At 62.3% G+C, this 113,559-nt stretch carries 109 protein-coding genes (1 of these 109 only partly in view); 58 read left to right on the forward strand and 51 right to left on the reverse strand.

Annotated elements, in window-relative coordinates; genetic code table 11:
* Nucleotides 1-1,818 (forward strand): ATP-binding cassette domain-containing protein (locus B0G75_RS29870; protein WP_106313644.1); only part of this gene is annotated, 1,818 nt, incomplete at its 5' end.
* Nucleotides 1,819-1,864: 46 nt separating this feature from the next.
* Here B0G75_RS29870 and B0G75_RS29875 read toward each other — a convergent pair.
* Both B0G75_RS29875 and B0G75_RS29880 read right to left on the reverse strand, forming a co-directional pair.
* The gene (locus B0G75_RS29875; protein WP_106313645.1) at nt 1,865-2,809 is read right to left on the reverse strand and encodes a glycosyltransferase family 2 protein; all 945 of its coding nucleotides are present in this window, start codon (nt 2,807-2,809) and stop codon (nt 1,865-1,867) included.
* Nucleotides 2,810-2,868: 59 nt separating this feature from the next.
* Nucleotides 2,869-3,573: a PIG-L deacetylase family protein gene (locus B0G75_RS29880; RefSeq protein ID WP_106313646.1), complete on the reverse strand. Its 705-nt coding sequence runs from the start codon at nt 3,571-3,573 to the stop codon at nt 2,869-2,871.
* 501 nt (nt 3,574-4,074) lie between these two features.
* Between B0G75_RS29880 and B0G75_RS29890 the strand changes: the two genes are divergently transcribed.
* Nucleotides 4,075-5,280, forward strand: coding sequence for an amidohydrolase family protein (locus B0G75_RS29890; RefSeq protein ID WP_106313647.1), 1,206 nt, complete (start codon nt 4,075-4,077; stop codon nt 5,278-5,280).
* A 397-nt stretch (nt 5,281-5,677) separates the two neighbouring features.
* On the opposite strand, the gene B0G75_RS29895 is transcribed toward B0G75_RS29890, so the two are convergent.
* The 10 genes from B0G75_RS29895 to B0G75_RS40835 form a co-directional block, all read right to left on the reverse strand.
* The gene (locus B0G75_RS29895; protein WP_106313648.1) at nt 5,678-6,703 is read right to left on the reverse strand and encodes an NADP-dependent oxidoreductase; all 1,026 of its coding nucleotides are present in this window, start codon (nt 6,701-6,703) and stop codon (nt 5,678-5,680) included.
* A gap of 159 nt (nt 6,704-6,862) precedes the next feature.
* Entirely contained in the window at nt 6,863-7,819 is a 957-nt protein-coding gene (gene gcvA, locus B0G75_RS29900) for a transcriptional regulator GcvA (protein WP_106313649.1), read from the reverse strand.
* Between the two features lie 165 nt (nt 7,820-7,984).
* Nucleotides 7,985-9,022: an NADP-dependent oxidoreductase gene (locus B0G75_RS29905; protein WP_106313650.1), complete on the reverse strand. Its 1,038-nt coding sequence runs from the start codon at nt 9,020-9,022 to the stop codon at nt 7,985-7,987.
* 50 nt (nt 9,023-9,072) lie between these two features.
* Nucleotides 9,073-9,630 (reverse strand): DUF302 domain-containing protein, encoded by a 558-nt coding sequence (locus B0G75_RS29910; RefSeq protein ID WP_258194773.1) that lies wholly within the window; start codon nt 9,628-9,630, stop codon nt 9,073-9,075.
* 81 nt (nt 9,631-9,711) lie between these two features.
* The gene (locus B0G75_RS29915) at nt 9,712-11,298 is read right to left on the reverse strand and encodes a cation acetate symporter (RefSeq protein WP_106313652.1); all 1,587 of its coding nucleotides are present in this window, start codon (nt 11,296-11,298) and stop codon (nt 9,712-9,714) included.
* Nucleotides 11,291-11,665 carry a DUF485 domain-containing protein gene (locus B0G75_RS29920; protein WP_106313653.1) on the reverse strand — a complete coding sequence of 125 codons (375 nt, stop codon included), beginning with the start codon at nt 11,663-11,665 and terminating at the stop codon, nt 11,291-11,293. Before B0G75_RS29920 ends, B0G75_RS29915 begins: the two co-directional genes overlap by 8 nt.
* A 54-nt stretch (nt 11,666-11,719) precedes the next feature.
* On the reverse strand, nt 11,720-13,042 hold the full coding sequence (gene fahA / locus B0G75_RS29925; protein WP_106313654.1) for a fumarylacetoacetase: 1,323 nt from the start codon (nt 13,040-13,042) through the stop codon (nt 11,720-11,722).
* Nucleotides 13,043-13,098: 56 nt separating this feature from the next.
* Nucleotides 13,099-14,328 (reverse strand): CaiB/BaiF CoA-transferase family protein, encoded by a 1,230-nt coding sequence (locus B0G75_RS29930; protein ID WP_106313655.1) that lies wholly within the window; start codon nt 14,326-14,328, stop codon nt 13,099-13,101.
* 2 nt (nt 14,329-14,330) lie between these two features.
* On the reverse strand, nt 14,331-15,101 hold the full coding sequence (locus B0G75_RS29935) for an enoyl-CoA hydratase/isomerase family protein (protein ID WP_106313656.1): 771 nt from the start codon (nt 15,099-15,101) through the stop codon (nt 14,331-14,333).
* A 110-nt stretch (nt 15,102-15,211) separates the two neighbouring features.
* A complete protein-coding gene (locus B0G75_RS40835) occupies nt 15,212-15,355 on the reverse strand; it encodes a hypothetical protein (protein WP_181309382.1) in 144 nt (47 codons plus the stop codon).
* A gap of 143 nt (nt 15,356-15,498) precedes the next feature.
* Here B0G75_RS40835 and B0G75_RS29940 point away from each other — a divergent pair, with 143 nt between their 5' ends.
* Together B0G75_RS29940 and B0G75_RS29945 are read left to right on the forward strand one after the other, a co-directional pair.
* Nucleotides 15,499-16,578, forward strand: coding sequence for an AraC family transcriptional regulator (locus B0G75_RS29940; protein ID WP_258194775.1), 1,080 nt, complete (start codon nt 15,499-15,501; stop codon nt 16,576-16,578).
* 181 nt (nt 16,579-16,759) lie between these two features.
* A complete protein-coding gene (locus tag B0G75_RS29945) occupies nt 16,760-17,191 on the forward strand; it encodes a hypothetical protein (protein WP_106313658.1) in 432 nt (143 codons plus the stop codon).
* Between the two features lie 103 nt (nt 17,192-17,294).
* Here the strand turns inward: B0G75_RS29945 and B0G75_RS29950 are convergent, their stop codons facing one another.
* The 6 genes from B0G75_RS29950 to B0G75_RS29975 form a co-directional block, all read right to left on the reverse strand.
* Nucleotides 17,295-18,107 carry an ABC transporter permease gene (locus B0G75_RS29950; protein ID WP_106313659.1) on the reverse strand — a complete coding sequence of 271 codons (813 nt, stop codon included), beginning with the start codon at nt 18,105-18,107 and terminating at the stop codon, nt 17,295-17,297.
* A 26-nt stretch (nt 18,108-18,133) separates the two neighbouring features.
* Nucleotides 18,134-19,387, reverse strand: coding sequence for an ABC transporter permease (locus tag B0G75_RS29955; RefSeq protein WP_106313660.1), 1,254 nt, complete (start codon nt 19,385-19,387; stop codon nt 18,134-18,136).
* A gap of 37 nt (nt 19,388-19,424) precedes the next feature.
* Nucleotides 19,425-20,480 carry an ABC transporter substrate-binding protein gene (locus B0G75_RS29960; protein ID WP_106313661.1) on the reverse strand — a complete coding sequence of 352 codons (1,056 nt, stop codon included), beginning with the start codon at nt 20,478-20,480 and terminating at the stop codon, nt 19,425-19,427.
* A 1-nt stretch (nt 20,481) separates the two neighbouring features.
* Nucleotides 20,482-21,663: an ABC transporter ATP-binding protein gene (locus B0G75_RS29965; RefSeq protein ID WP_106313779.1), complete on the reverse strand. Its 1,182-nt coding sequence runs from the start codon at nt 21,661-21,663 to the stop codon at nt 20,482-20,484.
* A gap of 32 nt (nt 21,664-21,695) precedes the next feature.
* Nucleotides 21,696-22,859, reverse strand: coding sequence for an aromatic ring-hydroxylating dioxygenase subunit alpha (locus B0G75_RS29970; RefSeq protein WP_106313662.1), 1,164 nt, complete (start codon nt 22,857-22,859; stop codon nt 21,696-21,698).
* A gap of 184 nt (nt 22,860-23,043) precedes the next feature.
* On the reverse strand, nt 23,044-23,970 hold the full coding sequence (locus tag B0G75_RS29975) for a LysR family transcriptional regulator (protein WP_106313663.1): 927 nt from the start codon (nt 23,968-23,970) through the stop codon (nt 23,044-23,046).
* Between the two features lie 276 nt (nt 23,971-24,246).
* Here B0G75_RS29975 and B0G75_RS29980 point away from each other — a divergent pair, with 276 nt between their 5' ends.
* From B0G75_RS29980 to B0G75_RS30010, 7 genes are all read left to right on the forward strand, one after another.
* Nucleotides 24,247-25,596: an NAD(P)/FAD-dependent oxidoreductase gene (locus B0G75_RS29980; protein WP_106313664.1), complete on the forward strand. Its 1,350-nt coding sequence runs from the start codon at nt 24,247-24,249 to the stop codon at nt 25,594-25,596.
* A gap of 54 nt (nt 25,597-25,650) precedes the next feature.
* Entirely contained in the window at nt 25,651-26,088 is a 438-nt protein-coding gene (locus B0G75_RS29985; RefSeq protein WP_106313665.1) for a RidA family protein, read from the forward strand.
* Nucleotides 26,089-26,098: 10 nt separating this feature from the next.
* Entirely contained in the window at nt 26,099-26,776 is a 678-nt protein-coding gene (locus tag B0G75_RS29990) for a DUF1028 domain-containing protein (RefSeq protein ID WP_106313666.1), read from the forward strand.
* Nucleotides 26,769-27,932 carry an acetylornithine deacetylase gene (gene argE / locus B0G75_RS29995; RefSeq protein WP_106313667.1) on the forward strand — a complete coding sequence of 388 codons (1,164 nt, stop codon included), beginning with the start codon at nt 26,769-26,771 and terminating at the stop codon, nt 27,930-27,932. The genes B0G75_RS29990 and argE overlap by 8 nt, the downstream gene beginning before the upstream one ends.
* Before the next feature lie 187 nt (nt 27,933-28,119).
* On the forward strand, nt 28,120-29,547 hold the full coding sequence (locus tag B0G75_RS30000) for a cytosine permease (RefSeq protein ID WP_106313668.1): 1,428 nt from the start codon (nt 28,120-28,122) through the stop codon (nt 29,545-29,547).
* Nucleotides 29,548-29,770: 223 nt separating this feature from the next.
* The gene (locus tag B0G75_RS30005) at nt 29,771-30,253 is read left to right on the forward strand and encodes a cupin domain-containing protein (protein ID WP_106313669.1); all 483 of its coding nucleotides are present in this window, start codon (nt 29,771-29,773) and stop codon (nt 30,251-30,253) included.
* A gap of 574 nt (nt 30,254-30,827) precedes the next feature.
* The gene (locus B0G75_RS30010; RefSeq protein ID WP_106313670.1) at nt 30,828-32,309 is read left to right on the forward strand and encodes a sensor domain-containing diguanylate cyclase; all 1,482 of its coding nucleotides are present in this window, start codon (nt 30,828-30,830) and stop codon (nt 32,307-32,309) included.
* 226 nt (nt 32,310-32,535) lie between these two features.
* Here the strand turns inward: B0G75_RS30010 and B0G75_RS30015 are convergent, their stop codons facing one another.
* Nucleotides 32,536-33,255, reverse strand: a complete 720-nt coding sequence (locus tag B0G75_RS30015) for a hypothetical protein (RefSeq protein ID WP_106313671.1) — start codon at nt 33,253-33,255, stop codon at nt 32,536-32,538.
* 218 nt (nt 33,256-33,473) lie between these two features.
* Between B0G75_RS30015 and B0G75_RS30020 the strand changes: the two genes are divergently transcribed.
* Nucleotides 33,474-33,746, forward strand: a complete 273-nt coding sequence (locus B0G75_RS30020; protein ID WP_106313780.1) for a hypothetical protein — start codon at nt 33,474-33,476, stop codon at nt 33,744-33,746.
* A gap of 247 nt (nt 33,747-33,993) precedes the next feature.
* Here B0G75_RS30020 and B0G75_RS30025 read toward each other — a convergent pair whose 3' ends face one another.
* Nucleotides 33,994-34,281, reverse strand: a complete 288-nt coding sequence (locus B0G75_RS30025) for a hypothetical protein (RefSeq protein WP_106313672.1) — start codon at nt 34,279-34,281, stop codon at nt 33,994-33,996.
* A 1,138-nt stretch (nt 34,282-35,419) separates the two neighbouring features.
* Between B0G75_RS30025 and B0G75_RS30035 the strand changes: the two genes are divergently transcribed.
* Complete coding sequence (locus B0G75_RS30035) at nt 35,420-35,617, forward strand: hypothetical protein (protein ID WP_106313674.1); 198 nt, start codon at nt 35,420-35,422, stop codon at nt 35,615-35,617.
* A gap of 44 nt (nt 35,618-35,661) precedes the next feature.
* On the opposite strand, the gene B0G75_RS40315 is transcribed toward B0G75_RS30035, so the two are convergent.
* A complete protein-coding gene (locus tag B0G75_RS40315) occupies nt 35,662-35,853 on the reverse strand; it encodes a hypothetical protein (protein WP_146142551.1) in 192 nt (63 codons plus the stop codon).
* Between B0G75_RS40315 and phaP the strand changes: the two genes are divergently transcribed.
* From phaP to B0G75_RS30055, 5 genes are all read left to right on the forward strand, one after another.
* Entirely contained in the window at nt 35,852-36,418 is a 567-nt protein-coding gene (gene phaP / locus B0G75_RS30040) for a TIGR01841 family phasin (protein ID WP_106313675.1), read from the forward strand. The genes B0G75_RS40315 and phaP overlap by 2 nt on opposite strands.
* 157 nt (nt 36,419-36,575) lie before the next feature.
* On the forward strand, nt 36,576-37,319 hold the full coding sequence (gene phbB, locus B0G75_RS30045; protein WP_106313781.1) for an acetoacetyl-CoA reductase: 744 nt from the start codon (nt 36,576-36,578) through the stop codon (nt 37,317-37,319).
* A gap of 27 nt (nt 37,320-37,346) precedes the next feature.
* Nucleotides 37,347-37,505 (forward strand): hypothetical protein, encoded by a 159-nt coding sequence (locus B0G75_RS40840; protein WP_181309383.1) that lies wholly within the window; start codon nt 37,347-37,349, stop codon nt 37,503-37,505.
* 229 nt (nt 37,506-37,734) lie between these two features.
* On the forward strand, nt 37,735-37,920 hold the full coding sequence (locus B0G75_RS30050) for a hypothetical protein (protein ID WP_146142552.1): 186 nt from the start codon (nt 37,735-37,737) through the stop codon (nt 37,918-37,920).
* Nucleotides 37,921-38,121: 201 nt separating this feature from the next.
* A complete protein-coding gene (locus B0G75_RS30055) occupies nt 38,122-38,787 on the forward strand; it encodes a protein-L-isoaspartate(D-aspartate) O-methyltransferase (protein ID WP_106313782.1) in 666 nt (221 codons plus the stop codon).
* 76 nt (nt 38,788-38,863) lie between these two features.
* Here the strand turns inward: B0G75_RS30055 and B0G75_RS30060 are convergent, their stop codons facing one another.
* A complete protein-coding gene (locus tag B0G75_RS30060) occupies nt 38,864-39,208 on the reverse strand; it encodes a hypothetical protein (protein WP_106313677.1) in 345 nt (114 codons plus the stop codon).
* 716 nt (nt 39,209-39,924) lie between these two features.
* On the opposite strand from B0G75_RS30060, the gene B0G75_RS30065 reads away from it, so the two are divergent.
* Nucleotides 39,925-40,188 carry a DUF2934 domain-containing protein gene (locus tag B0G75_RS30065; RefSeq protein ID WP_106313678.1) on the forward strand — a complete coding sequence of 88 codons (264 nt, stop codon included), beginning with the start codon at nt 39,925-39,927 and terminating at the stop codon, nt 40,186-40,188.
* A 191-nt stretch (nt 40,189-40,379) separates the two neighbouring features.
* On the opposite strand, the gene B0G75_RS30070 is transcribed toward B0G75_RS30065, so the two are convergent.
* The 3 genes from B0G75_RS30070 to B0G75_RS30080 all read right to left on the reverse strand — a co-directional run bounded on the left by B0G75_RS30070 (nt 40,380) and on the right by B0G75_RS30080 (nt 42,914).
* Nucleotides 40,380-41,297: a YihY/virulence factor BrkB family protein gene (locus tag B0G75_RS30070; protein WP_106313679.1), complete on the reverse strand. Its 918-nt coding sequence runs from the start codon at nt 41,295-41,297 to the stop codon at nt 40,380-40,382.
* A gap of 92 nt (nt 41,298-41,389) precedes the next feature.
* Nucleotides 41,390-42,262: an endonuclease/exonuclease/phosphatase family protein gene (locus tag B0G75_RS30075; protein ID WP_106313680.1), complete on the reverse strand. Its 873-nt coding sequence runs from the start codon at nt 42,260-42,262 to the stop codon at nt 41,390-41,392.
* 52 nt (nt 42,263-42,314) lie between these two features.
* A complete protein-coding gene (locus B0G75_RS30080) occupies nt 42,315-42,914 on the reverse strand; it encodes a ParB-like protein (protein WP_106313681.1) in 600 nt (199 codons plus the stop codon).
* Nucleotides 42,915-43,088: 174 nt separating this feature from the next.
* Here B0G75_RS30080 and B0G75_RS30085 point away from each other — a divergent pair, with 174 nt between their 5' ends.
* Nucleotides 43,089-43,820 carry a UdgX family uracil-DNA binding protein gene (locus tag B0G75_RS30085; RefSeq protein ID WP_106313682.1) on the forward strand — a complete coding sequence of 244 codons (732 nt, stop codon included), beginning with the start codon at nt 43,089-43,091 and terminating at the stop codon, nt 43,818-43,820.
* A gap of 34 nt (nt 43,821-43,854) precedes the next feature.
* Here B0G75_RS30085 and B0G75_RS30090 read toward each other — a convergent pair whose 3' ends face one another.
* Nucleotides 43,855-44,760 (reverse strand): DUF72 domain-containing protein, encoded by a 906-nt coding sequence (locus B0G75_RS30090; protein WP_106313683.1) that lies wholly within the window; start codon nt 44,758-44,760, stop codon nt 43,855-43,857.
* A gap of 155 nt (nt 44,761-44,915) precedes the next feature.
* On the opposite strand from B0G75_RS30090, the gene B0G75_RS30095 reads away from it, so the two are divergent.
* The 8 genes from B0G75_RS30095 to B0G75_RS30130 all read left to right on the forward strand — a co-directional run bounded on the left by B0G75_RS30095 (nt 44,916) and on the right by B0G75_RS30130 (nt 50,872).
* The gene (locus tag B0G75_RS30095; RefSeq protein WP_106313684.1) at nt 44,916-45,440 is read left to right on the forward strand and encodes a hypothetical protein; all 525 of its coding nucleotides are present in this window, start codon (nt 44,916-44,918) and stop codon (nt 45,438-45,440) included.
* A gap of 284 nt (nt 45,441-45,724) precedes the next feature.
* Nucleotides 45,725-46,162, forward strand: a complete 438-nt coding sequence (locus B0G75_RS30100) for a hypothetical protein (RefSeq protein ID WP_106313685.1) — start codon at nt 45,725-45,727, stop codon at nt 46,160-46,162.
* An 11-nt stretch (nt 46,163-46,173) separates the two neighbouring features.
* Entirely contained in the window at nt 46,174-47,055 is an 882-nt protein-coding gene (locus B0G75_RS30105) for an RNA polymerase sigma-70 factor (protein WP_106313686.1), read from the forward strand.
* 183 nt (nt 47,056-47,238) lie between these two features.
* Nucleotides 47,239-47,718 carry a carboxymuconolactone decarboxylase family protein gene (locus tag B0G75_RS30110; protein ID WP_106313687.1) on the forward strand — a complete coding sequence of 160 codons (480 nt, stop codon included), beginning with the start codon at nt 47,239-47,241 and terminating at the stop codon, nt 47,716-47,718.
* Nucleotides 47,719-47,788: 70 nt separating this feature from the next.
* Nucleotides 47,789-48,196 carry a cupin domain-containing protein gene (locus tag B0G75_RS30115; protein WP_106313688.1) on the forward strand — a complete coding sequence of 136 codons (408 nt, stop codon included), beginning with the start codon at nt 47,789-47,791 and terminating at the stop codon, nt 48,194-48,196.
* A gap of 77 nt (nt 48,197-48,273) precedes the next feature.
* Nucleotides 48,274-49,308, forward strand: a complete 1,035-nt coding sequence (locus B0G75_RS30120; RefSeq protein WP_374956931.1) for a LysR family transcriptional regulator — start codon at nt 48,274-48,276, stop codon at nt 49,306-49,308.
* A gap of 269 nt (nt 49,309-49,577) precedes the next feature.
* Complete coding sequence (locus B0G75_RS30125; RefSeq protein WP_106313689.1) at nt 49,578-50,333, forward strand: SDR family oxidoreductase; 756 nt, start codon at nt 49,578-49,580, stop codon at nt 50,331-50,333.
* A gap of 23 nt (nt 50,334-50,356) precedes the next feature.
* On the forward strand, nt 50,357-50,872 hold the full coding sequence (locus tag B0G75_RS30130; protein WP_106313690.1) for an Ohr family peroxiredoxin: 516 nt from the start codon (nt 50,357-50,359) through the stop codon (nt 50,870-50,872).
* 206 nt (nt 50,873-51,078) lie between these two features.
* Here the strand turns inward: B0G75_RS30130 and B0G75_RS30135 are convergent, their stop codons facing one another.
* Nucleotides 51,079-52,554, reverse strand: a complete 1,476-nt coding sequence (locus tag B0G75_RS30135) for a UdgX family uracil-DNA binding protein (RefSeq protein ID WP_106313691.1) — start codon at nt 52,552-52,554, stop codon at nt 51,079-51,081.
* 9 nt (nt 52,555-52,563) lie between these two features.
* The gene (locus B0G75_RS30140) at nt 52,564-53,772 is read right to left on the reverse strand and encodes a putative DNA modification/repair radical SAM protein (RefSeq protein WP_106313692.1); all 1,209 of its coding nucleotides are present in this window, start codon (nt 53,770-53,772) and stop codon (nt 52,564-52,566) included.
* 329 nt (nt 53,773-54,101) lie between these two features.
* Between B0G75_RS30140 and B0G75_RS30145 the strand changes: the two genes are divergently transcribed.
* Complete coding sequence (locus tag B0G75_RS30145) at nt 54,102-54,707, forward strand: 2'-5' RNA ligase family protein (RefSeq protein ID WP_106313693.1); 606 nt, start codon at nt 54,102-54,104, stop codon at nt 54,705-54,707.
* Nucleotides 54,708-54,750: 43 nt separating this feature from the next.
* Here the strand turns inward: B0G75_RS30145 and B0G75_RS30150 are convergent, their stop codons facing one another.
* Complete coding sequence (locus B0G75_RS30150; protein WP_106313694.1) at nt 54,751-54,984, reverse strand: hypothetical protein; 234 nt, start codon at nt 54,982-54,984, stop codon at nt 54,751-54,753.
* Between the two features lie 272 nt (nt 54,985-55,256).
* Between B0G75_RS30150 and B0G75_RS30155 the strand changes: the two genes are divergently transcribed.
* The 10 genes from B0G75_RS30155 to B0G75_RS30200 all read left to right on the forward strand — a co-directional run bounded on the left by B0G75_RS30155 (nt 55,257) and on the right by B0G75_RS30200 (nt 64,412).
* Nucleotides 55,257-55,658 (forward strand): DnaJ family domain-containing protein, encoded by a 402-nt coding sequence (locus tag B0G75_RS30155; RefSeq protein WP_106313695.1) that lies wholly within the window; start codon nt 55,257-55,259, stop codon nt 55,656-55,658.
* Complete coding sequence (tadA, locus tag B0G75_RS30160) at nt 55,655-56,392, forward strand: tRNA adenosine(34) deaminase TadA (protein WP_106313696.1); 738 nt, start codon at nt 55,655-55,657, stop codon at nt 56,390-56,392. Before B0G75_RS30155 ends, tadA begins: the two co-directional genes overlap by 4 nt.
* A gap of 28 nt (nt 56,393-56,420) precedes the next feature.
* A complete protein-coding gene (ldcA, locus tag B0G75_RS30165; RefSeq protein WP_106313697.1) occupies nt 56,421-57,347 on the forward strand; it encodes a muramoyltetrapeptide carboxypeptidase in 927 nt (308 codons plus the stop codon).
* A 314-nt stretch (nt 57,348-57,661) separates the two neighbouring features.
* Nucleotides 57,662-58,402, forward strand: a complete 741-nt coding sequence (locus B0G75_RS30170) for a GntR family transcriptional regulator (protein ID WP_106285568.1) — start codon at nt 57,662-57,664, stop codon at nt 58,400-58,402.
* A gap of 333 nt (nt 58,403-58,735) precedes the next feature.
* Nucleotides 58,736-60,217 carry an NCS1 family nucleobase:cation symporter-1 gene (locus B0G75_RS30175; RefSeq protein ID WP_106313698.1) on the forward strand — a complete coding sequence of 494 codons (1,482 nt, stop codon included), beginning with the start codon at nt 58,736-58,738 and terminating at the stop codon, nt 60,215-60,217.
* A 26-nt stretch (nt 60,218-60,243) separates the two neighbouring features.
* Nucleotides 60,244-61,086, forward strand: a complete 843-nt coding sequence (locus B0G75_RS30180) for an aspartate/glutamate racemase family protein (RefSeq protein ID WP_106313699.1) — start codon at nt 60,244-60,246, stop codon at nt 61,084-61,086.
* A 262-nt stretch (nt 61,087-61,348) separates the two neighbouring features.
* Entirely contained in the window at nt 61,349-62,299 is a 951-nt protein-coding gene (puuE, locus tag B0G75_RS30185) for an allantoinase PuuE (RefSeq protein WP_012433325.1), read from the forward strand.
* Entirely contained in the window at nt 62,296-62,817 is a 522-nt protein-coding gene (gene uraD, locus B0G75_RS30190; RefSeq protein WP_106313700.1) for a 2-oxo-4-hydroxy-4-carboxy-5-ureidoimidazoline decarboxylase, read from the forward strand. Before puuE ends, uraD begins: the two co-directional genes overlap by 4 nt.
* Nucleotides 62,818-62,889: 72 nt before the next feature.
* Nucleotides 62,890-63,903, forward strand: a complete 1,014-nt coding sequence (gene alc, locus B0G75_RS30195; protein ID WP_106313701.1) for an allantoicase — start codon at nt 62,890-62,892, stop codon at nt 63,901-63,903.
* Nucleotides 63,900-64,412 (forward strand): ureidoglycolate lyase, encoded by a 513-nt coding sequence (locus tag B0G75_RS30200; protein WP_106313702.1) that lies wholly within the window; start codon nt 63,900-63,902, stop codon nt 64,410-64,412. The genes alc and B0G75_RS30200 overlap by 4 nt, the downstream gene beginning before the upstream one ends.
* Before the next feature lie 442 nt (nt 64,413-64,854).
* Here the strand turns inward: B0G75_RS30200 and B0G75_RS30205 are convergent, their stop codons facing one another.
* Nucleotides 64,855-66,048, reverse strand: a complete 1,194-nt coding sequence (locus B0G75_RS30205; RefSeq protein WP_106313703.1) for a urate hydroxylase PuuD — start codon at nt 66,046-66,048, stop codon at nt 64,855-64,857.
* Between the two features lie 340 nt (nt 66,049-66,388).
* On the reverse strand, nt 66,389-66,742 hold the full coding sequence (gene uraH, locus B0G75_RS30210) for a hydroxyisourate hydrolase (RefSeq protein WP_012433320.1): 354 nt from the start codon (nt 66,740-66,742) through the stop codon (nt 66,389-66,391).
* Nucleotides 66,743-67,268: 526 nt separating this feature from the next.
* Between uraH and B0G75_RS30220 the strand changes: the two genes are divergently transcribed.
* Nucleotides 67,269-68,666, forward strand: a complete 1,398-nt coding sequence (locus B0G75_RS30220; RefSeq protein WP_106313705.1) for an 8-oxoguanine deaminase — start codon at nt 67,269-67,271, stop codon at nt 68,664-68,666.
* Between the two features lie 54 nt (nt 68,667-68,720).
* Here the strand turns inward: B0G75_RS30220 and B0G75_RS30225 are convergent, their stop codons facing one another.
* Nucleotides 68,721-69,653: a LysR substrate-binding domain-containing protein gene (locus B0G75_RS30225; protein WP_074764203.1), complete on the reverse strand. Its 933-nt coding sequence runs from the start codon at nt 69,651-69,653 to the stop codon at nt 68,721-68,723.
* A gap of 250 nt (nt 69,654-69,903) precedes the next feature.
* Here B0G75_RS30225 and B0G75_RS30230 point away from each other — a divergent pair, with 250 nt between their 5' ends.
* The 4 genes from B0G75_RS30230 (at nt 69,904) to B0G75_RS30245 (ending at nt 74,821) form a co-directional block, all read left to right on the forward strand.
* Nucleotides 69,904-71,505 (forward strand): ABC transporter ATP-binding protein, encoded by a 1,602-nt coding sequence (locus tag B0G75_RS30230; RefSeq protein WP_106313706.1) that lies wholly within the window; start codon nt 69,904-69,906, stop codon nt 71,503-71,505.
* Nucleotides 71,506-71,580: 75 nt separating this feature from the next.
* Nucleotides 71,581-72,687 carry an ABC transporter permease gene (locus B0G75_RS30235; RefSeq protein WP_106313707.1) on the forward strand — a complete coding sequence of 369 codons (1,107 nt, stop codon included), beginning with the start codon at nt 71,581-71,583 and terminating at the stop codon, nt 72,685-72,687.
* A 44-nt stretch (nt 72,688-72,731) separates the two neighbouring features.
* Nucleotides 72,732-73,661 carry an ABC transporter permease gene (locus B0G75_RS30240; RefSeq protein WP_106313708.1) on the forward strand — a complete coding sequence of 310 codons (930 nt, stop codon included), beginning with the start codon at nt 72,732-72,734 and terminating at the stop codon, nt 73,659-73,661.
* Nucleotides 73,662-73,714: 53 nt separating this feature from the next.
* A complete protein-coding gene (locus B0G75_RS30245; protein ID WP_106313709.1) occupies nt 73,715-74,821 on the forward strand; it encodes a BMP family ABC transporter substrate-binding protein in 1,107 nt (368 codons plus the stop codon).
* 125 nt (nt 74,822-74,946) lie between these two features.
* Here B0G75_RS30245 and B0G75_RS30250 read toward each other — a convergent pair whose 3' ends face one another.
* Nucleotides 74,947-75,153 (reverse strand): dodecin, encoded by a 207-nt coding sequence (locus tag B0G75_RS30250; protein ID WP_012433313.1) that lies wholly within the window; start codon nt 75,151-75,153, stop codon nt 74,947-74,949.
* Nucleotides 75,154-75,324: 171 nt separating this feature from the next.
* Here B0G75_RS30250 and B0G75_RS30255 point away from each other — a divergent pair, with 171 nt between their 5' ends.
* From B0G75_RS30255 to B0G75_RS30275, 5 genes are all read left to right on the forward strand, one after another.
* Nucleotides 75,325-76,374 (forward strand): NAD(P)-dependent oxidoreductase, encoded by a 1,050-nt coding sequence (locus B0G75_RS30255; RefSeq protein WP_106313710.1) that lies wholly within the window; start codon nt 75,325-75,327, stop codon nt 76,372-76,374.
* A gap of 83 nt (nt 76,375-76,457) precedes the next feature.
* Nucleotides 76,458-78,050, forward strand: a complete 1,593-nt coding sequence (locus tag B0G75_RS30260; protein ID WP_106313711.1) for an ABC-F family ATPase — start codon at nt 76,458-76,460, stop codon at nt 78,048-78,050.
* A gap of 164 nt (nt 78,051-78,214) precedes the next feature.
* The gene (locus tag B0G75_RS30265) at nt 78,215-79,639 is read left to right on the forward strand and encodes an aldehyde dehydrogenase family protein (RefSeq protein WP_106313712.1); all 1,425 of its coding nucleotides are present in this window, start codon (nt 78,215-78,217) and stop codon (nt 79,637-79,639) included.
* Nucleotides 79,640-79,767: 128 nt separating this feature from the next.
* Nucleotides 79,768-80,958 carry a nitronate monooxygenase family protein gene (locus B0G75_RS30270; protein ID WP_106313713.1) on the forward strand — a complete coding sequence of 397 codons (1,191 nt, stop codon included), beginning with the start codon at nt 79,768-79,770 and terminating at the stop codon, nt 80,956-80,958.
* 71 nt (nt 80,959-81,029) lie between these two features.
* Nucleotides 81,030-81,686, forward strand: a complete 657-nt coding sequence (locus B0G75_RS30275; RefSeq protein ID WP_106313784.1) for an OmpW family protein — start codon at nt 81,030-81,032, stop codon at nt 81,684-81,686.
* A 144-nt stretch (nt 81,687-81,830) separates the two neighbouring features.
* On the opposite strand, the gene B0G75_RS30280 is transcribed toward B0G75_RS30275, so the two are convergent.
* The 4 genes from B0G75_RS30280 to B0G75_RS30295 form a co-directional block, all read right to left on the reverse strand.
* The gene (locus B0G75_RS30280; protein WP_012433308.1) at nt 81,831-82,034 is read right to left on the reverse strand and encodes a DUF1289 domain-containing protein; all 204 of its coding nucleotides are present in this window, start codon (nt 82,032-82,034) and stop codon (nt 81,831-81,833) included.
* A gap of 165 nt (nt 82,035-82,199) precedes the next feature.
* Entirely contained in the window at nt 82,200-83,528 is a 1,329-nt protein-coding gene (locus tag B0G75_RS30285; protein ID WP_106313714.1) for a phospholipase A, read from the reverse strand.
* 18 nt (nt 83,529-83,546) lie between these two features.
* The gene (locus B0G75_RS30290) at nt 83,547-83,741 is read right to left on the reverse strand and encodes a hypothetical protein (RefSeq protein ID WP_106313715.1); all 195 of its coding nucleotides are present in this window, start codon (nt 83,739-83,741) and stop codon (nt 83,547-83,549) included.
* A 63-nt stretch (nt 83,742-83,804) separates the two neighbouring features.
* The gene (locus B0G75_RS30295; RefSeq protein WP_106313716.1) at nt 83,805-85,106 is read right to left on the reverse strand and encodes an Nramp family divalent metal transporter; all 1,302 of its coding nucleotides are present in this window, start codon (nt 85,104-85,106) and stop codon (nt 83,805-83,807) included.
* 552 nt (nt 85,107-85,658) lie between these two features.
* Here B0G75_RS30295 and B0G75_RS30300 point away from each other — a divergent pair.
* From B0G75_RS30300 to B0G75_RS30315, 4 genes are all read left to right on the forward strand, one after another.
* Nucleotides 85,659-86,759, forward strand: a complete 1,101-nt coding sequence (locus B0G75_RS30300) for a polyamine ABC transporter substrate-binding protein (protein ID WP_106313717.1) — start codon at nt 85,659-85,661, stop codon at nt 86,757-86,759.
* A 92-nt stretch (nt 86,760-86,851) separates the two neighbouring features.
* On the forward strand, nt 86,852-88,018 hold the full coding sequence (locus B0G75_RS30305) for an ABC transporter ATP-binding protein (protein ID WP_181309384.1): 1,167 nt from the start codon (nt 86,852-86,854) through the stop codon (nt 88,016-88,018).
* A complete protein-coding gene (locus B0G75_RS30310; protein ID WP_106313718.1) occupies nt 88,015-88,944 on the forward strand; it encodes an ABC transporter permease subunit in 930 nt (309 codons plus the stop codon). Before B0G75_RS30305 ends, B0G75_RS30310 begins: the two co-directional genes overlap by 4 nt.
* Nucleotides 88,944-89,762 (forward strand): ABC transporter permease subunit, encoded by an 819-nt coding sequence (locus B0G75_RS30315; RefSeq protein WP_106313719.1) that lies wholly within the window; start codon nt 88,944-88,946, stop codon nt 89,760-89,762. The genes B0G75_RS30310 and B0G75_RS30315 overlap by 1 nt, the downstream gene beginning before the upstream one ends.
* A gap of 46 nt (nt 89,763-89,808) precedes the next feature.
* Here the strand turns inward: B0G75_RS30315 and B0G75_RS30320 are convergent, their stop codons facing one another.
* The 3 genes from B0G75_RS30320 to B0G75_RS30330 all read right to left on the reverse strand — a co-directional run bounded on the left by B0G75_RS30320 (nt 89,809) and on the right by B0G75_RS30330 (nt 94,286).
* Nucleotides 89,809-91,215 (reverse strand): methyl-accepting chemotaxis protein, encoded by a 1,407-nt coding sequence (locus tag B0G75_RS30320; RefSeq protein ID WP_106313720.1) that lies wholly within the window; start codon nt 91,213-91,215, stop codon nt 89,809-89,811.
* A 478-nt stretch (nt 91,216-91,693) separates the two neighbouring features.
* Nucleotides 91,694-92,683, reverse strand: a complete 990-nt coding sequence (locus tag B0G75_RS30325) for an alpha/beta fold hydrolase (protein ID WP_106313721.1) — start codon at nt 92,681-92,683, stop codon at nt 91,694-91,696.
* Between the two features lie 112 nt (nt 92,684-92,795).
* A complete protein-coding gene (locus B0G75_RS30330; protein WP_106313786.1) occupies nt 92,796-94,286 on the reverse strand; it encodes an NAD(P)/FAD-dependent oxidoreductase in 1,491 nt (496 codons plus the stop codon).
* A 145-nt stretch (nt 94,287-94,431) separates the two neighbouring features.
* Here B0G75_RS30330 and B0G75_RS30335 point away from each other — a divergent pair, with 145 nt between their 5' ends.
* On the forward strand, nt 94,432-95,121 hold the full coding sequence (locus tag B0G75_RS30335; RefSeq protein WP_181309385.1) for a TetR family transcriptional regulator: 690 nt from the start codon (nt 94,432-94,434) through the stop codon (nt 95,119-95,121).
* Between the two features lie 104 nt (nt 95,122-95,225).
* Here the strand turns inward: B0G75_RS30335 and B0G75_RS30340 are convergent, their stop codons facing one another.
* The 3 genes from B0G75_RS30340 to B0G75_RS30350 form a co-directional block, all read right to left on the reverse strand.
* Nucleotides 95,226-96,434 carry a tetratricopeptide repeat protein gene (locus tag B0G75_RS30340; protein ID WP_106313722.1) on the reverse strand — a complete coding sequence of 403 codons (1,209 nt, stop codon included), beginning with the start codon at nt 96,432-96,434 and terminating at the stop codon, nt 95,226-95,228.
* An 88-nt stretch (nt 96,435-96,522) separates the two neighbouring features.
* Nucleotides 96,523-97,203: a PspA/IM30 family protein gene (locus B0G75_RS30345; protein WP_011488613.1), complete on the reverse strand. Its 681-nt coding sequence runs from the start codon at nt 97,201-97,203 to the stop codon at nt 96,523-96,525.
* Between the two features lie 570 nt (nt 97,204-97,773).
* Entirely contained in the window at nt 97,774-98,406 is a 633-nt protein-coding gene (locus B0G75_RS30350) for a hypothetical protein (RefSeq protein WP_106313723.1), read from the reverse strand.
* A 491-nt stretch (nt 98,407-98,897) separates the two neighbouring features.
* On the opposite strand from B0G75_RS30350, the gene B0G75_RS30355 reads away from it, so the two are divergent.
* Nucleotides 98,898-101,399, forward strand: coding sequence for a penicillin-binding protein 1A (locus B0G75_RS30355; RefSeq protein ID WP_106313724.1), 2,502 nt, complete (start codon nt 98,898-98,900; stop codon nt 101,397-101,399).
* Nucleotides 101,400-101,806: 407 nt separating this feature from the next.
* Nucleotides 101,807-102,685 (forward strand): lipid A biosynthesis lauroyl acyltransferase, encoded by an 879-nt coding sequence (locus B0G75_RS30360; protein ID WP_106313725.1) that lies wholly within the window; start codon nt 101,807-101,809, stop codon nt 102,683-102,685.
* A 440-nt stretch (nt 102,686-103,125) separates the two neighbouring features.
* Here the strand turns inward: B0G75_RS30360 and B0G75_RS30365 are convergent, their stop codons facing one another.
* Genes B0G75_RS30365 through B0G75_RS30375 form a run of 3 tightly spaced genes read right to left on the reverse strand, consistent with a single transcriptional unit; the run spans nt 103,126 to nt 108,934 of the window.
* A complete protein-coding gene (locus B0G75_RS30365) occupies nt 103,126-104,655 on the reverse strand; it encodes an efflux transporter outer membrane subunit (protein WP_106313726.1) in 1,530 nt (509 codons plus the stop codon).
* A 2-nt stretch (nt 104,656-104,657) separates the two neighbouring features.
* Nucleotides 104,658-107,786, reverse strand: coding sequence for an efflux RND transporter permease subunit (locus B0G75_RS30370; RefSeq protein WP_106313727.1), 3,129 nt, complete (start codon nt 107,784-107,786; stop codon nt 104,658-104,660).
* Nucleotides 107,783-108,934: an efflux RND transporter periplasmic adaptor subunit gene (locus tag B0G75_RS30375; RefSeq protein WP_106313728.1), complete on the reverse strand. Its 1,152-nt coding sequence runs from the start codon at nt 108,932-108,934 to the stop codon at nt 107,783-107,785. The genes B0G75_RS30370 and B0G75_RS30375 overlap by 4 nt, the downstream gene beginning before the upstream one ends.
* 219 nt (nt 108,935-109,153) lie before the next feature.
* Between B0G75_RS30375 and B0G75_RS30380 the strand changes: the two genes are divergently transcribed.
* Nucleotides 109,154-109,771, forward strand: coding sequence for a TetR/AcrR family transcriptional regulator (locus B0G75_RS30380; protein WP_106313729.1), 618 nt, complete (start codon nt 109,154-109,156; stop codon nt 109,769-109,771).
* 18 nt (nt 109,772-109,789) lie between these two features.
* Here B0G75_RS30380 and B0G75_RS30385 read toward each other — a convergent pair whose 3' ends face one another.
* Nucleotides 109,790-110,002: a hypothetical protein gene (locus B0G75_RS30385; RefSeq protein ID WP_106313730.1), complete on the reverse strand. Its 213-nt coding sequence runs from the start codon at nt 110,000-110,002 to the stop codon at nt 109,790-109,792.
* Between the two features lie 302 nt (nt 110,003-110,304).
* Here B0G75_RS30385 and B0G75_RS30390 point away from each other — a divergent pair, with 302 nt between their 5' ends.
* Nucleotides 110,305-111,366 (forward strand): LysR family transcriptional regulator, encoded by a 1,062-nt coding sequence (locus B0G75_RS30390; protein WP_106313731.1) that lies wholly within the window; start codon nt 110,305-110,307, stop codon nt 111,364-111,366.
* Between the two features lie 134 nt (nt 111,367-111,500).
* On the opposite strand, the gene B0G75_RS30395 is transcribed toward B0G75_RS30390, so the two are convergent.
* The 4 genes from B0G75_RS30395 to B0G75_RS30410 all read right to left on the reverse strand — a co-directional run.
* Nucleotides 111,501-111,890: a cupin domain-containing protein gene (locus tag B0G75_RS30395; RefSeq protein ID WP_106313732.1), complete on the reverse strand. Its 390-nt coding sequence runs from the start codon at nt 111,888-111,890 to the stop codon at nt 111,501-111,503.
* Nucleotides 111,891-112,005: 115 nt separating this feature from the next.
* A complete protein-coding gene (locus B0G75_RS30400) occupies nt 112,006-112,908 on the reverse strand; it encodes an AraC family transcriptional regulator (protein WP_106313733.1) in 903 nt (300 codons plus the stop codon).
* A complete protein-coding gene (locus B0G75_RS30405; RefSeq protein ID WP_106313734.1) occupies nt 112,905-113,135 on the reverse strand; it encodes a DUF2795 domain-containing protein in 231 nt (76 codons plus the stop codon). The genes B0G75_RS30400 and B0G75_RS30405 overlap by 4 nt, the downstream gene beginning before the upstream one ends.
* A 189-nt stretch (nt 113,136-113,324) precedes the next feature.
* Nucleotides 113,325-113,559 carry the 3' portion of a hypothetical protein gene (locus tag B0G75_RS30410; RefSeq protein WP_106284270.1) on the reverse strand. It continues 20 nt past the right edge of the window, so the window shows 235 of its 255 coding nt (coding positions 21-255); its start codon lies beyond the right edge, outside the window; the stop codon is at nt 113,325-113,327.

Raw genomic sequence — 113,559 nt, forward strand, 5'->3', positions numbered from 1 at the left:
GGCGATCTGATTCTGGTCAACGCATACCTGATCCAGATCTGCATGCCTTTAAATACGCTCGGGTTCGTGTTTCGCGAGACCAACGACGCGATGGTCAACGTAGAGCGCATGTTCGCGATTCTCGGCACACGCGGCCAGGCTGGCGAAGATATCGACGAACCGTCGGCAAGGCCGCTGATCGTCAGCGCCGGGAAGATCGAATTCGAGCACGTGGATTTCGCCTACGAACCGGCGCGGCCTATATTGCGCGACGTCGATTTTCGTGCGTATGCCGGCAAAACGCTTGCGGTGGTGGGTGGCAGCGGATCGGGCAAGTCGACCATCGTGAAGCTGCTGTTCCGGCTGTATCGACCGGAACACGGTGCGATTCGCATCGACGGTCAGGACATTGCGAAAGTAACGCAGCAAAGCCTGCGCGAAGCGATTGGTATCGTGCCGCAAGATACGGTTCTGTTCAATGAGACGATTGCCTACAACATCGCGTACGGGCGGCCGAACGCCACGCGCGCCGATGTAGTGCATGCGGCGCGCGCCGCACAACTGGACGAATTTATCGAGCGGCTGCCGGATCATTACGACACGCGCGTCGGCGAACGGGGCGTACGCCTGTCAGGCGGCGAGCGCCAGCGCATCGCGATTGCTCGCGCCATTCTGAGGGACCCGCGCATCATCGTGTTCGACGAGGCGACCTCGGCGCTCGACACGCGTTCGGAGCGCGCGATCCAGACGGAGTTGACGCGTCTCGCGCGAGGCCGCACGTCGATCGTGATTGCGCATCGGCTTTCCACCGTGGTCGACGCCGACTGGATTCTGGTCATGGAACATGGCCGTTTGGTCGAGCAGGGCACGCATCGCGAACTGCTTGCGCGCGATGGCGTGTACGCGAAAATGTGGTCGTTGCAATGGCAGCAGGGTGAACTGGAACACGCGCAGCGAAAGATGAGCGCACAGTCGGTGAGCCTCGCCACGTTGGCGGCCGGCGTGATCGACGGATTGCATGATGAGATCGCCGCGCGGCGCGTCAATGTAATTACCGACCTGGGTGGCAACGATCTGCGTGTGACCGGCGACCTCGGTGTCCTGCAGCCGGTGATCGTGGAACTGTGCCGCGCCGAAATCGCACGGGCGTTGCCCGCCGCGCGCATTGCGCTACGGGCCGAACGTCACAACAACGAAGTCTGGCTCAGCGTCGAAGGGGCCGCCGACAAGCCTGCCGAACTCACTGAGGCAGCGGCGCAGCGCATGGAGGCCACGCTTGCGAGCGCGGGCGGCGGCTTTACGTTGATGCCGCTGCACGGGCGGCTCACATATGTGGCGATGTTGCCGCTTCAACCCGTGGCCGGTACTCTGCCGCGTGCTGTGCAGTCGTTGGCAGAAAATGGCGCGGCACCGCTGCACGACCTGCTCGTCATGGCTATCGACGACCAGGAAGAAGCGCGCGATGCATTGGAGGCGGTACTGAGCGCGAACGGTGCGCGCGTGCGGACTGCTTCGTCGGGCGCACAGGCAGTCGCGTGGTTAAGCGACACGCCAACGCAGGAATGGCCGCAACTGCTGCTGTGCGACATCGTGCTTGCCGGCGAAGACGGCTACGAAGTGCTGCGGCGAATACGAACGGTCGAGAGTCAACGTTCGGCAGCGGCCACCACGGCGATGCCGGCGATTGCGCTGACCGGCTACGCACAAGCCGACGACCGCGTGCGCGCACAGCAAGCCGGCTTTCAATCACATTTGACGAAGCCGGTTCCGCCAGAAAGGCTGGTTGCGGAAATCGCGCGTCTTACTGGAAACAGGCTGCCGGAAGGCTCGGCCGAATAGCGCTGCGCGCGGCACGGCATCGCAGGTGACTTGTGGCATGCGCGAATCAGATACGCGCCTCGTTATCTGTTGCCGCTGGTTTCGCGTCGCTCGTTGCCGACGCAACGGCAAGCGCTCGCTCGCCCGCAAAGACCCGCTCGCGTAGCCGCAAGACCGCATCCGGCACGACGCGGCGGCGCGGCAGGACCCACGTGAGCCCGCGCAGCAGACCGATGCCATCGCGAACGAAGCGGCCTTCTCGTGCAAGCACGCCGAGCGCGCGCAGCGTCCCGCGGCAAGCTTGCGTCCACGGCAGGCGCAGCCATGCGACCCACGCAGCGTTGCGCGCGAGCATGCGGCGTCGCAGGCCGCTATCGCGTGACGGCGACGGACGATGATGCACGGTCAGCTGCTCGCAATAGACGATCGACTGGTTCGCTGCGAGCACGTCGAGCGCGACGAGTTCTTCTTCGCCGCCGATAAAAAGCCGCGGCTCATAACCGCCCACTTTGCGATACAGCGACGCGCGAAATACGCACGCACCCGCCATGTAGCCGATCAGGGCGGGACCGGGCAAGCCTTCGCGGCCAAGCGGGCTCGCGCGCATCACCGCGCAAGTGGGGTCGGTGCTTTTCTCGTCTCCGACGACGACGCGTGCGCTCAATACACCCACATCGGGCCACGCATCGAGCAATTGCACCGCGCGGTCGAGCGAGCCTGGCTCCCACCAGGTGTCGTCGTCGCAGAAGGCGATGTAGTCGGTGCCGACACACGCGGCCGCCAGGTTGCGTCCGGCGGCACCCAGGTTGGCGCCGCACTCGATCAGGCAGACCGTGGGGAACAGCGTCTTGACGAGCGCCACGGTGTTGTCGCTCGAAGCATTATCGGCGACAAAAATGGGTGGATGTTCAGGAAGGGCCAGCAGACGTTCGAGGGTTGCAACCAGTTCGTCTGCGCGGTTATGCGTGAGTACGACGACGGAGATGCGCCGGGCAAGCGATTTGTTTTCCATGCGAATGTGGTTCTTCAAACGTGGCGACTCACGTTTCGAGCAAAGCCCGTGCCTTTCACTTATGGAAGCTTGCCAACACCGTTGTTCCGCTTGCCGAGACGCCAGTATCGTTCCGGCGATTCGAGGCCTGCGCGCCCAGCGGGACCGAATGCGCGCAACTGGCTTTCGTATTCGGCGAGCGCGCCCTGCTTCAGTTCACGGTGACGTGCGTCCGTTTCGAGGCTCGTGAACTCGACGGGGCTGGCCGTTATGCCGCGTTCGAGCAACACACTCAAGCGGGCCTGAAGCACGCACGGAATCTTGCGGTAGGGCACGTCTTCGTAAGCGAATACGGCGGGCTCGTCGAACGATTCGACCGACGCGAGGGAAGCATCTGCGACGATCGTATGATCCGAATGAAAGAGACCGAGGGGAATAAGCAGCACTGCGGGTCTAACTTCCCGCATGGTTTCTTTCAATGCTGTCACCACGGTTTCGTGTGAAGGCGACGATTGGTATTGCGCGTCGCAAAAGGGCAAATGCAGAGGCGAAGCACCGAGTATTGTCAGCGCGCGTCTATCCTCCCGTTTGCGTGCGTGCATTGCCTCGAACGCGCCGGCGAAACCCGAGTCGCGGTCCCAGTCCGTTCTTATGTTGCGTGCAGGCGCGGCAGTGAAAACAGTACTGACGAATGCACTGGAATGCGCGGCCAGCATGAGGCCGCAACTCAGCACCGCGTCGTCGAGATGAGGGGAAATAACGAGCAGTCGGTCTGCAAGATTCATAAGCATTTCTCGTTGGGTGCGTAGATTTGCGAAGCGGAGGTGGTTACGCGTTTTCTTCCGATGCAAAAAAGATGGCGCGGCGGCGATCGACTCGCTCCCGCGCCACCGCCGCTGACGGCGCATGGGAAAGCGGCCTGTGCCGCGAGCGCTAACCTGGATAGCACAGCAACGCATGTGCCGTCGCTCGACGTGGCGGGCAAAAAGATAATTGCGGATCTGGTCTAATGCTGACCAATTCAAGCCGCAACGGCGCGCCAAGCGCTGCCATGCCGCAGATTTCGCGCGAGGCCGCATTCGGAGGGATTGTCGCTGGCGCGATCGTGCTAGCGCTCGTAAGCTGGCGGGGCGTGACCCCTGCGTCCCTGTCCCCGGCGCACCGGCCACGTTGACGTCCATTAACCGCGGACGCGTGGCGCTATTCGCAAACGCCGTGGTTTTCATTGCGATCAGTGCCGTGCAGCGCGCAGTGCGGGCCCGTATGGCTACTTCCATCAAATCGACATGACTTCTTCTCACTCTTCTCTCGTCATTTCCAATGTGCGGCTGGCCGACGGCCAGACGGTGGCTGTGTCGATCGCCGACGGCCGCATCGCCGCTCTCGGTCCGGACGTCGCGCCGCAGCCGGGCGCCGCTGTGGAAGACGGCGGCGGCGCGTTACTGCTGCCCGGCTTCGTCGAAGGGCATACGCATATCGACAAAACCAACTGGGGCAGGCCGTGGTATCGCAACGAGGTCGGCGCGACGTTGCTCGACCGGATCAGCAATGAGCGGCGCTGGCGCAAGGAATCGGGTCACGATGCGGGTGCGCAGTCGCTCGCGCTTGCGCGTGCCTTCGTGCAGGCGGGCACCACGCGCCTGCGTACGCATGTGGACGTCGATAACGACGCGGGTTTGCGCTACCTCGAAGGCGTACTGCAGACCCGGCGGACGATGCGCGACATGCTCGACATACAGATCGTGGCGTTTCCGCAATCGGGCGTTTTGGGCCGTCCGGGAACGGATGAACTGTTGGACCGCGCGCTCGCCGACGGCGCGGACGTGCTCGGCGCGCTCGATCCGGCGTTGATCGACGGCGATCCGGTCGCGTCGCTGAACCTGACGTTCGCGCTCGCCGAGCGCTATCGCAAGCCGATCGATATCCATCTGCACGAGCCCGGCGAGGTCGGCGCGTTCAGCCTCAAACTGCTGCTCGATCGTGTCGAGGCGCTGGGCATGCAAGGGCAGGTCGTGGTCAGCCACGGGTTCTGTCTGGGCGCATTGCCGGAGCGCGAACGCAACGTGCTGCTCGAACGGATTGCGCGTCTGAATGTGGCGCTCCTGACCTCGGCGCCGCCGTCTCGTCCGGTTCCGCCACTGAAGATCTGCCGGGAAAAAGGCATCACTATCTTTGGCGGCAACGACGGCATTCGCGATACCTGGACGCCGTATGGCTCGCCCGACATGCTCGAACGCGCGATGTTGATCGGCCTGCGCTACGACATGCGCCGTGACAACGAACTGGCCATTGCTTTCGACTGCGTCAGTGCAGCGGCGGCGCGCGGCTGCGGCTTCCGCGACTACGGGCTGCATGCCGGCGCGAGGGCGGACCTCGTGCTGGTCGATGCGGAAACCATCGCGCAAGCGGTGGTCGCCCGGCCCAGCCGCAAGCTGGTGGTGGCTAACGGGCGCATCGTCGCGCGCAATGGGGAACTGGTCGCGGCGGCGTAACGTGACGGCTTCAGAAGGACAATTTGCAGGGAGGGGAATTCGCGTATGGACAATCGGGAACGGGTCGATGTACTGATCAGAAACGGCTGTGTGATCACTGTCGATTTGCAGCGCAGCGTTATTGTGCGGAGCTACCTGTACCCTTGGGACGGCAAGATGAGTCATTGGCCGTAGCGGCGTTGCTGATAGGTCTTTTCCTATCCGTTTACGCGGGGCGCCAACTTCGCCACCACCGCAGGTAAGATTACTGTCGACCTTGCTCGAATTGCTTAAGGACACATGCCGATCCGGCCGCCTGCGGTTCTTGGGCCAGCAATTGAACTCGCTGATCCAACTGTTTCCGACTGATGGTTACTCGCGGGTCTTGACCTTTCTGCGGGCGCGAAACGAATTCTTTTCAAACCCGCACGAGCAATTTGCCGATGTTGCCGCCTTCGAACAGGCTGTTGAGCGCAGCAGGCAGTTGTTCGAATCCATCGACGAAAGTCTCCTTGAATACGATCTCACCGCTCTTAACCCAAGGCGCCACTTGCGCCACCATTTCGTCCATACGATTGGTGTAGTCTCTGGCCAGCACGCCCTGGATGGTGGCGCGCTGAAAGAGCATGTGCTGTAAAAATCGTGGGCCCACGTCCGGCGTGTCCAAACCACCGTCGTATTGACTAATCGCTCCGCAAATGACGATGCGGGCTCGGCGCTTGATAAGCGGAATCACGGCATCAGTGATCGGGCCGCCGACGTTGTCGAAATAAACGTCCACCCCTCCGGTAGCTTCGAGCAGTGCGCTCGTCAAGTCTTCGTGCGTCTTGTGTTTCCGATAATCGACCGCGCGATCCAGCTTCAGTTCGTCGAGCAGGAATCGGCACTTGTCTGGACCACCGGCAATGCCCACGACCTTGCAGCCCGCCTTTTTCCCGAATTGCGCGACCAGCGAGCCGACGGCCCCGGCCGCGCCCGAAACAACCAGGGTATCGCCGGGGCGCGGCCGGCCGGCTTCCACGAGGCCAAACCAGGCGATACGCCCCGGCATGCCGAGCACACCGAGTGCCGTGGAAACCGGCGCGCTTGCCGGATCGAGTTTGGTAAGTTCGCTCTGATGGCACCGCGCATATAACTGCCAACCCGAATAAGCCGACACCCAGTCGCCTTTGGCGAACAGCGGGCTGGCCGACTCGACCACTTCGCCCACGACACCGGAGCGTTGCACGATGCCGAGGGGATGAGGCACGTCATACGTATTGCGCTCGTGCTGCTGGATGCGAATGTACGGGTCCACGCTGATATACCGCGCGCGGACGATGACTTCGTTCTCCGCCAACTGTCCCGAGATTTCGCTTTCACGAAGCTCGTAGTGTTCCGATCCAACGCGACTCGTGGGACGTTTTACGTAGAACCATTGGCGATTCGAATAGGGTGCGTTCATGGATGGATTTTCGGTGCGAATTGCGATGCCGTGGGAACGATTCACTTGAGTCGCGCGAAGCCGTTGCGATTTGGGTATGACCGGGTCAACGAGGCGAGACATTAGTGCACCGATATTTTAATTTTATGGACAGCCGCCGTCGAATCATAATTTGTCCGGCTAGGCAGTAGTTTTTCTACTGCCTCGTCGCGACCGCTTTGCGGTTGTCGCTGCTTTTAGTTCATATTGAGCCTGCGTGATCAGCCAGTCTCGCATTGCCCGAACAGTCTCCGAATCACGCTGGTTCTCGGGATAGACGACGTAATAGCCGAGCGAGAGATGCAGCGCAAAATCGAAGAGGCGGCGCAGGCGGCCGGCGGCGAGATCCCGTTCCACGAGTTGTTCGCTGGTCAGAGCGACGCCTTGGCCCGATATCGCGGCATCGATAGCAAGGGCGGACTGGCTGAATCGAGGACCCTTACTCGCATCGACATGTCCTCCCTCGTTCAGCGCTTCGAGAAATTCGGGCCACAGGTCATGCGAATCATGCAGCAAAACGTGATGTTTCAGATCGGACGGCTTCCTCAGTGGTCGTCTCGCGTCGGCCAATGAAGGGCTGCAGACGGCATAGATGTCGACTGGAAAGAGTGGATCGGCAGCTAGTCCTTTACCGAAAGGCGGCTTGCCGTGGCGGATCGCGATATCGACACCATCGCCTTTGAAAGTCGAGAGTTGTTGATCCGCGATCACGCGCACTTCAATGGATGGATACGCATCCGTAAACGTTGCCAGCCGTGGGATAAGCCATTTCGATGCAAATGAAGGCGTCGTGCTGACCGTCAAACTCGATGCCCGGTGCGCGAGCGCTTCCGTTGCGTTCGCGATGATCGTCAGCGCGCGCTGCACTGACGAAAAGTAAATCGAGCCATTGGTAGTTAGCGCGAGCCCGCGCGGTAGGCGATCGAACAGCTGATGTCCAATAACATCTTCGAGGTTGCGCACCTGTTGAGCAACCGCACCTTGAGTGACTCCTATTTCCTCTGCGGCGACACGGAAGTTGAGATGACGAGCGGCGGCTTCGAATGCCCGGAGCGCGTTGAGAGGGGGAAGGCGTGACATCTTGGTTGGGGACGGCATACAGTGGAAAAACTACAGCCTTGGAGCAGTGGTTCGACGCGGTTGGCGCCCGGCCGTGCTAAGTTAGCATATTGTGGAACGCGCGGGGAGCGCGTTCGCTTTCGCGGCCAGGCCTGGGTTAGGCCAGGCGCCGGCCTCTACCCCTCGAGTTTGCAAGCACTTCGATCAGTCGACCCTGACCGGGTCCGCAACCCGCACCACCACCTTGCCAAAGTTGCGCCCTTCCAGCATGCCGAGAAACACCTCCGGGGCTTTCTCCAGGCCATCGACGATATCTTCCTTGTAGCGAATCCATCCTTCCGCAATACCGCTGGACACAATTCGCAGAAACTCGGGATAGTGTTCGTCGGCGAACTCGTAGTTGATGAAGCCTCGCACCAGAAGGCTTTTGGTGAGTATCTGGCGCATCGTGGTTGCCAACTGGCCGTTGACGTTTTCCTGATCGCCGCTGTATTGCGCAATGAGGCCGCAGACCGGCACACGCGCAAAGCGGTTGAGCGGAGGCAGCACCGCTTGCCATATCTTGCCGCCGACGTTCTCGAAGTACACATCGATCCCATCCGGACAAGCCGCAGCCAGCTGTTCGGCCATGTCGGGCGCGCGATGGTCGATCGCGGCGTCGAAACCGAGTTCGTCCAGCACGTAGCGGCACTTCTCCGAACCACCCGCGATGCCGACTGCCCGTGCTCCGGCTATTCGCGCGAGCTGTCCGACGAGCGAGCCGACCGGACCGCTAGCCGCCGCAACCACGACCGTATCGCCGGGTTTGGGCTTGCCGATCAACATGAGGCCGGCATAAGCGGTGAAACCCGGCATGCCGAGCACGCCGAGCCGGGCCGACGGTGACGAGAGCTCGGGGTCGACCTTGCGCAATGCAGTACCGTCGATCACCGCATAGTCGCACCACCCGGTTGGTGCGAGTACGAGTTCACCCGTGCGATAGTCCGGATGTTTGGACTCGATGACCTCGGCCACGGCTTCACCGACCATCTTGTGATCGATTTCGACCGAGGGCGCGTACGATTTGCGCGCATCCATGCGGCCCCGCATGTACGGGTCGAGCGACAGGTACAAAACACGAAGCAGCAGTCCATTTTGCGGCGTGTCCGGCAGCGTGGCTTGCTCAAGCCGGAAATTGCCGACGGTTGGCCTTCCTTCAGGACGGGAGGCAAGAACGATCTGCTTGAAAGTGTCTATTTTCATGGTGGATATCCACTTCGTCAGGACATTGACCTGTCAGATCCCGTACGTTGCTATTGCAGTACCGAAGCACATAGTTTCGCCAGCCGGTCGTCGAGCGAGCGGCCCTGAATGTCGATCTGGGCGCTGTGGAACTGGCTGAGTTGGGTCGACGGCTTATCGTACTCGATCGTCGTGCCACCCTGTGCGTTTTCGTAGACCATGATACGCAAAGGCGCGTACAGTCCCGCCGCCATATTGACGCTGGTCATTTCTGTCGCGGTGAGAACGTTGCCGGTGAAATACTCGGTGCCGTTCCTGCGCTGTCCTTTCAGCACGAGCCAATCTCCGTGCAGCCCGATGTAATGAATCACAAGACCGTCGTTGCCGGCGGCTTTCTGAAGGGCGGCACGCAATTCGTCGACCTTGTCCTGCTTCAGCAGCGTGCGGATATGATCGTCGAGTCGGCCGAGACGGCTCTCCAGGTCCTGTTTGACGGCAGCGTAGGGTTTGCTGGAAGAGACGGTCACGTGATCGATAATCGTCTTTGTTTCCGATACCTCGACGGTCGCCGCGATCGCTTGCGCGCAGAACACGTTCATGCTGATCGCAGCAATCGCGGCCGTAGACAATGCAACTCGTGAAGCGGCAGTACGTAAGTTAATCACTGTTGTCTCCTTGTTGGATGGGTAGATAGAGTGCGCTCTCTCGCGTCAGTGTTCCGAAGCGGCTTCTGCTCCAAGCCCGCTTAGCATTCGAAGTTGCTGGGCATCAAAGGAAGCGTCGGCGGCGTTCAGGCGTGTCGTGACCGATCCGATCCAGCCCGCGATAAAGCCCACGGGGATGCTGAACAGACCGGGATTCGAGAGCCAGAAAGGCGGGGTGGCGTCCTTGAAGATAATGCCTTTCGCGCCGATGACGGCCGGCCCCAGCAGCACGAGCCCGATCGAGGAAAGGGTGCCGGCGAGCACCGCGGCTACCGCGCCGCGATCCGTAAAACGCCGCCAGTACATCGAGAAGAGAATGACGGGCAGGTTGGCGCTGGCCGCGATTGCGAACGCGAGCCCCACGAGAAACGCGACATTGAACGTCTTGACGAGCAGCGCCATTCCCATCGCGGCGATACCGAAAACTATCGTGGCGATCTTCGCAATCACGACCTGCCTGCGCTCCTTGTCGCGAGACGCCGAGAAGAGCTGGCCGAAGATGTCGTGAGAGATGGTCGAGGCCGAGGAAATCATGATGCCCGAGACGACCGCAAGAATCGTCGCGAAGGCAATTGCCGAAACGCAGGCGAGCAGAAGTTCGCCGCCCGCAGAACCCGCACCGCCGCCAAGTGTCGTGGCGAGCAGGGTGATGGCGCTGTTTCCTGAACTATGTGTGGCGAGAATCGCCGCAGGTCCCACGATTGCAGTGGCGGAAAATCCGAGCACGATCATCATTACCGCAAAAGACGTCATCACAATCAGGCCGATTTTCGCGGACTTTCTCGCCGCGACGGCGGACGGCACCGTGTAAAACCGGGTCATGACGTGCGGCAGTCCTGCTGTGCCCAACGCCAGGGCGAGCGTGAGCGACAGCGTATCCAGCGGATCCTTGAAGTAGCCGCCCGGCACGAAGTACTGCGCCGGATGCAGTGACGAGAGTCGTGCCTTATTGAATAGCGCACCCACGTCGAAGGAAAAATGCGCGAGAGCGAGCAGCACGAGCACCGCGCCGGCAGTCCAGACGAGGACGGCCTTGACGATTTGCACGTAAGTCGCGGCCACCATTCCGCCGAACAGCACATACGCGATCATGAGTATGCCGATCAGCACGATCGCGGCGTTGCTGCCGATCGGCAATAGCAGACTGGCCAGTGCGCCGCCGCCAACGAGTTGCGCGAGCAGATAGGCTAACGAAATGATCAGCGAAGAAACGGATGTGGCTGCTCGAACGCCGCGGCTGCGCAAACGCAGTGCGACCACATCGGAGAGGGTGTATTTGCCGCAGTTTCTGACCGGCTCGGCGACGATCAGCATGATCATGATCCATCCGGCGATAAAGCCGACCTGATACACGATGCCGTCGAATCCGAACAGGGAAACAAGTCCGGTCACACCGAGAAACGAGCCGGCGGACATAAAGTCTCCCGCCAGCGCGAGGCCGTTCTGAAACGGCGACAGATTGCGTCCGGCCACGAAAAATCCGGAGGTTCCGCGCGATCGGCGAGCGCTCCATCCGGTCAGAATGAGGCTGAGTCCGATAAATCCCACGAAGGCGATGATTCGAAGCCCGCCGTGACTGATCAGATTATTCATGGCGATCACCGTTCGATTGTGCAAACGCGCTGTGAAGCAGTTCTGCCGCTTTCGGGTCGTAGACTCGCTCGGCCCATGCGCAGTAGCCCCAGAAGGTAGCGATCGTGAGCGCGAACTGAACGACTACCGCGAGCAGGCCAAGGTTGAGTTCGCCGTAGACGGATAGGGACATCGCGCCAGGAAACTCCAGTACTGCGATCAACAGGCCGAAATAGATTCCCAGTGAGGTGTAAAGCAATGACCATACGAAGCGGTTCCGGAACTTCGCGAGCGCTCGCGTTTTCTCGTCGAGGGACAAGCCGGCCGATCTGACTTTCGTCACGTTTTGCCTTTCGAACTCCGCGTTGATTGATTCCATCGATTGCATGTCGGGTCTCCTCCGTTATGGTGTTCATGAGAGACAGCTGAAGGGGGCGAGTCGCTAGAGCTTTGCCTGCAAAACTTCGCCGCGGTTCTCTCCGAATCCGATTCGCGCGAAGCCTGCTTTCTCACAGTAGCCGCGCAGAATAATGGCGTCGCCATCCTCTACGTAGCTGCGCTTTTCGCCGGTATTCAACGTGACCGGCTCGCTTGCGTTGCGTGCAAGTTCCATCAACGCGCCCGCTTCCGATTGCCCTGGACCTGAAATGGTGCCGCTGCCAAGCAGGTCTCCAGCACGCAGATTGCAGCCGCCCACGGCGTGATGCGCGACCATCTGTGCAATGCTCCAGTACTGATGTCTGAAACTCGTGTGTGAGAGTTGCGCGGCCGGGAGATTCCCGGCTCTATGGCGCGAAGTCTCCATGCAGACTTCCAGTTGGATATCGATGGCGCCCGTCGTGCTATTCCGGTCGGAATGCAGATAAGGCAGCGGCTTTTTATCTGTGTCCGGGCGCGGCAGGGGTAGCCTGAACGGCGCCAACGCCTCCATGGTCACGATCCACGGCGAGATCGTGGTGGCAAAATTCTTGGCGAGAAACGGCCCTAGCGGCTGCATTTCCCAAGCCTGAATATCGCGAGCGGACCAGTCGTTGAGCAGACATAGCCCGAATACATGACTGTCGGCCTGATCCAGATCGATCGGCTCGCCAGCCGCATTACCTTGTCCAACGTAAATGCCGAGTTCGAGTTCGTAGTCCAGCTTACGCGACGGCGAGAGGATCGGTGCATCTTCGCCTGGAAGCATGATTTGACCCGTTGGGCGTCGGAACCGCTGACCGCTTAGACCGATGCTAGAAACCCGGCCGTGGTACGCAATGGGTATCGATTTGAAGTTGGCGCCCACACCGCTCAGACCGAGTAGCTTGCTGATGTTGGTCGCGTGATGAATCGACGTGTAGAAATCCGTGTAGTCGCCGATCTGCGCAGGCAGGCCGTATTCCACTTCCGATTGCGGGAGCAGACACGCATCGAGCGCCGCGCGATCGTCTGAAGGGGCTCGCTCGTGAAGCGCTGCAAATAGCGCGTGTCTCACAGCGCGCCATGCGGACGGACCCATTGAGAAGAACTCGTTGAGCACGGGCTGAGCGCACGTTCGCGCAGCCTCGCCCGCGATTCCATTGAGACCGGCACGAGAGGCCCAGGCCGCAATGTCGATCACCCGGTCGCCGATTGCGACCGCACCCCGGAACGCCTCGTCGGAATGCCTTCTGCGGAAAACCGAAAACGGCAAGTTCTGGATTGGAAAGTCACATGACGGTGCATTGGCGGACGCGACCCAACTGCGCGCGGCGGGATCATGCGTCTGGTTCAGTATGTGTTGCATGCTCGTCTCGATTCATTCGGTTAAAGCGCGAGCCGTTCGCGCAATGGCGGCGACGTTCAGTCGAACGGACGCGTGGGGCTGTGCCTGCTGACAAGGATTCCGCGCTCCTGCAAGTACCGAATGAACGCCGCGCTGAGCTTGCGTTCGGAGAGCACCTCGGCGTTATGCTCGCCCTGGAAAGCTGGGCTGCCCGGCCGCGGTAACTCAGACTCGCTGAAATGCCACGGCGCGCCGGGCATACGCGTCGTGCCGCCTGATCTGTCGTCGACATCCACTAGCGCACCCCATTCCTGCACCCACTCGGAATCGGCGAACTCGTTGACGCTCCGGACCACGCCGATAGCCAGTCCCGCTTCGCTGACCTGCGTCTGGAGCTGATCCAGGTCGTTGAACGTGAGAAGCCAGGCGCGCACTTCGGCCAGCAGATCAGCAATGTTTTGCCGCCGCAAAAGCGCCGTGCCGAAGCGGGGATCGCTCAGCAAATCGTTGCGGCGCATCATCGCGCAGTAACGCGAAAACATCGGCGTGTAGATCGGGCTGCCCGCGATGGTGAGTTGGCGCCCATCGGGCAAATCGAAGATGTGAGAATCGGGTGCCGAGAGAATGATTGGTTCGCCATCCGTATCGATTTCCGACAGTTGTGCGCCCACGCGTTCGTTCACCGATAGCATGGTGGCCGCCATGGAGACGTCGACGTGTTGCCCCTCGCCGGTTCGCGCACGATGCTGAAGTGCGGCCAGAATACCGATGACGCCATGAAGCCCGGTGTACATGTCGGCGTGGCTGCATGCGTCGTTGCGGACTTCGGTGAGCGCAGCGCCGAAATGGTGCTGGACGATGTCGGTTAGTCCCGACTCGGCTTGCACGGTCGGCGCAAACGCGGGACGGTTGCGCCATGAGGTCGATTGTCCGTAGCCGCTCAAAGAGGCGTAGATCACAGACGCGTTGAAAGCGCGCACCTGTTCATAGCCGAGTCCAAACCGTTCCAACGTGCCGGGGCGAAAATTCTCGACGATGATGTCCGCGTCCCGGCACATGTCGACCATGATCGAGCGTGCCTCGGGGAAGTTGAGATCGAGGCTCACGTTGCGCTTGCCGGCGTTCTGCTGCACGTAATACAGCGACATGTCGCCGATATGCGGCATGCTCACGCGGCCGATATCGCCGGAGGGCGGTTCGATCTTGGTCACGGTGGCGCCGAGATCGAGGAGCGTTTTGGTGCAATGCGGTCCGGCCAGCACTCGCGTGAAATCGATCACACGAATACCTTCGAGCGGTGCTGACATGATCAATCTCCCTTGAATTCGGCGGTGGCGGGCCCGGTCGAAAAGAACGAAGCGAATCCGCGTTCGCGATCGCCCGTCTGCCAGATCATGTTGTTGAGGTTGATCTGTTCGAGGTCGGCGCTGCGCACGCCGCCGTTGGCAGCAAGGTTCGCCTGCTGCTTGATGCCGTGGAGGACTTTAGTCGGACCTGCCGCCAGTTGGCGGGCGAACGACATGGCGGCGGTCTGGAGTTCGGCTTCGGGCACGACGTGATTGATGATTCCCCAGCGCTCGAATGCTTCCGCCGCGTGCCGCCGTCCGATCAGTGCGATTTCCTTGGCGCGCACGACGCCCGCTCTCTGTACGAGTCGTTGCGTGCCGCCGAGCAGGGGAATGAGGCCGACGATGTTCTCGACCTGGCCGAAGTAGGCCGTGTCCGCGGCGACGATCATGTCGCACGTGAGCGCGAGTTCGAGGCCGCCGCCGAGCGCGGCGCCGTGAACGGCGGCGAGTGTCGGGACCGGCGCGTTCTCCAGCACGTCGAGAAACTCGAGGAATTGATCGGCGTTGTGCTGGATTGCCGTTTTGCCATCGGTAAATGAGCTCATTTCGGCGCCGGCGGAAAAGTGCCGCATGTCGCTTTTGAGCAGGATCGCGCGCGCGCCTTCGGCGACCACGCCGCGATACGCGGCGAGCAGATCCGCGATCATCGCGTCGTCGATCAGGTTGTGCGGCGGCTTGGCTAACGAAACGATTCCGACGGCGCCATCCATTTCAATCTTTACTGTGGTCATGGTTCTCTCTGCAATGTGCGATAGGCGAGGCAAAGGCCGGTGATTTCAGGCGACATGTGCGGCGCGGGCCGCGTGTGGGAGCGTCGACTGACGAGTCCGTTACCGGTGCATTAGACCGATACCGCGACAGCGCGCATCGGCGGAGCGTGTTGCGTCGCGGCATGGACGGGACCGATTGCGCCATCCACGATTGCGGGACGCGCGCCGATCAGGGTTGTCACTACTGTCGCGCCGGGGTGAATGGGGGGCTTCATGGCTTGTCTCCATCTGTTTTTCGGCATGCGCCGTTGATGGTTACTATCTCAGCGAGAGCATTGAGCGGCAACGTCTAACCCTGCCAATTGCCGTGTCAAACTGTGCCAAACGCGCCCGACGAAGATTGGGAGAATATGCGAGCATGTTTGCAACTGGAGCGAGACATACCGTGCGACCACCTAAAATCATCACGCCATTGCATCCGGATCTCGACGCGCCGACGCAGAGTCTTCTGGGCCTGGCCGCGCTCGCCGCCGAACTGGCCGCCGAGGGCGTTTCGGTCAATAAACTGTTCGCGAATACAGGCGTCCATGCGAACCAGTTGGAGGATTCGCAGGCGAGAATCTCGCATCGTCAGCGCCTCGCCATTTATCGAAACGCGCAACGGCTTGCAACAAGAGCCGATGTTGGCTTGCTTGCGGGTGCGCGTCAGAGAATCAGTGACTTCGGCATATATGGCTATGCCATGGTCAGCAGCACGACCTTTGGAGACGCCCTGAAATTCAGCGTCGAAAATGTCAGGATGGCCGGCGCGGTTTTGCAGATCAGCTATTCCACGGAGGGGGACACCGGCATTCTGCGCAGCCACGGACTCGCGTCGCTTGGCGACATGTTGCCGTTTGTCGCCGAATTCTGGCGAAGCTCGATGACCGTGTTATTCAGCCGCGTGCTGGAAGCGCCTTTTCCGTCGAAGCGCATGGTCATGGCATATCCGGCGCCGCCACATTGGCGGAATTACGAAAGAATGTTTGACTGTCCCGTGGAATTCGGCGCGGATACAATGGAGTGGCATTTCGACGTGCATGTACTGGACCGTCCGTGTCCAAATGCGAATCCGATTACCGCGCAAATCTGCCAGCAACTTTGTGATCGCATTCTCGAAGAACGCGACGGCATTCCCGAACTTCCGCGCCAAATCCGCATGGCCTGCCTGAACGCACCGGGCGTGTTCCCATCCGCCGAGAAGATGGCCGCCCAACTCGGTATGTCGCTGCGAACCTTGCATCGACGGCTGGCCGATGACAACTACTCTTATCAAACCTTGTTGAACGATGTGCGCCGGTCGCTCGCCATCGAATTTCTCGAGAACACGCGGCTTCCTATCGATCAGGTTGCCGAACGCATTGGATTTTCGGACGCGGCGAGCTTTCGCCGGTCATTCAGGAAGTGGACTGGAAACTCTCCCAGTCTTTATCGGAAGGGAATGGACAAGGATGGGTGACAGGAGTGGCGCGCCGAATATCCGATCCAGTTGCATAGGCCGGCGCATAGTGCCGTGGCGAGCGCCGACGATCGTCCAGTTGCAGACATTAAACGTGTCGGTCAGAATTGACGTCGATGGTTCCAGGCTACGATTGCAAGTCGCATTCCGCGGTCGGAACCGCCCCTGACCAAAAGAAAACATGAGACGACTATTCCTCGCTTCGCTCGCAGCCATCTCTTTCGTGACCTCGGTCCATGCGCAGAGCAGCGCGCCCGGCCCGCTCGCCACGCCTTCGGGCGCACTGGAATTCGTGCGCGCCGACCGCGATTTCGTGGGAATGCTCGATAAGGAAGTATTCGATCGCTTCGGCGCGAACGCGCTCATGCATTTTGACGAGGTCGGTAACGCAAGCGACACCGTCACGCGCACGCTCGTGCAGACTGATTCGGGTCCGGTGCTGTACGACTTTCGCCATCGTCCGCCACTCGTGCAGCGCTCGGGTAAGCGCATGACGATCAAGCGCGTGTTCTGGCAAGGCGATGAAGTCGTGATGCAAAGCTCGCAAGGCTGGTTCAGATTCAAAGGCGGCGTGCTGACGAAGCTGCAGTCGTCTACGACGACCTACCATTGATTGCGCGGGTACACTTTAGCGGTGCATCAAGAGGTGAGGCGGGCGGGCGGCTTGCGCCCACGCCGACGACAGCTATCGCGAGGCAGCGCGACCCGTTGTTTCGTTAGTGCCGTACCCGGCTCCGATGCAGCCAGTTGATGCTCGCGAAGAGCAGCACGGCGAACACGATCAGCATCGTCGCCACGGCGAGGATCGACGGATCGATCGAGTCGCGAATCCCGCTCCACATCTGCCGCGGCACCGTTCTTTGATCCGGGCCGCCAATGAACAGAATGACAATGACTTCGTCGAACGAGGTCGCGAAAGCGAAGACGCTACCGGTCGCGACCGCCGGCGTGATGAGCGGTAAGGTCACGCGCCTGAATGTGATCCAGGGCGTCGCCCCGAGTCCGGAAGCTGCGCGCAGCAGGCTCTGATCGAACGAAAGCAGCGACGCCGTGACGGTGATCACGACGAACGGCGTGCCGAGTGCCGCATGCGCCAGCACCACGCCGGGATACGAGTTCACGAGACCGAGCGGCGCGAAGATCAGATAGAAGCCCGCGGCCACTACCACGATCGGCACGATCATCGGCGAGATGAGGATCGGCATGATCAGCGAGCGCAGCGGAAACTGCGTACGCGAAATGCCCAGTGCGGCCAGCGTGCCGAGACACGTGGCGATTAGCGTCGACGCCGCGCCGATGCCGATGCTGTTCAGCAGCGATCGCTGCCAGTCCGCGCTCGTGAGCGCCTGCTCATACCAGCGCAGCGAAAAACCCTGCAACGGGTAGGAGAAGTACGAGCCCGAATTGAACGAGAGCGGGATGATCGCGAGAATCGGCGCAATCAGGAAGAACAGTACAAGCGCTGTATGCAGCCGCACCCAGCGCGCAGCGACGCGTTCCGTCAGCACCTTGTTGCGTTGTTCTTGCATGTCGTTCCCTGGTCGTGTCAGCGTGTTTAACCGAAGCGCAAGCGGTCGATGCCGACGATGCGGTTGAACAGGAAATAGAAAATCGCCGTGAAGATCACGAGATACGCCGAGAGCGCACCGGCGAGGCCCCAATTGAGCTGCGTGTTGGTCTGTATGGCAATGAGCTGGCTGATCATCTCGTCGCCGGCGCCACCGAGCAGCGCGGGTGTGATGTAGTAGCCGAGCGCGAGCACGAACACGAGAAAGCAGCCCGCTCCGACGCCGGGCAGCGTCTGCGGAATGTAGATCCGCACGAACGCGGTGAACGGGTGCGCGCCGAGCGATTGTGCGGCGCGCACGTACACGGGCGATACGCTCTTCATCACCGAATAGATCGCGAGAATCATGTACGGCAGGAGCACATGCGTCATGCCGATGAGCACGCCCGCGCGGTTGAAGATGAGCGGCAATGGATGGGTGGTGAGACCGAGACCCATCAGCAGGCTGTTGATGACGCCGCCCGGTTGCAGCAAAACGTACCACGCAGTCGTGCGCACGAGCAGCGAGGTCCAGAACGGTACGATCACGAAGAGCATCAGACGGTTGCTGCTTTTCGCGGGCAGGTTCGCGAGCAGCCATGCGACCGGATAGCCGAGCACGAGACACAACAGCGTGACCGTGGCGCTGATCGAGATCGTGCGCACGAACGCCTGCCGATAGACCGACGCGTTGTCCGGCACGAACGCGACCGCGCCTTGCGGTGTCACATGCGCATCGACGGCCGCGAGCAAATAGTCGGGCGTCGGCGACGAGGCGGCGCGCTTCAGCAAGCGCCAGATTTCCGGCGAATCCCAGCGCGGGTCGAGTTCGATGAGCGCCGGTTTCCAGGCAGGCGGCGCGTCGGCGGGCAACTGGCGCGCGGTGCGCATCAACAGGCTGCGGAACTCGGCCTGATCGAAGTTCAGCCGCCGCGCGACCGTGCCGAGCTGGCCGCTTTGCTGCGCTTCCCTGAGCCCCGCGGCGAGCAGGGCGAACATATGCTCGTCCGGCACGCCGCGTCCGTCCCAGGCATCGAGCGCACGCGTGAGCGCGGGCATGCTGTCGGGCACTTCGTGGTTCTGTACGCTGCGCGCGAGCAGGAGCGCGATCGGCGCGATGAACGTCGACAGCAGAAACACGATCAGCGGCAGCGCGAGCAACAGCGCCTGCAACGATGCGCGGCGGCGCGCCTTTTCAAACGACGCGCGGCCGTCGGCTCTCGTCGGAGAGCCCGGGGCCGGGGCGCGGGCCGAAGCGGGCATGTGAGTAGTCAAGTCGGGCTCTCGTCGGACGGTGGTGTTACTGCGTCAGCCACACCTGGAAGCGCTTGTTGATCTGGTCCGCGTTGTCGGCCCAGAAGTTCGCGTTGATCTGCAAGGCGCGCTTGAAGTTGTCGGGCGCGGTCGGCAGATCGGCGAGGCGCTGCTTGTCGATCAGCGCGATCGCGTCCTTGCGCGGCGGCGCGTAGGCGATGTACTTCGACAGATCCGCATACGCCTTCGGCTGCGAAGCGGAGGCGATGAACTTCGCAGCGGCATCGGCATGCTTCGCGCCCGTCGGGACGGCCCACCAGTCGAAGTCGTAGACCTGCGCGTCCCACACGGTCTTGAACGGCTTGTTGTCCTTCTTCGCGGCGTCGGAAATGCGGCCGTTGTAGGCCTGCGTCATCACGACCGCGCCGTCCGCGAGCAACTGCGGCGCCTGGGCACCCGACTCCCACCACACGATGCTCGGCTTGATCGTGTCGAGCTTTTTGAACGCACGATCCACGCCGGCAGGTGTCCCGAGTACTTTGTAGACATCCTTAGGATCGACGCCGTCCGCAATCAGCGCCCATTCCATCGTCACCTTCGGCGATTTGCGCAGGCCGCGCTTGCCCGGGAATTTCTGCAGATCGAAGAAGTCGTTGACGGTGGTCGGCGCGGTCTTGAGCTTGCTCGCGTCGTACGCGTAGACCGTGGACCACACCATGCTGGCGACCGCGCAATCGCTGATCGTGCCGGGAATGAAGTCGCTCGTCTTGCCGATCATCTTCTTGTCGAACTTCTGCAGGAGGCCTTCGTCGCACGCGGTGATCTCGTCGTTTGTTTCGAGGTCGATCAGGTCCCACGTGGTGTTCTTCGCCTGCTCCATCGCGGAGAGTTTCGCGAGGCCGCCGTCGTACGATTCGGTCGAGAAGCCGATGCCGGTGGCCTGGGTGAACGGTTCGAAATAGGCCTTCTTTGCCGCCGCTTCGTATGCACCGCCGAAGGTGACGACGGAAAGCGTCTCCGCTGCCTGAGTGGTCACGGTGGTCAAAGCGGCTGCGGCGAGTACGGCGAGTGCGACGTTTTGTGTTTTGATGAGAGTGCGCATTTTAGTTGGCTCCTGCAGGTGCGGTCGTGATGATGGAGGGTGAGAGCGGGGTGGATGCGGGGATCACGGGGGCGCTGCGCGGCACGCTCATCGCGAGAATCTTGCAGTCGTCGTGGCGCCATGCGATTTCGATCTCGCTGCCGGGCGAAGGCAGCGCATGGCGCTGCGTATTGGGCACTTTCACGACGAAGGAATCGCGCGAACCGAGCGCGAGGTGCACGCGGCGATGATCGCCGCAATACACCAGTTCCTGGACATGGGCGCGCACCACGTTGCTGTGTTCGTCGACCTGCACGCCTTCGGCGCTCGGGATATGCGCGCGCTCGGGGCGCAGCGCGAGCATCGCTTCGTCGCCCGCGCGCAGGCCGGGTTCGCTGCGGCCGCGAATGACGCTGCCGTCCGAGAGCGCGAGCGTTGCCCAGTCCTCGCCCACACTGACCACGCGGCCGGTCAAGCCGTTGTTTTCGCCGACGAAGTTCGCGACGAAGGCGTTCTGCGCGTTCTCGTACAGTTCGCTCGGCGTGGCGGCCTGCTGAATCCGGCCGTCGGAGAACACGGCGACGCGGTCCGACATGGTCAGCGCTTCGGCCTGATCGTGCGTCACGTAGACGATCGTGAGCGACAACTCGCGATGCAGGCGCATGATTTCGTATTGCATGGTTTCGCGCAGGCGCTTGTCGAGCGCGCCGAGCGGCTCGTCCATCAGCACGACGCTCGGCTCGAACACGAGCGCACGCGCGAGCGCCACGCGCTGCTGCTGTCCGCCGGAGAGTTGCGCGGGACGCCGGTTCGCCAGATGCGGCAGCTCGATCATTTCGAGCGCGCGCTGCACGCGCTTTTTCTGCTCGGCACGACTCACGCGCCGCACGGAGAGCGGAAACGCAACGTTCTCCGCAATCGTCAGATGAGGAAAGAGCGCGTAGTTCTGAAACACCATGCCGATGTCACGCTGATGCGGCGGCTTGTCGTCGAGCCGGCGGCCGTCGAGGCGAATCTCGCCGTGCGTGGGCGATTCGAATCCCGCGAGCATCATGAGCGTGGTCGTTTTGCCCGAGCCGGACGGCCCGAGCAGCGACAGGAATTCTCCCTTGCGCACGTCGAGGTTCAAGTCGTCGACGACATATTGGGCGCCGTCGTACGATTTGCTCACGCCCGAGAACGAAATGAAGGAAGGGTTTGACATCGTGATCGCGTCCTGTCGATGGTGCGTCGTAATCAATGCGCGCCGGTCTGCGCCGCGCCGATTCTGCCGGCGATATAGCGCGCGAAGTCATAGTTGGGGCGCTCGAGCGGGCTCAGGTGACCGGGCTTCGCGAGCGGCGCATGCACGCCGCGAAACACGGCTTCCACGCCGCGTTTGTCTTCCGCGTTCACTTCGTCGAGCAGCTTCTTCAGCGTCGTCATATGCGCGTTGGCCTCGGGATCGGCGATGAACTCCGGTGCGAGCCCGCCGCCGAAGCGGATATGCACGTGGTCCACGCCTTGCGGCTGCAGCACGAGATACCAGAAGTAACCCGGCGTGAGCGTGACGAGATGCGTGGGGTAGATCGCGAGCAGCGCCGTGGTCTTGCGCCAGTGTCCCGAGAGGCGCGTGTTGTCCGGATGCGCGTTGCCGATGGGCAAGGACGCTTCCTTGGTGATCCAGTGGTAATTGAAGGCGGGATAGCCCGGCGGACATTCCATTTCCTCGAGCCGCGAATGCGGTCCTACCGTCGCGCGATGCAGCATGGGCAGGTGATAGCTTTCCATGAAGTTTTCCGCGAGGATCTTCCAGTTCGTGTTCCACACGTGCTCTTCATGGAAGGTCTCGATATAGTCCGACATGCCATATGCGCCGATCAGCTCGTTCAGTTCGGCGAGTTGCGTGGGAACGGGCGGCGCGTGTTCGTCGAGCGTCACGTAGATCCAGCCTTGCCATTCTTCACAGCGCACTTTGGGCAACCGATAGCTTTCCTTGCAGAAGCTCTCCTGCCGATCCATGAGTGGTGCGCCTTGCAGCGCGCCGTCCAGCGAATAGTTCCAGGCGTGATATGGGCAGACGATTCGACGCACGTTGCCGCGTCCTTCGAGCAGCACCGACATGCGATGCAGGCACACGTTCGACATCGCCTTGAGTTGCATCTGTTCGTCGCGCAATACGACGACAGGTTGCGCGCCGATCCGCGCCGTCATGTAATCGCCAGGCACCTTGAGCGCACTGGCGCGACCGACGCATTGCCATTCACGCTCGAATATAGCGCGCTCTTCCAGTGTGAGGAATTCGGGCGACGTATAGACGCCGGGCGGCATCGCATGCGCATCGCCGAATGGCCGTTCGCAACCCGCTTGCAGTTCGTCGACAAGTGCTTGCACTGCGATCGTGCTTGCCGGGTTGGCCATGGTGTCCCCCTTGATTCGTCACGGCGAGAGCGCGTCAACGCGAGGCTTGTACGGCGTAGCGCTCAACATGGACACCAATCTATCAAGCCAAATTGCAAGCCAAAATATTGTTTTCAGATACAAAGCAAAGCTTTTACCTATGCAGCGTGCGCGGACTTGAAGCAGGCAATCGCACCCTTCCTCATCATGCGTCGAAATGCAGCCTCTGGATATAGGTCTCGCAGAACGACGCGAAGCGATGCACCACCTGACGCGGCTTCATGGTGCGCGATTGGGCGATGCCGAGCATCGTTGCATTGACGTTGTCTTTGAAACGCTTAATGACGAACTCTTCGCCATCCACGGTGCGGTTCGATTTGAGCGGAAAGTTCAGAAGGCTATAGCCGAGACCGTTGGCCACCATGCCGCGCACGACCTCCGGCTGCGAGGAACGGAACGCGGGCACGGGACGGCTGCCCACCGCATCGAAGAGTGCGGCGAAGTACTCGCGGCTGTGCGGCAGGTCGAGCATCACATAGGGCTCGGGCAGGAGGTCGGCGAGCGATACCTTGCGAGCGCGTGCCAGACGATGCGTCCTCGGCAGGATCGCATAAGGCGGCAGCGAGAGCAGCGGTGTGAAGGCGATGTCTTCAGTCAGGTCGAGGCTGTAGGTGAGGGCGATGTCGAGCGAGCCGTCGTGCAGGCCGCGCAAGAGGCCGTCCTGATGGGCCTCCACCGTGCGAAACGAGATGCCCGCGTGCTCGTCGATGAATCGGCTAATCAGTCGCGGCATCAGCGGCGGCGCGAGGGAGACCATGCAGCCGAGCGTGATGGCGCCGGTCATGCCGCCGTCCATTTCCTTCGCGGTTGTCTGCAACTCCTCCGCAAACTTCAGCAGATTGCGCGCTTGCCCGAGCAGATCGCGTCCGGCTTGTGTGAGCGACAGACCGCTCGCGTGATGCCGGATGAACAGTTGTACGCCGAACGACACTTCGAGATCCGCGAGTGCCGTCGAGATCGACGGCTGTGAGATGTGCAGGCGTTTCGCGGCGGCGGTGAAAGACAGTACTTCCGCGGTGACCACGAAATAGCGCAACTGGCGCAACGAGTAGCGCAACGGCTGACTCTCCATCGACGACGCTCCGTGTTCAGGTCTGTAATTCGCGGGATTGTGCAGCGGTCAAAAAGCCTTGCATAGGTAAATCCGATGCGATGCATTTTTTAAATATATTTTTCAAATTCTGAACGGGCGCGTAGATTTTCACGAGAGACAAACAGACGAGACAGCCGGACCAGGCTGCGAAGCACTGTCGCAAAACACTGCCGGGTCCGCAACGATCGCGAGCGCGTAAAGGCCGCGACCCCGCGATCGAATCGAAATATCCGCCCTTTTTAGAAGGACACAGCCATGACAGTGGAAACAACGTCAATTGACACGCTCGTAGTCGGCGCCGGTCAGGCCGGCGTCGCCATTAGCGAACATCTGAGCAAGCTTGGCGTGCCGCATCTTGTGCTGGAACGCGCCCGTATCGCCGAGCGCTGGCGCACGGGACGCTGGGATTCGCTGGTTGCCAATGGCCCCGCGTGGCACGATCGTTTTCCCAATCTCGAGTTCGCCGACTTCGACCCCAACGCATTCGCTTCGAAGGAGCAGGTCGCGGATTATTTCGTCGCCTATGCGAAGACATTCGAAGCGCCGATCCGCACCGGCGTGGAAGTGAAGAAGGTTGTACGCAATGCCGGGCGGCAGGGTTTCACCGTCGAAACTTCGGACGGCACAATCGAGGCCAATCGTGTCGTGGTCGCAACCGGGCCTTTCCAGCGCCCCGTCATTCCGCCCATCGCGCCGCAAGATTCGGCTCTCACGCAGATTCATTCCGCCGACTATCGCAATCCCGATCAATTGCCCGAAGGCGGTGTGCTGGTGGTGGGCGCGGGATCATCGGGCGTGCAAATAGCGGACGAGTTGCAACGTGCGGGCAAGCGCGTCTATCTGTCGGTCGGCGCGCACGATCGTCCGCCGCGCGCCTATCGCGGTCGCGACTTCTGCTGGTGGCTCGGCGTGCTCGGCGAATGGGATGCCGAGGTCATGAAGCCGGGCAGGGAGCACGTCACGATTGCAGTGAGCGGTGCGCGCGGCGGCCATACGGTGGACTTCCGGCGTCTCGCGAATCAGGGCATCACGCTCGTGGGTCTGACGAAATCGTTCGATGACGGCGTGGTGACCTTCGAAGCGGATCTCGCGGAGAACATCGCGCGCGGCGACGAAAACTATCTGTCGCTGCTCGACGCCGCCGACGCCTACGCCGAGCGCAATGGTCTCGATCTTCCCGAAGAACCCGAAGCGCGCGTCATTCCCGCAGATCCGGAATGCGTGACGCACCCGTTGCACGATCTCGATCTGGCGAAAGCCGGCGTGACGTCGATTGTCTGGGCGACCGGGTATGCCGTCGATTTCAGCTGGTTGAACGTCGACGCGTTCGATGAAAAGGGTAAGCCGAAACATCAACGTGGCGTATCCAAAGAGCCGGGCGTTTATTTCCTCGGTCTGCCCTGGCTGTCGCGCCGCGGCTCCGCCTTCATCTGGGGCGTGTGGCACGACGCGAAGCACATTGCCGATCACATCGTCACGCAGCGCAAATACGCGGCTTATTACGGCGACGCGCAACAGCAGTCGCAGAGCCGTGGCGAGGAAAGCGTCGAAAATGCCTCCACCGGTTCACGCGTCCACAAGGTCAGCGAGATGGGCGTGAGTTGATGCGTACGCCTCTCTAATCCGCGATCCATTTCTTCCTAACATTCAGGTGCATTGATGAACCAGCCTACGCATACCCGTATTCGCATGTTCAACACGAAGGACACGTATCCGAACCAGACGCTCGACAACGATCTTTGCCAGGCCGTGCGCGCCGGCAACACGGTCTATGTGCGCGGTCAGGTGGGTACGGATTTCGACGGCCGCCTGGTCGGCATTGGCGATCCGCGCGCCCAGGCCGAGCAGGCGATGAAGAACGTCAAACAGTTGCTGGAAGAAGCAGGCAGCGACCTGTCCCACATCGTCAAGACGACGACGTTTCTGACCGACGTCCGCTATCGCGAGCCGGTCTATCAGGAAGTCGGAAAGTGGTTGAAGGGTGTGTTTCCGATTTCGACCGGTCTGGTGGTGGTCGCCTTGGGTCAGCCGCAGTGGTTGATGGAGATCGACGTTGTCGCGGTCATTCCTGACGGATGGACGCCGCTACAAGCCTAAGGAGCGGGACATGACATTCTCAATCGTGGGACGTTGCCCTGAAACCGGGCAGCTTGGAATCGCGATCAGTTCGTCCAGCATCGCGGTGGGCGCTCGGTGCCCGTGGGTTCGCGCAGGCGTGGGGGCAGTCGCGACGCAAAACGTCACGCTGCCCGCGCTAGGGCCGCGGATTCTCGATCTTCTGGAGCACGAGCAGATCGATCCCGCCGCGGCATTGGAACGCGTGCTCGGCACGAGCGAGTGGAGCGAGTACCGCCAGGTCACCGTGATCGATGCGCAAGGACGCACGGCGTTCTTTAGCGGCAAGGAAGCGCTGGGCACGTATCACGCCGTCGCCGGCAAGCAGTGTGTGGCGGCAGGCAATATGCTCGCGGGCGTCGAAGTAATCGAAGCCATGCTTCCGGCGTTCGAGCGGGCAACTGGCACGCTTGCCGATCGACTGCTCGCGGGCATGCATGCCGCTATGGCCGCCGGCGGTGAAGCAGGGCCCGTGCATTCGGCGGCGCTCAAGATCGTGGGCGACGTAAGCTGGCCGATCGTCGATTTACGGGTCGATTGGGCGGATGACGACCCCATCGGCCAACTCGACGGCCTGTGGCGAGCATATCGGCCGCAGATGCAGGACTACCTGACCCGGGCGTTGAATCCGACCGCCGCGCCTAGCTACGGAGTGCCCGGCAATGAATGATCGCTCCAGCCGCGCGCTGCTCGAACGGCTGATCGGCTTCCCCACGGTCAGCCGCGACTCCAATCTCGACATGATCGAATTCATCCGAGGTTACCTCGGTGAACTCGGTGTCGAGAGCGAGCTTTTCTACAACGCCGAGGGCACCAAGGCGAATCTGTTCGCGACCATCGGTCCGCGTGAACGCGGCGGCGTCGTGCTGTCCGGCCATACCGACGTGGTGCCCGTCGAGGGCCAGGCATGGACCGTCGATCCATTCCGTCTCACCGAGCGCGACGGGAGGTTATATGGCCGCGGCACGGCCGACATGAAGGGATATATCGCTTCGGTGCTGGCGGCGGTGCCCGGGTTGCGAAAGCGCGAATTGAAGCTGCCGGTGCACCTCGCTTTTTCGTACGACGAAGAAGTCGGATGCCTCGGGGTGCGGCCGATGCTGGCGGAATTGGCGCAGCGTGCGCACAAGCCGGCGCTGTGCCTGATCGGCGAGCCGACTGAACTCAAGCCGGTGCTGGGGCATAAGGGCAAGCTGGCGATGCGCTGTCAGGTGAAAGGCGCGCCTTGCCATTCGGCTTATGCGCCGTATGGCGTCAACGCCATTCAATACGCGGCGCGGATGATCGGCCGTCTGGAAGAGATCGGCGAGCAACTGGCGCAGCCCGAACATCACGACGAGCGATTCGATCCGCCGTTCTCGACCGTGCAGACGGGCGTGATCAATGGCGGCCGGGCGCTCAACATCGTGCCGGCCGAATGCGAGTTCGATTTCGAAGTGCGCGCGCTGCCTGGCTTCGACGCAAACCAGGTAGCCGACGCGTTGCAGACCTACGCCGAGGCTGAGTTGCTACCGAAGATGCGCGCAGTGAAGTCCGACACCGACATCCGCTTGCAGCCGCTGTCCGCCTATCCGGGATTGGCCACCTCTACCGACAGCGAAGCGGCGCGTCTTTTGGCGCTACTCAGCGGCTCTACTGAGTTCGGCACGGTCGCATTCGGCACCGAGGGCGGCCTCTTCGATGAGGCGGGCATTCCGACCGTGGTCTGCGGACCCGGCAGCATGGACCAGGGGCATAAGCCGGACGAATTCGTCACCGTGGCGCAATTGCGCGAATGCGATGCAATGCTGGCTCGGCTGGCCGAGTACGTTTCGGCCGCGTTCTGAGACGTGGACGTCAAGACCGCTATGCATGGGACCGGAGTAAGGCGCCGAAGCGCCAACTCCGGTCGACCGCTTTGCATGGGACCGGAGTAAGGCGCTAAAGCGCCAACTCCGGTCGACCGCTTTGCATGGGACCGGAGTAAGGCGCTGAAGCGCCAACTCCGGTCGACATAAACAGAAGGAGACGAACTTGAATACTTCGGAACACAATGCCCCGGCGTTGATCGAAAAACACACCATTGGTTATGTGCCGCCCGAGGATCGCCATGGCAAGGTGCGCGATCTGTTCACGCTATGGTTCGGCGGAAACATCGCTCCGTTGCCCATCGTCACCGGCGCGCTCGGCGTGCAGATCTTCCACTTGAACTTGCTGTGGGGCATCGTGGCGATCGTCGTCGGTCAGGCCGTTGGCGGCGTGCTGATGGCGTTGCATTCGGCGCAGGGTCCGCAAATGGGTATCCCGCAAATGATTCAGAGCCGCGCGCAGTTCGGTTCATGGGGTGCGCTGCTGGTCACGGTGATCGCAGGTGTCATGTACGTAGGGTTCTTCGCGTCCAATATCGTGCTCGCCGGGAAGTCTCTTCATGGCATCGAAAAGGGTATTCCGGTTCCCGTCGGCATCGTGATCGGCGCGCTGGGCTCGGGGCTGATCGGTATCATCGGTTACCGGATCATCCATATCCTGAACCGCATCGGGACCTGGGTACTCGGAATTGGCATCGTCATCGGATTCGGCTATATCCTCACGCATATCGCGACGGACGACTTTCTGACGCGCGGCGGATTCAACATCGCCGGCTGGCTCGCGACCGTTTCGCTGTCGGCGCTCTGGCAAATCGCTTTCGCGCCGTACGTGTCCGACTATTCTCGCTATCTGCCGGAGAACGTGCGCGTTGCGTCGACGTTCTGGGCGACCTACCTTGGCTGCACGATCGGCTCGACGCTCGCGTTCGTCTTCGGCGCGGTCGCCGTGCTGGCGGTGGCGCCCGGCGCCGACGCGATGGACGCCGTCAAGCAGGCCACCGGACCGCTCGGGCTGCCGATGCTCGTCCTTTTCCTGCTGAGCGTGATCAGCCATAACGCGCTGAACCTGTACGGCGCGGTACTCGCGGCCATCACGTCGCTGCAGACGTTCGCCTATCGCTGGATTCCCACGGCGAAAGCGCGGGCCGTGCTGTCGATCGCGATTCTGCTCGCATGCTGCTATGGAGCGATCGGCGCGTCGACGAACTTCGTCGGCAATCTGGTCGATCTCGTGCTTGCGTTGCTGGTCGTGCTGGTGCCGTGGACTGCGATCAATCTTATCGACTTCTATGTGATCCACAAGGGCAAATACGACATCCAGTCGATCTTCCAGGTGGACGGCGGCATCTACGGCCGCTTCAATCCACAGGCGTTGATTGCCTACGGGATCGGCATCGTCGTGCAGATTCCATTCATGAACACGCCGATGTATGCAGGTCCGGTGCCGAAGTATCTCGACGGCGCGGATCTCTCCTGGGTTATCGGACTGCTTTTGACTTCGCCGCTGTATTACTGGCTCGCTTCACGCGATACAGACTATCGGCGCAGACAAACGGCTGCCGGCGTTACGGGTTGTGCGGCGAGACAGTCGTGACTGTTGGTGTGCCTGCGCGTCGGAGATGCGTGCGGAACTGGCGAAGGTCGCGCCGATACTCTGGCTTTGCTGGAGCGGATAAGAAGTGGGGCCGCGAATTGTGATGCCTGCAGCACGGCGGATTATGTGAATCGCTCGGCGCTCGTGCGGCGGATGACGGTGTTTCGTTGAACGCTCTCCGCAACCGGTTATCATCGTTTTTCGTCCTTAAGGAGAACAAGCGATGGGTCGCCCCGATTTCATCAAACACTGGACCGAACTGGAAGAACCCGATGCGCATTGCTATCGCGGCGATTCCGAACCAATGGGCCTCGACGCCCCGCTCTCCGCCGCGATGGGTATTACGCGGATCGGCATTCATCACGTGAGGCTTCTGCCCGGTCGGCGCACATCATATCCGCACGCTGAAAGTACTGAACAGGAGTTCGTCTACGTGCTCCATGGCAAGCCTGAGGTCTGGATCGACGGCGTTCTGCATCCTCTTGCTGAAGGCGATTCGGTTGCATTCCCGGCCGGCACGGGTATTTGCCACACGTTCATCAACAATACCGCCGAAGAGGTCAGGCTGATGGTGATCGGCGAGCGGCCGCGCGAAGACAACCGTATCCGCTATCCGCTCAACGAGGCGCACGAACGCACGCGCACGGACCGCTGGACGGACTGGCCGAGCAGACCGCTCGGTGAACATAACGGGATGCCGGACTAATGCGTTTGGGGATGGGGCGCGGGCCCATGCATTAAAACCTGACGCGTGAGCCCAGGGAGTGCTGGCATCTCGCGTTGATCTGTGTCCGTGCTTCTGAGCCCGCATGATCTTCACGATATCTTTGCCATTGCCGATCGTCGCTCGCATTGATCGGGGAGATTATTTGATAACAGAGAAGTCGTTCAATCGCCGAATTAATTTATACCGAGGTTTGAGTCGTCGGGATATAAACGGGATTTAGAATTTCTCGCTTCGCTCACATTGAGCCGCGATTGTTCTCGCAGAACGTCTTGCCAAGCCTCGTGTGGCTTTCTTATCGGTTCCATGCATGGTGGGTGCATGTCATTCCATCTATCCTCAGACAAAACGACCGTCCTTTTTTATTTCATCAAAAACAATAAACTTTTTTCGCGATTTGTCGTTATAGCATTGCGCGACCTGAAAACGGCCGGCCCGTCACTTCATTCGGAAAAGCCAGGAATCGTGCTGGCGTCGTCAAGCGTGCTGCCGAAACGTCGTGATCATTCGGTGCACTGAGAGACTCGCGTTCGCCTGTGCAGTGTGAAAACGAAACATGGATCGAACAATTTACGCCACGAAAAGCACCAGATCCTCCCGCCACGCGCTGATTCTGGTGCCCGCGCTGACCGTCCTGGTCCTCGGCATACTGTGGGTCACCATACTGTTGCGCCTGCAGGTCGAGAAGGCTTCCGTGATGCGCGACACGCGCGTGGCGGCCCGCACGCTAGCGGATGCTTTGGAAACCCATACGCTGAAGACCATCCACGATGTCGACGAGATCGCGTTGCTGGTCAAATACGGTTACGAACGTACGCCGCAAACCTTCGACCTGGCAGCGTACCGCGCATACGGACTGATTACCGCGGACACGGCCCTGCAGGTCACCATTGCGGGTGCCGACGGCCACGCGATAGCATCGACGTTGCCATTTACGGGTACGGTCGATCTCAAGGACCGGGAACATTTCCGGGTCCACCTGTCCCCTGAAAACATCGGGCTCTTCATCAGCCAACCTGTGATTGGACGTATTTCCAAGCAGTGGTCCGTTCAGGCAACCCGCCGTATCGACCGTCCCGACGGAAGTTTCGGTGGGGTGGTGATCGTCTCGGAAGACCCGGCGTATCTGACCGATGGTTTCTACAACAATGCTGCGCTGGGCGAGCGCGGCATGATTGCCGTTTTGTCCGGTCGTGGCTTCATGTTGTCGCGTCGTGCGGGCAATTCGCCGAGCCGGTCCGGCGAGGCGCTGCCGAGCAGCTACGTGCCCCTCGGCAAGACGGGGCTGGCCGACTTCTCCGATCCGATCGATCACGTCGAACGCGTTGTAGCAAGTCGCCATCTCGAGAAATATGGTTTGACTGTCGTCGCCGGTCTTGCTGTGGATGAGGCGCTGGACGATTACTTCAGGATGCGCCGCGTGTATGTGACGATGGCCTCGACCATCACGGTGATGCTTGCCGCACTATCGGCCTGGATTACTGCTCTGATCGTCAAACTCCTCAACGGCAAGGAAGAATTGCGGCGTCTTTCTCAAACGGACCGACTAACGGATTTGCCGAACCGCGGCAAGATTGTGGACCTGCTCGATGAGGCGATCGCGGCGCCTGGTGCGGTCGGGAAAGTCGCTGTCGTTTTTGTCGATCTGGATAACTTCAAGGAACTCAACGATACGTACGGCCATCAGTGTGGCGACGAGATTCTGGCCTTGGTGGCGGCGCGCCTGCACGCCACCTTACAGCAGCGTGGCGTAGTGGGGCGCCTCGGCGGAGATGAGTTCCTCGTCGTACTCGAGACTGACGCTATCACCGGCGCAGTCGGGCAAATGGTCGCTGAATTGACGGCTGCTCTGCAGGTTCCCCTGAATTCGCGTTGGGGGGTCGAGGCGGTCGGTGCGAGCTTCGGTATGGCTATTCTGAAAGCGGGCGAGGACTCCGATGAACTCATCCGGAAGGCGGATATCGCGATGTACCAGGCCAAGAATCGCGATCCCGCTTGTCGAATAGACTCCAATACAGACCACATTCTCGCCGGGTGACTTTTCCATTGAGCGGAGGAAGAGAGGCGGCTTGGCATCCTTCTTGATCGGCTCATCGAAGAGGGCAATCCATCGTCAGCGCGATTTTACGGACTAGTCATTGAGATCAGGACGCTGCGATAGATCGCCATCCTAATGGATGCTTGTCTGCCTTGGAGCAGCATGCCAAGCGGAGCGGGCGAGCCGGCGGCCACCGGAAATCACGGCGATGTCGCGCGCTTTGACGCTACGCCAGCGAACTCGCCAGAGCGCGCAGAGTCTGGCTCGGATCGTCTTCGATGGGCGAACCGTGCGACACGAGAATGCGTTTTAGCGATTGAAGTTCCGCCCATTCCAGAAGCTGGGCGCGCAGCGCCTCTTTATCCGCGACGAGGATCAACTTCACCGGCTTCGGAATATGCGGTTCGTCGCCCGCAAATCCCATCATGCGCAGAAACCAGCCGCCGAACCCGGATTCATGGCGAATGTTGCCGACCAGATCGTTCAGCACCAGTGTCGTGCCGTTCGGCGTGCGTATGACGAGCGCCGCCTCATGGCCACGCGTTCCGGGCACCGTCACGAACTGCACGTTCGGATCGCCGAAGCCGGGGTCCGTCGTGTCGACGTGCACGGCTTCTTCCACCTTGGCCCGTGAACCTTCGGGCGCGACGACCTGCATCAACGGGTAGCGCTCTTTCCAGATTTTCGCGTCCAATCGATGATGGTCGTTGGGCACCACCAGAAAGGCGGGACGTCCGTAGTCTTCGAGCGCTTGCATCTCGTCTTCATCGAGCGCGATGGCGCTGAATATCACCAGCCGCGAATCGTTCAGCCGCGCCACGGTCATGCGTCGGGGAAGGTCGGTGAGCGGCATGTGGAGTTCGCCGGTCACGGTAAGAATGTTCTCGTCGACTTCCGTGAGCTTGCCGTGCGGCAAGACTTTCCACTGCTGAAAAGGCTTGGTCATGGTCGTGCTCCCTGTTTGGAGACAGTCACTGTAAATAGGCAGTGTGCGCGCAAATTGAGGGCGGTCAAGCGGATGATGTGAGCGACGTTCTTTTGCGAACACGCGCTTGCAAGCGAACTATTCGGAATTCCATTCGTCGCGTGGCTCCAGGTGCGATGTACACTTTCCTGGAGGGCATTCCGCGGTTTAACGACCGGGTAGAACACGCAGGATCGTCAATGAAAAGAATCTACGGGTACAAAGGCTTTGAGGTCACCGTGGAGCTAGAGCCGGTCTGGGAGACCGCGGGCAGCGTGACGCTGTTGCCTCCGCGCGGCTTCGTCGCGGTCGTGCAAGTCAGAACGATGGGTGCCGTGGGCGCCACGCGCCCCGTGGTTGCGCCGATCCGCCTCGGCGCGACCGTCCAGCAGCCGTTCCCGACCCAGGCCGAGGCGCTCATGGCAGGCTATAGCGCAGGGCAGCGGGTAGTGGACGATACGTTCGCGCGCTGACGATGGTGTCTGGACGAAAAAAAGCCGCAGCAATCGCTGCGGCCGGAACACACACGCCGCGCATGAGGCGCTGGCGTTGGATCTATCGTACACAATGGCGTTTCCGAAGCAATCAGGTGTCTCGTCTGAATATTGGCGCGTGGCCGCATGGCGGCATCCGCCGTGGAACGGGCCTGGATCGTCGCTGACGCAAACGTTGCGCAATGGCCACACGGCCAGTCGTCCAGCTCAGGACCACGGTATCCGGTTATCTGGCCGGCACCTTCGCCGGTCGTTCGTTCTGCCGGGTCAACGAACCGGGGTCCGTCATCGCGAGGTGATCGTCGCGCGCATCGATCCACTCGATTGCCCATTGCCGCGCGACCTCGATTGCCTCGTCTTCGGTTTCGAACCATGCAAGATTGCGCTCGATGTGCATTTCAGTGTCCACATCGTCGTCAGGCGATGTTCGTATGATCCGCGCATGCGCGAAGAACTGACCAAGCGAAAAATCCGGGGTTGCGTCAATGACCCAGCCGCCGTACTCGTACTTCATGTTGCCTCCGATACCTGCTAATCGAGATTCGAACAGACAAAGCATGGATTCATCAGGCTGTCTTCGCTAAACCTCCACGGTTGAATTGCCGACTTTAAGGGCGGCCGGGCAGCACGCAGCCTGGTCATTCCGCGGCGCCTTATTGTTATAGATCATTCGTGGTCGAGTTGGCTGCGCGAAACGGGGGCACCGCGACTTGTCCGCGATATTTCTGGTTTCTGTAAAAGACGCGGGTTTTAAAAAATTCAGCCTGCCAAAGCCGGCGAGCTTCCTAAGCGTGTTCTGGTTGGCCGCACGGAGCGCGATCGCGCGGCGTCACTTCGAACGCAGGCGTTTCAATTGTCGTCCGACCTGCTCGGCAGATGCTCGTGCGGCACCGGTTCCGCTTCTGCGGCATCGGGAACATCGGGCTTGGTGCGTGGCGCGGATTCAGTAGCCGGCGACCGCCTGCCCGGCGTCACGCCGCGGACTGGGTGGTCTGGAATTCCTGGCCGGTGAGTGGGACGTGTGGGCGGGGTTGAAGGCATGATTTCCTCCTACGCAAACGTGACCATCGACATCCATCATACCTCCGTCGAAGACGAAGAACGTGCCCGCCGGATCAAGTATTTTGGCGACATCCGCCGAACCAGAGATGGCTGACAGGGCCCGCCGAATTGCACGCGAGCGGTAGCGCTCGGTTTTGCCCCGGCAATGCGAGCCCAAATGCTTCATCTGTAATAAATGTTTCGCAATTTTGGCGTAATCATAACGAGCAGGCCACGACTTATAAATATTCGATTCAAATATAAATCGGCCTGTCGATTTCCGACAAATTCAAGCCTTTAAGTAAGTGAGCTATTAAAACAAGAATATGTGAACTGAATAGATCAAAGGCTCACTGGTAGGGGACTTTCGGCGATGGCGTGGCCAAATTGGAAAGCCTTCGCCTTGGTATTTTTTATAAAAAGAAAACCGGCCAGCGCAAAAAAAGCATTTCGCGTATTGCGTTCAAAAATTGAACGGTTATGATGGCGTCTCCGTGATTCGATCTCCCGCATGATTATTCACGGAGGGGGCGGCAGGAAGAATTGCCGGCAGTCACGCAGGAGAGGTAATTCGTGCTCTCCGCGTAGAGAGACTAAATCGAGGAGACGCAATGTTGGGTCCCCATGAATTCGCCACCTTGATGCTCATCAAGAACGCACCCGACCAGATCGAACTGGATCGCGCCGAACTGGACACGCTGCTGGAGCGGCAACTTATCTCGCTGGAAAATATTGCGTCAGGACGCCCGCGTGCTCATCTTACGAGCGACGGCGATTCCATTCTCAAGGCGGTCGCCCGGATGCGCTAGACATTCGCGCTTCGCGCCGCCCGGCTAGCGCGCCGAAGACACAGTCATGAACGCAGCGTCGTGGCTGCGGGTTGGTTTGCAGTGCCTGTTGATGTAACGACCGTCGAAGTTCTCGCGACGCATTCTGCCTGACAGGCGTCCTTGCGCTTCGATTTATCCACCATCGCGATCCGTCGCAACACACCCGTCCGATCGGGGGTTTCGTGCACCGGATCGAATTTGAGGAATTCAACCATGGCTCTATCGAGTCCCGACCAGGCCGCTGTCGTGAAGGCCAGCCTCGACGCATTTTTCGGGTTGACCGGAAAGATCTTTGAAGGCGCGGAGAAACTGGCTGCGCTTAACCTGCAGGTCGTCAGGGCCGCGCTGGCCGAGGCGCAGGAGAATATGACGAAGGCACCCGGCACGACAGACCCGCTGCAGTGGTTCGCGCTGCAATCAGGCCTCACCGGCCCTTTCGCGGAGAAATCGCTGTCGTACGGCCGGCAAGTGTTCGACATCGCATCGACTACGCAGGCTGAACTCACGCAATTCGCCCAGGCGCAGTACGAACGGCACAACGCACGTGTGCAGGCATTCGTCGAGGAAGCGGCGAAGAATGCGCCGGCAGGTTCCGAAGCGGCGATCGCCGCGTGGAAGTCCGCGATCAGCGCCACGAGCACGCTGTACGAAACGCTGCAGAAAACCGGGCAACAGGCCGTTCAGGCCGCCGAAAGCAATTTCAACTCGGTCACCGCCACAGCGTCGAAGGCCGCGCGACGCGCCGAGCAGGTTCCCGTAGCCGCCGGCGCGAAGGGATAAGGCCGACGCGGGCAGCGATGCCCGCGTTGCCGTTCTTGCTCTATATGAAGGAATACTGAGGGAGAGGCGGAAACCGGCTTTCCAGTACATCAAGTTCTTGACTGAATGCAGTGTGGCTCCAGATATCTACGAGGCCAATTTTTGCGAGGACGATTCGATGGCAAAGCAGATCGCGGTGGTGACGGGCGGAATGGGCGGACTTGGTGAAGCAATCAGCATCAAGCTGCATGACGCCGGGTATGCGGTCGTGGTCACCTGTTCGCCGGCCAACACCGGCGCGAACGAGTGGCTCGCACGCATGGAAGCGCAGGGACGACAGTTCCGCGCGTACGCGGTCGATGTCGCCGACTACGACTCGTGCGGCAGATGCGCGGCGCAGATCGCTGCCGAAGTCGGCCCGGTCGATATCCTGATCAATAACGCCGGCATCACGCGCGACGCGAGCTTCAAGAAGCTGGACAAGATCAATTGGGACGCGGTAATCCGAACCAACCTCGACTCGGTGTTCAACATGACGAAGCCGGTGTGCGACAGCATGGTCGAGCGGGGCTGGGGCCGCATCATCAACGTGTCGTCGATCATTGGCTCCAAGGGCGGCTTTGGCCAGACCAACTATGCGGCGGCGAAGGCCGGCATGCATGGCTTCACGAAATCGCTGGCGCTCGAGGTGGCGAAGAAAGGTGTTACCGTCAACACGATCTCGCCAGGTTATATCGCAACGAAGATGGTCATGGCGGTGCCCGAGGAAATCCGCGAGACGAAGATCATTCCGCAGATTCCGGTCGGCCGGCTCGGACAGCCCGACGAAGTCGCCGCGCTCGTGCTGTACCTGTGTTCGCGCGACGCCGGTTTCGTGACCGGAGCCAACATTGCGATCAATGGCGGGCAGCACCTGCAATGAAGCGGATAGTCAGCAACGGAGGTTCCGATGGATGAAGCAGTGGCAATCGTCGTGGGTTCGTTCGTGATGGCGACCGCAGCCGCGTTCGTCGCCGCTCACTATCACCAGGAGCAAATGCGTCGGAAGCGGCTTAGGCAGATGGGTCACCATCACTACTGGCCGCATTGGCGCAGCGCCCGGCATTGAGCAGTATTGGAGCGTTTGCGGGCGCGGTGACCGGCCGCGAATTCCGCTGGTCCTCTCTCTCGACCAGCGGAATTCCCTGAACCGGCGCAATGAACATACTTTGCTCGTAACGCAACACGTCTACGCCTGATCCTCCCCTAGTCGCCATCCGACGATCGGATGCGATTCCCGATGCATTTACCTGTGGCACTTCATCTGCGTCTACTCGACCTTGCACTTTTTCGAGGGCGTGTTTGGGCAGAGTGGCCGGGCGACGTCGCTGGTGCTCTTCCTCGCGACCGTGCTGGCAGTGCTCGCTGCGTCGTATATGTTCTCGCGCGCGTCCGATCGCATGATGCAAGGGCGCGCCAGGCGCCTGTCGCGCAGCATCCTCGCTCATGTCGACGGGCGCTTTCATCGGCGTAGCCGCGCGTGATGAACCGTGCGCGAAAGTGATCTTAGGGCACGTCAGTTGCTGGAAACGGTAGGCGGTCATGAATCCGGATCGGAATTCTGCCGCGAACACCCTAGTCTTCATTTTCAGATCATGTTTTCTGGCGTTTTCCGCGCTATCGTGATGCATGGTAAAGGCAGCCCCCGGGACAGCGAGCCGCTGAACAGCGAGGGGAGAATCACGGTGCATGAAGATCTGGCGGCGTCGCGCGAAACGATGGTCGAGCGGCAAGTGATTGCGCGCGGCATCGCGGAACCGCGCATTCTGAACGCAATGCGGCGCGTACCCCGCGAGGCCTTTTTGAGTCCTGATCTGCGTGCGTGGGCTTATGCGGACGCGGCCCTGCCGATCGAGGCCGGCCAGACTATCACCCAACCCTTCATGGTCGCGCGCATGCTGCAGGCGGCGCGGCTCAAGCCGGAAGACCGTGTTCTCGAGATCGGTACGGGTTCCGGCTACGCCGCGGCCGTGCTCGCCGAAATGGTTGCACGCGTCGATACGGTCGAGCGTCACCCGCAACTGGCTGAGAGCGCCATGGAACGGCTACGCGCGCTCGGCTACGACAACGTGAACGTCCACACCGCCGACGGCACGCTCGGGCTGGCGGCGCGCGCGCCGTTCGATGCAATTGTCGCCACCGCGTCCGGTCCGGGCGTGCCACCCGCGTGGAGCGCGCAACTCGAAATCGGCGGCCGGATCGTGATGCCGGTGGGTCCGGATCCGGACCATCAGCGGCTGATCCGGCTCACTCGCGACAGCAGCACGACCTATCACGAGGAAATGCTCGATCTCGTGCGTTTTGTGCCGTTGATTGGTGCTCAGGGCTGGGGCGACACGGAGGGGCGGTAAGTCGATGCGCGCGTAGGCGTCAACCGACGAGCGCGCCAGGCATTCGTCGGGCGGCGGGTTCCGGGAGGGAAATGACTTACCCCTGGGCCAACGCACAGGGACAAAAGTACGCGTCGAGCGCCCACGGGAGCGCGACCAGCCGGCCCACCATCGCCGCAAGTGTATCGGGCGACACCGCCGTGAACGTTATGGTCATTTCTTCGTAGCAGTGACGGCGATCCACACGGATCCGGACGTGGTCTGCCTGTGGCGCCTCGCAGCCGAGAACCTGCCACGCGGCAACGACCCTCAAATGCCCTGCCTTTGCGCGCACGGTGAGCCGGTAACGATCGTGCTGCCCCGCGGTGCTGTTTCCAACCGCGATCTCTTTCGTGGCGGGATTGTCCGGTGGCACTGCGATTTGCTCGTCGGTCGATTGCATTCTGAACTCCGAATGGCCAGTCGTGCGGGGCAGGGGTTAGAGCGGATCGGCTGCTCGCAGGACGTTCGCTGTATGAGTACCGTTATAGTCCGCAAGGTCACCGAACGTTAGGACTGCGCGCCGGAATCGGCGACGGTCTGTGCGCCAGGGCCCGTTGAATCTCTCGTCGATATTGCGGTTTGGCGTGTCGCTGCCATGATGCGACTGCTCAGTCAGGGAAAGGGGCAACCGTCGATCCCTTAGCGGTTTATAGAAGAAACACGCATACGCGCGAATTTTTACGCTGCATTGCAACTTGAGCAGGCATCGTACGCCGTGTGGAAACCGCCACTTTCGCGACACATCTATGGGTATGTTTACCGCCATGTGTGAAGGGGTAGCGCGTGATCAGTCACAGCATGACCACTAAGCAGCGACGTCGCTAGCCGCTAACCGCCAAAGACTGACGCGCCGACGCCGCCCATGTCTCTACAGTCGCGCGGGTATGGGCTTTGCTCGTCCTCACACTGCCATTCTTATCACGCAGCGTGAGTCCACATGACGGACGACGCTGTCTGGCCGCTGTTGGTCAAGACACGGTACAGCTTCATGGTCCATCGTGCGCGGGCTGATCAGCGAACGACAGCAAGACGCCGGACTCGCAGCGACACCGGCTCGCATCGCCGCACGCCATCCACAGCGCGTTGCGGCGGCTATTTTTTACGGAGAAACGCAGCATGGACAACGATCTCGAAGCCCGCATTCGTACCCGGGCGTATCAGCTCTGGGAAAACGATCCGTCACCGGACAACAACGCGGAAAAGCACTGGGAGGAAGCGCGCCGGCAGATCGAAGCCGAGGGTGACGATTCGCAGGACAGTCCTGAACCGAGCGCCGATCAATCGGCGGAACGGGAGCGGGGCGGGCGCATCGCGCCGGAAGAGCAACTGCAGGACGTGGCTGGCGGTGATGCGGATGCGGCGAGTCGGGAGAAACGGTAGCGCCGGCGCTGCCGTGGCGTTCGGGGTGCACGGCTCGCGGATGCTGCTCGCTGGCTAATCGGACTATCCGAATTGCGTTGCGGGCGTCGATAGAATTGCGTCAGGTTGATGCGGCTCGCGTGCGAGGAATTGACGCCGCGCACTCGCCGCCTCGGATGTCAGTTTCACATCGTCCGTTTTGTTAGGGCGCTTCAATGTGCAGCGTTCAGGCGAGCCTTGACGTCCGCCGCGTTACCGTCTTTCGGCGTTTGACACAGCGAAGCCGTGACCTCCGCGCCGAAAAGAAAAACGATGGCGCAAAAATATAGCCACATCATCAACACAGCGAGCGAACCTGCTGCGCCGAAGGCGCCCGCCGTTCCAGCATGCGCGAGATAGAAGCCGAACAGGTGCCTGCCCACCGTGAACAGCAACGCCGCGACGGCCCCGCCGATCAACGCGGAACGGAAGTCGACCCGCTTGTCGGGGAGCCACTTGATCAGCGCACCGAGTCCGAAAGTCAGTATCACGAGGCCGAAAATAGACTGCGCGACGTCGGCAACGACGCCGAACGTCGAGCTCCCGAAAACGGCACTGCCGGCCGTCTGTAACGCGGCGTCGAGGACCAGCGAGACCACCAGCAGGAAGCTGAGTCCCATGAGCAGGCCGAGCGAGACGAGTCGCGCCCGTATCACCCACGCGAGGCCGGCAAGGCCTTTAGGTGATTTCGCCGCGAAGACGACATCGAGTGCTGTATTCAGGGAGGAGAACGTCGCCGAGGCCCCGACAAGAAGCAGCACGACAGAGAACGCCGCAGCCATGCCGCTGCCATTCGAACGATGCGCGTGTTCGACGACAGCCTGCATCGCCGCGGCGGCGTCATTGCCGAGCAACTGCCTGATCTGACCAAAGAATCGCCCCTGCGCGATGTCGCGGCCGACGAACCAGCCCGTAATCGCGAGGACGATCAGCAAAGTCGGAGCCAGCGAAAACGCGGAGTAGAAACCGATGCTCGCGCCCATCATCGCGCACCGGTCCGACGAAAATCGCTCGACGGCGTCTTTCATGACGGCCACTGCACCGCCTGCCCGGCTGGATCGTGAGCCTGCGTTGCGTCGCTGATATTCCATGCTGTTTCTCCCGCCGGCTCGTTGCCTTCAGTGTCTTTGGCCGAGCAATTTCCGAGCCGCCGGGACGCCGGATACACTTGCGCTGTCCGGGCCTAGTGCAATTCGAGCCACATCGGCTGATGATCCGAGGCCTCGCTGTCCGGGTCGACCTCGCAAGCCGCAATGCGCGATGTCAGGTCCTCCGTTACGAAGATGAAATCGCAGGCGAATGGACCCTCCGGCCACTGCTCGTGGTCATATAAACCCACTGTCGGGGCACGCGGCGCGCGAGGGTGTGCAATGGCCCACGCATCGATAAAACGCGGGGCATCGGCAATCGGTTCAAGCATCCGGCAATACGCGCTGCTTTCGAAGGCACTGTTAAAGTCACCACAGACCACCGCGCTCATAGGCCGCGCGGTGTCGGAAAACGGGCTGTCGATTTTTTCCGCCTTGGCGGGCGCTCGCGCGTGATCGCACGCTTGCCTGTGCAGTTCGCGCAATCTGGCGAGTTGCGCGAGCCGCTGCTTCTCCGAATAGAACTCGAGGTGCGTGGAGATCACCCGGATTGCACCGATATCCGTATCGATCACAGCTTCGAGCGCCACTCTCATCATCGACGGTTTGGCGGGATCCGCAGGCCAGGGCAGGGAATGGCGCAACACCTGCCTGACGGGCAAGCGCGTCACGATCGCATTGCCGAACTGACGCCGATGGCGGCTCGCGCCGAGCGCTGGAAGATCGGAGCCCACCGCGTCGAGCACCGTGAACTGGGGGAGTAGCGCGGCCAGTTCGGCGAATTGATCGGCGGATGGTCCGCCGGCCAAACCGCCCGACGCCGGGTCCTCATGAAAACCGCGCGTGACTTCCTGCATGCAGAGGATGTCGAAATCGCACAGCGCGCGCGCTTCGCGCACAATGCGGGCGAGGTCGACCCGGCCGTCCACGCCGCGTCCCCATTGAACATTCCAATCGACGAGTTTCATGGCGGTTAGTTCTCCATTCGGTTTGCGCCGGCCGGTTTCTTTTGGGCAGAGGCTAGCCGTCCGTGTCCGGACCGAGGTAGCCGGGCAGTCCCAGCGCCGCGTCGGTCTTTGCCAGCCTGATCGCTTCGTCCACTAGCGCGGCGAATTTCTCATCACTGTCCGGTCGTGGCAGATTCGAGCGAAAGAAGTCGGCCCAGCGGAATTCTTCCAGGGGGACATTGGTTTTCTCGTAACCGCCGGCGTCGCGAACTGCCGCCGCGAGGCTGCGGTACTCGTCATCAGGCAGCGCCCAGATGTGTTTCGGCAGATCGGAAAACGGCCGACGTTTGCCTTCAGCGTCGAACGGGTAGGTCCACCGTTCGTTTTCCATGCTGAGCCAGAAGGAAGCCTGCGAATAAGCCGAAAGATCCCTCACCAGAACGACCGGCACGGACTTGATGCCCACGTGCCAGAGCGCGGCGGCCACGTGATGATGGTCGATCGCAAACGGCATCTCGCCGGGACCGTACACGATGGGGATCGGCTTTTCAGCGATGGTCATCTCCAGATCGTGCCCGCTCAGCGCTTTGTATTGCCTGATTTTCTCGCGGACCTCCCGCGCGCCGTGTGTAAGTTGAGTGGGACGCAGGCGTTCGATTTTTAGTGCGGTCATGCCGTCTCCCATGCAAAAAAAGCAGTCGGCCGGAGCCAGTGCTGTTTGCACTCTCCCGCAAGACGCATGCCGCTGTGAACGCTGTGAATAACGGCAGGGTGCGTGCATGGCATTCGTCATTACGGGCCCTCAAGCACTCGTGCGCCGGGCCTGTACCTTGCTCCAAGGCAGGTCATGGGGAATCGGATAGCAGGCACTGCATCCTTCCGCCTTTCGCACGTTTGCAGATCCCCGAACCCGACCATGTCAGAAGACAAACCGAAGAGCCGTACCCGCGGCAGCACGCAGTCCAACCCTGATGTCGAGCGCGATCAGCAACCGGCGACTTTAGACGAGTGCCGCCGTTGCGCGCTATGGCGCAATGCGACACAGGCGGTGCCCGGCGAAGGGCCGAAACACGCCGCCATCATGTTGATTGGCGAACAGCCGGGTGACGCCGAAGACTTGCAGGGCAGACCGTTCGTCGGACCGGCGGGAGCACTGCTCGATAAAGCGCTCGAAGAGGCCGGGCTGGCGCGCGAAAAAGTCTATGTGACGAACGCCGTCAAACATTTCAAATGGACGCCGCGCGGCAAGCGTCGCATGCACAAATCGCCGGGACAGCGGGAGATCGAAGCGTGCGGATACTGGCTTGAACAGGAACTCCGGAGTACAGGGGCGCTTGTGATCGTTGCGTTAGGCGCTACCGCTCTGAAGGCGGTGCTGGACGATTCGCGCGCCCGTTTACAGGACGCGCTCGGCAAAACGATCGAGCACGGCGGGCGGACGGTTGTTGCGACGTATCATCCATCGTTCGCGTTGCGCGCGCCCGATCCCGCCACGCGGCAACGCGTGTACGACGCGATTGTCGCGGCCCTTCAACACGCGGACACACTGAGCGGTAAGCGCAAACGATCATCGAGCTAATGTTTGTGGCCCACGCTGAAAGCGCGCCTTCCGCTTACGCCGCCGAACGCACTGCTTGTAAGCCGAGCCGTTCAATCAACCGCTGCGCGTCGAAGGGCGCATGGGTTTTGGCGTCGTTGTCGAAATAGCAGTACACGTCCCGCCGCGCCCGAGCCGGTGGCTGACGATGCGGCGCGATCAGCCGCGCGTCGGCGGGCTGAGAACCGCGACGCCATGCGTCGATCCGGGCGGCCCAGTCGTCAAGCGCTTCGTCCGCGTAGGCGCCGGAATACCGCGATTCGGTGCCGTGCAAGCGGATGTAGACGAAGTCAGCGGTAACGTCTTCCGCCAGCGGCCACGATTCGGTCGAGTCGGAGACAACCAGCGCGGTGTCGTACTGTCTGAGCAACTCGATGAAGGCAGGGTCCATAAAACTGGCGTGGCGTATTTCGACGGCATGGCGCAGTCTGCGCTTGCGGTCCATCGAGACATACGGCGTCTTGACCCGCGCATCGTGTTGCTTCGCGAGAGAGAGCGCAGCCGCGGTGTCTCGGGGCAGGAAACGTAAAAAGCGCTCCATGGCCGCCGGTTCGAAGCGGAACGAAGGCGGGAACTGCCACAGAATAGGCCCCAGCTTTTCATTCAGGGCGAGCAGGCCCTGCGCGAAAAAGTTGGCGCTGGCGACTTGGGCGCTGTCGTCGCGAAAACGCAGGAGATGCGTCAAATACCGCGCGCCTTTCACACTGAAGATGAAGTCGGCAGGCGTCTCGGCATACCAATGCCGCCAACTATCGAGCGACTGAAGGCTGTAATGCGTACCATTGATTTCGATGCTCTGGAACAGCGACGAGGCGAACTGCAATTCGGCGGCCTGTTTCAGCCCGCGGGGATAGAAGCTATCTCTCCATCCCTTGTAGCGCCAACCGGAAATACCGATACGTACGTCGCCAATCTGTTTCATGGATATGTCGCGCGATTGCATCTGTGGACTGAATGCGGACGACGCGAGCAACCGGTGTTCCCGTCATGGCGCCGCGTGTGCCAGAGTTCAGTTCGCGAGGTATGAACGTCTGACAGCGAAGCGATCAACAACGGACTCTCAAGGAGTAAGAAGTCGTGCCGAAAGCCTCTCCATCAACTGCGTTTGGATTTTTCGAGCGGGTGGTTGTCAGCCTCTACGACGGCGGCGTTCTGTCGCCAGCGGTGCTGGAGCGCGTCATTGGCGCGTTCGCGCATGCGGATGCCGACTGGCAGGGCAACCCACGAGTCCGTTCCGTCGATGGCCGCTCGCTGCATGAAATCGTCGTACGGACGATGCTTCCGGACGATGATCTGCAGTCGGCTTCGACGTCGTTTACGACGGTGGTCGAGCACATCGCGCAAGCCGCGCTTTCGGCTGGCGGTGCGAGCGAAACTGCCAAAGAGGCTGAACCGCGGCGCGCCAGAAGCCGAAAAACCGCCGACGCCGACGAAGACGCAAAGGCAGACGAAGACGCCAACGCGGATGAACTGCTGGCGCAATTGTCCGGCAGCACACAACCAGGCAAGCGACGTCGCTCGAACAATGCCGATACGCCGGCCCGGTCGGGCACATTCAACCCGTTTCTGAATGCGGCGCTGCCGCGTACGAAGAAGTCGTGACAGCCCGCCCGAGGCACGAGGGCGGTCAACGCAGCGTAGAGATCCGCTAACGCGTCAGGGGTGACGAGTCCGAGCAGAGCGACACGTAACGCCCGTCACATCCGCCGGATGAGGTCGAGTTGCGCGCACATTTTCAGGTAGTATTTGTTCGCGGTGAACTGCAACATCGATTAGAACAAGTCATGCGTTCGGCGCGAGACGCTCTTGCCAATCAGGCCTGTACCAGTCAGCTTCGAGCGTCTGCGGCATTGCTGCGGAGCGAGACCGCTCCAGGAGGATCTGCCATGAATACGAAGCAGGGTAAAAAAGTACATCTCGATGCTGCTGCATCGCATCATGAGCAGGCAGCGCGCTTTCATCGGGAGGCATCGCAGTACTACGAGGCGGCCAAAAATTACGATCACGCCGCGCATCAGGCCGTGTTGGCCCAGGGCCACGCACTGTATGCCATCGAAGAGTCCAATCTCGCCGCCAAGCATTCGGGCGCTCCATTGCCGGCAGGGTCCGTCGACAGCAGCCTGACTGCCGCGCAACATCATGCAGCGGCGTCGGAACTTCATGGCCAGGCGGCGCAACATCTGCGGCGCGCGGCAAAAGTCTTCGATGAAGATCGCAGCGCAGTCGCCCATGAAACTCAGGTGGGATTTTCTCTGGCGTCACGGGCGCTCGCGCATGGCAACGAAGCGGCCAAACAATATATCGCGTCGCTGCGGGAAAAATAGGAAGCCGGTGCATGAATGACGACGTACTTGCCTTTAACGGGCTGCGCCCGCGATTGCAGAAGATCGCGTATCGAATGCTGGGGTCCGTTGCCGAGGCCGAAGATATCGTGCAGGACGTCTGGCTGCGTTGGCATGCAACAGCCCGTGAAGCCATCGACAACGCGGAGGCGTGGCTGGTCGCGGTCACGACGCGGATGTCCATCGACCGTCTGCGCGCGGCGAAGATTCAACGCGAACACTACACGGGCATCTGGTTGCCCGAACCGGAGATGACCGATTTCCCGGCGACGCCGGAGGAGGCCACGGAGCGCGCCGACGACGTCTCCGTGGCTTTTCTGGTGCTGCTCGAGCGGCTCACGCCTGAAGCCCGTGCGGCGTTCCTGCTGCGCGAGGTATTCGACGCCGACTATGACGAAGTCGCACGAGCCATCGGCAAGACGGAGGCGGCGTGCCGTCAGCTGGTAAGCCGTGCAAAAGCGCAGCTGCGCGACGAACGTCCGCGCTCCGAGGTACCGCGCGAAACGCATCTGCGTTTGCTGCGAACATTCGTGCAGGCGCTGCAGCGCGGCGACTTTCACGCGATCAACGCATTGCTGGCCGAAGACGCTAAGCTGATCGGCGACGGCGGCGGCAAAGTCCAGAGCTTCCCGGAGCCGATGGTGGGCGGCCAGCGCATCGCGCAGCTGTTCTACGCGTCGTCGCGGCGCTTTGGCGACGCACTCGGCGTCAAGCTCGTGGTGCTCAACGGCCAATGGGCGCTGCTGCGGTTTATCGAAGGCAAACTCGAGTCGGCACAGTCGTTCGAAACAGACGGCGAGCGCATCGTCCGTATTCATGTGCAGCGTAACCCTGACAAGCTCGCGCGCATTGCGGCTGCACACGCCAACCGCTGAACGCCGGTTTTTCCCCGGCGCGGGCGCCTCGACGCGACGATTGGTGCCGCGCGGACAACATAGTGAGCGCGTCCCCGTGGCTACCGTGACATCCCGCGCCCACCTACGATGACTTTGTGCGGCTCAGTGCCGCTAACGGCACCCGCAGGGCGGGGTGCCCACTCATCGTCGCCAGGAGAAAACATGACGCAGCGTATCAACTATGTGCAGCAATCGCCGGAACTGTTCAAGAAGTTTTTCGAACTCAGCAATCTGCTGAAAGACTGCACAATCGAAGAATCGATCCGTGACCTGGTGTCGATCCGGGCGTCGCAACTGAATGGCTGCGGATTCTGTCTGGACATGCACGTGAAGGAAGCACGCCTGCACGGCGAGCGCGAGTTGCGCGTCCATCACGTCGCGACGTGGCGCGAGTCGACGCTTTTTGCGCCGCGCGAACGCGCCGCGCTGGCGTGGACGGAAGTGCTGACGCGGCTTCCCGAGCACGGCGTGCCCGACGATCTCTACGAGCGCGTGCGTACCCAGTTCTCGGAAAAGGAACTCTCGGACTTGACGTTCGAAGTGATGGCGATCAACGGATGGAACCGCGCGAACGTCGCGTTCAAGACGGTGCCGGGTTCGTCCGACAAGGCATTCGGCCTGGACAAGGCGAACCTCGTCTGAGCAGACGCGTTTCATTTTTGTCCAGTTCAGGCCCGCGCGAGCGGGCCGCGTTACTCTGGGACACACTATCATGCTTCGTTTGAGAACTAAGACTCTGGCCGCGCTCGTCGTCGTGAGCGCTTCGTTGAGCGTGGCCCGCGCCGAGGCGCCCGTCGCGATCGTCACGCCGTTGATGACGCAGCCTCTCGACGACTATCCGGGCAAGGAAGCTCTGATGATCGCCGTCGAGTATCCGCCGGGTGCGGCGGATCCCGTCCATCGGCATCATGCGCACGGGTTTATCTATGTACAGGAAGGATCGATCGTGATGCAGGTCAAGGGCGGCAAGGAAGTCACGCTGACACCGGGACAGACGTTCTATGAAGGTCCAAACGATGTTCACACGGTCGGACGCAACGCGAGCCAGACGAAGCCGGCCAGGTTCCTCGTGCTACTGCTGAAGGATAAGGGCGCGCCGGTTCTCGTTCCGGAGAAATAGCCGCCTCTGCGTGCCGCATTCGGTTTAAAAAATGGCGGACCGTGTCACAAACGGGAGCGCTGATACGTCTAGTCGCTATGGACTTTACGAACCGCGCTTCCATGACAGACGACCCATCACGCCGCCGCATCGCCGGCGCCGCCGACCCGTTCGCAAGCAGTTTTGCGACCAGTTACGCCGGCGTCGTTTCTTTTCTCGCCGTTGCCAACGAAGGCAGCTTTGCCCGCGCGGGCGATCGCCTCGGCATCGGGCGGTCCTCCGTTAGCCGCAACGTGCAGAAACTCGAGGCCCTGCTCGACGCGCGCCTCTTTCTACGCACCACGCGCAGCACGTCGTTGACGCGCGAGGGCGAGCTGTTCTACGAAAACTGTCAGCCTGGCATCGAGCGCATCGCCCAGGCGCTGGAAGACATGCGGGAGCTGCGCAACGGGCCGCCGCGCGGCCATCTGCGCATCGTTTCGACACCGGGTTTCGGCCGCAAGATCGTCGCGCCGCTGCTGCGAGGCTTTCACACGCACTATCCCGAGATTGCCCTCGAACTGCTGCTGAACGATCGACCCGCCGACTTCACAGCCGACCGCGTCGACGTTTCGTTTCACGACGGGCGGTTGGAAGACAGCGGGATCGTGGCGCGCCAGCTGATTCCGATGCAGATGCTGGTGTGCGCGTCGCCCGCTTATGCACGACGACACGGGCTGCCACGGCATGTCGACGAACTGGCGGATCATCGCTGCATCAACTTCCTGGCCGCGTCCGGCCGCATCAATGAATGGGAGTTCAAGGTCGACGGTCTTCCGCAGCGTCGCCAGCCCATTGCACAGCACACGTTCAACGACCCGGATCTGATCGTGCAGGCGGTGCTGGACGGGCTGGGCATTGCGCAGTTGCCCGCATATCAGGTGTGCGACCTGCTGGCCGGCGGGCAGTTGCTCAGTTGTCTCGCGCAGCACGCGCCGGAAGATGGCGGCCACTACCTCTGCTATCTCAGCCGCAAGCAGCTTCCCGCACGGGTCCGCGTGTTCGTCGACTATATGACCGAGCACACGCGCGCGCTCGACCTGCAGTGTCTGACGACGATGACAACGCGATCGCCGTTAGCGACGGTCGAGTGACGGCATGTGAATGGCCGTTCCGTTGATTGATGCTCTTCATGCAACACGATGCGTGCCGCTGCGGCTCTACCGCATGACGCGGTGCGTACTTACCATGTTTTCTGTTCGGACGGCACGTGAATCGCGGCAGGTCCGGCAAAGCACCGGCAAATTCATCCGCACCGTTTGTACCGTCTGTACCGTTCGTACCATTCGCGACGCGATGCAAAGCCGGAGTCGAACAATTGGTGGCGGCGCGAGAGCCGCACGTCGCCTCATGGAGAAACATCGTGAAGATCGTCGTGATCGGTGGCACGGGACTCATCGGCAGTAAGGTCGTCAAGAATCTTCGCGCGCGCGGTCATGCGGTCGTTGCCGCGTCGCCCGCTTCTGGCGTGAACACAATCACTGGCGAAGGTCTGAACGAGGCGTTGACGGGCGCCAATGTCGTGGTCGATCTGGCCAATTCGCCGTCGTTCGAAGATGCCGCCGTGCTGGAATTCTTCGAAACAGCCGGACGCAATCTGTTTGCGGCGGAGATTGCCGCTGGCGTTCAGCATCACGTCGCGCTCTCCGTCGTCGGCACCGAGCGGCTCGCGGAAAGCGGCTATTTTCGTGGCAAGATCGCGCAGGAAAAACTGATCCGCGAATCGGGCGTGCCGTACACGATCGTCCATTCGACCCAGTTCTTCGAGTTTCTTGGCGGCATTGCGCAATCGGGTAGCGACGGCCAGACCATACGGCTGTCTCCGGCATTCTTCCAGCCGATCGCGTCGGACGATGTGGCGGCGGCCGTCGCGGACTTTGCCGCCGGCGAACCGCGCAACGGCATCGCTGAGATCGCAGGCCCGGAACGCGTTCGGCTCGCCGATATGGTGCAGCGTTTCCTCCTCGCCACTCACGATTCGCGCAAGGTGATCGAAGACCCGCAAGCCCGCTACTTCGGCGCAAAGTTGCAGGACGACACGCTCGTTCCGGGGGCAAATCCGCGTCTGGGCGCGATGAGCTTCGAGGCGTGGTTCGCCCAGACGCAGGCCGCGAAATAAGCCACGAGCCGCTGAGACGCGCCATGACCCCATTGCGTCCACCGCCGCTGACGCTGCTCGACAAGTATCACGGGCGAGACCCCCTAACGCTGTATTCGACCACCGTCACCGTGACAGGCGGCGACGCGGGTCACGGGCGCGCGTCGGGCATCGCCCGTTCCGACGACGGCAATCTCGTCGTCCACTTGCGATTGCCGGAGGCGCTGGATGGTCCCGGCGACGGCACCAATCCTGAGCAGTTGTTCGCGGCCGGTTACGCGGCCTGCTTTCATGGCGCGCTGAGTCTGCTTGCGGCACGAGCGAGCATTCCAATTCCTGGCGCCTCGGTGCAAGTCACCGTCGATTTTGGCCGCGACCCGGTGGACGGTCTGTTCATCCTGACCGCGCAGACCCGTATCCGCTTGCCCGGTGTCGAGCGGGTCGTCGCCGAGGAACTGGTCCGCAACACCGAACGGTTTTGCCCTTACACGAAGATGGCGCGGCAGGGAATCGCGAATGTCGTTGCGCTGGTGCTGCAGGACGACGCTGGGGAGTCGTAGCGTCGCGTGAGTTTTCGTTGTAAGCCAATTTTGTTTGACAAGGATTTGTCGATTTATTGACTCTGACGGTTCCATAGATCGAATGACCTGAAGTAGCCATCCGCAATAGTTTTCAGATACAACGCTGCTTTACCCGGCAACGTTTTAGCAGGAATGGATTCAGCGGTCTGACAGCGCGGAAGAGGGCGTTGCGGCGTCATTGGTTGTTACTTCTGCTGTTTCATGGTGGTCGGCGTGGCGCATTCGGCCAGCTCGCGCGCCCGGACAAGCGCGTTGCTGATCTCGGCCAATAATTTGTCGCGGTCCGCGTCGGTCTGCTGCCGTATCGCGAACGACGGATGATAGGTGGCGATGCCCCAGCCGCCTTCCACTCTGAACGGCGCTTCGAGATGGTCTCTCAGGCTGACCTTCTCGCGCAGCAAGGCGGTCAGCGCCGTCGCGCCAAGCGTGACAATCACCGCCGGGCGCACTGTGTGCAACTCCCGCTCGAGCCAGTAAGAACACGCTTCGATCTCACGCTGTCCCGGCGTCTTGTGCAGCCGGCGTTTGCCGCGCGGTTCCCATTTGAAATGCTTCACCGCGTTGGTCAGATAAACCTGCTCGCGCGACAGGCCGGCGCGCGTGATCGCGGTCTCCAGCAATTGCCCCGCCGGCCCGACGAACGGCTGACCACTCAGATCCTCCTGATCGCCCGGCTGCTCGCCGATCAGCATGATGCGCGCGTCGCTCGGCCCCGAACTCCCGACCGCTTGCGTCGCATTGCGCCACAGGGCGCAACGCCGGCAGGTATCGAGCGACGAGGGTTGGTCGCGGGCCGGTTGCGCCATGTCCGCTTCGACCGGAATGGTTTTGCCGCCCAGCGCGCCGACGCCGCTCGCCTGCGCCACACGGCGCGCCCCGCTCTTCGCTTCACTGATCATGGCGGGGATCAGATGACCCTCCGGCAAGCCTTTCCAGAAGCGTACCGGCATGTGCTGTTCGAGCGCCGCTTCGTTCAGCCGCGCCGGATTGAACGTGCTGCGGTAGTAGGCGAGCCATAGCGCCTCGGCTTCGTCCGCGGTATCGCAACGATGGTCGCCGGGCAGCGCGTGGCGCTGCTCCAGATGCAGTTGCTCACCGTCCCAGAAGGCCGCGCCGCGCGGCGTGGTGATCATCCAGCTCGCGCGTCCCATGCGTTGCGAAAAGTGTTCCGCGGCCCACGCCAGCACATCGTGCTCGGGCTCGTACCAGGCGATGTATTCGGGTGTCTTCACCGTCGATGCTGACGCCGGCGCCTGCTTGCGAAACCGCACGTAAGCGATCATGTCGTGCTTGGCGCGCCGCACGCTTTTGGCCATGCGGTGGAGGCGTGCGCCATCTTCGTCCGCCGGCGAGGCGACCGCGTGGTCGCCATGGTGCCAGCGCCATAAGACCCTATACAAAAACGCCCAGCGCTGTGACTCGCGGAACAGCGCGGCGTCTTGCAATAGGGCCACAAGTTCCTTCGAAACACGCACGGCGGTGGAGCGAGGCTCTGCATCCTCGGACGTCGCGCCATAGTCGAACAGCGCCTGCTCTTGCGGCGACTCAGGTTCCTGCTTGACGCGCCATTCGATCACCTCCGGTGCCAGGCCTTCGGCTAAAGCGCCGAGCGATGCGGCGCGCCAAGCGAGGAAATGGTCTTCGATAACAATGGAACGCATCGCGACGTTTCACAACAACGCCAGTTGCACCGGGGGCGCCAACACCCGGCGCAAGCGGGCCGACGACGTGTCATGCAGCGCTGCGCGATAGTCTTGCGTCACGACGAACGGCTTGATCTTTTCCAGCGGACAACGCAGTCGCACGAGATCCTCGTAACGCACACGACGCGAACGCCGTAACTCGACCAGGCGTTTCGCGTTGCGCATGCCGATGCCCGGCACGCGCGCGATCATACGCAGCGGCGCGCGGTTCAGGTCGACCGGAAACTGGTCGCGATGCGCCAACGCCCACGCGAGCTTCGGATCGATGTCGAGCGACAGGTTGCCGGGTTGTTCGAACAGTTCGTCCGCGCTGAAGCCGTAGCCGCGCATCAGGAAATCGGCCTGATACAGCCGGTGTTCGCGTAATAACGGCGGCGCCTGAGCCGGCAATGCGGAAGGGCTGTCGGGGATCGGGCTGAAGGCGGAATAGTAGACGCGCTTGAGCCTGTACGCTCCGTAAAGCGTCGCGGCGGTCTGCAAGATCGTGCTGTCGTTCGTCTGATCCGCGCCGACGATCATCTGCGTGCTCTGGCCCGCGGGCGTGAACTTCGGGGCCTTGGCGTCGCTATGGGCTTCTTCCTGCGCAAGGCGGATCGAGCCCATGGCGAGCTTGATAGTGCGGACGTTCTTTTCCGGCGCGAGCCGCGCGAGGCTGCTGTCCGTAGGCAGTTCGATGTTCACGCTCAAACGGTCGGCATAACGCCCGGCTTGCGCAATTAACTGCGGATCGGCATCGGGGATCGTCTTCAGATGAAGATAGCCGCGAAACTGATGATCCTCGCGCAGCGACTGCGCGACGCGCACGAGCTGTTCCATCGTGTAGTTCGACGACCGAATGATTCCGGAACTCAGAAACAGCCCGTCGATGTAATTACGCCGGTAGAAATCCAGCGTCAGCTCGACGACTTCCTCGGGCGTGAAGCGCGCACGCGGCACGTTGCTCGAGCGCCGGTTGACGCAGTACTGGCAGTCATACAAACAGAAATTGGTGAGCAGGATTTTCAGCAGCGAGACGCAGCGCCCGTCAGGCGTGAAACTGTGGCAAATGCCCGCGCCGGTGCTGGCGCCCAGACCGGCAATGCCGCGCGAGCCGCGCTTGGGCGCGCCGCTGCTTGCGCATGACGCGTCGTACTTCGCGGCGTCGGCCAATACTTCCAGCTTTTTGAGCAGTTCCACGTTGCCACCGATACTGTATGAATGTACAGTATCGTACGTGGAGAGACTTGACTGCAAGTGGTTTTTTTAATGGGAAAACGAGCGTTGGCTCGGGGCGTGTCCGGCGAACGAGCGGGGCGCAAGCGCTACAACGTAAATGCGCGTGTGCGGGATTGCGCCGCGTTTTTTGCCTGCAACGCGGCGTTATCTCAAGAGTAACGATCGGTTTGATAAAAGGCGATTGTGGAGCCTCGCACAATCGGGCGGTCGGCATAGATCAGGTACGCGGGTGCGCTCGCACAACGAATGGAGATTCATCGACATGCCGGCTTTATCCGGTCAGGAATGCCATGCCTGAACAACTCTGGCTGTCTGGGCTCGAGGCGCCACCAACGCCGACAGATGGCCTGTTCTTCGCCGTCTTTCCCGATGCGACCACAGCGGCCAGTATCTCGAAGCTCGCGCAAAAGCTTTGCGGCGAGACGCGCGCGCGAAGCAAGCCGCTTGCTGCGGGCCGTCTACATGTCACCTTGCATCACCTGGGAAATTTTGCGGGTGGTTTGCCGCAAGAGCGGGTCGATGCGGCGAGACAGGCAGCCGCGTTGATCAGAATGGAGCCGTTTAGCGTCGAATTCGACACGGCGGTCAGCTTTGCGTCGAAACCGCGACCGGGACCGCTGGTGCTGGGCGGAGGCGAGGGTGTCGCTGGCCTGCACGTACTGCACGACGCCCTGGGCCGTGCGCTGCAGAACGCCGGTTTTGAGGACCGCGCGGTTTCATCCGCGGCGCACTTCACGCCGCATGTCACGCTAGCGTACGGGATGCCGTGGGTCGCGGCACGTCCCGTTGAGCCGGTCTGCTGGAACGTGCGTGAGTTTGCGTTGATGCACAGTTTGCTCGGGCGTACGCGGCATGTCGCGTTGGCTCGCTGGACTTTGGCTGGCGCCGAATCATAGCGCGCGTTGTCTGGGTGAGGGCGGCCTGTCGAAGGGCGCCGAGCTAGAACCGCATGCCGGTCGCGCAACCGCCGGCGAAGCCGCCACCGCTTCCGCCCGCGCCACCGCAGAACACGCCACAACCGGATAGCGCGAGCGCGATAGTGACGGAGGCCAGCGTCGCGCGTAGCCACGTTTTTGGAATGCGTTTGCCGGCATGCTTAAAGTCTGCGGCGAGATGCGGATTGACGCGGGCGTCGAAAGTGATGACGGCGTGGTTGCGGCGTGAAGTGATCATTCGGAATTGCATAACGTTGGTGGCTCTGGGGAGCGGCGAGCGAAGACGCATAAGCGTCGTTCGGTGAAAGTGTTTTGTCAGGTTTTGTCGCAGGAAATGGGACGGCAAGCAGAGCGGCAAAGGCGCGGCCGCGGAATCGCTGAGGCTAGCGCACAACCCTATGCCCTCGAATGCGCAGAAACTGAAAACGTAGGAGGTTTCGTCGGTTCGAGAAGCGGAACGATCGTGCGCGCCCTGATAGAATGCTTGGGCCGCAACGTAGTGGATTGCAGATGAGATTGCTTGATGCGTTAGTCGAACAGCGTATTGCCGCCGCCGCCGCGCGAGGCGAATTCGACGAGTTACCGGGCGCGGGCGCGCCGCTGTCCCTGGAAGACGATGCTCTGGTCCCCCAGGAAGTACGCGTCGCCAACCGGATTTTGAAGAATGCGGGCTTCGTGCCGCCCGCTGTCGAGCAGTTGCGCGCGTTGCGTGACCTGCAGGCGGAGTTGAATGCCGTGAGCGACCGTGCTACCCGTTGCCGTCTCCAGGCGCGCATGCTGGCGCTCGATATGGCACTTGAATCGTTGCGTGGCGGTCCGCTGGTTCTGCCGCGCGAATACTGCCGGCGCATTGCCGAGCGGCTATCCGAGCGCGCGGGCAGCCTTGATACGGCAGACGCGGGTTCGCAGTGAGCGAACCGCTTACCCATTCCGCCGTACCGGATTCAGATTCCGTCGAGTCTCACGCCGGACTGAATGTGCTGGGTTCCCAACGCTCAGTGAGCGGCGTCGCTGAATTGGGAGCGACCGATTCGGGCGCTGCCGACGCCTCGGCGGGTTCGGATCCCACTCCTGGCGAACCGCCCGCATCTTCCACCGTCCCCGAAGTCTCGGAGCGCGATCGCCGCTTCATGGCGCTCGCGCAAGCCGCCGCCGAAGAAGCGCGCGCCGCCGGCGAAGTGCCCGTTGGCGCGGTCCTCGTGCGCGGTGAAGAAGTCATTGCGACCGGTTTCAATCATCCGATCGGCGGCCACGACCCGTCGGCGCATGCGGAAATGGCCGCGTTGCGCGCCGCGGCGCAAGCCGTCGAGAACTACCGTTTGCCGGGCTGCGAACTTTATGTGACGCTCGAGCCGTGCCTGATGTGCGCCGGTGCGATCATGCATGCGCGCATCGCGCGAGTCGTGTTCGGGGCGCGCGATCCGAAAACCGGCGCGTGCGGAAGCGTGGTCGACGCCTTCGCGAATCCGCAGTTGAATCATCACACCACGGTGATCGGCGGCGTGCTCGAAAACGAATGTGGCGCCGCGCTCAAATCGTTCTTTGCCGAGCGACGGCGCGCGAGCCGCGAAGCACGCGCGGCGGCACGTGCCGCCGCAGCCAGCGCACCGGGCAGCATCGAACCGGGCCCGGCTGAGTCGCTCTAAAACAACAACGTCCAACCAGGTCTTGCCAATGACCGTCCATCGCACCATCCAACTGATCGCGCCGTCCGGGTATCCGCATGACCCCGAGGTGCTGCATCGCGCGTTGCAGCGCTTCCATGCGCAGGGGCATCGCGTCGATGGCGTGGAGACGACGAAGCGTCGCTACCAGCGCTTTGCTGGCACCGATGGCGAGCGCGCGGCCGATCTGAACCGGCTCGCCGATCCGTCGCGTAAGTTGCCGGACATCGTGCTGGCTGTGCGCGGCGGCTACGGCGCGGTGCGCATCCTGCACGGACTCGACTACGAAGGGTTGCAGCGGCGGCTGACCGATCAGCCGATCGCGCTGGTCGGACACAGCGATTTCACTGCGATCCAGCTTGCGCTGCTGGCACGCGCCGGCGTGAAAACTTTCGGCGGCCCGATGGTGATGAGCGACTTCGGCGCGGAGGAACTGAGCGAATTCACCATGCACCACTTCTGGTCGGCGGTGACGAAGCCGACCATGACGATCTCGAACAACACGCCGCAAGCGCAGCCGGTCGACGTCTCCGGCATGTTGTGGGGCGGCAATCTGGCGGTGCTGACGTCGCTGATCGGCACGCCGTACATGCCGCCGGTGCAGGGCGGCATCCTCTTTCTCGAAGACGTCAACGAGCAAGCGTTCCGGGTCGAGCGGATGATCTATCAGTTGCACCTGTCCGGCATTCTTGCGCAGCAACAGGCGCTCGTGCTGGGCGATTTCTCCGGCGCCAAACCCTATGAATACGACAACGGCTACGACCTGCACGCAATGATCGAGCAAGTGAGGTCGGTAATCGGCATTCCGGTCGTCAGCGGGCTGCAATTCGGGCATGTTCGCAACATGCTGACGCTGCCGGTGGGCGCGGACGCGCATCTCGTCGCGGATGCACACGGGTTCAAACTAAGCTTGTCGGGCTATCCATACCTCGCCTGAACTGGCGGAGCGAGGGGGCGGGCGGTCGTCCGCTTTCTTTTTGTCCTCTACAACGCAACTAACGGTCGGTTTTTGCGGCGTACTTGCCAACAGAAGGACCCGGAAGCTGCGCCAATTTTGTTGACAAAACCAGCCGCCAATAGACGGTCGCCGCCTCATCTAATTAAACTCATGCCGAGACAGCACAGGCCGCGCGGACCATACGAGCGGCATATCAGGTATGCCTCTCCCCGAAGATTGTCGAAATTCAGGTCAAAAATTGTTGACAATTTTAATGTCCATCCTATGATGACCAACATACCGAGACGAACATCATGTCCGACACAGACTCCGCCGCCGCGAATAGTTTGAAACCCGAAGCGATCACCGAGCGCATCCGCGCGGCGATCCTCGAGCATCGGCTCGCGCCGGGCGCCAAGCTGACAGAAGCACAGTTGTGCGAAGTATTCGGTGTGAAGCGCGGCCCGATCCGGCAGGCGCTGGCGCAGTTGGCCACCGACCACCTTGTCGATCTCGAACCGAATCGCGGGGCGTTCGTGGCAAGTCCGTCGCTGCAGGAAGTGCACGAAGTGTTCGAGATGCGTCGAATCATCGAGCTCGCGGTGGTCGAAAAGATCTGCAGCGGCCACGGCATGCGGCGTTTGAAGAGCATCGGCAGCATGATCGGCCGGGAACGCAAAGCGTTCGAAACGCGTGATTTTCCGGCGTGGATTCGTCTGTCGGGAGAGTTTCACACCGAGTTGGCGGGACTCACGGGCAACGCCGTGTTGTGCGACTGCCTGAACGGCCTGGTGGCACGCTCTACGCTGATTTCCGCGCTGTACGAGTCGCTCGGACGCAGCCCATGCTCGTTCGAGGACCACGAAGCCATTCTCGCCGCGCTCGACGCCGGCGATGCAAAAGAGGCGGCGGCATTGATGTCGCGCCATTTGCAAAGCGTCGAGTTGAAGATGCTGGACCGCCCCGCACGTGGCGCGGCCGATCTGCATGAAGTGTTCGGCGCACTCAACGGTGCAGCCAGAGATTCATCGAAGACCAAGTCCGCGCCAGGCTGAGGCAGGCGGCCGGCGTGCGCCCGTTGCCGGTGCGCGCCGCACTGAATTGAACTGAACGAATCAAGCGTTGCAAGGCGGCTCGGCGCGAGCGCTGCCGGCTTGTGCACGCCTGTCCGCCGCCGGGCGACGGACCTCGGGTAATGACGCATCGCTGGACTTCGCGGCTGCTGGCGGTGCGATAACCACAAGTACTTCAAGTACGGAGACATCCGCGGCACGGCCGGACAGACGCGCCAGGACCCTCGATTCATACGGACGAGGAGGGCGCGACTGGCATGGCCGATGCAACGTCCTTCGATTCGCTATCGACGGTCCCTATTCCAAGGAGGAATCATGGCTCAGTTCAGTGCAGCGCCCGGCAATCCCGCAATTCCCACTTATGCAGACGACGGCGCATCCAGCGAACCGTCCATGCCCGCAGGCTACAGCGACCGCCTCTATAACGAGGACCTCGCGCCATTACGGCATCAAACCTGGGGCGCGTACAACATCTTTGCGTTCTGGATGTCGGACGTGCACAGCGTCGGCGGCTACGTATTCGCGGGCAGTCTGTTCGCGCTCGGCCTGACGAGCTGGCAGGTGCTGATCGCGCTGCTGGTCGGCATTACGATCGTCAACCTGTTGTGCAACCTGATCGCCAAGCCGAGCCAGGCGAACGGCGTGCCGTATCCGGTGGCGTGCCGCGCGACCTTCGGCGTGCTCGGCGCGAATATTCCCGCGGTGATTCGCGGCCTGATCGCGGTCGCATGGTACGGCATCCAGACCTATCTGGCGTCGAGCGCGCTGGTGATCGTCGTGTTGAAGTTCGTTCCACAACTGCTCCCTTATGCCGACGTCCATCACCACGGCTTCCTGGGGCTTTCGACGCTCGGCTGGACCGGCTTCATGCTGCTGTGGGTGTTGCAGGCGCTGGTGTTCTGGCACGGCATGGAGACCATCAAGAAGTTCATCGACTTTGCCGGCCCCGCCGTCTATGTGGTGATGTTCATTCTCGCGGGTTACATGGTGTATCGCGCAGGGTGGCGCAACATCGGCATCAACCTGGGCGGCGTCAAATATCACGGCATGCAGGTCGTGCCGGTGATGATCACGGCGATCTCGCTGGTGGTGTCCTATTTCTCCGGACCGATGCTGAATTTCGGCGACTTCTCGCGCTACGGTAAGAGCTTCCGCAGCGTGCAGCGGGGCAACTTCTGGGGCCTGCCGGTCAACTTTCTGGCCTTCTCGCTGGTGACGGTGATCACGACCGCGGCCACGCTGCCGGTGTTCGGCGAACTGATCACCGACCCGGTCGAAACCGTGGGCCGTATCGACTATCCGACCGCGGTGATTCTCGGCGCACTGACTTTCACGATCGCGACCATCGGCATCAACATCGTCGCGAATTTCGTTTCGCCGGCTTTCGACTTTTCCAACGTTGCGCCGCGCCTCATTAGCTGGCGCATGGGCGGCATGCTCGCGGCGGTGGCGTCGATTTTCATCACGCCGTGGAATCTGTTCAACAACCCAGCCGTGATTCACTACACGCTCGACGTGCTCGGCAGTTTCATCGGGCCGTTGTACGGTGTCCTGATCGTCGACTACTTCCTCGTGAAGCGCCAGAAGATCGTTCTCGACGATCTGTACACGGTTTCGCCGACGGGTTCGTACTGGTATCGCAACGGCGTCAACTACCGGGCGGTCGCCGCGTTGCTGCCGGCTGCCGTGATCGCGGTGGTCTGCGTGATGGTGCCCGCGCTCGACGGCATGGCGAATTTCTCGTGGTTTATCGGCGCAGGCCTCGCTGCGTTGTTCTATCGTGTTCTTGCACGCTGAATTTTGCGGACGCAACAGGAGTCGATATGCGTATCAAACTGATCAACCCGAACACGACCCAACGCATGACGGAAGCAATGGGCCGCTGCGCGCGCGAAGTCGCCGCGCCGGGCACCGAAGTCATCGCGGTGAATCCGACCATGGGGCCGCCGTCGATCGAGGGCTATTACGACGAAGCGCTCGCCACGCCGGGCTTGCTCGCCGAAGTTGCCGCCGGGGAGCGTGAAGGCTGCGACGGCTACGTGATCGCCTGCTTCGGCGACCCAGGCCTGTATGCCGCGCGCGAGCTGGCGCGTGGCCCGGTGATCGGCATTGCCGAGGCGGCGATGCACGCGGCCAGCGTGCTGGCGCCGGGTTTCTCGGTGGTGACCACGCTGGCGCGCACGTGCGGCATGGCGTGGCACCTCGCCGAGCGCTACGGCATGAAGCGCTTTTGCCGCAACGTGCGCGCCACCGACGTCGCGGTGCTCGACCTCGACAAGCCAGGCTCGGCGGCGCGCCGCATCATCCTCGACGAATGCCGGCGTGCGCTCGCCGAAGACGGTTCGGACGCGATCGTGCTCGGCTGCGCGGGCATGGCCGAGTTGTGCGCGGAGATCGAAGACGCGCTCGGCGTACCGGTGATCGAGGGCGTGACGGCGGCTGTGAAGTGGACCGAGGCGCTGGTCGCGCTGCGTCTTTCGACGGCCAAACGCGGCGATTACGCGCGGCCGCTGGCCAAGCGCTACGACGGCGCGCTGGCGTCCTTCAGTCCAACCGACGCCGATCCGAATCCGCGTGCCCCACGCGGCGCTACCGTCATTTCCGCCGCAAATGCGCCGGAAAACGCGGGAACGGCCGATTTATTGCGGGTAAACACTACAGAATAGGGATCGCACATACTTTCAGTCTGACACGCACTATCTGCCCGGGTGTATGGGCGCACCCGGGTGTTTTCGCTACACTGGTCCAACTCGCCGCCGCTGCCTGAAAGGCTTTTTTCTGCTGCTTTCAGTGCTCTTTCTGGCGCGGTTTCGCTAGCGCCCGCATGAGTCATTTGCATGCAGCACGCAAACTCAAGCACGCCCTCATGTGCACATAACATGAGTTCCACGCGAATTTTACGTACCGTCACCACGCATTCGTCAAACCATGCCACTCGACCCGAACTACCCACGCGATCTGATCGGCTACGGCCGCCACCCGGTGCAGGCAAACTGGCCGGGTCGAGCGCGTGTCGCGGTGCAATTCGTCCTGAATTACGAAGAGGGCGGTGAAAACTGCGTGCTGCACGGCGATCCCGGCTCGGAGCAGTTTCTGTCGGAAATCGTCGGCGCCGCGTCTTTTCCGGCGCGCCACATGAGCATGGAGTCCATCTACGAATACGGTTCGCGCGCGGGCGTCTGGCGCATCCTGCGCGAATTCGAGAAGCGCAAGCTGCCGCTCACGGTGTTCGGCGTCGGCATGGCGGTCGAACGGCATCCGGAACTGGCGCGTGCCTTCGTCGAACTCGGGCATGAGATTGCCTGCCACGGTTATCGCTGGATTCACTATCAGGACATGGCGCCGGAGAAAGAAGCGGAGCACATGCGCCTCGGCATGGAAGCCATCGAGCGCGTGACGGGCGAGCGTCCGCTCGGCTGGTACACCGGCCGCGACAGTCCCAACACGCGGCGTCTGGTCGCCGAATACGGCGGTTTCCTGTACGACTCGGATTACTACGGCGACGATCTGCCGTTCTGGATGGACGTGGACGTGACAGGCGGCGCGAAAGTGCCGCAACTGATCGTGCCGTACACGCTCGACACCAACGACATGCGCTTTGCGAGCCCGCAAGGCTTCAACACTGCGGACCACTTCTTCACGTACCTGCGCGACGCGTTCGACGTGCTCTACGAAGAAGGCGACGAAGCACCGAAGATGCTTTCGATCGGTATGCACTGCCGTCTGCTCGGACGCCCTGGGCGTTTCCGCGCGCTGCAACGTTTCCTCGACCATATCGAACAGCACGATCGCGTGTGGGTCACGCGGCGCGTCGATATTGCGCGCCACTGGCGCGAACATCACCCTTATCAACAAAACAACCGCGGGGCTGCGGCATGAAGGCGATGCAATACACTCTGGACCAACTCAACAGCACCTCGACCGACGCGTTCGTGGCAGCGCTGTCGGGCATTTTCGAGCACTCGCCGTGGGTCGCGGAAATCGCTGCGCAGCAACGGCCTTTCGCAAGCATCGACGAACTGCATCGCAAGATGTCGGATATCGTCGAGACTTCAGGCGAAGAGAAGCAATTGGCGTTGATCAACGCCCACCCGGAGCTCGCTGGCAAGGCCGCGGTGCGCGGCGAACTGACCGCCGAGTCCACGCGTGAGCAGAGCGGCGCCGGCCTCGCGCAATGCACGCAGGAGGAGTTCGACAGGCTGCTCGCGCTGAACGCCGCGTATCGCGAGAAATTCGGCTTTCCGTTCATTCTCGCCGTGCGCGGGTATGACCGTCACGGCATCATCGCGAACTTCGAGGCGCGCGTGAACAATAGCCGCGCCGACGAACTGCGCGCGAGCCTCGATCAGATCTACCGCATCGCACGTTTCCGGCTCGACGACCTGATCGACGCGTAAGGTTTTACCGCGCGTCGCTGGACTCGAACCGAAACGTTTTTTGAGCACTGACCAACACTAAGGAAGACAAAGATGGCACTCCCGATTCTCGACCCCAACGCACCGGAATTCACGCGCCGCTATGTGAATCTGGCGGACCCGCGCCTGGGCGCGCAGGCGCTCGAGGCCAGCGACGATTTCTTCGCACCGAAGGAACGCATGCTGAATCCGGAGCCGGCCGTCTTCATTCCGGGCAAGTACGACGACAACGGCAAGTGGATGGACGGCTGGGAAACGCGCCGCAAGCGCGCCAACGGCTATGACTGGTGCGTCGTGAAACTGGCGCGGCCGGGCGTGATCAAGGGTCTCGATCTCGACACCAGCCACTTCACGGGCAACTTCCCGCCGGCGGCGTCGGTGGAAGCCGCGCGCGTGGTGGACGGCGCACCGAACCAGTCGACGCAATGGACCGAAATCGTGCTGTCGACCACGTTGCAAGGCAATAGCCACCACTACCACGAAGTCAGCGACGCGAACGCGTACACGCATCTGCGCGTGAACATTTACCCGGATGGCGGCATCGCGCGTCTGCGTGTGTATGGTCAACCGCAAGTCGATTGGGCCGGCGCGAGCCGCACGGAGCAGTTCGATCTGGCGGCGATGGAAAACGGCGCGTATCTGGTCGCGGCGAACAATCAGCACTTCGGCGCTGCGTCGACGATCCTGATGCCGGGCCGTGGCGTGAACATGGGCGACGGCTGGGAAACGCGCCGCCGTCGCGAACCGGGCAACGACTGGGCGATCGTCGCGCTGGCGCAGCCGGGCGTGATCAAAAAGATCGAAGTCGATACGGCGCACTTCAAGGGCAACTTTCCGGACCGCTGTTCGATTCAGGCTGCCTACGTGACGGGCGGCACGGACAGCTCGCTGATTACGCAGGCCATGTTCTGGCCGGTGCTGCTCGGCGAACAGAAGCTGAAGATGGACAACCAGCACTATTTCGAAAGCGAAATTGCGGCGCTCGGTCCGGTGACGCACGTGCGGTTTAACATCATTCCGGACGGCGGCGTGTCACGTCTGCGTCTTTGGGGCACGCTCGCATCATGAAAACGCTCGCGATCGAACCGTTGACGAAAGAAGCGTTCGCCGAGTTCGGCGACGTGATCGAGCTCGAAGGCGCGAAGCAGATTCCGATTAACCTCGGCACGACGATCCGCTTTCACGATCTCGCGAAAGTGGACGTCGGCGACGAGAACGGCCGCACACTTGTCAACCTGTTTCGCGGGCAGCCACGCACGCTGCCGTTCGAAGTGAAGATGCTCGAGCGGCATCCGCTCGGCAGCCAGGCGTTCGTGCCGCTGAACGACAAGCCGTATCTGGTGGTCGTGGCGCCGGCAGGCGAGCTGGACGCGTCGAAGATTCGCGCGTTCGTGACGAGCGGCTGGCAGGGCGTGAACTATGCGAAGGGCGTCTGGCACCATCCGCTGATCGCGTTGGGCGACGTGAGCGACTTTATCGTCGTCGATCGTGGCGGCGATGGACTCAATCTCAATGAGCAGGATCTCGTGGAGTCGTTGTGGCTCACTGAAGATGCGTTGAGCGCGGTCGTGATTTGAGTATTTTGCTTTAACGTAGCGTTCAGGTCGACGTGAAGAAGCCCACAGCATGATGAGTGCTGTGGGCTTTTGTTTTGGTGGATGTGCTGCGGTCGTTGAGCGTTTAGTCCGCGCGCGGCGGACTTCAGGCCGTGGTCAATTGACTGGGCCAGGCCCACAAATACGTTCATATTGTCACTGGCAAGCGATTCCATGCGCACGCCGGTTACCGATTTGTAGTTTCTCCAGGCGCCAATTTTGGCAGGTGCCAGCTTTATCGAATCTCATAAGGCAGCAACTACGGACTCGTTTGTCGCCCTTGGGCTACAAAACGATATGAACCTTTTTGACCCATCGACCTCACCACCGCCAAACAAAAAGGCGGGCTTCCCGCTCGCGCGAAAAGCCCGCTCTTTCTTTGCTTTATCCATCGCCAGGCCGGGCACCGCGCGCGGCCCGATGTTCACTTCACTGCGCCGCCCTGGAACCACGCGGCGATCTTCATCCGCTCGTCGTCCGTCATGTGCGTCACGTTGCCGAGCGGCATGGCCTTCAGCGTTACGGCTTGCTGATAGATCCGCTGCGCGTTCTGCGAGATCTCATCCGGCGTATCCAGCAGCACGCCGGCCGGGGCGCTGCCCATCATCGTCGGATGCGCGGAGTGGCACGCCACGCAGCGCTGTTGCAGCACGGGTGCGATGTCGGCCACGCGGACCACCGGCGCGTTCGCAGCTTGCGCTTGCGGCACGACCGGCTTCGGCATCGTCCAGAAGAGGGCGCCGAACATCAGCGCGATGCCGACCAGCGGCAGATACCACAACACCTGGCCACGGTGACGCATCACGAAGAACTGACGGATCAGCGCACCGGCCAGCATGATGACCAGCAACACGGCCCAGTTATACGGATGCGTATAGGTCATCGCGTAGTGGTTCGACAGCATCGCGAACACCACCGGCAGCGTGAAATATGTGTTATGCACCGAGCGCTGCTTGCCGCGTTTGCCGTAGATCGGGTTCGGCGTCTCGCCCTTGAGCATCGCGTCGATCATCTTGCGCTGGCCCGGAATGATCACGAAGAACACGTTGGCCGACATGATCGTCGCCAGCATCGCGCCCATGATCAGGTAAGCCGCGCGGCCCGCGAAGATATGGCATGCGAGCCACGCCGCGATCAGCACGTACACGCCGACGCAGATGCCGAGCACCTTGTCCTTGTTGCCGAGAATGCGGCACAGCGAGTCGTACACGATCCAGCCGGCGGCGAGGAAGCCGAGCGCCGAGGCGACGGCGACTACTGGTCCCATATCCAGCACGTTCTTGTCGATCAGGTAAGTGCTCGGCGAGAACAGATACAGCACGGTAAAGAGACCGAAGCCCGACAGCCACGTGGTGTACGACGGCCACTTCGACCAGTGCAGATCGTCCGGCATTTCCGGCGGCGCGACGGTGTACTTCTGCATGTTGTAGAAGCCGCCGCCGTGCACGTGCCATAGTTCGCCGAACACGCCGCGCCTGCGCTGGTTCGGGTCCGTTGGCGGTTTCAGGCTGTTGTCGAGCGCGACGAAATAAAACGATTCGCCGATCCATGCAATCGCGGCGATGACGTGAAACCAGCGAATCGCCAGATTCAACCAGTCTGTGATAAAGCCTTCCATGAAACTCCTCCACTTCTGATTCGTTGTACACGCAGCGACGTTATGTGCCTTCTGAAACCCGGCTGACGGGTCGTTGGCAGGGCAGCACGTCACTGCGCAGACTGCGGGGTGAAGACGCGATGCGCTCAGTTCGCACAGCGCCGTTTTTTTATTGGCTCGTTCCGTTGGTCGGGTTGAGTTCGAATCGGGGCGAGTCGCGTGCGTTCGATTGCGTTTCGCGGGTGCTCGCCTGGGTCTCCCTGAGCATCTGCGCAATGCAATCGAGCGCGATCGTCATGCTGCGCGAACCCGACCTCGCTTTCTCCAACCTCTTTCCAGCACCTCGCGACAGATGTCTCCTTTAGCTGCCGCGATACGTGCTGTACGACCAAGGCGACACGAGCAGCGGCACGTGATAGTGCGCGCCGGCGTCGGCCACGCCGAAGCGCAAGACGACGCGATCGACGAAGCGCGGCTCCGGCACCTTCGTGCCGATCGACGCGAAGTAGTCGCCGGCGCCGAACACGAGTTCGTATTCGCCCGCGACTAGCGCATCGCCTTCGAGCAGCGGCTGGTCGCAACGACCGTCGTCATTGGTGGTGGTGGTTTTGAGCGCGCGGCGCGTGTCGCCTGAGAGCGCGAAGAGTTCGACCTTGATGCCCGCGCCGGGGCGGCCGTTCGCGGTGTCGAGCACATGGGTAGTGAGCTTTCCCATTCGCAATTTTCCTTGTGTGAATGCGAGGTTTCGGCGGCAGCCCGATCCAGATACGTTTGCGGCGGATCGAGGCTCCACGTCAGTGGCTACATACCCGTCGGCGAATTGAAGCGAGCGCCGTGACAGCCATTGTAAAAAGGATGTTCCGTTCAGCGCGCGCGAGATAGGAAAGATAATAGCTGGCGCATGACGGACAGCCTGCTGAAAGCCGCAAAGACTCGATTCCTTCGACTATTACAGCGCAATTGCCTTACCGGCGGATCGTACCGGCGCCAAAAAAGACCCACTATATCGACGGCCTGAAGTTGGGTATCGCATTGGCGTGAGTTGCCAGCATTATTTTGGCCGTCGAAGGTTACGCCTGTGCGTTGCAGCAAACACGATTCGACCGCGGCGCGCACCCCGAAGACGGCGGAAGCACGCTGGGTAACCGGGCCAACGGCGTTCGACGGGACGCGGCGGCACGGCAGCGCCGTCACATCGCGTTCGAACGGCTTTGCACGGAAGCAATGAAGCGGAGAAACGAATGACGATGGAACAAGCGGCTAATCAAACGAATAAGCCGAAAAAAACGATGCTGGTGAAGCACGCGGATGTGCTGGTCACGATGGACGGCGCCCGGCGCGAACTGCGCGACGGTGGCCTGTATATCGAGGACAACCGCATCGTCGCGGTCGGACCGACGGCGGATTTACCGCAAACCGCCGACGAGGTGCTGGACATGCGCGGCCATCTGGTGATTCCGGGCCTGGTGAACACGCACCATCACATGTATCAGAGCCTGACGCGCGCGATTCCCGCCGCGCAGAACGCCGAATTGTTCGGCTGGCTCACGAACCTCTACAAGGTGTGGGCAAACCTCACTCCGGAGATGATCGAAGTCTCGACGCTGACGGCGATGGCCGAGCTGTTGCTCTCCGGCTGCACGACTTCGAGTGACCATCTGTATATCTATCCGAACGGCAGTCGCCTCGACGACAGCATCGCCGCGGCGCGCCGGATCGGCATGCGTTTTCACGCGGCGCGCGGCAGCATGAGCGTGGGGCAGAAAGACGGTGGCTTGCCGCCGGATTCGGTGGTCGAGCGTGAAGCGGACATTCTGAAGGACACGCAGCGGCTGATCGAGACGTACCACGACGAAGGGCGTTACGCGATGCTGCGCGTGGTGGTCGCGCCATGCTCGCCGTTCTCGGTAAGCCGCGATCTGATGCGAGAGTCGGCGGTGATGGCGCGGCAGTATGGCGTGTCGATGCATACGCATCTGGCGGAGAACGTCAACGACATCGCATATAGCCGCGAGAAGTTTGGCATGACGCCGGCGGAGTACGCGGAAGACCTCGGCTGGGTCGGTCACGACGTATGGCATGCGCACTGCGTGCAACTCGACGACGCGGGCATCGACCTGTTCGCGCGCACCGGCACCGGCGTCGCGCATTGCCCGTGTTCGAACATGCGGCTCGCGTCGGGCATCGCGCCGGTGAAGCGCATGCGTTTAGCGGGTGTGCCGGTGGGCTTGGGCGTCGACGGTTCGGCGTCGAATGACGGCGCGCACATGGTCGCCGAAGTGCGTCAGGCTTTGTTGCTGCAGCGAGTGGGTTTCGGGCCCGATGCAATGACCGCGCGCGAGGCATTGGAAATCGCGACGCTCGGCGGCGCGAAGGTGCTCAATCGCGACGACATCGGCGCATTGGCGCCAGGCATGGCGGCGGATTTCGTGTCGTTCGATCTGCGTCAGCCGCTCTTTGCCGGCGCGTTGCATGACCCGGTCGCGGCGCTCGTGTTCTGCGCGCCGTCGCAAGTGAGCTATAGCGTGATCGGCAGCAAGGTGGTCGTGAAAGAAGGACAGTTGACGACGCTGGAACTCGGACCGGTCATCGAGCAGCACAACCGGTTGGCGAAGACGCTCTACGAAGCGGCGGCGTAAAAGAAGCAGCGGGTTATCGGCGAGCGCCGATAACCCGCAGAGCAAAGCAGAAACTCAAGGCTTGTCGATCAACGTCTTGGTCGCTTCGGCGACCAGGCTGCGCAACCAGCGCACTTCATCGGAGTAATGGACGCGCTCGTGCCACAGTTGGTAGTACTGCATCGGCGGGAAATCGAGCGGCGCCGGCACGACCGTGAGCGGCAGAAACTTGGCGTAGTAATCGGCAAAGAGACGCGTCGTCGTGAAGATCAGATCGGACTTGATCAGCACGTACGGCGCGAGATTGAAGTACGGCAACGTCACGACCACATGGCGCTTGAGCCGCTCGCGCGCGAGATGCACGTCGATCGCGCCGCGCTGGCCCACCGAATAAGGAGTAGGCGCGAGATGCGGCGCGTTCAGGTACTGGTCGAGCGTGAGACCGCCGCGTTTGGCGAACGGATGCGTGTTGCTCATCAGGCAGACGATCTGATCGACGAACAGGTTCGACAGGTGCAGCTGCTCCGGCGGCTCCGGCCAGTTGCCGACCACGATGTCGAGCTTGCCGTCTTCGAGCGCGAGTTCGTAGTCGAAGGCCGGTCCGAGCGAGTGAAACTCGAGCGTCGCGTTCGGCGCGGCCTGGCGAAAGCGTTCGACCACCGTCGGCACGAACAGCACGTTCAGGTAGTCCGGACAGCCGATCCGGTAGCAACGGATGGAGGTGGCCGGATCGAAGTTGTGCTGCTGGAACTTGATACGTTCGATCTCGCGCAGCGCGTTCTGCACCGGTTCGAGCAGGCGCAGGCCGTATTCCGTCGGCACCATGCCGGATTTGCCGCGCACCAGCAGCGGGTCGCCGGTGATGTCGCGCAAACGGCGCAGCGCCGCGCTGATGGCGGGTTGCGATTGATTCAGTTTGACGGCCGCGCGCGTGACGCTGCGTTCCATCAACAGGGTGTGCAAGACGCGTAACAGGTACGTATCGATCGCCTCGCGTTGCTGACTCATGACTTCTCCGAAATATATGTTCTGGCTGATCGAACGGGCATTGGGGTATATGACTTTTAATATGAACGAAACGCCACGTCAAGAGCGGGATACCCGCAGAGCGCGCTACGGCGCGGGTTTGCGGGAATTTTGGCGGCTCGACTGAGTGGGTCGAATTAGGTATTGTCATCCGGTTGTGGTGACGGATCGCTTGCCGGCAAGGTGGGCGGACGCGCTGTAACCGGCAGTCACTGGCGTACTACGGAATCACATGAGCGACTCTTCTTATAGCGACGGCGCCGCCGCGCAGCCGGCAGACAGGCCGGAACAGGCGGCGCCCCGGTTGATGCTTCAGGGCATCACCAAACAATACCCGGCCGTGCGAGCCAACGACGACGTCACGTTGATCGTCGCGCCGGGCGAAATCCATGCCGTGCTCGGCGAGAATGGCGCCGGCAAAAGCACGCTGATGAAAATCATCTACGGCGCGGTGCGGCCCGACGCCGGCGAGATTCGCTGGGAAGGCCAGACGGTCGAAATCGCCAACCCGGCGGCGGCGCGCAAACTGGGCATCGGCATGGTGTTCCAGCACTTTTCGCTTTTCGAAACGCTCACTGTCGGCGAGAACATTGCACTCGCGCTCGACGAACCTTTCGATCTGAAGACGCTGTCCAGGCGCATCCGCGAAGTCTCCGCCGACTACGGGCTCGATATCGATCCGCAGCGTCACGTGCACAGCCTGACCGTGGGCGAGCGGCAACGCGTCGAGATCGTGCGCTGTCTGCTGCAGAATCCGCGTTTGCTGATCATGGACGAGCCGACCTCGGTGCTGACGCCGCAAGCGGTCCGCAAGCTGTTCGCGACACTCCGGCGATTAGCTGCCGAAGGCTGCAGCATCCTTTACATCAGCCACAAGCTCGACGAAATCCAGGAACTGTGCGACACCGCGACGGTGATGCGCGGCGGCCGCGTGACGGGTCACGTGAAGCCGAAGGGCGAAACACATGCGTCGCTCGCGCAGTTGATGGTCGGTCACTCGCTGCCGGATTACACGCGGCGCGAACACAATCCGGGCGCCGTGCTGCTCGATGTGAAGCAACTCTCGGTGGAAAGCGACGACCCGTTCGGCACCTCGCTGCGCGACGTGTCGTTCGGCGTGCATGCGGGCGAAATCTTCGGCATCGCGGGCGTTTCGGGCAATGGCCAGGCGGAACTGCTGTCGGCGTTGTCGGGCGAAAAGCGCGGCGTGCGGGCCGACGCGGTCACCATTTGCGGCAAGGCGGCCGGGCGCCTCGGCGCGGGCGGGCGGCGCGCGCTCGGCTTCGGCTTCGTGCCGGAAGAACGGCTTGGCCGCGGCGCGGTGCCGGCCATGACGCTGTCGGAAAACGCGCTGCTCACCGCGCATCGTCAGCAGATGGTGAGTTCGGGCTGGATCAAGGCGGGCGCGATGCGCGCGTTTGCAAAGCGCTGCATCGACGCCTTCGACGTGCGCTGCGGCGGCTCCGAAGCGCTCGCGCAAAGTCTGTCGGGCGGCAATCTGCAGAAGTACATCATGGGCCGCGAGATTCTGCAGGCGCCCAAGGTGCTGGTGGTCGCGCAACCCACGTGGGGTGTCGACGTCGGCGCGGCGTCGTTCATTCGCCAGCAGTTGCTCGATCTGTCGGCGCGCGGCGTGGCGATTCTGGTGATCTCCGAGGAGTTAGAAGAGTTGTTCGACATCTGCGATCGCATCGCGGTGCTCGCAGGCGGCAGACTCTCGCCGGTGCGCGCCACGGGGGCGACCAACGCCGAGGAAATCGGCCGCTGGATGGCGGGCCTGTTCGGCGACCGCGAGGGCTCGGCGCCTTCGGCGGAACAACCGGCGCATGCCTGAGCGGGCGTTTGTCTCGCGAATACGCGTGACGTCGCCCGGCATCGGAACGAGAACCAAATAAATCACACGCTACCCATGATTCTTCCGTATCGACTCGAAGCACGCACGACACCCTCGCGCACCATGCAGCTGGCCGTGCCGCTGATCGCCGCGTTGCTCACGCTCGCGATCGGCTTTCTGATCTTCAGCCTCGTCGGCCGCGATCCGTTGCAAGCCATGCACGCGTTTTTCATCGAGCCGCTGTCCAGCGTGAACGGCTGGTCCGAGCTGCTGCTGAAGGCGTCGCCGTTGTGCCTGATCGGGCTTGGCCTTGCCATCGGCTACCGCGCCAACGTCTGGAACATCGGCGCCGAAGGGCAGATGCTGCTCGGCGGCATCGCCGCAAGCGGCGTCGCGATCTATTTCGATCAAGCCGCCGGCTGGTGGATTCTGCCGACCATGATGATCGCCGGCGTGCTCGGCGGCATGGCGTGGGCGGCGATTCCGGCGCTGCTCAAAAGCCGCTTCAACACCAACGAGATTCTCGTCAGCCTGATGCTCACGTATGTGGCCACGCAGTTGCTGATCTACCTGGTGAGCGGGCCGTGGCGGGACCCGCAGGGCATGAACTTCCCGCTCTCGGAGATGTTCAGCGGCGACGCGCTCTATCCGACTTTCTCCGGCGACTGGCACATCAAATGGCTGCGCGGCACGCGTCTGAACGCGTCGGTGTTCGTCACGCTGATCGCGATTCCGCTCGTGTGGGTTTTCATGCGCAAGAGCTTCGCGGGCTACCGCATGAACGTCGGCGGTCTCGCGCCGCTCGCCGCGCGCTACGCCGGTTTCTCCGACAAGAAGACCATCTGGACGTCGCTTCTGATCAGCGGCGGCCTCGCGGGCCTCGCCGGCATGGGCGAAATCTCCGGCCCGATCGGCCAGTTGCAGGCTACGTGGTCGCCGGGTTACGGCTTCACGGCAATCATCGTCGTGTTCGTGGGGCGGTTGCATCCGCTCGGCATCGTGCTCGCGAGCCTGCTGATGGCGCTGCTGTATCTCGGCGGCGAAGCCGTGCAAACCTCGATGCAATTGCCGCAGGCGCTTTCCGGCGTGTTCCAGGGGCTGTTGCTGTTCTGCCTGCTCGGCGCCGACCTGTTCGTGAACTACCGCGTGCGCCGACGTACGCTGGCCGCTCAGGCTCACTGACTCGCTCACTGCTTATCGTTCACTGATTTTTGCGCCGGATCCAAATGGACATTCAACAAGCCAGCTCGCTTACGTCGAGCGCCGTCACCGCCGCGATTCCGCTGATGTTCGCGGGCGCCGGCGAACTCGTCACCGAAAAATCGGGCGTTCTCAACCTCGGCGTCGAAGGCATGATGCTGATGGGCGCGGTGACCGGCTACGCGGTCACCGCGATTACCGGCAGCCCGTGGCTCGGCGTGCTCGCCGCGATCGGCGCCGGTCTCGCCATGTCGCTGCTGTTCGCGTTTCTCACGCTCACCATGCTCGCCAATCAGGTCGCCACCGGTCTCTCGCTGACGATCTTCGGCATCGGTCTGTCGGCTTATGTCGGCAAGCCGTACACGTCGGCGGCGGTGCGCGCGACCATCGACACGTGGACGATTCCCGGCCTCTCGAAGATCCCGGTGCTCGGTCCCGCGTTCTTCAGCCTCACGCCGCTCGATTACCTCGCGTTCCTGATGTTCGCGGTGATCGGCTGGTTCCTGTACCGCACGCGCGCGGGTCTGGTGCTGCGCTCAGTCGGCGAATCGCCGCAGGTCGCGCACTCGGTCGGCTTTCCGGTGGTCGGCGTGCGCTACGGCGCGGTGGCGTTCGGCGGCGGCATGGCGGGGCTCGCGGGCGGCTACTACTCGATCGTAAACCTGCACCTGTGGCAGGAACAGCTCACTTCGGGCCGCGGCTGGATCGCGCTCGCGCTGGTCGTGTTCGCGACGTGGCGCCCTGGACGCCTGCTGATCGGCGCGCTGCTGTTCGGCGCCGTGACCGGCCTGCAGTTCTACGCGCAGGCGATCGGCGTGCCGGTGCCGACGCAATTCCTCGCGATGCTGCCGTACGTCGCGACGGTCGTCGTGCTGGTGCTGATCTCGCGCAATCCGAACACGATCCGTCTGAATGCACCGGCATCGTTGGGCAAACCGTTTTTCTCGGCGGGCTGACCGGCCATCGACTCCGCTTTTCAAATCATTCGATAAACACGACAGGAGAAAACATGAAGAGAAGAAATCTGCTGACCGCGTGCGCTTGGGGCGCGGCCTCGCTGGCGCTCGGTGCCGCGGTGACTGCGCCGCTCGCGCAAAGCGCGCAGGCCGCCGATGCGCCGGGTGTCGCGTTCGTCTACCTGGGCAATCCGGGCGATGCGGGCTGGACCTTCGCGCACGATCAGGGCTCGAAGGAAGCGGAAGCGAAGTTCGGCAACAAGATCAAGATCACGCGCATCGAAAACGTGCCGGAATCGGCCGACTCCGAGCGCGTGTTCCGCGATCTGGCGAACAAGGGCAACAAGATCATCATCGGTTCGAGCTTCGGCTATCAGGACTTCGAACTGAAGGTCGCGAAGGATTTCCCGGACACTGTGTTCCTGCACGCAACCGGCTACAAGAAGGCCGCGAACTTCGGCACCTATGACGTGCGCATGTACCAGGGCGCCTATCTCGCCGGCGTTGCCGCGGGCTATGTGACGAAGACCAACACGCTCGGCTTCGTGGCGTCGGTGCCGATTCCCGAAGTGATCCGCAACATCAACGCGTACACGCTCGGCGCGCGCTCGGTGAATCCGAAGGTGCACACCAAGGTTATCTGGATCAACAGCTGGTTCGATCCGGGCAAGGAAAAGCAGGCGGCTGAAACGCTGATCGGCCAGGGCGCCGACGTGCTGCTGCAAAACACCGATTCGAGCGCCACGCTCGCTACGGCATCGGCCAAGCACGTGCACGCGTTCGGCTGGGATTCGGACATGAAGAAGTTCGGTCCCGACGCGCACCTCGGTTCGGTGGTCGCGCACTGGGGCGTGTATTACAACGCGGCGATCCAGCAGGTGCTGGACGGCAAGTGGAAGAACGATCCGGTGTGGTGGGGCATTCCGCAGAAGGCCGTCAATCTGGAGGATCTGAATACATCGGCAATCTCGGCTGACGCCCAGAAGCAGGTTTCGGCGAAGCGTGACGAACTGGCGGCCGGCAAGTGGGACGTGTTTACTGGTCCGATCAAGGATCAGTCCGGCGCGGTGAAGGTCCCGGCCGGCAAGACGCTGACCGATCCGGAATTGCAACGCCTGAACTGGTATGTGGAAGGCGTGGACGGCACGCTGCCGAAGTAACGCCGCCAACAGGTCGACCAGGCGGCGGTCTCAGCAACCGCTGCTTTCAGGAGCTGCGTCCAATGTGGACGCAGCTTTTTTTTGCCCTGGAGTTCTAGCGCGCTGACGGCCAGGCTCTCGGTGCGTCAATCGATGCGCAAGCCGACCTTGATCGTCACCTGCCAGTAAGCCACCTTGTCGTTCTCGATCTGGCCCCGTGTTTCCGTCACTTCGAACCAGTGCAGATTGCGCAGCGTCTTCGACGCTTTCGCGATTGCCGTGCTGACGGCGTCGTCGCTCGATTTGGTCGACGAGCCGGTCAGTTCGATCTGTTTGTAGACGTGTTCGGACATGGACTTCCTCCTTTGATCTTCGTTGGTGTTCAAAAAGTATAGGCAACGAGAGCGCCGCGAACGGCCTCGTGTGACGGAGTCATGTCGCACATGCCGTGCCCGGTATGCCGTGGCGAGGCGCCGCCGTTATCATGTCCGCGCAACTCAATCTGATATTCGACGAGGTTCGAAGTGGAAATTGGTTTTTGCGGTCCCGGTTTGATGGGCGCGCCGATGATCCGGCATCTGCTGCGCGCGGGACATACCGTGCATGTCTGGAATCGCACGCGGGCGAAGGCGGAAGCGCTGGCGGCGGACGGCGCTCGAGTGGTCGATACACCGCGCGAACTGGCCGCGCGGTGTGAGGCCGTGCTGCTGTGCGTCGCGGATGCAGCGGCGGTGGAGGAAACCGTGTTCGGCGCTTCGGGCCTTCTTGGTGCCGATGCGCCCGTATCGGGCCGGTTGCGCTGGATCGTCGATCACTCCAGCATCCCGCCGGCCGCGACGCGCGCATTCGCGCAGCGCGCGGCGGCGCTGACGGCGATTCGCACGGTTGGAGGTGCGGACGGGGGCGCGGGTATTGGCGACGGCGCAGTTGCAGTAAGGAACGCAGGCGCGGACCCACGCACAGGCGCTCGCAAGAACACGGACGCCGGGGCGAACCCGAACGCGGTCGAAAGTGCGGCCGCCGGCAGCATCGGCTGGATCGACGCGCCCGTTTCGGGCGGCGTGGCCGGCGCCACCGCCGGCACGCTGGCAGTCATGGCGGGCGGCGCCGCGGCGGACGTCGAGGCCGTCAAGCCGCTGCTCGGCGCCTACGCGTCGCGTGTCACGCACATGGGCGACGTCGGCGCGGGCCAGACCGCCAAGCTGTGCAATCAGACCATCGTCACCGCGACGCTGGCGGCAATTGCCGAAGCGGTGAGCCTCGCGCAGCGCAGCGGCCTCGACGCTTCGCGGCTGAGCGAAGGTCTGGCCGGCGGCTGGGCCGATTCGGTGCTGCTGCAGACGTTCGTGCCGCGCATGACCCAAACCGGGCTCGCGCCGATCGGCGCGTTCCGGACCTTTCAGAAGGACATCGACACAGTGGCGGCGACCGCGTACGAGACCGGCACGCCGATGCCGGTGTCGTCGACGGTCCAGCAATTGCTGCGGCTCGGCGCGGCGATGGGGCTCGGGGAGGCCGACCTGTCGGCCTTCATCGACGTTTTACAGACGCCGCGCGGCGTCCCAAGCCGGTAGCGCGACGGGCGCGCGGGTTGAATTCGCGATAACCTGCTAAAATATTCGGTTTTTCGCCGATATCACATTCAAAGGGACGCGCCGTGCTGTCTACCGCCAATATCACCATGCAATTCGGGCCAAAGCCCCTCTTCGAGAATATCTCGGTCAAATTCGGGGGAGGGAACCGCTATGGCCTGATTGGTGCGAACGGCTGCGGCAAGTCCACTTTCATGAAGATCCTGGGCAGCGACCTGGAGCCGAGTTCGGGCACCGTCATGCTCGAACCGAACATCCGCCTCGGTAAATTGCGTCAGGATCAGTTCGCGTACGAAGACGTGCGCGTGCTCGACGTCGTGATGATGGGCCACGCCGAAATGTGGGCCGCCATGACCGAGCGCGACGCGATTTACGCGAACCCCGACGCGACGGACGACGACTACATGCACGCCGCCGAACTCGAAGCGAAGTTCGCCGAGTACGACGGCTACACCGCCGAGGCGCGCGCGGGCGAACTGCTGCTCGGCATCGGCATCGCGATCGAGGATCACAACGGCCCGATGAGCAACGTGGCGCCGGGCTGGAAACTGCGCGTGCTGCTCGCGCAGGCGCTGTTCTCGAAGCCGGACGTGCTGCTGCTCGACGAGCCGACCAACAACCTGGACATCAACTCGATCCGTTGGCTGGAAGACGTGCTCAACCAGTACAACTCGACGATGATCATCATCTCGCACGATCGACACTTCCTGAACCAGGTCTGCACGCACATGGCCGACATGGACTACGGCACGCTGAAGGTCTATCCGGGCAATTACGACGACTACATGCTGGCGAGCACGCAGGCGCGCGAGCGTCAGCAGAACGCCAACGCCAAGGCGAAAGAACGCGTGGCCGACTTGCAGGACTTCGTGCGCCGCTTCTCGGCGAACAAGTCGAAGGCGCGTCAGGCTACCAGCCGTCTGAAGATGATCGACAAGATCAAGATCGAGGAATTCAAGCCGTCGTCGCGGCAGAACCCGTTCATCCGCTTCGAGTACGAGAAGAAGCTGCACAACATCGCGGTGGTGGCGGAGAAGATTTCGAAGAAGTACGAACGCCAGATTTTCAACGACTTTAGCATCAGCGTGCAGCCGGGCGAGCGCATCGCGATCATCGGCGAGAACGGCGCGGGCAAGACCACGCTGCTGCGCTCGCTGCTCGGCAAGCTCACGCTCGATCACGGCACGGTGAAGTGGGCCGAAAACGCGAACGTCGGTTACATGCCGCAGGACACGTACGAAGAGTTTCCGGACGACGTCACGCTGATGGACTGGATCGACGGCTACCGCCAGGAAGGCGACGACGAGCAGATGGTGCGCGGCACGCTCGGCCGGCTGCTGTTCAATGCCGACGACATCCGCAAGTCGGTCAAGGTGCTCTCCGGCGGCGAGAAGGGCCGCATGATCTGGGGCAAGCTCATGCTGGGCCGCCACAACGTGCTGCTGATGGATGAGCCGACCAACCACATGGACATGGAATCGATCGAGTCGCTGCAGATCGCACTCGACAAGTTCGACGGCACGCTGATCTTCGTGTCGCACGACCGCGAATTCGTGAGTGGTCTTGCTAATCGGATTATCGAAGTGAAGACGAATGGCACATTGAACGACTTCGGTGGCAACTACGAAGACTTCCTGTTGAGCCAGGGCGTGCAGTAAAGCAAGGCTGAACCGCTCGCCGCATCTCGCTGCGCGTCGCCGCACCTCAAAGCCCGCTTCTCCGAAGTGGGCTTTTTTCATGGCGCACGCATAGCCACCGGCCTTCTCCAGCATGCTGGTTAGAATAGAACACCATCCGGCGACACACACAGGGACCGACCATCATGAAGACCTACGAGCAACTCTATATCGACGGCAAATGGATCGCGCCATGCGGCACCGGCACGATCGACGTGATCGACTCGGGCACGGAAGAGATCATGGGGCGCATACCTGAAGGCGTCGAGGCCGATGCTGAAAGCGCGATTGCCGCGGCACGCGTGGCGTTCGATGGCTGGGCCGCGACGCCGGCCGCCGAGCGCGGCGAGTATCTGCGCAAGATCGCCGCGAACCTGAAAGCGCGCACCGACGAATTGGCCGGCCTGATTGCCGGCGAAGTCGGCATGCCGTTGAAGCTCGCGCGCGCCATTCAGGTAGGCGGCCCCGTCTACAACTGGGGCGCCTATGCGAAGCTCGCAAGCGAGTTCCAGTATGAGGAACGCGTCGGCAATTCGCTGGTGGTGCGCGAGCCGGTCGGCGTGGTGGCGGCGATCACGCCGTGGAACTATCCGCTCAATCAGGTCACGCTGAAAGTCGCGGCGGCGCTCGCGGCGGGTTGCACGGTGGTGCTCAAGCCTTCGGAGATCGCGCCGCTGAACGCCTTCGTGCTTGCCGAGGCGATCCACGAAGCCGGGTTGCCGGCCGGCGTATTCAATCTCGTGAGCGGCTATGGGCCGGTGGTGGGCGAGGTGCTGGCGAGCCATCCTTCGGTCGATATGGTTTCGTTCACCGGTTCGACTCGCGCCGGCAAACGCGTGTCCGAACTGGCCTCGGCGACGGTCAAGCGCGTGGCGCTCGAACTCGGCGGCAAGTCGGCGTCGGTCATTCTCGACGACGCGGATTTCGCAGCGGCGGTCAAGGGCACCGTCAGCGCGTGCTTTCTGAACTCGGGGCAAACCTGTTCGGCGCACACACGCATGCTGGTGCCCGAATCGCGCTACGACGAAGCGCGCGCGCTGGCGAAGCAAGCCGCCGAGGCCTACGTCGCCGGCGATCCGCGCAATGAGACGACCCGTCTCGGCCCGTTGGCGTCGGCGGCGCAGCAGGCGCGCGTGCAGCAATACATCGCCAAGGGAATCGAGGAGGGCGCCGAACTGGTGACAGGCGGCGCGGGCTTGCCCGACGGCTTGTCGAAGGGCTTCTTCGTCAAACCCACCGTGTTCGGCCGCGTGCATCCCAAGGCGACGATCGCGCAAGAGGAAATCTTCGGCCCGGTGCTGTCGATTCTGACCTACAAGGACGAAGAGGAAGCCGTTCGGATCGCCAACGATTCGCCGTACGGTCTCGGCGGCGCGGTATGGGCAGGCAGCGACGAGCGCGCCGCGGGTGTCGCGCGGCGCATCCGCACCGGCCAGGTCGATATCAACGGCGGCACGTGGAACATGGCTGCGCCGTTCGGCGGTTTCAAGCAGTCGGGCTTTGGCCGTGAAAACGGAGTCTACGGACTCGAAGAGTATCTCGAACTCAAGTCCATGCAGTTCAAGGCGTGATTCGACTGACCGGCATCAATAGAAGGGCACACATGACCGCACACTTGCCCACTCATTGACCTGAAGCAACGCAGGCTGCGCCCGACCGACGATTATCATCGTTTCGATAATCCGCCATCGGGCCAGTCATGCTCAACTCTCATTCCTTCCCACCACTGGTCATTCGCGGCCGCTCGTTACTGCCGATCGTGCAAGGCGGCATGGGCGTCGGCATTTCGGCGCACCGGCTGGCCGGCAGCGTCGCTCGCGAAGGCGCGCTGGGCACCATCGCCAGTATCGACCTGCGGCATCATCATCGCGATCTGATGGACCGCTGCCGCGAGTCGCCTGACCGCGCGACGCTCGAAGAAGCCAATCTCACCGCGCTGGCCCGCGAAATCCACTCCGCCAAGGCGCTGAGCGAAGGCCGCGGCATGATCGCCGTCAACGTGATGAAAGCGGTCAGCGCGCAAGCTGACTACGTGCGCGTCGCGTGTGAGAGCGGCGCCGATGCGATCGTCATGGGCGCGGGCCTGCCGCTCGATCTGCCGGACATGACCCAAGGCCACGACATTGCGCTGATTCCGATTCTGTCGGACAGCCGCGGCGTCGCGCTCGTGCTGAAGAAGTGGATGAAAAAAGGCCGTTTGCCCGACGCGGTCGTGATCGAACATCCGGCGCATGCGGGCGGCCATCTGGGTGTCAACAACCTTGCCGATCAACACGACGGGCGCTTCGATTTCTTGCGCGTGCTCGAGGAACTCGACGCTGTATTCGCCTTGCTCGGCCTGAACCGTCAGGACGTGCCGTTGATTGTCGCTGGCGGCATCAACAGTCACGAGGCTCTGCGCGCACTGCTGAACGCGGGCGCCAGCGGCGTGCAACTCGGCACGCCGTTCGCCGTCACCGAGGAAGGCGACGCGCATCCGAATTTCAAGCGCGTACTGGCCGAAGCTACGCCGGAAGACATCGTCGAATTCGTCAGCGTGACGGGACTGCCCGCGCGCGCCGTGAAAACGCCGTGGCTGATGCGCTATCTGCGGCACGAAACGAAGATCCGCGAAAAAGTCGGCGCGCTCAAACATATCTGCCCGACCGCGCTCGAATGTCTCAGCGCGTGCGGCTGGCGCGATGGTATCGAGAAGTTCGGCCACTTCTGCATCGACACGCGGCTCGCGGCCGCATTGCGTGGCGACGTGGCGAACGGTTTGTTCTTCCGCGGCCGCGAAGCGTTGCCGTTCGGCACGGCGATTCGCAGCGTGCACGACCTGCTCGAACTGCTTTTGACGGGCGCGACGCGACCGGCTGTCGCAGGGCGCTGGGCTTTCTCGCTGGATTGATACGCGTCAACCTGACGCGCGACGAGAACTTCGACAATCCCCGCATGCAAACAAACAAAGCGGGGAAGCACATGAAGCACTCGTCCATAAACAGAATCGGAACCGCCGCCATCGCAGCGAGCCTGCTGTTCGCGGGAGCGCTCGCACCACAGGCGCATGCCGCGGGAGACGACGCGATGAGCGGCATTCACGCCGGCGACGTACTGGTGCGATTGCGCGCCATCAGCATCATGCCGAACGTGAGCACGACCCAATCGCTGAGCGCGCTCAACGTCGGCGTGAATAACGCGATCGTGCCGGAACTGGATCTGACGTACATGATCCGCGACAACCTCGGCGTCGAACTGATTCTCGGCACCTCGCGACATCAAGTGACTTCGAACCTCGGCGGGCTCGGTGGCGTGAACGTGCTGCCGCCCACGTTGCTGTTGCAATATCACTTCAATCACGCGGGCCGCATTCGTCCGTATGTCGGTGCGGGTCTGAACTACACGCTGTTCTATAACAACGGCCTGAACGCGGGCGGCCAGCCGATCTCGATCACCAATCACAGTTGGGGACCGGCGTTGCAGGCCGGTGTCGACGTACAGGTCACCAAATCCCTGTTCGTCAACGCGGACATCAAGAAGATCTGGATGCATACGGATGCCTCGCTCGGCGGGCAGCCGCTTGGCCGCTTGAGCATCGATCCGGTGGTGGTCGGTCTGGGTGTCGGGATGCGGTTCTGATTGTCACGCGTCACTCGCGCGCTTGACCGACAGGCGTTGCCATGTGAAAACGCCGGGTGCAGTTCATCCCGGCGTTTTCTTTTGACGTTTGAATTTGAGCGGCCAGCGCCGCAAGCTTCAGGCGACGCAGGCCGCGAGGCAAATCTACAGCTTGTCGTTCGCAAACCGCATTGCCGTGCCTTCCTGCTCGATGCGAACCCATACGGCGCGCTTTTCCTCGTCGCTCAGGAAAACCCAGTTGGACACTTCGACGGCGGTGCGGCCGCAGCCTTTGCAGACGTCGTCGAACAGCGTGGAACAGACGCCGATGCACGGGCTGTCGGGAAGATCGTGGAGATTCGAAGCCATCGTAAACCTTGGGGCGGAGAAGCGAAGTTCCGCTATGTTAGCCGATGCGTGCCATGCACCCCGCCGTGCGCGACCGTCAAGGCCGCGGCTCGCGCACGGTTGGCAGCATCCGTCGCATGTTTCGACGCCACCTTCGACGCGCGAAATTGCCCGCACACATCAACATCAGCGCGCGATGCTGTAACCGATCCGCGCTATCCAGTGTTGACGGTTGTTGTAGTCGAGCAGGTCTTCGCCGTAGCCGTTGAAATAGCCCACCCACACGTAGCCGCCCCACGCGCTGCCCAGCAGTTTGGCGAGCGGATAGGTGAATTGCGAATCCACGCTGCCGTACCAGTGCTTGGTGCCCTTGCGCAGCGTGGTCGCCAGTTGCCAGCCGTCCGGACTGCCGTATTTGACAAGCAAGTCCACGTAGCCGCGATAGTCGGCGATATCGGGGTTGCTGCTCGTGCCGACGTAGTAATAGATCTTCGGCGACACGGTCAGGTGGTTGGCCGTCAGATCGCCGAATTCCCAGGTCGGCCGGATAAACGGCATGTTGATGCTGCGCGAGTCCGCGCCGGCCTTGCCGTTCGATTCGTGCGCAACGCCGGCGGCAAAACCCATGCGCGTGAAGAACGGGCTCTGCCAGCCGGTGTCCGGCACGTAGTAGAACAATTGCGGCGAGTAGGTCGTATCACGGAACGGGCGCGAATCGGCGGACAGATCCCAGATCGAGGTTTGCGTGTACGCAAAGTACAGGTTGTCGAGGAAGGCTTTTGAGCGCAGATCGTCCGGTATCAGGATGCGGTATTTGAAGCTCAGTTGCAGCCGCGCGTTGGTGTCGCCGTTGTGGCCGAAGCCGATGTACATCGGATCGTAATAGGAGAGATGCGAGAGCACGCCGCGTCCGGTGGTCGCGAGCGAATCGCCGGGCGGCACGATGGCGTCGCCGGTCGGGCCGCCGACCACGGCTGCGGTCGCGGCGGCTTGAGCGGGCGTGGTCGCCTGGCTTTCCGCGCGTTCGGCCTGAGCAATCGCGTCCTGCTGCGGCCCGCGATTGATCGCGACGAGCGCCGGCGACGCATCGAAACCCACCGGGTCGATACGCACCTCGCCACGCGCCGACTGCGGCCAGGGCGCCGAGAAGCGCACCTTACGGAACTGGCCTGGCCGCAGATGCAGCGTGTCGGCCACGCCGGGCTCGCGCTTCAGATCGAGCGGCTGCGGCGACTGTTCGCCTGCGCTCAGCGTCACGCGGATGGTCGGCGGGAGGTTAATGGTCAAGGGTTTGGCGTCGTCGGCGGAGTAGAGCAGCGTGATCTGCAGCGGCTCGTTGGCCGCGGCCACGCGAGCGGGCTGCAGCATCGCGACCGTCGCGCGCGCCTCGTTGGACAGGACGGCGCAGACGACGAGCGTGGCGAGCAGCGTGACGCGGGAGAAGCGCGCCATGAGTTGACGGAACTGAGGGAAGGCGTTGCGGGCAAGGTGGTCGGTTGAGGCGTCAAAGCGCATGGGGCTGTCGTCCTGGAGCTAGGGCAGCGAGCGAACCGGACGCGGCAGGCATCGAAAGACGACCTCCGCCATGCTCACCGGATCGATCTCGCAAAAGCGCTGAAGGGCGCAAAAATGGGCACAAAAACGGCTGCCGCAGACAAAACCCGGCAGCCGCGATGAAACGGGCCGCATGGCCGACGTGCCGCGAAAGCGGGCAGCGTCGCCGGTCATGGCGCGATACTCAGAGAATACTTACAAAGTGACTTCGGCGACAGTCGGGCGAAAAACGGCCGTTCAGCTACCGAACGCCAGTTGCCACAACAACGCGCCGTTGAGCATGATGATGAACGCGGCGGACAGCCACGCGAGCACGAGCGGCACGCCGCGCACGCGCCAGCTGCGCATGAGCGTGGCGTCCGATGTGAAGCGGATCAACGGCACGACCGCGAGCGGCAGTTGCAGGCTCAGCACCACCTGGCTTGCCACCAGCAACTGGTTGGAACCGTGCTGGCCGAACAGCGCGACCGCGAAGAGCGCTGGCCCGATCGCCAGCGCGCGGGTCAGGAGGGCGCGCTTCCAGCGTGGCAGGCGGATGCGCAGAAAGCCTTCCATGACCGTCTGGCCCGCCAGCGTGCCGGTGACGGTCGCGCTCAGTCCGCAGGCGAGCAGCGCCGCAGCGAATAGAATGCCGGCCCAATGCGTGCCGACGAGCGGCGCGATCAGACGGTGGGCGTCCGCGAGATCGGTCACGTCACGATGGCCGCTCACATAGAACACGGCGGCCGCCACGATCAGCAGCGCCGCATTGATCACAAAAGCAAACGACAGCGAACCGAAAGTGTCCAGATTGATCACGTGCAGCGCGACCTTGATCTGCGCGTCGCTGCCGTCGGGCGCGTGATGTTTGACGAGCGCCGAGTGCAGATAGAGGTTGTGCGGCATGACCGTCGCGCCGACGATGCCTGCCGCGAGCCACACCATGCCCGTGTTGCGCAGCAGTTCGACGCTCGGCACGGTGCCGGCGAGCGCCGCATGCCAGTCCGGCCGCGCCAGCGCGAGTTGGACCACGAAGCACAGGCCGACGAAGCCGATCAGCACCGCGATCACCGCTTCCAGTTTGCGGCCTTTCTGCTGGAGCGCGAGCAGCGCGAAGGTGCAGACCGCCGACATCAGCACGCCGACCGTGAGCGACACGCCAAGTAGCATTTGCAATGCGACGGCGCTGCCGACCACTTCGGCGACATCGCACGCGATGATCGCGACCTCGCTGGTCAGCCACAGGAACAGGGTGCCGCGGCGGCCCGTGCGTTCACGGCAGACCTGCGCGAGATCGCGCCCGGTCACGACGCCCAGGCGCGACGACAGCCACTGCAGCAGCATCGCCATCAGGCTCGACAGCAGCACCATGCCGAGCAGGCGGTAGCCGTAGCCCGCGCCGGCGCCGAGCGCGGTTGCCCAGTTGCCCGGATCGATATAGCCCACCGCAATCAGTGCGCCCGCGCCGACGAACGAGAACCAATGCGGCGGACGTGCCCCCCCATCGGCCAGTAGACGCCGGCGGCGGTTGGGACGCAATGCGAACGGATTCGTGTTCATCGATGCCTGAGGTTCAAGACCGCATGCTCTTGCAAGCCACGTGCCCGCTGCGCGCGCAGCGGGCGGCGCCTAGACACCGGGGCGCTGGGACGCCGGGACGCCGGGACGCCGGGACGCGGCAACGCGATTTGCGGCGCGTCGTCGCTCGGCCTGCGAGAGCCTGTGAGAGCTATTGTGCACCGTCGAACGCTTCGCGGCTCGGGTGCGCTTCGACCTTAGCCGTCCGGCATCGAACTGACGGAATACGGCGGTGGCCCACCACCGTTTGCGCGAACGCGGCGCGCCCTGCACAGCGTCAACTTGACAACCGGATAACAGCGCGCCGGTACGGGTGTTTTTTTCGGGTGGACACGCGCGCATAACCCGCTAAAATTGCGGCCAATTTTCCACCGGTACGGCTTGCGCTGTACCGTTTGCGCGACAGCCTGGCAATTTTTTTGGAGCGCGCAATAATTGATGGTACTTTTCGGGTTTTTCAGGGGAGCCGCGGGCGCAGTGCCTCGGCGCTGGTGAGGACGGCCGGCAACGGGCCGGTCAGGATCGGAGAACGGAATGAAAAGACGGGTAGTGGGGCAAGTGGCGGCGCTGGTCTTGTGCGCGGCGCCGTGGTTGACGGTTGCTGCGAAAGACACGCAGCTCAACGTGTATAACTGGTCCGATTACATCGCCAAGGACACCATTCCGAACTTCACCAAGCAGACCGGCGTCCAGGTCAAGTACGACAACTACGATAGCGACGACACGCTGCAAGCCAAGCTCCTCACCGGCAACTCCGGTTATGACATCGTCGTGCCGACCAGCAATTACGCCGGCAAGCAGATCGCCGCCGGCATCTTCGCGCCGCTCGACAAATCGAAGCTGCCGAACCTGAAGTATCTCGATCCTTCGCTGATGGCGCTCGTCGCCGGCGCCGATCCGGGCAACAAGTTCACGGTGCCCTGGGCCTACGGCACGACCGGTCTCGGCTACAACGTCACCAAGGCGCAGCAGATTCTCGGCAAGAACGTGCCGCTCGATAGCTGGGACGTGCTCTTCAAGCCGGAAAACATTTCGAAACTGAAGGCTTGCGGCGTGTCCGTGCTCGACGCGCCGGACCAGATGTTCGCCGCAGCGCTGCATTACATTGGCAAGGATCCGATGAGCACGAACCCGGCCGACTACCGCGCCGCGCTCGACATGATGAAGAAGATCCGCCCGTACATCACGCAGTTCAACTCGTCGGGCTATATCAACGACCTGGTCGGCGGCGACGTGTGTTTCGCGTACGGCTGGTCGGGCGACGTCGTGATCGCCAAGCATCGCGCGGTCGAGGCGAAGAAGCCCTATAAGGTCGAGTACTACATTCCGAAGGGCGGCGCGCCGGTGTGGTTCGACGTGATGGCGATTCCGAAGGACGCGAAGAACAAGGAAGCCGCCCTCGAGTGGATCAACTACATCGAAACGCCGCAGGTTCACGCCGCGATCACCAACGCCGTCTACTACCCGAGCGCCAACCTCGAAGCGCGCAAGTACGTGGACAAGGACGTGGCGAGCGATCCGGCCGTGTATCCGCCGCCTGAAGTCATCAAGACCCTGTTCCTGCTGAAGCCGTTGCCGCCGGAAATCCAGCGGCTGCAAACGCGGCTGTGGACTGAATTCAAGTCCGGCCGCTGACCCGCGGCCAGAGTGAACAGGTAAGCATCATCAAGAAGCCCTCGGTGTTCACCGGGGGCTTTGTTCGTCAAACGCCGGAGTCAAGCATTGTGATGAGTAGTGACCAGTCGGGCGCGCTGGCAGGGGCCGTCGCGCCGTCCCCGAGCCTGAACGCCGTTACGGGCGACGCCACGGACAACTTCGTCCAGGTCGTCGATGTCGTGAAGAAGTTCGGCGAGACCGTGGCGGTCAAGGGCGTCAATCTGTCGGTGAAGAAGGGCGAACTGTTCGCGCTGCTCGGCAGTTCAGGCTGCGGCAAGTCGACCTTGCTGCGCATGATGGCCGGGCTCGAAAGCGTGACCTCGGGCAAGATTTTGATCGACGGTGAAGACCTCGCGCAATTGCCGCCGTACCGCCGGCCGGTCAACATGATGTTCCAGTCGTACGCGCTCTTTCCGCACATGACGGTGGAAGGGAACGTCGCCTTCGGTCTGAAGCAGGAAGGCGTGCCGAAGGCCGAACTGAAGGACCGTGTGCAAACCGCGCTCGAACTGGTGCAGATGGGGCGCTTCGCGAAGCGCAAGCCGAATCAGCTTTCCGGCGGTCAACAGCAGCGCGTGGCGCTCGCGCGTTCGCTGGTCAAGCGGCCCAAGCTGCTGCTGCTCGACGAGCCGATGTCCGCGCTCGACAAGCAGATCCGTCAACGCACTCAGATCGAACTGGTCAACATTCTCGACAAGGTCGGCGTGACCTGCATGATGGTGACGCACGATCAGGAAGAGGCGATGACCATGGCGGGCCGCCTTGCCGTGATGAGCGAAGGCGAGATCGTGCAGCTCGGCACGCCGCACGAAGTGTACGAGTATCCGAATAGCCGTTTTTCGGCCGAGTTCATCGGCTCGACGAATCTGTTCGAAGGCCATACGGTTGAAGACGAGCCCGATCACGTGTTCATCGAGACACCGGATCTACCGTGCCGCCTGTATGTGAGCCACGGCATCACCGGTCCGCTCGGCATGCCGGTGACGATTTCGGTGCGACCCGAGCGCATCGCGTTGACGCGCAAACCGCCTGAGGGCGCGTACAACTGGGGCAAGGGCGTCGTCACGAATATCGCCTACATGGGCGGCTATTCGCTTTATCACGTGAAGCTCGACGCCGGCAAAACCGTGATCGCGAACGTGACGAGCCTCGCGCTGACCGAGATCGATCCGCCTACGTGGGGCGACGAAGTGTACGTGCGCTGGAGCGCATCGGCCGGTGTGGTGCTGACGTCATGAAGCGCTCGTTCAATTCCTTCGCCACGTGGCCGGTGCGGCGCTTCAACCTGAGCGGCCGCACCGCGGTGGTGGCCGGCCCGTTTATCTGGTTGCTGCTGTTTTTCCTCGTGCCGTTCCTGCTGGTCGTGAAGATCAGCTTCGCCGATTTGCAACTCGGCATTCCACCGTACACGGAGTTGACGAAGTTCGCGGACGGCGCGATTCACGTCACTTTGGATCTGTCGCATTACGCGTTTCTGCTGACCGACAGTCTGTACTTCGCGACCTACGTGAATTCCGTGGTGGTCGCGGCGATCTCGACGCTATTGTGTCTGCTGATCGGCTATCCGATGGCGTATTACATCGCGCGTTCGAATCCGGGCAGCCGCAATCTGCTGATGATGGCCGTGATGCTGCCGTTCTGGACGTCGTTTCTGATTCGCGTGTATGCGTGGATCGGGATCCTGAAGAACAACGGTTTGCTGAATAACTTTTTGATGTCGATCGGATTGATTCACTCGCCGATCGAGTTGTATCACACGAATACCGCCGTTTATATCGGCATGGTCTATTCGTATCTGCCGTTCCTCGTCATGCCGCTGTACGCGCATCTCGTGAAGATGGACATGACATTGCTGGAAGCCGCCTACGACCTCGGCGCGAAGCCGTGGAAGGCGTTCTGGCAGATCACGCTGCCGCTCTCGAAGAACGGCATTATCGCCGGTTGTTTGCTGGTGTTCATCCCGGCGGTAGGCGAGTACGTGATTCCCGAATTGCTGGGCGGCGCGAACACGCTAATGATCGGCCGCGTGATGTGGAATGAGTTCTTCGACAATGCCGATTGGCCGATGGCGTCTGCCGTGACGTGCGCAATGGTGTTGTTGTTATTGGTGCCGATGGCGTTTTTCCAGTACGCGCAGGCGAAGGCGATGGAGGAAAGACGCTGATGAAACCGAACCGGATTTTGCAGTTGATCGCTTTGGGGATCGGTTTTCTGTTTCTGTACATACCGATCGTGAGTCTGATTGTGTATTCGTTCAACGAATCGCAACTTGTCACGGTGTGGACGCGGTTTTCGACGCGCTGGTATGCGGCATTGTTGCAGGATGACGAGTTGATCGCGGCGGCGTGGCTGTCGTTGCGGGTGGCTTTGTTGACGGCGTTTGCTTCTGTTGTCATTGGCACGTGGGCGGGTTTCGTGCTCGCGCGGATGGGGCGGTTTCGCGGCTTCACGTTATATACGGGGATGATCAATGCGCCGTTGGTGATTCCAGAAGTGATTCAGGGGATTTCGCTGCTGTTGCTGTTCATCGAAATGGCCAAGTGGTTGGGGTGGCCGGCCGGACGCGGCATTTTCACGATCTGGATCGGGCACGTGATGCTGTGTATTTCTTATGTGGCGATCATCGTGCAGTCGCGGGTGAAGGAATTGCATCCCTCGCTCGAAGAGGCGGCGCTGGATCTTGGGGCTACGCCGTTGCGCGTGTTTTTCTCTATTACGCTGCCGTTGATTTCTCAGGCGCTCGTTTCTGGGTGGTTGTTGTCGTTCACTTTGTCGATCGATGATCTGGTGCTGTCGGCGTTTTTGTCTGGGCCTGGGTCGACTACTTTGCCGCTCGTTGTTTTCTCGCGTGTTCGGTTGGGGTTGAATCCGGAGATGAATGCGCTGGCTACTCTCTTTATTGCTGTGGTTACTGTTGGCGTGGTGGCGGCTAATTATTTTATGCAGCGGGCGGAGAGGAGGCGGGCGGTGATGGCGGTTTGATTTTTTTGGGTTTTGGTGGAGGGTGGCTTTGCGTTTTGGCCTTCCCTCAAACCCGATACCCAATCCGAACCCCGCCCCAATGCCGCCCACCAACAAAAACCGGCGCCGACGCATCCTTCATCAACACGAACTCTCCACCCCCCATATCCCGCCGATACGTCTGCAACAAAAACCGCTTCGTATGTGAAGCCGCGGCAATCCCAGTCCGATCATCGAACATCCGCCGATTCCGGCAATTCGCCGTATTCCAGACGACATCGCCATCACGCTGAGGCAAAGAAAACTTCAGATTGTGCGTCGGCAAATAACCCCGCAAATCGACCGCCGCGCAAAACGCGACACGCGGATCGAGACCAAGCAGAGGCTCCTGAATAGCCGGCAAAACCCGATCGGTCAACGCAGTAAATCGCGTCAAAAACTGCGGCGGATTACTCCCGGCCACCGGCACATAATGCCGGTCAAACAGATCCTCGAGCGACACTTCACCACGCGCCACCGCCGTTTCGAATGCCTTGCTCACGGCAGCCGCCGCTCGCTGCACGGCCTCGATAAAACGCGTATCCGCCGTTTCCACACCCGTCGCGGCGGTCAGTTCGATCAGGGTTTCGGACACACCGAGCAAATTCCCCAACCGGTCCTTCGCCTGCACGAAATTTTCGCTCGAGTCCTCGACGCCGCTCGCCATTTCCAGCACCTGCGCCTCGAGTCCGTCGCACTGCGATTCGATCTCGCCGGTCAGCACGGCGATCTGGCCCGCCTCGTCATTCAGATGCGCGATCGCATCGCCGGTTGCATGCACGACGTCGCCGATCTTGCGCGTGCCTTCGCGCACGCGGTGCGCCCGCGCGGTGTTCACGGATCCCTCGCTGATCAGCTGCTCGGTCTGTTGCGTGAGTTGCGCCAGCGTCGTCTCGATCTGTCCGGTGGCCTGCGCGGTCTTCGCCGAGAGGTTCTTCACTTCGGCCGCGACGACCGCGAAACTTTTGCCGGAGTCGCCGGCGCGCGCAGCTTCGATCGCGGCATTCAGCGCCAGCAGGTGAGTCTGACGCGCGATCAGCGAAATCTCCTCGGAGACACGGCTCACATGCGCCAGCGCACTGCGCAGCGCGCCGATCTGGCTTTCGATGACGGTCACGCCTTCCACGAGTCCGTGAATGTCGGCCAGCGACGCTTCGAGCGTTTGCTGCGATTCCTGCACACCGGTCGCGGCTTTGGCGGATACGTGGCTCATTTTCCGCGCGGCCGCGGCAATGCGATGATTGCCCGCGAGCGTCTGCGCGGCCGATTCGCGCAACGCGCGGCATACTTGCGCCTGGTGTTGCACGCGCGCGGCCACTTCCTCGACGTGGCCCGATACGTCGCAGATTTCGATGCCCAGTTTGCCGGCTTGCGCGGCAATATCGCCGACGACCGTGTGCGAACGGGCCGAACGGCGAAAGCTGAAACGCGTCATGCTCGTCTCCTTTGTCGACCGGAGTAAGCGCTACAGCGCTTACTCCGGCCCCATGCAATATGTTTTCTGCCGCCGCGCTCAGCGCATTCAATCGGCGAATCACCCAACGCGTTTACAGCGTCTCCTAGACGCCTTTACGGCAGTCTTTCAAGCGACTTGATACGGGGTATCCCGCAGTCGTTATGATGTGCGGTCCAACTGTGATCCACACCTTTGTTCGCAGACCTTTCCGTTTCTTACCGGTAATTCATGATCGACTCGTTCGCGCGCGTTTCGGGCTGGCAACAGCTCTATCATCTGTGGGAGCTGATCGTCATGCTCTGCAAGTTTCTCTGGGGACTGTTGCGTCTGCTGGGCGGCGGCTGACCACGTCGACGCGACGCGAGGGAAGGGCGCGCAAGATTCGCGCGCTCCATATGAGCGCGCGAGCACGCGCGAAACATCGATCGAATGAATCGCAGGGACGAAAGCCGTCGGGTCAGGCCGGCGCGCGGCGTGTGCCTTCGTCAACCGGAACACGCGCGCCGCGCGTGCCGAGAAAAGCGCGCAGATCGGCCATGACGCGCTCGGGCGCTTCTTCCATCGGAATATGGCCGAGCCCCGGATACATGACCGACTTCGCGCCCGGAATGCGGCTGGCGAATTCGGCGGCGTGCGCGGTCGGAATCCAGCGATCCTTCGCGCCCCATAGCACGAGCGTCGGTACGTCGAGTGTCTTCAGCACGTCGGTGTCGACATCCTTGAAGTCGAGCGTGGGCACCATCTTGCCGATCGCCGTGCGCGTGCCTTCGCCGTGGAAAAACTCGACGTAGCGCCGCAGCGTCACCGCATCGATCTTGCGCGGATCGCCATACACGTTGCGCACCGCGCTTTTGACGATGACCTCAGGCAGCCACCACGGCGAACTGACCCGCACCAGCGCGCTGTTGAACAGGCCAATGTAAATCGGCAGCTTCATCGGAAAGCCCGCCGAGTCGATCAGAACGAGCCGTTCAACCGCATCGCGATGCCGCACCGCGTAGTCCCACGCAATCAGCCCGCCGAGCGAATTGCCCATGAAGGTCGCGCGCGAGATGCCGAGCGCCTGCATGAACGTGTCGATGAAACGCCGATAGGTCGGCAGATTCATCGTTTCGATTGCGCCGCTGCTGGAGCGCAGCGGTCCTGTCACGCCGAACGGCGGCAGGTCGAGGCGGATCACGCGATGCTCGCGCTTGAGTTCGTCGGCGACGCGATTCCACGTATGCAGCGAAGACGCGAAGCCGTGGATCATCACGATGATGTCGCCGCTGCCTTCGTCGACGTAATGCACGTCGGCACCCATGATCTTCACGAAACTGGAACCGCTTTGCGTATAGCGCCGGCGCAATTCGTCGCGCGGCACGCTGGTAATGCCAAGCCGCGCGGCGAGCGAGCGCGGCGGCAGCGGGGGTGCCGAGGCGGGCGTGCCGGAGTCGATGCTTGCCATGTTTGTGATCTCCCTTGTAGTTCGATTTCTGGTTCGCGTGGCTTCGAATCGGATTGCATCGGCGGCCTCGTGTTCTCCGGGGTTGTCAGCCGCCGCTCACTGCGTCAGGGCGTCAGGGCGCGAAACGATAGTCGTGCGGACGCGCGCGGCGCGTGCGTTTGCGAAAGCTGAAGCTGAAGCCCGGCCATAACGCGGTCACTTTGCCGCTACGGGTCTGATAGTAGCTGCGACATCCGCTCGCCCACACCGAGTGCTGCATGTCCTTCTGCAAACGCGCGTTGAAATCGCGCTGCACGTCGGGCCGCAGATTCATCGTGCGTGCCTTGCGGCGACGCAGTACGCGCAGGCAATCGGCGATGTACTGCACTTGCGACTCGATCATGTAGAGCAGCGAGTTGTGGCCGAGGCCCGTATTCGGCCCGACGATCATGAAGAAGTTCGGAAAGTTCGCCACGCTGACACCGAGGTAGGCTTCCGGCCCGTCGCGCAGCCACTGAGTGCTGAGATCCGCGCCGTCGAGGCCGGTCACTTCGAACGGTGCGCCGACGTCGTTGACCTGGAAACCCGTGCCGCAAATGATGGCGTCGGCGGGGCGATGCACGCCGTCTTCGGTCACGATGCCGTCGGCGACGATCTCGCGGATGCCGCTCGTCACCACGTCGACGTTCGGCTGGCTGAGCGCGGGATAGTAGTCGCTCGAAAGCAGCACGCGCTTGCAGCCGAACCGGTAGTTCGGCGTGAGCTTCGCGCGCAGCTCGGGATCCTTGACGCGTCGTTCGAGGTAGCTCAAGCCGAACTTCATCGGCACTTTCAGCAGCTCCGGATTGACGACGAACGCGATGGCGCGCGATTCGAGCTGCCAGTAAATGGCGCTGCGCAAGAAGCGCTGCGTGAACGGCAGATGCTGGAACAGCCAGCGGGCGCGTGCGTCGATCGGTTTGTCGGGCTTGGGCATGACCCACGGCGCGGTGCGCTGGAACAGATCGAGACGCGCGACGCGCGGCTGGATTTTCGGCACGAACTGGGCCGCGCTAGCGCCCGTGCCGATCACCGCGACGCGTTTGCCTTCGAGCGGATACGCATGGTCCCAGCGCGCCGAATGAAACAGTTTGCCTTCGAAGCGTTCGAGCCCGGCGATTTGCGGCATGGCCGGGCGCGACAGCGGACCGCTCGCGGCGATCACGATATCGGCCGCGATGGTTTCGCGCACGCCGTGCACATCGATGTCGACATGCCAGACCTGGCGCGCTTCGTCGAAACGCGCCGCGGCCACGCGTGCATTGCAACGCACGTAACGCTCTACATCGTATTTGCGCGCGCAGTGCTTCAGATACGCGAAGATTTCCGCCTGGCCGCCGAACGCGCGCGACCACGCCGGATTGGGCTCGAACGAAAACGAATAGAGATGCGAGGGCACGTCGCAGGCCGCGCCGGGATAGGTGTTGTCGCGCCACGTGCCGCCGATATCGCCGGCGGCCTCGTAGATCGTGAACGACGTGATGCCCATTCGCTGCAGGCGAATCGCCATGCCGATGCCGGCAAAGCCGCCTCCGACAATCGCGATGCGCGGCGCGGCAGGCGGGGCAGATGAGGCAAGCGTCACGGCGTTCTCCGGCATGGGGCGAGTTCCAAGCGTCTACATGTGTCTACTGCGGCATAACGCGCAGGGTAGACAACTGTGCACCTGGCGTCAAGATCGTTTAGAGTACGGCTATTAAACGCGCTTGGCGCGCATCGATTGAAAACACATGACTTCCGTACCGGGCGCGGCCGCCGCCGCCGAACACCGCGTTGCCGTCGAGCAGGAATTGCCGGCCGGCAAGCGCAAACTGATCGACGCCGCATTGCGGCTGACGGCAGGCGGCCGCAGCTTTACGAGCCTGGGTTTGCGCGAACTGGCGCGCGAGGCCGGACTCAATCCCAACACCTTCTACCGTCATTTCGGCACGCTCGACGAGCTGGCGCGCGAAGCCGTCGAATCGGTGAGCCGCCGGTTGCGGCCGATGCTGCGGCGTGAGCGCTGGCTCGCCGCGCACGACGAGCCGCATAGCGTACCGCGTCGCGCCTGCGTCGCGTTCTTTGCGTTCGCGCTGGAAAACCGCGCGGCGTTTCTGAGCGCGCTCGCCGAATATCATGGTACGTCGCCGGCGTTGCGCGAGGCCGTGCGCGCGAATCTGCACGAGGTGTCGGCGGAAATGGCCGACGACGTCGTTCAACTGGAATTGATGCCGACACTTTCGCGTGAAACCGTCGACGAAGTCTGCGCGCAGATCGTGCTGCAACTTTTTCATCTCTCGGCCGAGTATATCGATGCGGACGACGTGCGCCGCACTGCCCTGATCGCATATGCGGAGCGCTTCATTGTCAGACTGTTCGCGGGTTCGGTGGTGCTGGCGCAGCATGAGCCTGTCAGTGAACTAATGCCGATACGGGCGTGAAGCCTCGGAAACGAATCGCCATAACGAAACAGGCTCCGTAAAGGAGCCTGTTTCCGTGACGCATGCTTGTGCGGCTTGATTCGACTTCAGCCGCGCGGCGAAGCTCAGGTGTTGTCGTTCCAGCCGCCGGAGTCGTCGCTGCTGCCCAGATCGACACCGCCGCCATTGTCGTTCCAGTCGTTCGAACCCTGACCGAAGTCGAGGCCGCCGCCATTGCCGCCATTGCCACCGTCGTTGCCGCGGCGGCGCGCTTCGTCGTCGACAATCACGTCGCGCTCCACCACGCGCTCACGTCCAGAATTCAGCGCTTCGCCAAGCAGCACGCCAGTCAGCAGACCGCCCATGCCGCCGCCGAAACCACCGCCGCCTTGCTGCACGATAACCGGCGGCTGTTGCTGATACGGACCCTGCTGCGGATAGGGCGCTTGCGGCGGATTACCGAAACGTTCGGCTTCCTGCGCATACGGCGACTGTTGCTGCGCGCTGGCGGCCGGAGCGGCATACGGATCGGGCCGGCCCTCGAGGCGCGCGCGCATGCTGCCGAGCCGTTGCTCGAGTTCGTCGAGCTGATACGGCGGCAGCGGATTCTTGCTATTCGACAGCGTTTCGACGAGGCCGCGCAACTGGTCTTCGGTTGCCTCGACTTCCTTCTCCAGCGCCTCGTGACCTTGCACGGTGGAGAGCTTTACGTCGAGCTTGAGCGAACGCACGGTGTTGAGCATCTCCGTGGCGCGCTTGAGTTGCACGCGACGCTCGTCGTCGGCGCGCGTATCGCCTTGCGCGCGGGCGCGCCGCAAGGTCCAGCGCAGCACCAGCGCGATCACGCCGACGAGGACAAGAATGCCGATCCACATGCCCATGCCCGGACCATGCCGTTGCGGCGCTTGGGGCGCGATGGCCGACTGCTGCTGCAGGGACGGCGCGGTTTGCTGCTGCGCGAACGGGTTGGCCGCGCGGCTGGTCGTGTTGCCGCCCGCGGCGCCTGCGCGTTCCGCGTCCTTACGGATGCGCGCTTCGGTCTGCGCGAAGCGGGTCGGATCGGTGAAGCGGATCTGCGGGTCGAGTGTCTTGGCCTGCTGCACCTGGGCGAGCGCGTCGGCGGAACGGCCTTCGCGGTCGAGCACCTGGGCATACAGATAGTGCGCACGCGCATTGTTCGGATGCGCCTGCAGCACTTCGCTCAGGTCGGCGTCGGCCTGTTGCCAGTTGCCTTGCGACATGGCCGATTCGATCTGCTGGACGGTGGGCACTGCGAACGCCGCGGCCGACACGAACAGCAGTGAGGCAAACGCGGTTGCGAGAAATTTTTTCATTTACGGACCGGGCGCGTTGCGCCCGTCTCCTTCAGTCGATTCCGGCGGCTCACACGAAGGCCGCCGGTATGTACTGCTGCCGACGCAATTACTGGGCCGGCGTATTGATCTGCTTCTTCAATGCTTCGAGACGATCTTCGACGGACGGGCCGCGGTTCAGATCCGCGAGCTTGTCGTCGAGCGCCTTGCCGCTCTTCACGTCGGCCGAATTCAGGCGGGCGTCCGAACGGGCATTCGACAGGGCGACCTTGTCCTCGAGCTTCTGGAAATCTTCCGACAGGTTCTTGCCGCCGATGCCGCCCAACGCCGTGGCCGCCACGTCTTTCGCCTGAGCGATCTGCTGCTTGGCTTGCAGAATGTTCGAGCGGGCGTTCAGGTCGTTGCGACGCGTGCGCATGTCTTCGATCTGACTCTTGAGCTGCGCCACCGACGGCTCCAGCGTAGTCAGTTCCTTCGCTAGCGCATCACGTTCGGCTTCGGCCGTGGCTTGCGCGCCGAGGGCTTCGCGCGCGAGCGCTTCGTCGCCGGATTGCAGCGCGCGCTTCGCGCCGTCTTCGTATTTCTTCGCCTTGTCCGCGGCAACATCGCGCTTGCTTTGCTGCGTGGCCACTTGCGCCTGAATCTCGATCAGCGAGTTCTCGGCTTTGGCGATGCTCTCATCGAGTTCACGCACGATCTGGCGCGAATCGCGCGACGGATCTTGCACGGAGTCCGCTGCGTCGTTCAGGAGACCTTTAAGCGTGCGGGAAATGCTGTCAAAAAGCGACATGAAAACCTCCAAAGAATGTAAACGGCGCTGAATAATCCCGCGCGCTTAACTGCATTCAACTGCTACTTTACGCCGCTGCACGCGAAGCTGCGCAACGTTCGGACCGGAGTTCGGGGCGCGCGCGCCGATTGCAATAGCGGCGACGTAAATAGTTCGATTCGAATATCGAGCGGCAAACAGCTCAAAGGTTAAATCGCGCGACGCGTCATTCAGCCGCCCGCGGATATTACACCACGGGCTCTCTTAAAACCGACTTAAAGGGCGCGATGACAAATTGGCCAACTTTGCGCGCGACAGGTGTCGCTGGCGTGAATAGGCGCGGTGCGCGTGCGCCTGGTTTGCGTCTATTGTTGTCGTTCGTGAGCATGGCTGAACACGTCTGGCAGCCGTGCATTCAACGGCATAAAAGACGTGCAGGCTGAGCGTATTTTCAATGCGCAACAAGCCGCCTCCGATCGCTGGATGAATACCAAGCTTGCAATGCCGAAAGCTCACTCATTTTGAGCGACGCCAATGTAACGATATGCAACGCGCCGACGCGCGTCGCGCGATATGCACCGCACAAGCTCGTTACGCGAAACGGCCGCCTTTCGTGCTGGGATCGCCGAGCGGATCATCGTCGTCGCGCGGGGCGTCGACGCGCGGGCGTTTGAGCACGCTGCGCAGTTGCGCTTCCGCATCCGTCCGAAGTGTTGATCCATCCGCCGATGCCGCTTCGGCCGCTGCCACGCGCGCGACGGCTTCAGCGGTTGCCGCGGCTTCCTCGTCGATGCCGGCGGCGAGGGCGGCGGCAAGACCCGCCGGCAACAACGGCGCGGGCTCTGCCTGCCCGGATGCTGCGTTCGGTAATGCACCCGTCAATGCGCCCGGCGCAGGCGCGTTGGTGCCCACCGCGCCATCCGTGGACGTGCCGGTCACGGTATCGCCGTGCGTTTGCAAAGCCGGCGGCAATGCGGCGCGCGCGTGCCGTGTGCCGCGCGCGACCCGTTGCAACGCGGCGTCGAGCGCGTCCGGCGCGCGAGGCGCGCGCAGCCGGTCGACGATGCTGGCCGCTTTCACCTGTTCACTGGTCGCGCCGAAACTCAGGACCGCGCGTCGCATCAGTTCGCTGACGCTGATGCCCATATTTTCGGCGGTGGTGGTGATCGCGCGTTTCTGCGCGGTCGTGACGAATACGACGATGCGTTCGCTGGGCTTATTCATAGTCGGCTCGCATACTTGTTGGCATGGGCGGTTCAAAGCGGGCATTTGGCGGACGCCGTGGCGCGAGCACGTGTTAGCGCGCGCCGAGTCCATCATATGACGAGTTGCCTCGATGCGGAACGGGCGCGACATGAAAATCCCGTGACATCAATGGGTTGTAACGTTTGCGGGCGGCTTGTCCACAGGCCTTTCAACATTTTCTGTGAATAACTCCAACCGCGCGGGAAAGCGCTCGTAGCACCACCCGAAACTACAGACTCCTTTCGCGCGAAGGGAATTCTTACAAAAAAACTGACTTGGACCGCGCTTGATTTCTTTTAAAATGCGCTGTTACGTTGCGCCGGACTCGATCCGGGCGCGCCGTGCGGCCGGCCGGGGGCAAAGGTCCGCGCGGTGATTTGCGCCTCAGGCTACGATGCTCGATCACGATCCATGTGCGCGCCATGAGCGCGTGCAGAAAGGCGTTCAGTCATGCGCCCACTATTCCAGTCATGCCAATCATCAAACGACCGCATTCATCCAATTCTCCGTCTGGTGAAGACCGGAACTCCTACCAACGCACTCCAGGACGCAATGCAGCTTCGCGCGATGCCGAGGCCGGCCGCCGTTCCCTCGGCGCGACGCTCGTCATCTGGTTCGCCAGCCTGCTCGCGACCATTGCGGTGGTGGGCGCGCTGATCGTTGGCTATGCGCTCGTGGTGATGGGCCCGCAACTGCCGTCGCTCGACGCGCTGACCGACTATCGTCCGAAGGTGCCACTGCGCGTCTATACGGCGGACCACGTGCTGATCGGCGAGTTCGGCGAGGAGCGGCGCTCTCTTGTGCGCTTTCAAGACATTCCCGATCAGATGAAGAAAGCGGTGCTCGCGATCGAAGACTATCGCTTCTACGAGCACGGCGGCGTCGACTTCATCGGCATTCTGCGGGCGGGCGTCTCCGACCTCTCGCATGGCGGCGCCTCGCAGGGCGCGAGCACGATCACCATGCAGGTGGCGCGCAACTTCTTCCTCTCGAGCGAGAAGACCTACACGCGCAAAATTTACGAAATGCTGCTCGCGTACAAGATCGAGCGCGCGCTGACCAAGGATCAGATTCTCGAGCTGTACATGAACCAGATCTATCTGGGCGAACGCGCCTATGGTTTCGCCGCGGCCGCGCGCGTGTACTTCGGCAAGGATCTGAAGGACATCACGCTGGCGGAATCGGCAATGCTGGCCGGCTTGCCGAAGGCGCCGTCCGCGTATAACCCGGTGGTCAATCCGAAGCGCGCGAAGATCCGTCAGGAGTACATTCTGCGGCGCATGCTCGAACTGAAATACATCAGCCAGGATCAGTACGATCAGGCCGTGAAGGAAGAGATTCACACCAAGAATCCGGGCAACGAATACAGCGTGCACGCCGAGTACATCGCTGAAATGGTCCGGCAGATGATGTACGCGCAGTACAAGGACGAAACCTATACGCGCGGCCTGAACGTCACCACCACGATCGACTCCGCCGACCAGGACGCCGCTTATCGCGCGGTGCGCAAGGGCGTGATGGATTACGAGCGGCGCCATGGCTATCGCGGGCCTGAAGGTTTCGTGCAACTGCCCGCGCCGGGCGACGACCGCGACCAGACTATCGACGACGCGCTCACCGATCACCCCGACAACGGCGAGATCATCGCCGCCGTGGTGACGGACACGGGTCCGAAGCAGGTCAAGGCGCAACTCGTGGACGGCACGCAGGTGACGATCAGCGGCGACGGTCTGCGTTTTGCCGCCGCCGCATTGAGCGCGCGCGCCACGGCCGCCACGAAGATCAAGGTCGGCTCGATCGTGCGCCTTATCGCGGACGACAAGGGCAACTGGCAGATCACGCAACTGCCGCAAGTGGAAGGCGCGCTAGTGTCGCTCACGCCGCAGGATGGCGCGATTCGCGCGCTGGTGGGCGGCTTCGACTTCAACAAGAACAAGTTCAACCACGTCACGCAGGCGTGGCGTCAGCCGGGTTCGAGTTTTAAGCCGTTCATCTATTCGGCTGCGCTCGACAAGGGCCTCGGACCGGCCACGATCATCAACGACGCGCCGTTGTACTTTCCGTCGAGCACGCCGGGCGGCGACGCGTGGGAGCCGAAGGACGACGACCAGCCGGACGGTCCGATGCCGCTGCGTCTCGCGTTGCAGAAGTCGAAGAACCTCGTGTCGATCCGCATTCTGTCGTTCATCGGCACCAAGTACGCGCAAGACTTCGTCACGCAGCGTTTTGGTTTCGACGCCGACAAGACCCCGCCGTATCTGCCGATGGCGCTCGGTGCGGGCCTCGTCACGCCGTTGCAGTCGGCGGGTGCGTATTCGGTGTTCGCGAACGGCGGCTTCCGGATCAATCCGTATCTGATCAACGAGGTGACGGACGCGCGCGGCCAACCGCTTTCCAAGGCGCAGCCGCTGACGGCCGGGCGCGATGCGCCGCGTACGCTGGAACCGCGTAACGCATACATCATGAACAGTCTGCTGCATTCGGTGGCCACGGCCGGCACGGGCGCGGGCACCAACGCGCTGCATCGTACCGACTTGCAGGGCAAGACGGGCACGACCAACGACGCTAAGGACGGCTGGTTCGCCGGTTATCAGCAGTCGCTCGTGGCGGTGGCGTGGATGGGTTACGACCAGCCGAAGAGCCTCGGCAGCCGCGAATTCGGCGCGCAACTGGCGTTGCCGATCTGGGTGGAATACATGCAGCGCGCGTTGCGCGGGGTGCCGCAAGGCGAACCGCCGCAACCGGACGGCGTGACTTCCGTCGACGGCGAACTGTTCTATACGGATATGACGCCGGGCAATGGCTTCGTCGCCAGCATCGGTCTGGACTCGGCGAATCCGACCGCCGGCGTGAGCGATGCGGTCGGGGGCGTCGGCCCCGCGGGTATGACTCCGCCGGCGGTGCCGCCGCCAAGTGTCTCGTCGAACGAGAAGAAGCAGATCATGGATCTGTTCGAATCGAACAAGCCGTGATGTTCTCCAAGGGGATTCCCTTGGAGTGCGGCGGGCGTGCGCGGACCGTTTGAATCTTGCGGCCGCCCACGCAGGGAAGTTTTTGAAAGAGCAGCAAAGCGCCGCCCCAGACGGCATGCGCGCCGTTCGTCGGGTGGTGCGACCAGCGGAATCTGTGTTCGCCACGCACGATGTGTTTTAATCACGCCGGCGGTGCTTTCTCAAGGGTCCTAAAGGACGCCTGATCCCTAGACGGTTTCTCGGCCTCCAGCACCACTGCGTCTCGCCGCGAGCGAGACACGTCCATTCTCGAACCCCCGCGCCGCGCGAGACCCGGTATGACGCGCGCGCACGTCACTTCGTCCGCTGGCAATGTAAAGTGCCGCGGCCGGCGTGTTTGCCATCCAGCATCCACCGGGTCCCGCCTTGTGAAAAGTCGAATCCTGATCTGTCTGATGACAGGTCTGCTGCGCGCATTTGCCGTCCTGCCGTATAGCCTTGTCGCGCGAATCGGCACCGGTATCGGCGCCTTGCTTTACCGAATTCCCAGCACGCGCCGCCGCGTCGTGCATACCAATCTGAAGCTGTGTTTTCCGGATATGAGCGACGAGGCACGCGAGCGTCTGGCGCGCGCGCACTTTTGTCACGTGATCCGCAGTTATGTCGAGCGCGGACCGCAATGGTTCGGCAACGCTCGCGCGTTGGCGCGCCTCGTTGAAGTGGAAAGCGCGATCGATCTGTCCGACATGGAGGGGAAGCCGACGATTTTCGTGGGCTTTCATTTCGTCGGTATCGAGGCGGGCTGCATGATGTACTCGACGCGGCATCCTGTCGCCTCGCTCTATACGCCGATGTCGAATCTCCTGCTCGACGCGATGGCCAAGCGGCAGCGCGGCCGCTTCGGCACGGAGATGATTCCGCGCAGCGATAGCGTGCGGCGAGCGTTACGCGCGCTGCGCGACGGCAAGCCGGTGATGCTGGCCGCGGACATGGATTTCGGCTTGCGCGATTCGGTGTTCGTGCCGTTTTTCGGCGTGCCGGCCTGCACACTGACCTCCGTCTCGCGGATGGCGCGCGCGGCGAATGCGCGGGTGGTGCCGTTCGTGACGGAAGTGCTGCCGGATTATCGCGGCTACAAGCTCACGATTTTTAACGCGCTAAGCGATTTCCCGTCCGACGACGTGACCGTCGACGCTCGGCGCATTACCGAGTTTCTCGAGACGCAGGTGAGGCGGATTCCTGATCAATATTATTGGGTGCATAAGCGGTTTAAGAATCGGCCGGCTGGGGAGGCGGGGGTTTATTGATGCGGGGCGGTGTGAAATGGGTCTGTGGGTGAATGTGGTGCGGGGTCAAGTACTTAGGTAGGATCTCCTGGCGTTATCAACAGCCCTGTCAACACAATCTGTGGATAAACGACAGCGCCGCCAGTCATTCCCGTGGTGTCCAACGCCGCTGCATCCACCGGCACCTCGAGTAACAAACCCATTCGGGTCAAGCACTTAAGGGGATAGCCCCGGAGTTATCAACAACCCTGTCAACATAAACTGGGGATAACGGTGAGGCATCCCAGGATCTTCGTTCTGTGAAAGAGCCATCGTTCCACGCCCGCTGGTTCATTCCGTACCGCCCGCACGAATTGCCATGCGTTCAATGAGTTAGCCTGCTTGTCAGACAGTTTTCAACAGGCTCATCAACAAAAAGTGGGGATAAGTTTGCAGCGATCAGTACGGAATCCCAGGTTTAGCTATTCGGCGATGCCCGCGTTCGCCGCAGGAACCGCGGATGCCGAAGCCGCAGTCGAAGCGGACGCGGAATCCGCCGCCGTCCCGACCGGCGGATTCCCCATCGCCTGAAACAACGCCGCCGTGTCCGTCAAACGCGCGCTCGTATAGCGGATCTCGTCGAGCTGCGCGTTGCGAAACTGCTGCTCGCTCGACCGTGCTGATGCGATAGGCAACGCACCCAATCGATAACGCCCCGAGGTTTCATCGAAGACCCCTTGCGCCGAGCGCGCCGCAATGTTCGCGGCGTCCAGCGCCTGCGAGTCGTGCTCGAGCGCGGCGAGCGTATCGGCGACATTCTGGAACGCGGCCAACACCGTCTGTTTGTACTGGGAGACGGTGGCTTCGTAGGTATCGACAGCCGCGCGCCGTTGCGCGAACAGGGCGCCGCCATGAAACAGCGGCTGCGACAGCGACGCGCCGATGCTCCAGATCGCGCCCGCGCCGGAGAGCGCCACCGGCCAGCTAAAGCCGCCTTGTCCCATCGACGCGCTCAATGACAGGCTCGGGAACATCTGCGCGGTGGCGACGCCGACATCAGCCGCCGCGGCCTTCAAAGCGGCATCGGCGGCCTGAATGTCCGGGCGCGCGCGCAGCAGTTCCGACGGCACCACCACGGGCACCTGTTCAGGCACACGCAACTGCGCGAGTTCGAGATCGTCCGGCGCCGCATCCGGCGTGCGGCCCAGCAGCACCGCCAATGCGTGCCGCGTGCTCAGCCATTGCTGCTTCAGCCCCGGCAAACTCGCCGACAGACTGGCCGCGCTTTGCTGCGCGCTCAACTGATCGGCATGCGAAACGGCGCCCAATGCATAGCGCCGCTGTGTGTCGCGGGCCTGATCGTTGGCGATCGTCACGAGCCGTTCGGTCGTCTCGATCTGCGCATGCAGCGCGGCGCTCGTGATCGCGGCGGTCACGATGTTGGCGGCCAGCGCGCGGCGCGCGGCGTCGAACTGATACGCCTGAACGTTGACGCGCGCCGCTAGCGCCGCGTCGGCCAGACGCGCAGCACCGAACAGGTCGAACGTATAGTGCGCCTGCAATTGGCCGACGAAGATGTTGTAGAGAAACGTGTTCGGTCCAGCCTCGGGGATCGCCAGCGCGCGATTGCGGGTCGCCTGGCCGCCGAGGTCGATGGTCGGCAGCATCGAACTGCCGATCTGCGCGCGCAACTGCTCACGCGCGGCGGCGAGGCTCTTGTCGGTCGCGGCGAGCGTCGGGCTGTTGCGCAGGCCCTCATCGACAAGCGCATTCAGCGCGTCCGACTGATACAGCTTCCACCATTCGGGCACCGGCTTTGCGCCGACCACGAACTGTTGGGTGACGCCTTGCGCGGGCACGGTTTGCGTCGGCTGCGCCTGTGCGCCGTAGTGGGCCGGTTGCGGCATCGCGGGCGGCTCGCCGCTCGGCCCGAACGAGCAGGCGGCGAGCGCGCATGCCATGCCGGTGAGGGCGGCGCTGCGCGAGTATCGGGAGAAGATGAAAGTGGCCATGCTCAATTCCCCGTATGCTTCGGACCGGACGTCTGCGGCTCGCGTTCATCGGCACGCACGCGAAACGACACGGCGTACAGCGCGGGCAGATAGAACAGCGTGAGGATCGTGGCGCTCGTAATCCCGCCCATCAGCGCGGTCGCCATCGGGCCGAAAAAGTTCGAGCGCAATAGCGGAATCAGCGCGAGCACGGCCGCCGCTGCGGTCAGCGTGATTGGCCGGAAGCGCCGCACCGTCGCGCCGACGATCGCATCGAAGCGCTTATGCCCGGCGGCAATGTCCTGTTCGATCTGATCGACCAGAATCACCGAGTTGCGCATGATGATGCCGAACATCGCGATTACGCCGAGCATCGCGACAAAGCCGAACGGCTGGCCGAACAGCAGCAGTGTGAGCACCACGCCGATCAGCCCGAGCGGCGCGGTCAGCACGACCATCAGCACGCGCGCGAAACTTTGCAGCTGGATCATCAGGAGCGTGAGCACGGCGATGATCATGATCGGCATCTGCGCATTGATCGAGGTCTGGCCTTTGCCGCTTTCCTCGACCGAGCCGCCGATTTGGATCCGGTAGCCGACCGGCAGGGTCGCGCGAATCGGGCCCAGCGCCTTGTCCACCGCATGCGTGACGTCGATGCCTTGCGCGCCGGGCGCGACGTCGGACTGAACGGTAAGGGTCGGCTGACGGTCGCGTTCCCAGATCACGCCGTATTCGAGGTCGTTGCGCAAATGGCCGAGCGTGCCGAGCGGCACGGGACCGTTCGGCGTGGGCATCGCCAGCGTGATCAGTTGCGCAGGGTCGACGCGCTCCGCTTTAGGCGCGCGCAGATCGACGCTGATCAGTTTGTCGCGTTCGCGATACTGCGTGACGGTGTAGCCGGAGAGCGTCATCGCGAGGAAGCTGGAAATGTCGTCGGAGCTGACGCCCAGTTCGCGCGCTTTCTTCTGATCGACTTCGAAGCGCACCGAGCGCTCGGCGGGTTCGTCCCAATCGAACTGGACGTTGCTGGTGCCTCGGTTCGCGCGCAGGGTCGCGGCGACGCGCTCGGCGATCGAGCGTACGGTGGCGATGTCGTCGCCGCTCACGCGGAACTGCACCGGATAGCCGACGGGCGGCCCGTTCTCGAGGCGCGACAGGCGCGTGCGAATTGCCGGGAAGTTGTTGCGCAATTCCGGTTCGAGCCATTGCGCGAGTTTCTCACGGTCCTTCACCGACTTCGCCGTGATCACGAACTGCGCGAAATTGGGCTGCGGCAATTGTTGATCGAGCGGCAGATAGAAACGCGGCGCGCCGGTGCCGACGAAGTCGACCGTATGATCGATTTCCGGGCGGCCCACCAGCGCTTTTTCGAGCCGCTGGGCCTGGCGCAGCGTGGCTTCGAACGACGCGCCTTCGGGCAGGCGCACGTCCACCAGCAACTCGGGACGGTCCGAACTCGGGAAGAACTGCTGCGGCACCAGCGTGAAACCCGCCATGGCCAGCACGAACAGCGCGACCGTAACCGCCAGCACGACGAAGCGGCGCTCGATGCACCAGCCGATCCAGCCGCGCAGGCGCCGGTAGAAACGCGTGTCGTAGATGTCGTGCTCGTGATCGTCGGGTAAATGCGCTTCGTGCGCCTCGCGTTTGCGCTCGGGCAGCAGGTGATAGCCGAGCAGCGGAATCAGCACGACCGCGGCGAGCCACGAGGCGATCAGCGCGATCGCCGATACTTCGAAAATCGAGCGCGTGTATTCGCCGGTGCTCGACTTGGCCAGTGCGATCGGCAGAAAACCGGAGACGGTGACGAGCGTGCCGGTCAGCATCGGAAAGGCGGTGCTGGTGTACGCATAGGCCGCGGCGCGCGTGCGGTTCCAGCCTTGCTCCAGCTTCACCGACATCATCTCGACGGCGATGATCGCGTCGTCGACCAGCAGTCCGAGCGCGAGTACAAGCGTGCCGAGCGACACCTTGTGCAGGCCGATGTCGAACAGATACATGCACAACGCGGTGACGGCGAGCACCACCGGGATCGAGATCACGACCACCATGCCGGTGCGCACGCCGAGCGATACCAGGCTCACCACGAGCACGATCGCCACCGCTTCGGCGACGGCTTCGAGAAAGTCGTCGACCGAACGCGCGACTGCGTCCGGCATGCTCGACACTTCGACCAGTTGCAGGCCGGCGGGCAGCGCCTTTCGCAACTGCGCCATCTGCTGATCGAGGGCCTTGCCGAGGCGGATCACGTCGCCACCCGGCTGCATCGTCACGCCGATGCCGAGCACGGCCTTGCCGCCGGCGCGCATTTGCGTGACGACGGGGTCGTCGTAGCCGCGTTTGATCGTGGCGATATCGCCGAGACGGAACGAGCGGTTGTTGATGCGGATCAGCGTGTCGGCGAGCGCGATGACGTCTTTGAACTGGCCGGTAGGGCGAACGAACACGCGGTCGTCGGTCGTGGTCAGCGTGCCGGCTTGCGAGACGCTGTTCTGCGAATTGATCGCCTGGCCGAGTTGCTGCGGCGAGATGCCGAGGCGCGTGAGTTGCGTGTTGGCGATCTCGATGTAAATGTGCTGGTCCGGATCGCCGAAATAGTCCACCTTGCCGACGCCCGGCACGCGCAGCAGCACCGTGCGCAACTGGTCAGCGTAGTCGTGCAGTTGCGCGGGAGAAAAGCCGTCGCCTTCAAGCGTGTAGATGTTCGTGTAGACGTCGCCGAACTCGTCGTTGAAGAACGGGCCTTGAACGCCTTGCGGCAGCGTCGCCGCAATATCGCCGACTTTCTTGCGCACCTGATACCAGGTCTCGGGCACGTCCTTGACCGGCGCCGAGTCCTTCATCGAGAAGAACATCAGCGATTCGCCGGGGCGCGAGTAGCTGCGCACGAAATCGATGGCGGGCGTCTCCTGCAATTTGCGGCCGATGCGGTCCGTCACCTGTTCCTGCACCTGGCGCGCCGTGGCGCCCGGCCAGAAGGTGCGGATCACCATCACACGGAACGTGAACGGCGGATCTTCGGACTGCGCGAGCCGCGTATAGGCGAGGATGCCGAAGGCGGTCGCGAGCGCGATCAGGAAAACCACCAGCGCCTGATGGCGCAGCGCCCATGCGGACAGGTTGAAGCGTCCTTCTTCGTGCGGGGTGCTCATGAAGCGAAGTCCTCGGGATGCAGCGGCGCGATCGCGCGGACTTTTTCGCCGGCGCTCACCGTATGCACGCCTTGCAACACGACGCGTTCGCCGTCCTTGAGACCTTGACCGATCACGACGGTGCGTTCGTTGTAACGCGTGACCGTCACGCGGCGCAGTTCCAGCGCGTTATCGGCGGCGCGCACGATCCACACGGCGGGCTGCGTGCCGTCATGGAACAGCGCCGTGGCGGGCACGGTGAACGAACCGTGCTGATTGGCCGAGGCGTTAGCCGGCGCGGCGAGTTCGATATCCGCGGTCATGCCGAGGCGCACGTCCGGACCGGGATTGTCGAGCGTGAGTTTGGCGCGATAGGTGCGGCTTTGCGGGTCGGCGGCGGGCGACAGTTCGCGCACGCGCGCTGTGAATTTGCGCGAAGGCAGCGCGGCGAGCGTGACGTTGGCGGGTTGCCCGACCGAGAGCGCGGCGAGCGCGCTTTCCGGCACGTCGCACACCACGTCGATGTCCCCGCTCCACGCGAGGTTGTAGACAGCCTGGCCCGCGGAGACGTTCTGGCCCGTGTCGGCCTGTTCCGCGGTAATCACGCCGGCGTGATCGGCGGCGAGCGTGGTGTATTGCAACTGGTCTTTCGACAACGCCGCCTGCTGCGCGGCCTGATCGCGCTGCGCGAGCGCGGATGCGTACGCATTGGTGGTCTGTTCGAGTTGCGCGGGCGCGATCAGGTTTTCTTTGGCCTGCGCCTGATCGCGATCGAGTTGCTGCTTCGCATAAGCGAGGGCGTGCTGCGCGGCGGCGAGTTGCGCTTGCGCGCTCGCGGCATTCTTCTGTTGATCGGCCGGATCGAGGCGGGCGACGATCTGCCCGTTCTTCACCACATCGCCGAGACGCACGCGCCGCTCCACGATCTTGCCGCCGACGCGGAACGACAGCGGCGTCGAATAGCGCGCCTGCACCTCGCCGGGCAAGGAAGCCGCCTGCGTGGCGCTGCCGTCCGCATGCACGGCGACGGCCACCACCGGACGCGGCTCGGGCGCCGCGGCTTCCTTCTTCGAACACGCGGCCAGCGTGACGGCGCCGGCTAGAACCAGCACGAATGCGGCGCGCCGCAGGCGCGCGCGATGACGATACGGATGGGACTGCGGACGCATCGCGGACGATGCGGGAAGACCGGGAGGCTTCACGATTACCCCAACTGGAGACAGCGAACGAACAGGGCAAGCCGCAGCGGCCCGCCAGCGAAGACGCGCGGGCCGTTTTATGCAATTGGCATACGCGACTGATTCGGAATGACGAAGTGCATTCTAATACACACCTGTATTTGAATGTTGGAGTGAATTCGAATTCTTTTCAGTGCTAGACTTGCGCCCATGAAACGGCAACGACTGACACGCGAGCAGAGCAAGGACCAGACGCGCGAGCGTCTGCTCGACGCTGCGCAAGCAATTTTTATGAAGAAAGGGTTTGTCGCGGCGAGTGTCGAAGACATTGCTGCGGCGGCGGGCTATACGCGTGGCGCGTTCTATTCGAATTTCGGCAGCAAGAGCGAGTTGTTTCTCGAACTATTGCGGCGCGACCACGAGGTCATGCAGGCAGAGCTGCAGGCTATTTTCGCGAACGCGGTATCGCGTGAGGAAATGGAAGAGCGCGTGCTGCGCTATTACAGCAACCTGCATCGCGAGAACAAGTGTTTCCTGCTGTGGGCTGAGGCGAAGCTGCTCGCGGTGCGCGACGGCCGCTTCCGGATTCGCTTTAACGCGTTCATGCACGACAAGCTCGAGCAATTGGACTTGTACATTCGCGAGTTTTCGGCGCGGGTCGGCACGCCGATGCTGATGCCGCCGGACACGCTGGCGATCGGCCTGATGAGCTTGTGCGACGGCTTGCAGTTCTTCTACACGGTCGACCCGCAGAACGTGCCGGCGGAGAGGGTTGAAGCGGTACTGGCGGGATTTTTCGCGCGCGTGGTGTTCGGGCGCGATGCGTAAGCGCGTTGGAGCGCGCGATCAGTTGGTGGGCAACTGGGTGCAGGCGTCGGCAACCGGCGTGGCGCATGCGTACGAATACTCACCGCTGTAGCGCAACACTTCTTCGCCCACGTGCAGGACAACCTTGATGTCCGGGCAGCGCTCATAAGCGATGAATGCCGAGCAGGCCGCGGCGGACCAGCAGACCAGCGAGAACGCGATTTTTTCGAGAAGCTGAAAACGGTGTGTCATGGCGGATTGAATGCAATTGATTTCTTTCGGATGCCATGTTACCAGAATACTAGGGTTTCTACCTAGTCGATATACGCAACAATGCTCGCCAACAAGCGCGTTATCAGTTCAGAAGCGCAGCCTGCGAGCGTGACGCGAGCGCCTCGCGAACCTGTCCGGATTGTCATGTTCGGGTCAGGGTTGGGACATGATCGGGTCGATACAATCGGATCGTTGGGCAAACCCGCGCGCGCCTTGCCGCGCGGGTCGACACAGGCGCGAGGGGTGCGCCGGCCCGGCTTTACCGAGGCAGGAGTCGTCCCATGAACCAATTGCAGTCGATGCGCGTATTCGTCAAAGTGGCCGACCTCGGCAGTTTCGTCGGCGCGGCCGGCGCGCTGGATCTTTCCACGGCGGTCGTCACGCGCCACGTTGCCGACCTCGAAGCGCGCCTCGGCACGCGCCTGCTCAATCGCACCACGCGCCGGCTGTCGCTGACCGAGTCCGGCACGGCCTATCTGGAGCGCGTGCGCCACATTCTCGACGACCTGGAGGGCGTGGAGCAGATGGTGGTGGCGCGCAATCACGAGCCGGTCGGCACCTTGCGCATCGTCGCGCCGGTGGTGTTCGGGCTGCACAGCCTCGCGCCGGTGGTGCAGTCTTATGCCGCGCGTTATCCGGATGTGGTGCCGGACGTCACGCTCGCGGATCGTCATGTCGATCTGGTGGAAGAGGGCTTCGACGTCGGCATTTTCGTCGCGCGGCACATGCGTAGCGCGAGCATCGTCACGCGACGGCTCACGACAGGCTACATGACGGTGTGCGCGACGCCCGCTTATCTGGCGCAGCACGGCACGCCGACGCGGCCCGAGCATCTGCTCTTGCATCCGTGTCTGAGCCGGCCGTCCGAGCAGGGCGGCGAGGAGCGCGTGTTCACCGGACCGGACGGCGAAGTCCGCGTGCGTCCGACGAATGCGATCGCCGCGAACAATACGGAGATGCTCAGGCAGTTCGCGCTGCTGGGCATGGGCGTGGCGATCCTGCCGAGCTATCTGATCGGCCGCGACCTCGCGTCCGGGCGGCTGGTGCCGCTGCTGCGCGAGTATCGTTTGCCGCAGATCGAAGTCACGATCGCCTATCCGAGCCGCCTGCATTTGCCGGCGAAAGTGCGCACGTTCATCGATCACCTCGTCGAGTATTTCCAGCAGCCGGGACAGCAGACGCGCGATCCGCGTGCTGTGACGCCGGCGCGTTCCGGGAACGGAACCGCGGAGGTTGCAGCGGGCATGGACGACGACCTGCCCGTGCCGGAATTGACTGCCGACGCAGCGCGTCGCTTGCACAAGGCCGCGCGCTCGCGGATCGCGGCTTCGTCGCCGTTTTGATGGCGGGTGCGAGCGGGTATCGGAGCTGGAAAGCGCGGCGTTAGGGCGTTCTCTTCGCGGTCCGTTTCCCATTTCCACGTGACGCGCTTCGCCTTGAGGCGCGGCTGCAAAGCCGCGCCGGCAACTCAACTCACTCAGATCCACACGTCGTTCGCCGCCGTCCGTTCGCTGATTTCCTCGCCGGTATTCTTCACGCCGCGCGGCTCGATCAACAGCAGCTTCACTTCACGCTCGGCGTACGGCTTGTGCTCGATGCCCTTCGGCACCACGAACATTTCCCCCGCCGAAATCAGTACGAAACCATCGCGCATGTCGATGCGCAATTGCCCCTCGATAACGATGAACGTCTCATCGGTGTCGGCATGCTCGTGCCAGATGAAGTCCCCTTCGATTCGCACGAGCTTGAACTGATAGTCGTTCATTTCGGCGACCACGCGTGCTTGCCACTGGTCGTTGAAGAGCCCCAGTTTCTGCGCGAAATTGATGGCCTGATACGGCCGTTGAGTGACCTGAGCGTCGGACATCGCAGTGCTCCTCCTGAGCGGTTGTGTCAGGCAGGAGCGTACGGCGCAAGCGGGATGCGGGTCTTGAACGTTTGTGCGCGCTTGTTCGGTGCGGCGCGTTCAGGCGCGCCTTCGTTCAGCGCGCGCCGGCCGAAGGCGAGCCGAGCATCTTCAGCCACTGCGCCGGTGCGACGCCCCAGGCGTGCTTGAAGTGCCGCGTCATGTGACTCTGATCGGCGAAGCCGCTCGCCGCCGAGGCGTCGGCGAGCGACACGCCCTTGAGCACCAGTTGCCGCACCAGATCGAGTCGCCGCATGGTCAGATAGCGATGCGGGCTGGTGCCGAACAGTGCGCGAAAATCCCGCGACAGACTCCAGCGGTCGCGGCCCGCCGCGGCGGCGAGTTCATCGAGCGTGACGGCGCGATCGAGCGACGCCAGCAGGTAGTCGCGCGCAAGCGTTGCCGCGCGGTAATCCACCGGACGGGGTGTATCCGGCGCGCCTGCCACGGTGTCGAGCGCGACGGCCAGATCGTAGAGCGCGCTGTCCTGTTCGAGCGGATCGATGGCGCTGTCCATCGCGCGCAGCAGGCTTTCCGTGGCCGCGAACAGGCGCGGATCGTTCGACAGCCCGCCTTCCAGGAACGGCAGCGGCTTGCCGCCGAGCGCCTGCTGGAACAGCGCCGGATCGACGTAGATCATGCGGTAGTGGAAACCGTCGCCGGTGCCGGCCTGGCCGTCGTGCGGTTCGTCGGGATGTAGCACCATCGTGCCGCCCGGCAAGCTGTTGCGGGTGCTGCCGCGATAGCGAAAACTCTGCACGCCGGACAGCGTGCGGCCGATCGCATAAGTATCGTGGCGATGCATCGCGTAGCCGGCCTGATGAAAGAACGCCTCGATCCGTTCGATGCCGCTCGCGCCGCCCGTTTGCGGCGAGCGATAGATCCAGTCGGAACCGCGCTTGTTCTGGGCAGACGAGAGCGTATGCGAAGGGGAATACGGCTGGGAACGCGGCAGCGATGAAGCCGGTTCCTCGCTCATCCGCCGAGCCCCGGGCCGTAATTGCCGCTGATGTAGCGCGTCACGGAGGCCACGTCGGCGTAATCCTGCTCCGGCAAGCCGTCGAGCATCGACAGCACTTCGTTGCTCGCGCCGGCTTCGCGCGCGGCGTCGACCAGCGCGTCCTTGTAAGTCGGAAACTGGACTTCGCTCAGAAGATCGCTGATCTGCAGGTCAATCGATTCGCCGGGAATAGCCGATGCGGTCATGCAAACGCTCCTGTTATTACGATTGGAGGTGATGAGGACGTCAGTGTTGCCGCTGAACGAAACGTCAGAGGCCGCGTTATTTGCCGTATGCCGCTTGAGAAAGTGCACCGGCGCGCTCGCCATCGTCGCCGATTCAGCGCTGTGAAGTCTCACGCGTACAACCGGCGCGCGCTCAGGTGCATGCCGGAGTCAGGTCTGCAAATGCTCATTCTGCCCAGTGAAGCTTCGATCGAGATGCCGCGATTTGGGCAGCGCGATATGTTGCCATTGCTGCGGACGATTATTGTCCGTGGCGGCAACATCCGGCGCCGCCGGGGCGACGGGTGCTGCGTTGGCGCGTTCGGCAAGACTATTGGCGTTCGTGCTGTCCGGCGCGGTGTGAACCGGCGCGGCGAAACACGAGGCTGACAGCGTCACCATGGTC

Source organism: Paraburkholderia sp. BL18I3N2, assembly GCF_003001875.1.
Lineage (GTDB): Bacteria > Pseudomonadota > Gammaproteobacteria > Burkholderiales > Burkholderiaceae > Paraburkholderia > Paraburkholderia phytofirmans.

Coding starts and splice junctions, on each gene's coding strand:
- B0G75_RS29875 (WP_106313645.1), bottom strand. CDS start 2,809: ATGGAAAACAAATCGCTTGCCCGGCGCATCTCCGTCGTCGTACTCACG.
- B0G75_RS29880 (WP_106313646.1), bottom strand. CDS start 3,573: ATGAATCTTGCAGACCGACTGCTCGTTATTTCCCCTCATCTCGACGAC.
- B0G75_RS29890 (WP_106313647.1), top strand. CDS start 4,075: ATGACTTCTTCTCACTCTTCTCTCGTCATTTCCAATGTGCGGCTGGCC.
- B0G75_RS29895 (WP_106313648.1), bottom strand. CDS start 6,703: ATGAACGCACCCTATTCGAATCGCCAATGGTTCTACGTAAAACGTCCC.
- gcvA (WP_106313649.1), bottom strand. CDS start 7,819: ATGCCGTCCCCAACCAAGATGTCACGCCTTCCCCCTCTCAACGCGCTC.
- B0G75_RS29905 (WP_106313650.1), bottom strand. CDS start 9,022: ATGAAAATAGACACTTTCAAGCAGATCGTTCTTGCCTCCCGTCCTGAA.
- B0G75_RS29915 (WP_106313652.1), bottom strand. CDS start 11,298: ATGAATAATCTGATCAGTCACGGCGGGCTTCGAATCATCGCCTTCGTG.
- B0G75_RS29920 (WP_106313653.1), bottom strand. CDS start 11,665: ATGCAATCGATGGAATCAATCAACGCGGAGTTCGAAAGGCAAAACGTG.
- fahA (WP_106313654.1), bottom strand. CDS start 13,042: ATGCAACACATACTGAACCAGACGCATGATCCCGCCGCGCGCAGTTGG.
- B0G75_RS29930 (WP_106313655.1), bottom strand. CDS start 14,328: ATGTCAGCACCGCTCGAAGGTATTCGTGTGATCGATTTCACGCGAGTG.
- B0G75_RS29935 (WP_106313656.1), bottom strand. CDS start 15,101: ATGACCACAGTAAAGATTGAAATGGATGGCGCCGTCGGAATCGTTTCG.
- B0G75_RS40835 (WP_181309382.1), bottom strand. CDS start 15,355: ATGAAGCCCCCCATTCACCCCGGCGCGACAGTAGTGACAACCCTGATC.
- B0G75_RS29940 (WP_258194775.1), top strand. CDS start 15,499: ATGTTTGCAACTGGAGCGAGACATACCGTGCGACCACCTAAAATCATC.
- B0G75_RS29945 (WP_106313658.1), top strand. CDS start 16,760: ATGAGACGACTATTCCTCGCTTCGCTCGCAGCCATCTCTTTCGTGACC.
- B0G75_RS29950 (WP_106313659.1), bottom strand. CDS start 18,107: ATGCAAGAACAACGCAACAAGGTGCTGACGGAACGCGTCGCTGCGCGC.
- B0G75_RS29955 (WP_106313660.1), bottom strand. CDS start 19,387: ATGCCCGCTTCGGCCCGCGCCCCGGCCCCGGGCTCTCCGACGAGAGCC.
- B0G75_RS29960 (WP_106313661.1), bottom strand. CDS start 20,480: ATGCGCACTCTCATCAAAACACAAAACGTCGCACTCGCCGTACTCGCC.
- B0G75_RS29965 (WP_106313779.1), bottom strand. CDS start 21,663: ATGTCAAACCCTTCCTTCATTTCGTTCTCGGGCGTGAGCAAATCGTAC.
- B0G75_RS29970 (WP_106313662.1), bottom strand. CDS start 22,859: ATGGCCAACCCGGCAAGCACGATCGCAGTGCAAGCACTTGTCGACGAA.
- B0G75_RS29975 (WP_106313663.1), bottom strand. CDS start 23,970: ATGGAGAGTCAGCCGTTGCGCTACTCGTTGCGCCAGTTGCGCTATTTC.
- B0G75_RS29980 (WP_106313664.1), top strand. CDS start 24,247: ATGACAGTGGAAACAACGTCAATTGACACGCTCGTAGTCGGCGCCGGT.
- B0G75_RS29985 (WP_106313665.1), top strand. CDS start 25,651: ATGAACCAGCCTACGCATACCCGTATTCGCATGTTCAACACGAAGGAC.
- B0G75_RS29990 (WP_106313666.1), top strand. CDS start 26,099: ATGACATTCTCAATCGTGGGACGTTGCCCTGAAACCGGGCAGCTTGGA.
- argE (WP_106313667.1), top strand. CDS start 26,769: ATGAATGATCGCTCCAGCCGCGCGCTGCTCGAACGGCTGATCGGCTTC.
- B0G75_RS30005 (WP_106313669.1), top strand. CDS start 29,771: ATGGGTCGCCCCGATTTCATCAAACACTGGACCGAACTGGAAGAACCC.
- B0G75_RS30010 (WP_106313670.1), top strand. CDS start 30,828: ATGGATCGAACAATTTACGCCACGAAAAGCACCAGATCCTCCCGCCAC.
- B0G75_RS30015 (WP_106313671.1), bottom strand. CDS start 33,255: ATGACCAAGCCTTTTCAGCAGTGGAAAGTCTTGCCGCACGGCAAGCTC.
- B0G75_RS30020 (WP_106313780.1), top strand. CDS start 33,474: ATGAAAAGAATCTACGGGTACAAAGGCTTTGAGGTCACCGTGGAGCTA.
- B0G75_RS30025 (WP_106313672.1), bottom strand. CDS start 34,281: ATGAAGTACGAGTACGGCGGCTGGGTCATTGACGCAACCCCGGATTTT.
- B0G75_RS30035 (WP_106313674.1), top strand. CDS start 35,420: ATGTTGGGTCCCCATGAATTCGCCACCTTGATGCTCATCAAGAACGCA.
- phaP (WP_106313675.1), top strand. CDS start 35,852: ATGGCTCTATCGAGTCCCGACCAGGCCGCTGTCGTGAAGGCCAGCCTC.
- B0G75_RS40315 (WP_146142551.1), bottom strand. CDS start 35,853: ATGGTTGAATTCCTCAAATTCGATCCGGTGCACGAAACCCCCGATCGG.
- phbB (WP_106313781.1), top strand. CDS start 36,576: ATGGCAAAGCAGATCGCGGTGGTGACGGGCGGAATGGGCGGACTTGGT.
- B0G75_RS40840 (WP_181309383.1), top strand. CDS start 37,347: ATGGATGAAGCAGTGGCAATCGTCGTGGGTTCGTTCGTGATGGCGACC.
- B0G75_RS30060 (WP_106313677.1), bottom strand. CDS start 39,208: ATGCAATCGACCGACGAGCAAATCGCAGTGCCACCGGACAATCCCGCC.
- B0G75_RS30065 (WP_106313678.1), top strand. CDS start 39,925: ATGGACAACGATCTCGAAGCCCGCATTCGTACCCGGGCGTATCAGCTC.
- B0G75_RS30070 (WP_106313679.1), bottom strand. CDS start 41,297: ATGGAATATCAGCGACGCAACGCAGGCTCACGATCCAGCCGGGCAGGC.
- B0G75_RS30075 (WP_106313680.1), bottom strand. CDS start 42,262: ATGAAACTCGTCGATTGGAATGTTCAATGGGGACGCGGCGTGGACGGC.
- B0G75_RS30080 (WP_106313681.1), bottom strand. CDS start 42,914: ATGACCGCACTAAAAATCGAACGCCTGCGTCCCACTCAACTTACACAC.
- B0G75_RS30085 (WP_106313682.1), top strand. CDS start 43,089: ATGGGGAATCGGATAGCAGGCACTGCATCCTTCCGCCTTTCGCACGTT.
- B0G75_RS30090 (WP_106313683.1), bottom strand. CDS start 44,760: ATGAAACAGATTGGCGACGTACGTATCGGTATTTCCGGTTGGCGCTAC.
- B0G75_RS30100 (WP_106313685.1), top strand. CDS start 45,725: ATGAATACGAAGCAGGGTAAAAAAGTACATCTCGATGCTGCTGCATCG.
- B0G75_RS30105 (WP_106313686.1), top strand. CDS start 46,174: ATGAATGACGACGTACTTGCCTTTAACGGGCTGCGCCCGCGATTGCAG.
- B0G75_RS30110 (WP_106313687.1), top strand. CDS start 47,239: ATGACGCAGCGTATCAACTATGTGCAGCAATCGCCGGAACTGTTCAAG.
- B0G75_RS30115 (WP_106313688.1), top strand. CDS start 47,789: ATGCTTCGTTTGAGAACTAAGACTCTGGCCGCGCTCGTCGTCGTGAGC.
- B0G75_RS30120 (WP_374956931.1), top strand. CDS start 48,274: ATGGACTTTACGAACCGCGCTTCCATGACAGACGACCCATCACGCCGC.
- B0G75_RS30130 (WP_106313690.1), top strand. CDS start 50,357: ATGACCCCATTGCGTCCACCGCCGCTGACGCTGCTCGACAAGTATCAC.
- B0G75_RS30135 (WP_106313691.1), bottom strand. CDS start 52,554: ATGCGTTCCATTGTTATCGAAGACCATTTCCTCGCTTGGCGCGCCGCA.
- B0G75_RS30145 (WP_106313693.1), top strand. CDS start 54,102: ATGCCTGAACAACTCTGGCTGTCTGGGCTCGAGGCGCCACCAACGCCG.
- B0G75_RS30150 (WP_106313694.1), bottom strand. CDS start 54,984: ATGATCACTTCACGCCGCAACCACGCCGTCATCACTTTCGACGCCCGC.
- B0G75_RS30155 (WP_106313695.1), top strand. CDS start 55,257: ATGAGATTGCTTGATGCGTTAGTCGAACAGCGTATTGCCGCCGCCGCC.
- ldcA (WP_106313697.1), top strand. CDS start 56,421: ATGACCGTCCATCGCACCATCCAACTGATCGCGCCGTCCGGGTATCCG.
- B0G75_RS30170 (WP_106285568.1), top strand. CDS start 57,662: ATGTCCGACACAGACTCCGCCGCCGCGAATAGTTTGAAACCCGAAGCG.
- B0G75_RS30175 (WP_106313698.1), top strand. CDS start 58,736: ATGGCTCAGTTCAGTGCAGCGCCCGGCAATCCCGCAATTCCCACTTAT.
- B0G75_RS30180 (WP_106313699.1), top strand. CDS start 60,244: ATGCGTATCAAACTGATCAACCCGAACACGACCCAACGCATGACGGAA.
- puuE (WP_012433325.1), top strand. CDS start 61,349: ATGCCACTCGACCCGAACTACCCACGCGATCTGATCGGCTACGGCCGC.
- uraD (WP_106313700.1), top strand. CDS start 62,296: ATGAAGGCGATGCAATACACTCTGGACCAACTCAACAGCACCTCGACC.
- alc (WP_106313701.1), top strand. CDS start 62,890: ATGGCACTCCCGATTCTCGACCCCAACGCACCGGAATTCACGCGCCGC.
- B0G75_RS30200 (WP_106313702.1), top strand. CDS start 63,900: ATGAAAACGCTCGCGATCGAACCGTTGACGAAAGAAGCGTTCGCCGAG.
- B0G75_RS30205 (WP_106313703.1), bottom strand. CDS start 66,048: ATGGAAGGCTTTATCACAGACTGGTTGAATCTGGCGATTCGCTGGTTT.
- uraH (WP_012433320.1), bottom strand. CDS start 66,742: ATGGGAAAGCTCACTACCCATGTGCTCGACACCGCGAACGGCCGCCCC.
- B0G75_RS30220 (WP_106313705.1), top strand. CDS start 67,269: ATGACGATGGAACAAGCGGCTAATCAAACGAATAAGCCGAAAAAAACG.
- B0G75_RS30225 (WP_074764203.1), bottom strand. CDS start 69,653: ATGAGTCAGCAACGCGAGGCGATCGATACGTACCTGTTACGCGTCTTG.
- B0G75_RS30230 (WP_106313706.1), top strand. CDS start 69,904: ATGAGCGACTCTTCTTATAGCGACGGCGCCGCCGCGCAGCCGGCAGAC.
- B0G75_RS30235 (WP_106313707.1), top strand. CDS start 71,581: ATGATTCTTCCGTATCGACTCGAAGCACGCACGACACCCTCGCGCACC.
- B0G75_RS30240 (WP_106313708.1), top strand. CDS start 72,732: ATGGACATTCAACAAGCCAGCTCGCTTACGTCGAGCGCCGTCACCGCC.
- B0G75_RS30245 (WP_106313709.1), top strand. CDS start 73,715: ATGAAGAGAAGAAATCTGCTGACCGCGTGCGCTTGGGGCGCGGCCTCG.
- B0G75_RS30250 (WP_012433313.1), bottom strand. CDS start 75,153: ATGTCCGAACACGTCTACAAACAGATCGAACTGACCGGCTCGTCGACC.
- B0G75_RS30265 (WP_106313712.1), top strand. CDS start 78,215: ATGAAGACCTACGAGCAACTCTATATCGACGGCAAATGGATCGCGCCA.
- B0G75_RS30270 (WP_106313713.1), top strand. CDS start 79,768: ATGCTCAACTCTCATTCCTTCCCACCACTGGTCATTCGCGGCCGCTCG.
- B0G75_RS30275 (WP_106313784.1), top strand. CDS start 81,030: ATGAAGCACTCGTCCATAAACAGAATCGGAACCGCCGCCATCGCAGCG.
- B0G75_RS30280 (WP_012433308.1), bottom strand. CDS start 82,034: ATGGCTTCGAATCTCCACGATCTTCCCGACAGCCCGTGCATCGGCGTC.
- B0G75_RS30285 (WP_106313714.1), bottom strand. CDS start 83,528: ATGCGCTTTGACGCCTCAACCGACCACCTTGCCCGCAACGCCTTCCCT.
- B0G75_RS30290 (WP_106313715.1), bottom strand. CDS start 83,741: ATGACCGGCGACGCTGCCCGCTTTCGCGGCACGTCGGCCATGCGGCCC.
- B0G75_RS30295 (WP_106313716.1), bottom strand. CDS start 85,106: ATGAACACGAATCCGTTCGCATTGCGTCCCAACCGCCGCCGGCGTCTA.
- B0G75_RS30300 (WP_106313717.1), top strand. CDS start 85,659: ATGAAAAGACGGGTAGTGGGGCAAGTGGCGGCGCTGGTCTTGTGCGCG.
- B0G75_RS30305 (WP_181309384.1), top strand. CDS start 86,852: ATGAGTAGTGACCAGTCGGGCGCGCTGGCAGGGGCCGTCGCGCCGTCC.
- B0G75_RS30310 (WP_106313718.1), top strand. CDS start 88,015: ATGAAGCGCTCGTTCAATTCCTTCGCCACGTGGCCGGTGCGGCGCTTC.
- B0G75_RS30315 (WP_106313719.1), top strand. CDS start 88,944: ATGAAACCGAACCGGATTTTGCAGTTGATCGCTTTGGGGATCGGTTTT.
- B0G75_RS30320 (WP_106313720.1), bottom strand. CDS start 91,215: ATGACGCGTTTCAGCTTTCGCCGTTCGGCCCGTTCGCACACGGTCGTC.
- B0G75_RS30325 (WP_106313721.1), bottom strand. CDS start 92,683: ATGGCAAGCATCGACTCCGGCACGCCCGCCTCGGCACCCCCGCTGCCG.
- B0G75_RS30335 (WP_181309385.1), top strand. CDS start 94,432: ATGACTTCCGTACCGGGCGCGGCCGCCGCCGCCGAACACCGCGTTGCC.
- B0G75_RS30340 (WP_106313722.1), bottom strand. CDS start 96,434: ATGAAAAAATTTCTCGCAACCGCGTTTGCCTCACTGCTGTTCGTGTCG.
- B0G75_RS30345 (WP_011488613.1), bottom strand. CDS start 97,203: ATGTCGCTTTTTGACAGCATTTCCCGCACGCTTAAAGGTCTCCTGAAC.
- B0G75_RS30350 (WP_106313723.1), bottom strand. CDS start 98,406: ATGAATAAGCCCAGCGAACGCATCGTCGTATTCGTCACGACCGCGCAG.
- B0G75_RS30355 (WP_106313724.1), top strand. CDS start 98,898: ATGCCAATCATCAAACGACCGCATTCATCCAATTCTCCGTCTGGTGAA.
- B0G75_RS30365 (WP_106313726.1), bottom strand. CDS start 104,655: ATGGCCACTTTCATCTTCTCCCGATACTCGCGCAGCGCCGCCCTCACC.
- B0G75_RS30370 (WP_106313727.1), bottom strand. CDS start 107,786: ATGAGCACCCCGCACGAAGAAGGACGCTTCAACCTGTCCGCATGGGCG.
- B0G75_RS30375 (WP_106313728.1), bottom strand. CDS start 108,934: ATGCGTCCGCAGTCCCATCCGTATCGTCATCGCGCGCGCCTGCGGCGC.
- B0G75_RS30380 (WP_106313729.1), top strand. CDS start 109,154: ATGAAACGGCAACGACTGACACGCGAGCAGAGCAAGGACCAGACGCGC.
- B0G75_RS30385 (WP_106313730.1), bottom strand. CDS start 110,002: ATGACACACCGTTTTCAGCTTCTCGAAAAAATCGCGTTCTCGCTGGTC.
- B0G75_RS30390 (WP_106313731.1), top strand. CDS start 110,305: ATGAACCAATTGCAGTCGATGCGCGTATTCGTCAAAGTGGCCGACCTC.
- B0G75_RS30395 (WP_106313732.1), bottom strand. CDS start 111,890: ATGTCCGACGCTCAGGTCACTCAACGGCCGTATCAGGCCATCAATTTC.
- B0G75_RS30400 (WP_106313733.1), bottom strand. CDS start 112,908: ATGAGCGAGGAACCGGCTTCATCGCTGCCGCGTTCCCAGCCGTATTCC.
- B0G75_RS30405 (WP_106313734.1), bottom strand. CDS start 113,135: ATGACCGCATCGGCTATTCCCGGCGAATCGATTGACCTGCAGATCAGC.